Raw genomic sequence first — 113069 nt, forward strand, 5'->3', positions numbered from 1 at the left:
ATAATCTTCTAACCTTGTTATAGTTACAAAAAATAATAAAACATCCTTTTTTGTTCCACAAAAAGCCATACTAAAATTCTCAAACTATCTATTTCCTTTCTTGACATCTCCCATCAAAAAAGTTAAAACGCTTTCATCCTCAAACTATACTATATAGGGGATGTAGATATGAAATTTTCTAATCGTTTATTGCTATTACTTGCAGGAGTTGTTTTTGTCCTTTTAGCACTTTTCCTATTTACAAACCCAGCAGCTAATCTTGTTGCTTACAGTTGGTGGATTGCATTTGGTTTACTGGTTGCTTCTATAGCAGCTATTTTAGGCTATTTCTCTGTACCAAAAGAGCTTCGCTCACCTGTTTATCTTTTCCAAGGGTTTGTTAATCTTCTCTTAGCTCTTTACCTCGTTGCTTATGGCTTTGTGACCCTGCCGGTCGTCATTCCGACCATTTTAGGAATTTGGTTAATTTTAGAAGCCATTATTGCTTTCTTTAAAGGCAATCGTCTGGGATTGATTTTCCCTATTATTGGTAGCCATATCATGTGGATAGCCTTGCTTGCATTTTTACTAGGTCTAGTGATTCTGTTCAATCCAGTAGCTACAGGTGTCTTTATCGTTTATGTCGTTGCCTTTGCATTTTTAGTTGCTGGCTTCACCTACATTATTGATGCCTTTCGTAAATAATCTAGTTGCTATTTCTATCGCATTCAAAAAAGCTGGGAAATCATATTCTCAGCTTTTTCGTCTCTTTAATTATCACTTTTTCGCATCCCATTCTGCGTAGAATTGCTCTAAGTATTCTTCCAAAAAGTGATGACGACCTATTGCTAATTGCTTAGCATAGTCTGTATTCATCAAATCTTTTAACTTCAACAACTTTTCATAAAAATGTAGAATTGCTGTTCCTTGATTACTTCGATATTCTTCTACCGTCATATCTTCTCGTGGTCGCAAGGCAGGGTCATGAATGGGTCTGCCCGTATATCCAGAATAAGCCATAGCTCGAGCTATTCCAATTGCTCCAATCGCATCTAAACGGTCGGCGTCTTGAACAATTTTCCCCTCCAAAGTGCTGACATTTTTCTGCTGATGTCCACCTTTAAATGACATCGTTGCAATAATCTCCAGTACATGAGCTGTTTCCTCATCTGAAGCCTGATGATTCTGTAGCCATTGCTTGACCTTTTGCAAGCCCACCCCTTCATTCTCATTTAATTTCCCGTCAGCTATATCATGCAGTAAGGCAGCTAGCTCACAAATAAAAACATCTGCTTGTTCTTGTTTGGCAATTTCTACAGCATTGTTTGTGACACGCACAATATGCCACCAGTCATGCCCACTCATCTCGTCTTTCAATTCAGCATAAACAAAATCTCTTGCTTCTTGAAGAATTTTCGCTTGTCTATCCGTTATCATCTATCTCCCTTTTTATTTATATACACAAAAATCTCGAAGTGATTTCGAGACTTTCTTGATTGAATTTATTTCTCAAGCCCAATTGTTTTCATTTTTTGTTGAATTTGTTGGTAGACGTGATTCCAGTCATTTGGATTTGCAATATCTAAATCATCCGTTGCAATTCTCATTTTAGGACTGTAATTGTAATCCTCATACCAATTTTGGTAATGCTTGTAAAGCAGTTGATAGTAGTCAGCGAGTCCATTTTCTTCATTTGGTTGCTCATAATCGCGACCACGTTTTTTGATATTATCCATAATGTGGTCAAAACTACCGTCTAAATAGATCAACAAATCTGGCGCTTTCTTAGACAGACCTTGGATTTCTTCCATCATATTGTCCAAAAGTTCCAAATAGATATTGTACTCTTGCTCACTAATGCTGCCTTTGAGTGTATTGATATAGGTAAACAGAGCATCTTCATAGATAGAACGATCTAGAATATTGTTGTCATCATGATAAGCCGCTTTGATCATTTTAAAGCGTTTATTTAGAAAATAAATCTGCAAAGCAAAACCATACTTATCAGGGTCTTCATAATACTTATCCAAAATAGGATTTTCTTCTACAGGCTCAAAAAAAGGCTGTGTTCCTAATTCCTCGGCTAGTCGATAAGTGTAGGTCGTCTTTCCTACCCCAATCATGCCCGCTAAAATAATCACTATCTTCCTGCACCTCCCAAATCTATCCAATATCAGGTTATCAGCCTCAGCTGAACCACCATATATTGTGCCAAAGAAAATGATAACACAATATATTGATGACGTCAAGATATAAAACTTCTAAATGTATAAACAATAAATAACCTTGTATAAAGAAGCACGATTAACTCCAATACAAGCGTTATTTTTAGGATTCTCCATTCGTGACAGTAAATTTAATATGCGAATAATCTTTTTCTAAATCTTTCCCTTTCAAAAAAGCTGTCGCATCTTTTTTAATCTGAATGAGGTCAATTCCTTGCGCTTGTGCTGCAAATACACAACCACAATAGCATTGGCGGTAAATGTCGTACTCCTCGCACATTTCGACCGAGCGCTTATAGCCTTGATTTTTCTTGAAATCACTAGGAAGATACTGCGTTGCGTAAACTTTCTGCACTTCAATTCCAACGCTATTGATCGTCTGCGAATTTTTATGAGGGCTGATTGTCAAGGCGCTTCCAAAATAGTCAAATCCCAAATCAACCGCCACTTGCGCTGTCTTATCCAAGCGATAATCATAGCAAACTTTACAACGATCGCCACCTTCCGGCTCTTCTTCCAAACCGTGTACTGTTCGGAAAAATTCTTGTGGCTCATAGGGGGCTTCTAAATATTGAACATGATTACCAGTATTTTCATTAAAATCGTGAACAAATTTTTGTGCAACATAGGCACGGCGCTGGTATTCTGCTTTGGGATGAATATTTGAATTGGCAAAATAAACCGTCACGTCCGCATACTGGGTCAAATACTCCAGCGTATAAGTGGAGCAAGGCGCACAGCAGGTGTGCATTAAAATCGTAGGACGCTTCTGGTCCGCCTCCCAAACTTTGACCATTTTTTGCATCACGCGGTCGTAATTGATCTTTTGATTGGGATTCATCTTGCTCAGAATGGCTTCAACATCAATCATCGTTTTCTCCTTAGAAATGTATCACTATTTTACCACAGAAAGGGAGTGGAGACAAATAAGCAAAAGAGAATGGCTTTGTCAAGTGGTACTAATTTATTAAGTAACAGCAATAAATTCCTAATATTCATCGAACATTTTTGGAGCTTCTATTTTTACTTTGTATCCTTTTTGTCTTCTATATGAACTCAAGCTAAAAAAGAGGTTGAGACAAAAGTTCCCAACCTCATGCGTTTTATAGTTTGGCTTGTAAGACGCAGTGGTTGGTTGGATAACCTTATCCCTTGTTATACCGGTGATAGCGGCTATCCTAACCAACTGTGCGGAGGTGAAAGTCAAAACAGTCCTGTGGACTGTTTTAGGTCAGCAACTAGAAATTGGGACTTGCTGAAAAATCAAATTCTTCGAATGATTGATTTCTGTCCCACTCTCAAAATTGAACATGGTTAAGAGCTACATTTCAAAAAGCATTTAACTAGCCACATATTTAGGCATTCTCACATCTCTTTATTATCCAAACTAAACCTACCGCTCAAGATAATTATGGAACGAGTAGGATATTCTGATCCAGAAACTACTCTAGCTATTTATAATCACGTCACAAAAAACGCAAGAAAAAATGTTATAGACGCTCTAAACAAGTTATAATCTTTTGCCCCTTTTTTGCCCCTCCTTGTCTTTAATCGTGTATCAGACAATAGTAAAACCCTTGATATTACAAGGGTTTTAGTTATATATTACATCATTCCACCCATCATGCTTGGATCCATTGCTGGAGCGGGGCTAGCTGGTTCTGGTTGGTTAGCAACAACTGCTTCAGTTGTTAAGATGAGGCTCGCTACTGAAGCTGCATTTTGAAGAGCAGAACGAGTAACCTTGACTGGGTCAATAATTCCTGCATCAATCATATTCACCCATTCACCGGTAGCAGCATTGAAACCAGTCCCTGCTTCCGAATTTTTCAAGCGGTCAATGACGATAGAACCTTCAAATCCTGCATTTAGAGCGATTTGACGAACAGGTTCTTCCAATGCTCGAAGAACGATGTTGCGACCAGTTGCTTCGTCACCTGACAAGTCTAGTGCTTCAACGGCACTTAAAACATTGACAAAGGCTGTTCCACCACCTGAAACAATCCCTTCTTCGACAGCTGCACGAGTTGCATTGAGGGCATCTTCAATACGGAGTTTCATTTCTTTGAGTTCTGTTTCTGTTGCAGCCCCAACTTTGATGACAGCCACACCACCTGACAATTTCGCTAAGCGTTCTTGGAGCTTTTCACGGTCGAAGTCAGATGTAGAACTTTCGATTTGGGATTTGATAACAGCCACACGGTTGGCAATCGCTTCGGCATCACCAGAGCCTTCAACGATAACAGTGCTATCTTTGTCCACAGTTACTTTTGAGGCTTGTCCAAGTGCTTCAATCGTTGCATCTTTCAATTCCAAACCAAGGTCTTCTGTAATCACTGTACCGCCAGTCAAGATAGCAATATCTTCTAGCATCGCTTTACGACGATCCCCAAATCCTGGTGCCTTCACAGCGACTACATTGAAAGTACCGCGGATTTTATTCAGTACAAGAGTTGGAAGAGCCTCACCATCTACATCATCTGCGATAATCAAAAGCGGACGGCTTGTTTTCAAAATATTTTCCAACAAAGGAAGAATTTCTTGGATATTAGAAATCTTCTTATCTGTAATCAAGATATATGGATTATCTAAATCAGCAACCATTTTTTCATTATCTGTTACCATGTATTGAGAAAGATAGCCACGGTCAAACTGCATACCTTCAACAACATCCAGTTCTGTTTCCATTCCTTTTGACTCTTCAATAGTGATGACACCATCATTGCCAACTTTTTCCATAGCTTCAGAGATGTATTCTCCGACTTTTTCAGAACGTGATGAGACAGCTGCAACTTGCGCAATCGCTTCTTTATTAGAAACCGGAACAGAATTTGCTTTTAAGGCTTCAACAGCTGTTGCAACAGCTGTTTCAATACCACGACGAATGCCAATTGGGTTTGCACCAGCCGTTACATTTTTAATCCCTTCGCGGACAATTGCTTGGGTCAACACAGTCGCAGTAGTTGTTCCGTCACCAGCGATATCATTGGTTTTTGATGCAACTTCTGACACCAACTTAGCTCCCATATTTTCAAAATGATCTTCGAGTTCGATTTCTTTTGCAATGGTGACACCGTCATTTGTGATGAGTGGTGAGCCAAATGATTTTTCAAGAACGACATTGCGCCCTTTAGGGCCTAAGGTTACTTTAACGGTATCTGCCAAAATATCAACACCACGCACCATGGCGCTTCTTGCATCCGCTGAAAATTTAATATCTTTTGCCATTTTTACAATTCCTCTTTCTATAAATTTTTATTTATTCAACAATCGCTAAAATATTTGCTTCATTGACAACGAGGTACTTTTCTTCGCCGTCTTTAACATCAATTCCCGCGTGGCTTTCAACGAGAACGGTGTCACCAGCTTTTACTCTTGGCGCAACGAGTTCACCGTTGAGTGTACGAATCCCTTCCCCGACAGCCACAACTTTTGCCGTCTTTGTGGCGTCTTGTCCTGCACCTGCAATGACAAAACCACCAACTTTCTGTTCTTTTTCTTCTATTTTTAAGACCACACGGTCACCTAATGGTTTAAGCATTTGTTTACCTCCAATATCTTATTTTAGCACTCCATTAGTGCGAGTGCTAATATTTACATTTTCTATTGTATCACTTGGTCAGAAATAGTCAAGAAAAAAACTCTGTCAAACGACAAAGTTTTTAGGGGGAAAGCAAATAAATTTTTATCGAACCAATCTTAATTTTTCTTCAAAATCATCAATGACTTTTTTGAGATTCAATCGTCCTTTATAAATACCATAGCCAAAAACGAGCATGGCTAATATTCCCAACACTGCTAGGATCATTCCAAGAACAAAGGCAATGAGATTGATTTGACGGAAAAAATAGACCAGAACAAGACCGATACTAGCAATGGTAAAGAAGAGACTAAACCAACGTCCGAGATTTTCAATCATGTGTTTTTGATATTGAATTTCCGTTTCATAGCCTTGAATCAATTCTTGTTCTGTCATAATTTTCTCCTATTTTTAGTATTTCAATCCTGGGTTGAAGAACCCAACCAATACACCAAGGAAGGCTACTACAACGAGAAGCAACATTACTTTAATTGGTGAAAGGTTTTTCTTCGCCATCAACCACCAGCAAAAGACGATAAACAAAGCTGTCAATAGACCTGGATAAACACCATCTAATTGATCTTGCAGTACCAAGAAAGCCTTTCCTGAAGAGTCTTTCAATTTGAAAGCTGTCTTAACAGGTACCCATGTCGCTGCAACAGCACCGATGACCATACCACCAATGATAGAAACAGACTTACGGATAGCTTGTCCTTGAGGTCCGACAAGAAATTCAACCGCTTTGTCTCCAAGTTCATAGCCTTTAAAGTAGGCAAATTTCATACCAAAGTAAGCGAGCAAGTTCCAAACAACGATATAGAAAATGGCACCAAGTGGCGAACCACCATTTGACAAACCAAGAGCAATACCTAGTATAATCGGAATCAAGGTACCAACAATCAGTGAATCACCAATCCCTGCAACAGGTCCCATCAGACCAGCACGAAGACCGTTGATTGTTTCGTCATCTACTCCATCAGCACCATTAGCACGCGCTTCTTCTAGACCAGCTGTAATCCCTACAATCAAAGCACCTAATTGAGGTTCTGTGTTGAAGAATGCAGTGTAAGTGTGCATTGCTTTGGCTTGGTCTTCTTTTTTAGGATATAATTCTTCCACGATTGGCAGCATTGAAGCTAGGTAACCAAATGTTTGCATATGTTCTTGTGAGAAGCAAGTTAAGTTCCCATAATACCAATGATGGAAAGATTTTCCTAATGTTTTTTTCGTTAATTTAACCATTTTAAATATCCTCCTCATCGTCGTCATCATCAAAACTTGCACTTGCGGCTGCTTGTGCTCTTACATTTTTAGCCATTTGAATTTCATAGAATAATACTGCGAAAATCAATGAAATCACTGCACAAGATACAAGGTTAAGTCCTAGTGAAGCTGCTAATGTAAATCCAACAAAGAATGGAATGAAATCGACAGCTTTTTCAACAATTTGTTTCAAGAGGATTGCAATTCCGACACATGGAAGGAGAGAACCAACTGTGAAGAGGGTTTTCATTGGAATACCGTCCAATGGAAGTGCCGTTTTTAAAGCCGTAACTGCATCTGCACCTAATTTACACATAATGAGGGTTGGCAAGAATGAGAATACCAAGTGTGAAATCCAAGGAAAGCCCCAGTCTACCATATACAGGCGTTTAAATTCACCTTTTTCAACAGCTTTCCAACCAATATGTTGCCAAAGCAAGTTCATGGTAGCTGTACCATAGAAAAGAACTGTACCAACTGTACCAACGAGTGTTCCCATTGATTTAGCCAAGTTAGCAGCGTCTGCAGAGTCAAGTGATAGTCCTTGCGATTGAATAGCTACCATTGCCAACGGAATTCCAATATAAGAAACCGCACGAACGTCAGCCGAAACCGTACCACCAGGTGTTACCAAAGCGATATAAACGAGCTGCATTGCAACCCCACAGATGATACCTAATTTCACATCTCCTAGGATCAGTCCTGAAACTAAGCCACCTACAAGTGGGCGTCCAAGAGTATAGTTACCAATGGAAGTACCACCTAAACCAGGCATAGATGACAGACAGGCAAATAACCCTAGTAAAGCGGCTTGAAACCACGAAATTGTCATAATAAAGCCTCCTTAATGCTTATTATATTTTTTTAAAAACCAAATTTAGATTTGAAATCGTCCCAGTAGCCAATAGACACATCTGGCAAGAGTTGGAATTTCACTTTATAGCCAGCTTTTTGAATCGCTTCAAGCGCTTCCGCTTCCTCTTGTGTGATGGATTGGTTATTTCCTAATTTAATAGCTCCTGGACGGTCATTGGCTGGACCAACAATAATTTCTTTGATATCGCCAGGCACAAAACCTTGATCAACTAGTATTTCTTTCATGTCAATTGGATTTTTAGTAATCAAGAAATAGCGACTATCGGAATCCAATACCTTTTGTGATTTTTCTTTCCATGCTTCTTTTGTCCAAACGAATGTTTTTTTATCAGAAGCTGCTTTGTAGGCTTGTTTCAAAACTGCATTTCCTGCTGCAGCATTATTGACAGCAACTAAGCCGTCACAAGGATATTCTTTTGCCCAACGAGTTACTGTTTGACCGTGAATCATACGGTCATCAATACGTACAAATGAAATTGTCATGATAAATCTCCTTTTATTTCTTCTTAAATGTCATCTTCGTCATCTTCATCACTAGCAGTCACATCAAATTCTTGCAGAGCTGCAGATGCTTCTGAGAGAATGGCTTGTGCCAAGTCTTTTCCTTCCAACATATCTTTCATTACTAAGCCTGTGAGTGCCATTGTCAAATTGAGACCACCAAGTACGACTGCCGTGTTTAACTTACCAAGTTCTGACAAAACGTTGCAAGCTGTCGTCAAAGGGCTTCCTCCGACAATGTCTGCCAACACCAAAACCGTATCTTCTGTTCCCAGATTTGCTAATGCTTGACGAAAGTCAAGAGCGAAATCATCAACGGATTTGCCTTCTTTTAGACCTACTGCAATGACTTGGTCGGTCTTATCACCAGCAAACATCTTCAATGAGCTTTGCACACCTTCTGCTAGTCCACCATGACTGACTAGTACTAGATATTTCATGTTCTTTCCTCCTTCATTTCTGTCTTTATTTTACTAAATATGGAACCGGTTTCACATTGTCAAATGTCACTTTGTAAAGATGACATTTGTTAGTTAAAATATGACAAATGTCATATAGTTTTTCAAAAAGAAAAATAGCCAGCTTTGAGCTAAATCTCTCATCTGACTATTTTGATATTTATTCTTCGTTAAATCTCTATTTGCCTGTTTCTTCCATTTCCCTTTGAATACTTGGTAAGATACTGTCTATTTCATTGTTTTTGAGAGCATTTCCTAGTAAATAATCCAGTCGTTCCAAAGAATGATAATCTAAGTCTCTGCTAATATCTAACACCGAATGCTTCATCATATGATCCAGTCGTTGCGATGTCAGCGAATCCAACCCAAAATCATCTGCCTGTAAAATCTTTTTCGTCTGACTGCTTTTGACAACTGATGTCAAGACAGAGGTCCCTTGTGATTTTGCAAATAGTTCTTGCTGATTTTTTTGATTTTGACACAGCAATTTCATAAACTCCCAAGCTAATTTATCCTGTTTTGTCTTTGAAGACATAGCAAAAAGAGACGTTTTCACTTGTGTTGCAGGAATGCCCGCTTTAGCGGCTGGCATAGGAATACAGGTCCAAGAAAATCTAGAATATTTTGCCACATGATAGGGATAGGGTTTATAGGTTCGATATTGAGCCAAACTCATGGGATAAAAGGCTACCTTACCTTCATCAAAATCATTTGACGTTACCTTGTACCGTTGATTTAATGAATCCAATTTACTGATAAAGGAGAGTGCTTGATGCATTTCCACACTATCAACATTGACACCACTTTGATTTCTCAAATGCCCATTATAAGCTACCAGAGCCTGTTTCCAAGTATAATCCGTAATGCCATACTGGTCAATCAAACCATCACCATTTGTATCCTTTGTGACTTTTTGACAAATTGCATATAAGTCTTCTAAAGTCCAATTGGAATTAGGAATCGAAATGCCTTCTTTTTCCAGCAAATCCTTATTGACACACATCATGATAGGATTGCTTTCAATCGGTAAAGCATAACTGTGTCCCTGATATTGCCCAGCTTGATAAGCAACTGGATAGTAAGCTGCAGCCTCTTTCTTACTAATCAAAGAATCCAAGGATTTAAAAGCCCCAGAAGTCGCTAACATAGAAAAATCATTTTCAGGCACCATAAACACATCTAGTTGTTCACCTTTTAGAATCTTTTCTGCTAGCCAATTGTCATAGTCCTTTTTAGGAATGCCGCTCTCATAGACGACTTTGACATTGGGATGTGACTTTTCAAATTGGCGGATAATATTGTCTAATACTCTATTCTCACGACTATTCGGAACGTCCCAGCTGCTGCCTGCATACACTCCAATTCGCAAAATCTTTTTTTGATTGGAAGTCCATAAAACAAAGCTAAGGGTCACTAAAAGGAGAGCCGAGACGAACATCGTCAAATACCTCATCCGCCACTTCATTTGTCATTGTCCTTACTAAAATCACGTTGGGTAACACCTGTCTGCACAGCCCAAATAGCTAATTGCGTGCGATCTCGCAAATTTAATTTCGCCAGAATGCCTGACAAGTAATTCCGCACTGTCCCTTCAGACAAGAACAACTTCGCTGCAATTTCCTTGTTTGAAACTCCAAAACCAATTTGTTGGATAATCTTCCACTCAGTCTGACTCATGTCTTCCACATTTTCTTCGGCAACAGAAATAGCAAAATTGGACTGTGCCATTTGTGAAAAGATTTTAAACACTTTGGTAGCAATGTTAGGGTTAATCATAGCACCACCTTTGTAAACCGTTTGAATGGCTTGGTGCAATTCTTCAGTAGAAACTCCTTTTAAAATGTAACCAGAAGCGCCATATTTCAATGCCGAAAAGATGAAATCATCATCATCGAAAGTTGTTAGAATGATAATTTTGATATCTGGATATTGTTCTTTGACCGCCTTTGTACAGAGAACGCCATCCATAACAGGCATTCGAATGTCCATCAAAATCACATCTGGATGTATATGGTGAAGTTTTTCGAGCACTTCCTTGCCGTCACCGACTGTTCCCACCACTTCAATATCTGAATGAGCCGATAAAATAATTTGTAAAGACTCACGAATCAAGGCTTGATCATCTGCAATTAAAACTTTAATCATTCTTTCCTCCTATTTTCGGAATTTCAATATAGGTATAGAAACCGTTGCGATTTTCAAAATGAACATTCCCACCAATAATCGCCAAACGCTCCTGCATTTGTTTGAGACCGAAACCATAGTGAAGCTCATCAAAGCCGACCCCATCGTCTTGTATGGTCATGATATAATTTTCTTTTTCCAATAATTCAATCCAAATCGTCTTGGCATGTCCATGCCGTACCGAATTGGTAATGGACTCTTGAATCACCCGAAAGACAATATCTTCTTTTGCAACATCCAAATCAATCGTGTCCCATTCATAGAGAAAATTAATTTCTAAATTGGAAATGGCTTCATATTCTCGAATAATTTTGAGCAATGCTTCTTTTAAACTATTGTTTTCTAGAGCGCCGGGACGCATTTTATTGAGCGAGCCTCGCACATCACGGATACCGTCTCGCACAACCACAGAAACATTTTCTAACTGCTCCTTAGCACGATTTTTGTCAATATCCACCAAAACCTTAACCGCATCAATCCCAGCTGAAATTCCTGTCAAAGCATGCCCTAATGTATCATGGATTTCTCTGGCAATCCGCTTTCTTTCACGGTCTTCCGCAATTTTTTCAGATAAGGCTAAATAACTATTTAACTCACGATTGGCTTGCGCTGCCATCCGCAGCTCTTCTTCAATATGGTGCTTTTCGGTCATTGCAGATAAAATATAGAATAGCAAAGAAATCATAAAGACAACCAGATTTAGTGAAAAGAGAAAATTCTTTCCAAAAAGGAGTGCCATGCGAATAGATTCTGGACAAAAACGAATATAAGTATCTAACGAAGGCAATTTAACAAAAAGCGACATCAAGTCATAGTTGGACAAGAGCAACATACTAAAGCTCAAAACGATAAAAGAAAACCAATATTTCCGATCTTTGGAGGTGTTAAATTCCTTAGAACCGTAAAAAATATCTGCAAAAACCAATAGAATCAGACCATTATAAGAAGAATGCAAGACAGCAAAAATAACCAACATCAGCAAAATCTCAATAATAGTTACTTTATCATAAACAGATAGCTGATTTGGATGCTTCTCACGGTAATAAAAAACCAACAATAAGCAAACATAAAAGGCAATCGACATCCAAAAACTAAAGCTCGGCGAGCCTGGGATAGCATCCAAACGTCCTAGCAGTGAATGAGCATAGCCTTTTGCCACTACGTAATTCGTCGCAAAAAGATAAATAGAGGCATTATAAACAATGGCAATAAAATTGATGACCATTAAAGCAATTTTGCTATAAAAAATACTTTTATTTCGTCTCATTATTGCCACCCTGTAATTGTATATTGCCCGATATTATCTTTATTCACCAAATGAACAGGAATGAGATATTCCTCTTTGTAAGCTTGATGCTTCATCATGCGCTCAATCACTTCTGTCACCTTTCTGCCCATTTGAATCGGAGACTGAGCAACCGTTCCTTGAATATCATTGGTGTTGGCAAGGAAATTCTTAATATCAGGCGAGCCATCTACGCCATAAATTGCGATCTTATCTGTCACACCTTGATCTTTTATAGCCGCGAGAGCTCCGATAGCAGCACGATCATTTAAAGACATCACGACGTTAAATTGCATTCCTTCGTTCAATGCTTTTTTTACTTGAGGCATACTTTCTTCCGTTTGCCCCAATGTTTCCCGCTCAGAAACCACCTGATAAGCAGGATGCCCTTTAATCGTATCTAAAAATCCTTGAATCCGATCCATCGCAGACACAGCGTTATGATGTTCCAACAGTAAGATATTCGCACTTGACAAACGTTTCATCATGTCTTTAGCTATCAGCACACCGGCTTGATAATTGTCTGACACAATAGTAGTATCAACTTTAGCATCTTTGCTAACAGGTGCATCCACGACAATAATCTTGATTCCCGCTTTTCTGGCTTTATTTAAAGAAGTCAGAATCTTTGGACTGTCACTCTTAACTGGGTTTATAACAATCACATTTACTCTTTCTTGAATAAAATAATCAATCTGTTGGCTTTGCTTGTCTTCGTCTAATTCTGGGTCTCGCACATAAAGCCGACTTCCTTGTTGATTGGTTTTTTTCTCAATTTCAGCATTTAAGGTTTTATAAAAATCATTGTTCATCGTCATATAGGTCGCTCCTATCTTGACCTGCTTGCTATCTGATGAATTCCCTTTTACATAGAGGAAAACTAAGCCAGCCAATACAAGGACAAACAGAAAAAATAATAGATATTTACGATAATAGCGATATTGCTTTTGTCCTTTACCTGCTCCCATTTTTTCTCCTTATCAACATCAGTCTTAAACAGAAGACTCTGTTTTATCTAGGTTTATTATATTATATTTATACAAAAAAGCAAAACCTCGCCAAGAAAAAGAAGTGTAAAAAACTTGAAAAATCCCCCTAACTTCCTTGTTTTTAAACTCAAGTTAAAACTAAATGCAATTCTCAGACTGTTGACTTCTATCTTCCCCATATTATTCATACATCATTGAAAGCATAAAATGCTAATTTTTTCGCTGACTAGAGACAAATAGACTGGATGTTGTCCAGCCTAGCTTATCTTTATTAAAATGGCAATTCCTCTTCTTCCAGAAGCAAATCTGCCAAGTCTGCACCTGCATTATTCTCACGAAGAGCTCGCTGTGCACGGCTTTCTAATAGCTGGAAACCATTGCAAAGCACTTCTGTGACATAATGCGTCACTCCGTCCTTCTCATAGCGGCGAGTGCGAAGTTCGCCGTCTAGTGAAATCAAGCTGCCTTTACTTGCATAACTTGCCAATGTTTCGGCTAACTTGCCCCAAACAACGACATTGACGAAGTCTGCTTCTCGTTCACCATTTTGTCCTTTGTAGCGACGATTGACCGCAAGTGTTGCACGCGCCACAGATTTATCATTAGCTGTTTTGTTTAACTCTGGTGTATTCACCAAGCGACCGATTAAAATTACTTTATTATACATTTTGTTTTCCTCCTAACTATTTATTCGTAAGAGAAAAGAAAAAAATCGTGAAAATTCACGATTAAAACTTAATTTCTATTTTACTCTTGCCAATGCTTAGTTGGATCAAAGGCTGTTCCTACTACTTCCGAACTTGCTAATTCAATAATCCCACGTTTTTGCGGAGCGTTTGGCAGCTGCAATTCGCGAGGACTACACATCATGCCAAAACTCTTTTCTCCACGCAACTCACCAGGGAAAATCAAGTTTCCTTTTGGCATCATAGCACCCGGAAGCGCCACAATCGTCTTGAGACCTACTTTAGCATTAGGCGCACCTGCTACGATTTGAACCACTTTATCTGCTGCTATTTTTACTTGACAAATATTAAGGTGGTCACTATCTGGATGGGCTACCATTTCCATAATTTCACCAACCACAAATTTCGGATCAAGGTCATTAACCAATTCTGGTTCAAAACCTGCTTGGCTCAATTCTTGATTCAGAATTGAAATTTCTTCATCTGTCAAAAAGACTTGACCGCGTTCGGTAATATTAACAAGATTAGAAATCTGAAAAATATTCCAAGCAACCGTTTCTCCATTGTCCAAACGATAAACACGCGCTACGTTGCCCTTGCGTTCAGCAGCTAACTTAGCAGCTTGATCGTCTGCAACAATCACCATTAGCACGTCACCCACATGCTCTTTATTATATGTAAAAATCATTATTTCTCCTATATCTTCAGTTTAATTGGGCTAAAAATTCATTGATTTGCGTCTGCGTTTTTCGCTCGCGATTAACAAAACGGCCAATTTCTTGTCCATTTTCTAGGACTACTAGGCTAGGAATACCATACACATCCCACTTTTTGGCAACTTCCATATAATCGTCACGATTGACCTCAACAAAGGTAAAATCAGGATTCTCTGCTTCAATCTCAGGCAAAAAAGGTTTAATAAAACGACAGTCTCCACACCACTCGGCTGTGAAAAAGAACACAGTCTTTCCTTCGCGTTTCACAAATGATGCCAATTCTTCTATATTTGCTGGAATAATCATTGTTCTTCCTCATAGGTCAATTCACCATTTTCATACACAAATGAAATATGGCGATCATCTTCATATACTACACCACCAACCAATCGGTGTTCGTCTGACTTGTATAATTGCACATACAATGTGGCAATCGGACCCCATTCAGACAAACTTTCCCGAATTTCAGCAACTAATTGCTCACGCTGCTCAGCTTCTTTTCGTTCGTCCAACGTTTTTTTAGTCGCATAAGCTGCAATCCCTACTCCTGCAAGTGCAGCCGTTGTTAATAGAATCTTTTTAGCTTTCATGACAATATTTTAACACAAAAGATAAATTGGGACAAATCGAAACACTACTGTTTTTTATCTTTGAATGCTACCCAACTATGATAGAAAATGATAAAATAAGAACAGAAAGAAGGTTAAAGATGTCAGAATTATTTTCAAAAATCAAAGAAGTAACAGAAATTGCTGCCGTTTCAGGGCATGAAGCGCCTGTTCGCAATTATTTGCGTAAAAAAATGACTCCTCATGTGGACGAAGTCGTAACAGACGGCTTAGGAGGCATTTTCGGAGTAAAACATTCAGAGACTGTTGATGCACCGCGTGTCTTAGTAGCTGCCCACATGGATGAAGTTGGCTTCATGGTGAGTGAAATCAAACCCGACGGAACTTTTCGTGTGGTGCAAATTGGTGGCTGGAATCCACTCGTCGTTAGCAGCCAACGCTTTAAACTTTTTACTAGCTCTGGAGTTGCAATTCCTGTCATTTCAGGATCCGTTCCTCCACATTTGACTCGTGGAACAGGTGGACCAAGTCTACCAAGGATTGAAGATATTGTTTTTGACGGTGGATTTGCTGATAAAGCAGAAGCTGAAAGCTACAGCATTCGTCCAGGCGATACGATTGTACCAGACAGCTCTGCTATTCTCACAGCTAATGGGAAGAACGTTATCTCAAAAGCTTGGGACAATCGTTACGGTGTCCTCATGGTGAGTGAACTGGTTCAAGCTCTAGCTAGACAAAAACTTGGCAATGAACTCTATGTTGGAGCCAATGTCCAAGAAGAAGTCGGCTTGCGTGGAGCCCATGTTTCAACGACTAAGTTTGACCCAGAAGTTTTCTTTGCAGTAGACTGTTCGCCTGCTGGCGACATTTACGGAGATCAAGGAGCTATCGGAGAAGGGACTCTGATTCGTTTCTTTGACCCAGGTCACCTCATGTTGCCAAATATGAAAGATTTCCTTTTGACAACGGCAGAAGAAGCAGGCATCAAGTATCAATACTACTGTGGCAAAGGTGGAACTGATGCAGGTGCAGCACATCTGAAAAATGGTGGCGTACCTTCAACTACTATCGGTGTCTGTGCACGCTATATTCATTCTCATCAAACGCTCTATGCAATGGACGACTTCCTCCAAGCTCAAGCTTTCTTACAAGCTCTGGTTAAGAAGTTGGATCGCTCAACTGTTGATTTGATTAAAAACTATTAAAAAGTGCATATTTGAAAAGGCTGTGGACAGTGATGTCTCAGCCTTTTTCTGCTCTCATTTTTTTACTTATTGTTTAATCCCATTAACTTACGTAATTCGGGGATTCGTTGCAACTGTGGAACAATGAGCATTGTCACAACTACTCGTAAAGGAATTTCAAAAACAGACCATGCCCGAGTAGCGTATAGTGCAACAAAGGGTACTCCATATTGTAAATGGAGAGCTAAGGGCGTTAAAGTAAAGGTCCCCACTCCCATAACAGCGATAGTTGCTAGCGTCACCCAAAGCCAGTCTTTCTTCCGTTCAAATCGTAATTCTTTGCCATAAAAGAAATAACCATAGAGAATACCTTGCAAGGCTTCAATCAATGTAAACCAGATAATGAATGGTTGTCCCTGACTCAAAAAGAAAAAGGAAAGCATATCATATACGGCAGAAACCAGACCAGATAAAACCGGACCAGCGACACTTCCCATAAGGGTATAACCGATAAAAGCTGGACTCAGCTTCAGCAAACGAGGGATGACAAAGATTGAAAACTTCTCTAAGACAAAACAAAGAGCCACAATCATTGCGAGGGCAACCAATAGTTGCACCGATAACTTTGGCGAGTTTTTTTTCATATTCGCTCCTTTTCTTTCGGGAGCCGTCAAAATGACAGCGGATGCAATGGCCTACCGCACAAATGTTTCGTTGTATGGCAACATCCCATCCATACACACTTAACGCAGACCACTTACTCTGTGCAAACAAATTGCTCTTTCATTCTATCACATTTTAACTATTTAGAAAACCTCCTTTTACCTATCGCTCATTAGATATTTTCTAACTTCTGCAAGGAAATAGAGAGAGCCTGTGATAAGCAGCAGCTCTTTCTCTCCATGCTTGGCTTTTTTGTATTGCTCCAAATAAGGCAACCACTCTACATATGCTAACTTTTCTCGCTTTGCCAAACATTGCATTTCTCCTGTTGAAAAACTCCGTGAATCCTCAAAAGTTGTCAAAAGTACGCGAGATGTGGGAACCATTTTTAGTAAAGCAAGCATTTCATCCAACGCCTTAGTTTGAATACATGTAAATAAAATCGTTTTTTGATAATCTGGAAAATGGCTTTCTAGGGAAGCAAGCAGAGCTTTCAGTGCATGAGGATTGTGCGCCCCGTCCAGCAAGATCAAGGGTGCTTTTGAAATTTTCTCCAAGCGAGCAGGCCAATACGTTCGTTTCAATGCCCGTCGCACCTCATTTTCACTCAACAATGGTAAACCTTTCAAGCTGCAATATTGATCACACAGTTCAATTGCCAGTCCCGCATTCTCAACCTGATGAACGCCCAAAAGAACAGTTTGATAGTCCTCTTCTCGTCGAAAGGCATTTGAAAAACGAAATTTTTCTCCCTCTTCTAAGCCTTGCACAGACTCCACCTGATAATCTTTCTTATATCGTATGTGGAGTGCCTGACATTGCTGAGCAATAGTGTGAATAACTGCCAGTGCTTCTGAAGAAATCTTCCCTGTCACTACCGGCACACCTTGCTTGATAATCCCCGCTTTTTGCTTGGCAATGTCTTCTAATGTCGTACCTAAAATAGCTGTGTGATCTAGTCCGATTGTCGTAATAGCTGTCAAATCCGGTTGACACACATTGGTACTGTCCAATAAACCACCCAGACCTACTTCCATTATGACCACATCTACCTCTTGCTGGCAGAAATAATCATAAGCCAATGCCGTAATAATCTCAAACTCTGTTATTTCCTGCAATATCGTATCATCTGCCTGCTTTTTTAATAACTCTTGATAAGATTGCAACAAAGAATAAAAGTCTTCGCCTGAAATAGGCAAACCATTGATTGCAATTTGCTCATTATAGTTAAGAAGATAAGGCGATGTAAACGTTCCTACACGCAGTTTCTTTGCTTGCAATAGCTGACGTAAATGTGCAATCGTTGAGCCTTTTCCATTGGTACCTGCCACATGAATGACTGATATTTGTAAATGAGGATTGCCTCGCAGCGATAATAGTCGTCGCACTCTTTCTAAGCCCAAATGTGGCTCTTCTGTTTGGTGCTGCTGCAACCATTCTAACTGTTTTTCTTTTTGTATCATTGCTCTTCTCATCCAATCTATAATGCTCTCATTTTATCATAGAAGTGGGATTTCTACAAAACAATTTACCAAAAAATAATCAAGAAAAGAAGAGAAAAGCTATTGCGCACCAAATGACTGAAAATGGAAAATTCCAAACGAAGAGTTGGCTTGGAAATCAAGAAAGAAAGTAAACTCCTTAAACCTGTATAAACAATAAAACAAGTTAAATCAGCTGGATTTCGTAAAAGGATAAACAACAAACTCCCTATCACAAAACTCGTTCGTGCTTGACCTTTTGACACAAAAAAATGAATAATGAATGACCGCACCTCAGGCACGAGAGCTACTATATCAACACCTAATAAGAAAAGAGAGGAGTGGATGAACAGACTCATAAATAATTGTTGACTTTCTGAAACAGCAGCCGTCCCTTCTAAAATCATCAGATAAACTCCTATCGCATTGATAAATACTATCATGAGATAAGATAATCGCAGGAGAGGCCAATAACGAGCCGTTAAGATCTCTGATTTAAAATCTGTTAATTCTCTGGAAAAATAGCGAAAATAAAGCAAGCCACAAGAAAATAGAATGAACAAAAATACAAAACTTGACTGCTGAAAGGTCAATGTTTTGGACAACGGCGTCGTTAGCAGTACCAAGGTAATCTGTGTCAGAACGATTAGCAAACTCATTTGAAGAATATTTTTTATCTTTCTCATTTCAACTCCTTTTTCTACCTTTTTAGTATAAAATATTCCAAAGATTTCCTCGGAAGATGCCCTAAAAAGTTATTTTTTATCTTCAAATAGTAAAAAATGAAAGAAAAATAAAACACATTTCCCTTAACAGTCGTTCTTTGTCCCACACCAACAAGTCGACGTAAAGTGACAACTCAAAAAAACAGACAAAATCTCTTTTGGATTATCTTCAATTAAGATTTTGTCTGTTTTTGAATGATAATTTAGTTCTTGTTTCAGACCTATTTATTTGTCTTTCTTCGTTAAGATTGCAAGTGTTTCAAGAAGATTGTCAACATGAACTTCAATGGTATCACCTGTCGCTTTGATTTTGACTTCAACGATGCGGTCAGCTGCTTTTTTCCCAACAGTCACACGAATCGGTAAACCAATCAAGTCACTGTCACTGAATTTCACACCAGCACGTTCGTTACGGTCATCTGTCAAAACTTCGTAGCCAGCTTTGACCAGCTCTGCTTCTAGTTGTTCTGTCAAGGCAAGAGCTTCCTCGTCTTTGACATTTACAGGGATTAGATGCACATCAAACGGTGCCAATTCTTTTGGAAAATTGATCCCCCAAGCATAGCGATAGTCTCCTTTTGGCGTTTTATTGACAAAGAGACGTGCATGTTGCTCCATAACAGCTGATAAGAGACGACTAACACCAATACCATAGCAGCCCATTACGACAGGAACTGCACGACCATTTTCATCTAAAACCGTCGCATTCATGCTTTCTGAATAACGAGTTCCTAATTTAAAGATATGTCCAATTTCAATGCCGCGTGCAAATTTCAAAACGCCTTGTCCGTCTGGTGAAACTTCTCCTTCACGCACCTCGCGAATATCTACATATTCTGCTGTGAAGTCTCGCCCTGGATTGACACCTGTCAAATGATAACCGTCTTCATTCGCACCAGCGACTGCATTGCGGATGTCTTCTACCTTGCGGTCTGCGATGATTTGAACATCTTCTGGAAGATGAACGGGTCCAAGAGATCCAAAGTTTGCTCCAAACAGTTCACGAACTTCTTCTTCGCTTGCCGGTTCAAAGAAATCAGCACCTAGATAATTTTTCAACTTCACTTCATTCAGTTGATCATTTCCGACAAGCAAAGCCACGATAGGCTTTTCGTCAGCAATGTAAACTAAGGTTTTGATTATTTGACTTTCATCAACATGAAGAAAAGCAGCGACTTCATCAATTGACTTGCAATCTGGGGTTTCTACACGAATCAATTCCTCTTCTGCCACGACACGATTACTTGGTTTGTATTCATTTGTTGCCATTTCAAGGTTTGCAGCATATCCTGACTCACTCGAATAAACAACAGTATCTTCACCAGACACCAACCAGCTCGTCAATTCTTCTTTTATCGCTTCTTGTACATCTGTCGGAATTTCATCAAAACTAGTGACTGACTTATCTAGAACAACCCAGCGCGTAAGGTCGGTACGGTCAGGTGTAATGGCCATAAATTCTTGGCTATCCTTTCCACCCATAGCACCACCGTCACCGATAATCCCTTTGAAATCAACCTCACTTCGGGTAAAAATATTCTCGTAGGCAGTCTTATACTCATCGTAAGTCACATCTAGGCTATCATAATTGGCATGGAAGCTATAACCGTCTTTCATGATAAACTCACGTGTCCGCAATAAGCCATTGCGAGGACGCTTTTCATCACGGTATTTAGCCTGAATCTGATAAAGATTGAGCGGTAATTGCTTATAAGATTTTACAGAATCCCGTATAATTGCGGTGAATGTTTCTTCATGAGTGGGCCCCAAGATAAAATCTGAACCTTCGCGATTTTTTAACTTATAGAGATCTTCACCATAGGTATCGTAACGGCCTGATTCACGCCAAAGGTCGGCACTAAGGAGGGCTGGAGCTAACATTTCGACCGCACCGATTTTTTCAAATTCTTCTCGCATGATTTTCTTTGCTTTTTCGATCACGCGATTAGCCAATGGTAAGTAAGAGTAAACACCTGCTGAAATTTGGCGGACATAGCCCGCACGCAGCATAAGTGCATGACTGATGACTTGTGCATCACTAGGCATTTCACGTAGTGTTGGGATTAACATTTTACTTTGTTTCATAAATTCTTCCTTTTATTTATTATTTAGAATTCACCTTTTAAAAGAAGGTTCTCATAATATCATTCCAGGTCACCGCAATCAGCAACACCACCATAATGGCGACACCTGCTAAAGTAACATAGGTTTCTGTTTCCTGCTTTAATGGCTTGCGACGAATGGCTTCAAGAAGATTGAGCACAATCTTTCCACCGTCAAGCGCTGGGATAGGAATGAGATTAAAAATACCAATATTCAGAGAGAGCATAGCTAAGAGAGCGATAACACTTTCAATTCCACCTTTAGCAGCGTCACTACTAGCTTTGTAAATCGCCACAGGTCCGCCTAGTTTATTGATGTCTGGGTGGAAAATTAAATTTTTTAAAGCGCCAAAGATGCGGAAACTAGCGTTCCAAGCCATGCTAAATCCGCCCGCAATCATAGACAGAAAATCTGATTTCAAGCCCGGCATCACTCCTAATAAATATCTGCCTTGCTCTTTTTTAGGCTTAACTGTCAGCTCTTGAACTTTAGTTCCACTTTTAACCGTCACATTTAGTTCTGATTGCCCTTTACTATTTTTTGTTTCAGACTGAACAGCCTGGGTCAAATCCGACCAATTCTTAATTTCGGCTTGACCAACTTTTAAAATCTGGTCATTATTTTTTACACCGGCCTGAGCCAAGGCACCGCCCTGTAAAACGCGAATGTGATTTGTATTGGGATTGGCAACGCCACCCTGCATAAAAATCAACAGCAGAAAAGCTACAATCCCTAAAATGAAATTATTCATTGGTCCTGCAAAGTTGGTAATGAGGCGCCCGCCTAAACTAGCATTTTGATACTGCACATCAAGCGGAGCAATCCGAACCTCTGTACCGTCTTCTTCTACAATTGTTGCATCATGGTCAACTGCATAGGTCTTTTGTTCATCTAATACCAAACCAGTGATTCCCAGCTTGTCTTCTAAATCAAAGCCCGTCACATTCATCGGCAGAGCGGTTTGATCAATTTTCTTGCCCGAAAGATTGATTCGGACGACCTTACCTGCTTCATTTAAAGTCAAACTAGCAGGTGTTCCGGTTTTAATCTCGGTCGAATCTTCGCCCCAACCAGCCATACGAACATAGCCACCCAGCGGTAACATCCGAATGGTATACGCCGTACCGTCTTTTCCGATATGAGCAAAAATTTTCGGGCCCATTCCGATAGCAAACTCCCGCACCAAAATACCCGATTTTTTCGCAAAATAGAAATGTCCAAACTCATGAACGACCACAATAATTCCAAAAACAATGATAAAGGTGATAATTCCTATAATACCTGACTGCATTACACCAACCTTTCTACTTTCTGACATGATCATCTTACTGAATTGCACACAGCAAATCAAGAATACTTCACTCGGCTTAAGATTTCCTTATAAAGTTCATTCACAAAGAGGCTGGGATGAACGTTCCCCAGACTCTTACAATATATTATTTTTACTACAAAACGCAGTGGTGAGAAACTCTGTTAACTTTAGTCAATTTAGAGTTCCCATGCACAATTGATTAGGTCCTTTAGTGCCAATCAATCACTGCTGAGTGGCAGTTCTAATCCCTTGCTACGCAAGGGATGACGACCAACCCCTAGTCAACTGCATAAAGTAAAATGACAAAATCAATTTCTTGCGAAATATTGATTCTTTACGTCATCTTCTCAGATTTCATTTTTCTGTGAGTGACTATAAAACAATCACGTTAGTCTGTCCTACTTCATTTTATCCTTCTCATTAGAACAATCCAAAGAAATGCATCAAGGGAAAGACAAACAGCATGCTGTCAAAACGATCTAACACACCACCATGTCCGGGTATAAATTTACCAGAATCTTTGACTCCAAAATGGCGCTTAATCGCACTTTCTACCAAGTCTCCAAACTGTCCTGCAATACTAAAGAATACTGTGAAAAGAAGCATGACAAACATATGATGAGGTGCGGCAACGTTTCTATCAATCAACATGAAAACAAATGTTACAAGGACTGCTGAAGCAATGCCCCCTAGACTGCCCTCAATAGTTTTATTTGGAGAAACATGAGGAGCCAAGCGACGTACGCCATATCTCCGTCCGATCAAGTAAGCTCCGCTATCCGTTGCCCAGACGATAAACAAGGCTAAGAGCACTTTGTCAAAACCAGCCACTCGTGCATCTAGCAAAGCATTGAAGCCAATCCCCACGTAAAAACTCGCAGCGATTGGATAAGCCGCATCTTCAAAACTGTAATTTTTCCCTAGAACAGTTGAGCCTAATAGAAGAAAAACAACTAAACTATAGGCCACAACATTTCCGTCTATCGGCAAAAATTTCAAATAGTTTTCGAGTGGAATCGTCAACACAAAACCTGCCAACATGGCTAAGACACCTTCTAGCGTGGTACTTCTCAGCCCTTTCATTTGCAGCAATTCATGAACACCCAGCATGGCTAGAAGCCCCATTCCAATTTGCAGAAGCGCCCCTCCTATCATCAAAACTGGAATGAAGATAGCAAGTGCCACTCCGCCAAAAATAACACGTCTTTGTAAATCCTTATCCATAAATTCTCCTACACACCACCAAAGCGACGATTTCGTTTACTATATTCTTCAATAGCTGCTTTCAAAGCTTTCTCATCAAAATCCGGCCATAAAATATCTGTAAAATACAGCTCACTATATGCACTTTGCCAAGGCAAAAAATTACTCAAACGCAATTCTCCGCTCGTTCGAATGACCAAATCCGGATCGCGCAATAATCGAGGTAGATTGCTGGTTTGTAGATAATTGGCAATCATCTCTTCATCAATCTCACCCGGACTGAACTTGGCATCTAACACATCTTGAGCAATCATTTTAACCGCCTGAACAATCTCAGCACGGCCACCATAATTCAAGGCAAAATTCAGAATCAAGCCTGTGTTGAGCCGCGTTAATTCTTCTGCTTTGCAAAGCGCCTCATAAGTTGCCTTAGGTAGCCGCTCTATATCTCCAATCATTTGAATTTTTACGTTATTTCTATGCAACTCCGGCACATAACGGTCGTAAAATTCAACCGGCAAGTTCATGATAAAGCTGACTTCTTTTTCAGGGCGCGACCAATTTTCTGTGGAGAACGCGTAGACTGTCAATACTTGAACCCCCAGCTCTTTAGCTGCAATGGTAACGTTTTGTAAAGTTTCCATTCCAGACTTGTGTCCGAAAACGCGCGGCTGCATTCTCTTTTTAGCCCAACGACCATTCCCGTCCATAATAATACCGATATGTTTTGGGATTTGTAACGGAACTTCAATTTTTTCTTTTTTCTTAAAACTAAACATCTGCTTGTTTTCCTAATAAAGTTTTACATTTCATTATATCATAAATCCTCTAAAAATGGGATTTATGCTAAATTTCAGATAAAAAAGAAGCCGAAACATAGAAATTTTGGGCTCCAATTTCTTTTTCACATTATTTTACGATAAAAATTAAATGCTTTATCTTTTTAAAATTCCTATTCTGCTAAGGGAATATTTGTTACTTGGTTAGGCTTTGGCATCAAAACAGCTAATTGGCGACGTCAAAGTAGAAAAAGAATTATTCTTATAAATTGTAAAAGAAACCTTTCAAACAAAAATAAAAGAACTGGAGAAACTCCAATCCCTTTTTCTAGCTTAAAACACTACTATTCTTCTTCAATAGCTGTATCTTCTGACATATCAACACTTCCGTCTGCACCAGCAACTGCTGTGATTCCCTCTGTGAGAGGTAATACAGTCTTGATAGCTGTTAATTCAAATGTCAAGTAAACACCGTCTACATCAAGAACAACCGTTTTCTTTTCAGTATCAACTTCATCAACCGTACCATACAAGCCACCAATTGTGATAACTTCATATCCTTTTTGTAGTTTGTTCAAGCTTTCCATCCGTTTGTCTGCTTGTTTCTTTTGAGAACGTTGCATGAAGAACATTAAGCCCATCATCACAACCAACATGATTAAAATTGAAAAACCGTTACCCATTTTAGTCTCCTTTAGATTTCATATATTATCTACTATAGCAGATTCCTAGAGAATTTACAAGGAGGGGCTGAAATTTCTAAAAGGATTCCTCCTTAAGCCTGACTAGCAGCGAATTCTTTTGACAGTATGCTCTGCTTTTTCCAAAAAGCGTAAAAAGTCCGCATAAGCGATATTGAGCGTTGTTGTATTGACAAAAGGATGAAAACCCACAGTCAAGTTCGGATCAACCTCCTCGTCCACAATCAGCTGGACTTTCTTTTCCTTATCAAAAAGCAACCCAAAAGGTGTAACCGCACCTGGCTCTACCTGTAAAAGCTCCTCCAGCTCCTTATCATTGGCAAATGATAATCGTTTTTCATCAAGGATTTCTGCCAAATGCTTGATATCTGCCGTTTTTTCGTCCCGCAAAATGACCAAATAAAATTGACGTCCCTTTTTATTTTTCAAAAAGAGATTTTTGACCTGTTGCCCCGGTAAGACGACTCCCTTTTCAGCCGCCTCAATAACGGAAAAAATTGGTTCATGATCCAGACGAACATAAGAAATTTTCAATTCATCCAATAACTGATAAATCATACTTTCCTTTGTCATCTTCACACCTCCGAGATAGAGTTTTCTATTTTCATTATAGCACTTCTAGTTAGAAAAACCGAAGCAAGCCTCGGTTTTTTTTCTTGATAGTTACTATTTCAAATTTTTCACAACTTCTACGACATGAGCAACGGTGAAGCCATATTCTTCCATTACCTTAGCAGCTGGGGCAGAAGCACCGAATTTGTCAATACCGATAACAGCTCCGTCAAGTCCGACATATTTGTACCAAGACTGGGTTGCAGCCATTTCGATAGCAACACGGCGACGAACTGCATTTGGTAAAATTTCTTCTTTGTAAGCAGCATCTTGTACATCAAAGATGTCTGTTGACGGTACGCTGACAACGCGAACCTTTTCTCCTTGTGCTTCCAACTCTTTTGCAGCTGCAACAGCTAAGTTGACTTCAGAACCAGATGCCAGAAGAATTGTATCAAAGTCACCTGCTGTCTCATACACGACATAGGCTCCTTTTGCTACCTTGTCAAAGTCAGTTCCAGCTTCAACAGTCAAGTTTTGACGTGTGAGAACCAAAGCTGTTGGAGTTGATTGACTCTTGAGTGCCAAGTACCAAGCCGCCTGTGTTTCACGCGCATCTGCTGGACGCAAAACATTGAGGTTTGGAATGGCACGAAGACCTGCTAAGTGCTCAATCGGCTCATGAGTTGGACCATCCTCACCAACTGCGATTGAGTCATGCGTAAAGACATAAGTCACAGGTAAGCCTTGAAGAGCTGACAAGCGAACAGCTGCTTTAACATAGTCTGAGAAGACAAAGAATGTACCACCGTAAACACGAAGTCCCCCGTGAAGTGCCATACCATTCAAAATAGTACCCATAGCAAATTCACGCACACCAAATTGAATATTGCGGTTAAGACGGTGAGCATCATCTTGCAAGCCGTCTTCTTTGATATAAGTCATATTAGAATGAGCTAGGTCAGCAGAGCCACCAAGGAATGTTGGAAGTACTTTTGCTGCGGCATTTAAAGCATCTTGGCTAGAATTACGAGTAGCTTGTGAGAAACCTGTTTCTACTACTGGGAAATCTTCTGGCTTGATCTCAACTGGATCTTTTCCAGCAATAATGGCAGCAACTTCATCAGCTAAGTCAGGATAGGCTTGTTTGTATTCTTCAACGAGTTTTTCCCAAGCATCATAGGCAGCTTTGCCGCGTTCTGCAACATTAACTCGATAATCTTCGTAGACTTCTTCAGGGATTTCGAATGGTGCGTAATCCCAAGCAAGAGCTTTGCGAGTAGCTGCTGCTTCTTCTGCACCAAGAGGCGCTCCATGAACAGCATTTGTCCCTTGTTTATTTGGAGAGCCATAACCAATCACCGTTTTGACTTCAATCAATGACGGTTTGCCAGAAACTTTTGCAGCTTCAATCGCCGCATTGATTGCTTCTAAGTCTGTTCCATCTTTAACCAAAGCTGTGTGCCAACCGTAAGCATTGTAACGGTCACGAACGCTTTCTGTAAAGGAATCCTTCGTTTCTCCGTCCAAATTGATGTCGTTTGAATCATAGAGAACGATGAGCTTATCTAGCTTTTGCAGTCCAGCATAAGAAGCTGCTTCAGCAGACACACCTTCCATTAAGTCCCCGTCACCACAGATGACATACGTATAGTGGTCAAAGATATTATAGCCTTCACGGTTGTACTTAGCAGCTAGGAAACGTTCTGCTTGCGCAAAACCAGTTGCCATCGAAATTCCTTGGCCGAGGGGTCCAGTTGTCGCATCTACGCCAGCTGTATGTCCAAATTCTGGATGACCAGGCGTTTTAGAACCCCATTGACGGAAGTTCTTGATTTCGTCCATAGTGACATCTTGAAAACCAGACAAGTGAAGAAGTGCATAGAGCAACATAGACCCATGACCTGCTGACAAGATAAAACGGTCACGATTGACCCAATTTGGTACTTCTGGATTCACACGCATTTGCTTGGTAAACAAGTCATAAGCCATCGGTGCTGCGCCCATGACAACACCTGGATGCCCAGATTTTGATTTTTCAATGGCATCAATTCCTAAGAAACGAATGGCATTGACAGATAAATTTGACATTGAATTCTCCTTTTATAATACTACCCTTTCAGTAGCAATTATTCTACACTATCATTATATGAAAATTATCCGCATATCGCAATGTATACGGATAATTCCCACTTAATTTTTTATAGTAAAGCCTTAAATTGAATATTCGAATCGTGCTCGAAGCAATCATCAAAACCACGTGGGTGATGATATTCAATCCTGTCTTTGTCTTGCGGATAGGTATATTTACCACCAACTTCCCAGATGAATGGGTGGAATTGATATTGGAGGCGCTCTTTGCGCATCTTCCACAAGGCTAAAATCTCGTCCGTTGAAGCCATGAAGTTAGACCAGATATCATAATGAACCGGAATAATAACTTTGGCACGAAGGTTTTCAGCCATACGAAGCAAATCAATCGAAGTCATCTTGTCTTGAATACCGATTGGGTTGTCACCGTAGTTGTTAATCGCTACATCAATATTGAAATCTTTTCCATGTTTGGCAAAATAGTTTGAGAAGTGAGAATCTGCGCCATGATAAATCGTACCGCCCGGTGTTTCAAAGACGTAGTTAACTGCCTTACGCGCCATTTCTTCGTCAGTTACAGCAAGCCCTTTCAGCTCACCGTCTTGAGCATCCGCACCATCAACTGGAAGTGTGACCAAGCAAGTTCGGTCAAAGGATTCCACAGCCGATACTTTAATATCTTTAAACTCAAAACTTTCGCCGGGTTTAATCACGATGATACGTTCTTCTGGGACACCCCATTTTTTCCAAATTTCGCTACATTCGTAGGGGCCGACAAACTTCACATGATTTAATTTTGGATTGTTGACGATAGCTGCAGCAGTATTGATGTCAATATGGTCGCTGTGGAAATGAGAAACAAGGTAATAGTCTAGTTCGTTAATCGCAAATGGGTCAATCACCATTGGTTGCACACGGAGATTTGGTTGCAATTTGCGGACACCAGCCATATTGGCCATTTGGTGACCACGCACCATGTCTTTGACCTTTTTGGTTGATTTTCCGCGGTTGGACCAGAGATCCATGACCACATTAGCACCACCTGGTGTCTTAATCCAAACACCACAATTCCCTAACCACCACATAGCAAAGTTACCTTCTGGCACAACTTCTTCTTCAATTTCTTCATTGAGCCATGTTCCCCATTCTGGGAAAGTGGATAAAATCCAAGATTCTCTTGTGATTTCTTTTACATTTGGCATTGCTTATCCTCCTCAAGATATTTTATTCTACATTCTTAGTATAACTCCCTTCAATAGATTAAAAAAGACCAAATAAAGCACATGTCTGTGTTCAAGATTGGACTATTTTTCACAACTAAAAAAGCCGGGAATTTTATCCCTAGCCAGTCATCTTATTCTTTCATTCTTCCATTGAAGTTGATAATAATTCTTCGTTGACAAGTTTTTGAATTTTATTTTTCAGCTCTTGTGTACGCGTTGAATCCTTGAGGTATTGTGACAAAATTCGTTCTAAATCTTGACTAAATCGCACGCCTTTAGTAGAAAGGGTCTGATCTTTCACAAAAGAAGTAATATTCAATACGTCCTCGTAGTCCAAAATGGGCTGAACCTGGATCGTTGGCAGAGTGGTTTCCAATCCGTCATTTGTCGTAATTAATAAATCCACATTTAAAATGTCTTCGACGCTTTTGAATTGTTCTGTCGTAAAAACAGCACTTAAATTTTCATTTGGTAAATGATACAAGCACTGTTTGAGTAGCAATTTCTGCACAGCTACTCCTTCATCACAGACTAAATAAATCCGTTTGGCATCTTGTTTTTCAGCACGATTATGTTTTAAGAATCCACCCATATGAAGAGCAAGATAAGCAACTTCATCATCAGTTAGTGAAATAAGCCATGCTTCCTCCAAAATCACAGAGCAAGACTTGGTGACTGCAAACAAATCTGCATATTTTTCCTTGATCTGTCGTGTCAATGGATTTTTAGACAGAATGCCGTAGGTTTTACGAAACAGCAAAGCCTTGCAGTGCGTCAATAAATTTCGCAACAAATCTTCTTTATTTTCAATTTCAAAGTGCGAACTAACTTCAAACCGCCAGATAAACTCATCAATCGCTTCTTTTAATTGGACAAAATCTTGACTGGTTGCATGAATATCCCTGTCCTTTCGGTAAGAAAGCAAAAGAACGGCTAAGAGAGAAATTTCAATATCATTTAATTGCAAGCCAAATGTTGCCTGTAAATTACTATTCAAATTCTTGGCTGCTTGGTATTCTATCCGCTTGCGAATCAAGGTAAACTCACGCTTCAAATCTTCCTGTTCTTCCTCACTTAAAGCCATATTTCGACAGCTCAACAGAAGATATGGTAAGACTTGCAACATAAATTTGATTTCATGGCGATTGATTTTCTTACCTAAATCCTGCTCCACATCTTGTACTCTTTGGTTAAGAAAGTCTTGTAAATCATCCGACAGAAGAATCTCATCACCAACAAAATTCCTTATCTTCTTTGTTAAAATCGTAACAAAACTATGATTTCCCTCTACAAAAATGTGATACAAGAGAGAATGAACATATTGGATTTTATTGAGTGGATGACATTTTAAAAAATATCCTTGCGCTTTCGTGGAAGCGAGATTGACTTGATACTGCTCCGAAGCTAACTGATTGCGGATTTCATTCAAATCATTGAGAACCGTATTGCGGGATACTTCTGTCAATTCCATTAGCTTTTCAATAGTCACACGCTCCTTAGCAATACAGATATAAAGCACAGTCAGCTGCATACGCTCGGTCATGCTCATGACATAGCTATAAGAGTCAACGCCTTCCAATAACGCTTGGCAGAGTTCTTTTTGGTGTGCGGTTAAGACAATCCCTACTCTAGGACGGCTGCTAATGACTTCGCCAGCATCCGCTAAGGCATCATTGATTTTTTCTAAATGATAATAGATTTTCCTCCGCGATTGACTGGTTGCCCGTGAAATGGTCATAATCGTTTCTGGCTCTTCCAACTGAATGAGGTATTTTAGTAAGTCACAACTTGTTTGATCCAATAATATCATCATTTACTCCTTGAAAGGGATTGCAAACCATTATAACATCTTTTCACACATCATTCACATGAAATCGAAAGAATTTATTCGTTATTTTGGTCATTTTTAGCGCTTTTTCATAGCAAAATGAGAAAAGCAAGGCGAGGAACCGGCATCATGACTGCTCTCAATCATGGTAGTCGTCCTCCTCCTTGATTTTTCATAATTATTTTTTCTGTCCGTAGTAAGCATTCTTTCCGTGTTTTCGCAGGTAATGCTTGTCTTTAAGATCTTGCGGCACTTCCGTCACTTCTGGATTGATAGCTTCTGTGTAGCGTGCCATGCGAGCGGCTTCTTCCAGAACAACTGCATTATAAACAGCAGACTTTTCGTCCTTGCCCCAAGCAAATGGTCCGTGGTTGCGGACGGTTACACCTGCTACTGCGAGCGGATCTAAGCCACGTTTGGCAAATTCTTCGATAATGACTTTCCCAGTTTCTTTTTCGTACTCGCCATTGATTTCCTCTGGTGTCAAGGCACGAGCGCATGGAATTGGACCGTAGAAAGTATCAGCATGCGTAGTGCCATAGCATGGAATATCGCGTCCCGCCTGCGCCCAAGCCACTCCTTCTGTCGAGTGCGTATGAACAATGCCACCCACTTCTGGAAATGCTTTGTACAGTTCCACATGCGTCGGCAAATCTGACGACGGATTCAGGTCTCCTTCGACAATATTACCATCCAAATCAGTCACAACCATATTTTCTGGAGATAATTTTTCATACGCCACACCAGAAGGTTTAATGGCAATCAAGCCCTTCTCACGGTCAATTGCCGAAACATTTCCCCAGGTAAATTTCACCAAACCATGCTCTGGAAGCTCCATATTGGCTTTATAAACACGGTCTCGTAATTCTGGTACTAACATTCACATAACCCCGCTTTCTCAATGAGTGGATAAAGGAAATCTTGCGCTTCTTTGATAGCAGCTTTGGTTTCTTCCACCGTTTCGCAATTCTCAGACCACATTTCAATCAAGAACGGTCCTTGGTAGTTAGTTTTTTTCAAAATGGCAAACATTTCTTCCCAATTGACACAACCTTTGCCAAAAGGAACATCGCGAAATTGTCCTTTAGAATGCTCCGTTACGGCATAGGTATCTTTTAGATGAAGAGCCGCAATTGCCTGATGACCAAGGTAAAATTCACTCCTAAGGTCATTGTGCCAAGCAGAAACATTGCCTGTATCTGGATAGACAAAGAGATAAGGCGAATTGATTTCTTTTTCCACAGCCAAATACTTCTCAATGCTGTTGATAAATGGATCATCCATGATTTCAATCGCCAACATAACTTGTGCCTGTTCAGCCCAATCACATGCTAGACGCAGATTTTTTAAGAAACGAGCACGCGTTTCAGGTGATTTCTCTTCGTAATAAACATCATAACCCGCTAATTGAATGACCCGCACACCTAAATCCTGTGCTAACTCGATACATTGTTTCATCGTTTCAAGCGATTTTGCTTCTAACTCAGGATTGTTTGAGCCTAATGGATAACGCCGATGTCCACTAAAGCAAATACTTGGAATCCGCACACCTGTATCATAGATAGCTTTGACAATTTCTAGACGTTCTTTTTTAGACCAAGCGAGACGCGCCAGCCGAGCGTCACTTTCATCAACCGACATTTCCACAAAATCAAATCCCATTTCCTTGGCAAATTCTAACCGTTCTTGCCAAGAAAAATGCTTAGGCGTTGCCTTTTCATAAATTCCAATCGGACGTGTCATAGTTTACCCCCAGATTCGCTTGATTTCGTCTTTGAAAGCACGCGCTGCTGCTGCTGGGTTTTCAGCTTCTGTTATTCCGCGTCCAGCAATAAAGGTAAAGACATCCACTCCTTCAAAAAGTTTGAGCGTATCTACATTTAAACCACCTGTCACAGACACACGGAATCCCATTTCAATCAATTTCTTAACTTTATTGAGATCTTTTTCACCCCAAGTTTCACCCGCAAGAAGGGCATCACGTGATTGATGGTAAATGGCTTGTGAAATGCCAGCGTCAAGCCAAGTCTGAGCTTGCTCATAAGTCCAATCGCCGTAGAGTTCAATTTGAATCTCACCGCGCTCGCCACGTTCTTCTTGAATCGCTTTTAGAGCGGCTTTCATAGTTGGAATTGTTGCACAGCAAATGCAAGTCATCCAGTCCGCTCCGCGAACGGCATTATTTTTGGCAACCGTACCACCAGCGTCAGCACACTTGGTATCTGCAACGATGATTTTATCCGGAAATAAACTGCGCAACACTTCTACTAGCTCACTGCCGACTTGCAAGAGACAAACCGTTCCTGCTTCAATAACATCTACTTCATGACCTACCGAGACAGCTGCTTTAATAGCTCCTTGCAAATCAGAATGATCCAGTGCTACTTGTAAATTCGGTAATCGTTTTGTCATAATTTTTCTCTTTCTATTTTCTAATGGCTTAAATCAAACCAGTTACTAACTATCTAAATCTAATCCTTCTAAATATGGACTATTTTTTGACTCATCAATCAAAGCTAGAACTTCTGCTTCTGTTTGACATGCTAATAGGCGGTCAATAGAATTTTCCAATTCAAACAGGGCGATAATCTGCGGAATGGCAACACTCGTATGAATTTTTGAACTCGTTGCCGCAAGAGCTAACAAGACACTCACTTCTTTTCCGTCTGAGAAGGTTACAGGTTCTTTCAAAGTCACTAAAGAAAAGGCATCTCTTTGCACACCAGCTTCTGGACGAGCATGCGGCATCGCCATACCTGGCATCAAAATATAGTAAGGCCCATAGCCTTCTGTGGATTCGATAATGGCATTATAATATTCAGGTTTGACGGCCCCACTTTCAATCAATGGGTCAACAGAAAGTTTAATTGCTTCTTGCCAAGTCGAAGCAGAAAGACCCAACCGAATGGACTTGTTTTCAATCAATGCTTGCTTTAAATTCATTGTTTCTTCCTTTCGTTGGAAATGGAAGCTCAAAACAGATTATCAAAGAGAAATCCTATGTTGTTGAATCAGCACAATGGACTTCAACTTTGCTAAGTTTTCAGTTTCACGTATCCTTTTAAGCGAATGGGAGTGGGACAGAACTTATCTTGAAAATTTTAAGTTCGTAGTCCCACCCCCGCAAAGGTGCTTAAACACTTATCAAGCTGTTTAAGATTGTAGATGAAGAAAACTTCGTTTTCTTCAAAGGTGCTCTTCCGAGCTTGAAAAGTGAATGAAGAGTCCAATCACCTACTGCGTCATTCGTTTAATACTAAATGAGATAGAGAATAAAATACTTTTTGCTCAGCCTCTATATCAATTTCTTAAGCGACGAGGCTGAGACGAACCTCTAACCGCATCATTCCAATACTTGTGATAATTTTTCAGTAATTTCTTTGTCGTCCATCAGATTATCCAGACCAATCAATTTACCATTTGTCCGTCCGTCCAATTCATGAATCAAATGAAGAGAGGCAATGACAATATCATAACCAGAAGCTAAACTTTTAGCTTCGCCCACACTGCATGAATTGACAGTAAAATCTGTTTGCCCTAGTTTACGTAGAGCGTTTTCTACTTTCATCTTAATCACCATAGATGAACCCATACCATTTCCGCATGCTGTTAATACCTTAACCATATTATTTTCCTCCGTTAATTAAATCTATTTTTATTCTTCTTCCGCTTGGACATCACCACGGTAGTACGCTTCCTTGTCTTTTGCTTTGGCAAATTGCAACTGCGGAATAATCAGCAAGAATACACAAACAAGAATGTAACCTACAATGCCAAGATATTTGAAAAGATAACCAAAACCAAGCCAAGGGAATTCAAAGTCAATATTTCCATGGTAACCACCGTAAGAAGCTAGACCGAGAAGTGCCACACAGAGAGCACCAAGCGCTACTTGCAATACACCTGAAATAAAGGACAAGATAACTGCCGCTTTCCAGCCGCCACGCTTATCTGCATAAACTGCAATCGCTGCATTATCAAAGAATACTGGAACGAAACCAGTGATAATCAGAATTGGATTCTTAAAGATAATTAAGAGCATAATGGTAATCAATTGACCAATTAAGCCAAAAGCAAATCCTGAAAGCACCGCATTTGGTGAACCAAAACCATAAGAAGCTGCAACGTCCACAGCTGGGAATGAACCAGGAAGCAATTTGTTAGAGATACCTTGGAAGGCATTCGTCAATTCTGCTACAAACATCCGCACCCCTTGCATCAAGACAAAGAGATAAACTGAGAAAGTAAAGGCTGTTTGAATGATATACATGTAAAAATCTTGCTTAGCAGGGTTGTAAACTGTACCTGATGTAATGACTTTTGCATTGGACATGATATCCGGACCCAAAATTAAGAGAATAGCTCCAAAGAAAACCAACATCAACGTCGCCGAAGCAACCACTGTATCATGGAAAATAGACAGGAATTTTGGTAATTTCAAGTTATCAAGATTTTCTTCCTTCTTACCAAATTTACCTGCAACTTTATCCACAAACCAAATCGCAAATTGTTGTTGGTGACCAATCGCAAAACCACCGCCACCTGTCAGACGTTGTGTTGCTTCTACTGTCATATTGGAGCTGACTGCCCAGTAAAGTCCACAGATGACACCGATTGCCAGCACGCCCCAGCTATTACGCAATTGAGGAACAAGGAGAAGAACCATCAATGAAACAGTCGCTGCTTGTTGAACCATGATATGACCTGTAATGAACAGCGTCCGCACTTTTGTAATTTTCCGAAGAGCAACGAGCAGAATATTGACACCAAAACCAATCAACAGCGCCGTTGTTGCTGCTCCAACAAAGTTTGGAAATTCCTCTGCAATCTTTGTATTTGCCGCTGTTAATCCAAAGTAAGGGTCAATTACCGCTGCACCAATCTTAAACTTAAAGTTCAGAGCCGCTAAAATCGGACGGAAAGTTGTTACCAAACCTCCAGCCCCAACGTTCAGCAGCATATAACCAACTGTTGCTTTGATGAAACCGGCATAGACATCATGCGCTGGCTTTTTCAATAACGCATAGCCAACGAGAACCAAGAGACCTACAAAGAAGGCTGGATTCTGCAAAATATTTTGCGAGAACCAGTTCAGAATGTTTAAAATGATGTTCATTTTAACTCTCCTTTTTCTATTTTATTTGTTCTTTATAAGCCTATTATAAACCATGTAAGCGGTAACAAAAAGACCAAGAATTACACAAGCAACTGTTCACTCTTGGACTGTGAAAAATATGGGGAATAAAAAAAGAAGCTGAACAGCTTCCATGATTGTTCTACAATCATAGGAAACCGCCCACTTCTCTGGAGAATTATGCTTTTGTAGCTGAATCATCTGTTGCTTCCTCAATGACTAATTCATCATCTTTAAGGTCAGCTAAGAGATGTTTTACATCCAAATGATCCAGATGATAGTCGGTTACTTTGTCACGGATTTGTTGTTCAATCACACGGCGAAGCGGACGAACACCCATGACTTCATCGTAACCTTCTTCTGCTAGGTAAGCTTTTGCGGCATCCGTTACCGTCAGAGTGATGTCTTTCTTAGCAAGCGTTTGGTTGACTTCATCTAGCATCAATTCAACAATTTCAGCCAAGTCTTCTTTACCAAGGTGTGAGAATTCAATAACTGCATTGAACCGATTCAAGAATTCTGGACGGAAGTATGGTTTCAATCGATCCATAATTTTCATATCTTTTTCTTCGTCACCTGTAAAGCTTTCATAGCCAAATCCTGCGTTAGAAGTAGCAATAATAACCGTATTCTTAAAATTGACAGTATTTCCTTGTCCATCTGTCAAACGCCCATCATCTAAGACTTGCAGTAACAACGTGATGACTTGTGGGTCTGCTTTCTCAATTTCATCTAGCAGAATGATTGAGTAAGGATTGCGACGAACACGTTCTGTCAATGTATTGCTATTGTCGTCATAGCCCACATAGCCAGCTGTTGTACCAATCAACTTCGATACAGCTGTACGGTCAGAGTATTCAGACATGTCCAAACGGATAATCGCGTCTTTTGTACCAAACATATCTAGCGCTAATTGCTTTGCTAGCTCTGTTTTTCCGACCCCAGTTGGTCCGACAAAGAGGAAGCTACCAATCGGACGGTTACCTTCATCAAAGCCTGCACGATTCCGACGAATAGCACGCGCCACCGCTTCAACCGCTTCATTTTGTCCAATGACTTTTGTCTTCAAGCGCGCATTCATCTCTTTCAAGCGCTCAATATCGCTGCTGCCCATTTGGGAAACAGGAATACCCGTCATACGTTCTACAGACTCTGCCACATCATTGACAGTTGCTGTCACTTTCATGTCTTCTGTATGATTTTCAATTTTCTTTTCCAGCTCTTCAATACGCATCTTGGCATTCAAAGCTGTTTCAAAATCTTCTTTTTCAACCGCAGCTTCTTGTTTTGCCTTTTGTTCTGCAATTTCACGTTCCACTGCATGCACATCTGTAACGGGGTGTTGAGCTGCTAAGTGAGCCGCTGTCACGTCCACTAGGTCAATCGCTTTATCTGGCAAACTGCGTTGCGGAATGTATTGAATCGAATAATCCACAGCCGCTTTTAACACTTCATCTGGCAAGATAACATTGTGGTGTTTTTCGTATAAGTCACGAATTCCTTGTAAAATCTTATAAGTATCTTCTGCAGAAGGAGCATTTACCTTTACTTCATTGAAACGACGAGCCAGAGCTGCATTTTTCAAAATGGTGTTGCGGTATTCATCTTGCGTCGTCGCACCAATTACCGTTAAATCCCCGCGAGAAAGGGCTGGTTTCAAAATATCCGCCAAACCTTTAGAGCCACTATCTCCACCTGTGCTGCCGGCACCGAGGATTTGATGAATTTCATCAAAGAAGAGAATAACATTGCCCGCTTCTTTTACTTCAGAAACCAAATTTTGAATATTTTCTTCAAAGCTACCACGATACTGTGTACCTGCTTCTAATCCCGAAATATCTACAGAAATAATTTCTTTATTCTTAATAGCAGCAGGAACATCACCATTAACAATCGCCTGCGCCAAACCTTCAACAACTGCAGTCTTACCAACTCCAGCATCTCCGACTAGAACTGGATTGTTTTTCGTCCGACGAGACAGAATTTCTGCTGTTTCTTGAATTTCCTTGTTACGCCCAATGACGGGATCTAGCATATCTTGACGCGCTTCCTCTGTCAAATCACGACCCAACTTCGCTAAAATGCCATCTTGTTTTGGAGCAGTCGCTTGCCCTTGCATTTGTGGATTTTGAGCCTCCATTGCCTGTTTCGGAAGTTTCCCCGTTGCACGGTATTGTGCAAATTCCTCTGGTGTTACTTCACGTCCATTGATGAGATAACGCCGATTTTCACTATTAAAACCGCCCATTCTTCCCATCAATTGATTGAAAAGATCATCCATGTTATCAAAGTTGTTGTAGTTGTTGTTCATATCTGTACCTCACTTATTATTTTACATAATTTTTATAACCGCTTAAAATATAAGACAAAGTGAGTAACTCTATCTTTTGGATTTATACTTATAAGGACAGTTAATATTTTACATAATTTTAATCCTCTCTCAAAATAGAGATGAAATCTCTTTAACTGAACACAGCTAATAATTTCATCTTGTTTGAGCGAGTGTAACGGACTTTCTTTCCGTTTACAAATGTAATTATATACTATAACAACAAAAAAGTCAATAGATTTTTAGAAAAAATTTACATAATTTTTGTTTTTCTTTTCTGACTGACTTTACTTTAATATTAGTCTTTCTAGTTTAAAATTTTATGTTTTACATAATTTTTTCAAAATCAGACTTCCACTTTATCTCAATAGGACAAAAATCACCAAGCCAACACTTGATGATTCTTCATAGGTATTATTCAACTGTTACAGATTTAGCCAAGTTCCGTGGTTTATCCACGTCAAGTCCACGATGTAGGGTTGCGAAGTAAGCAATCAACTGCGTAGGCACGACCATAGAAATTGGTGATAGATATGGATGAACAGACATCAAAACAATATCGTCTCCTTCTTTTGCCACGTTTTCTTCCACAATAGTCAAGACATTTGCACCACGCGCTACGACCTCTGACACATTTCCACGAGTATGGCTGGCCAATTGCTCGTCAGAAGAAATCAAGGCTAATACTGGCGTACCGTCTTCAATCAAGGAAATAGTTCCATGTTTTAATTCTCCTGCTGCAAATCCTTCACACTGAATATAAGAAATTTCTTTTAGCTTTAGACTAGCTTCCATAGCAACATAATAATCTTGACCACGACCGATATAGAAAGCATTGCGTGTTGTAGCGAGTAAATCACGCACTTTTTCGTCAATACCGTCTTTTTCAGATAGTGTAGCTTCAATTGCTTGCGCTACAATGGATAATTCATGCACTAAATCAAACGTTTTCGCTTTTTCATTGCCATTAGCATCTCCAACTGCTTTCGCAAGGAATGCAAGAGTCGCGATTTGTGCTGTGTAGGCTTTTGTAGAAGCAACCGCAATCTCTGGTCCTGCATGAAGTAGCATCGTGTGAGTCGCTTCACGAGACAACGTTGAACCCGGTACATTGGTTACAGTCAAGCTTGGAATTCCCATAGCATTGGCTTTGACCAAAACCTGACGGCTGTCGGCTGTTTCGCCAGATTGGCTAATCAAGATAAACATTGGTTTCTTGCTAAGCAATGGCCATCTGTAGCCCCACTCAGAAGAAATTCCCAATTCGACCGGTGTATCCGTTAATTCTTCTAGCATGCGCTTGGTCGCAAAACCAGCATGATAAGAAGTTCCAGCTGCCAAAATATACAAGCGGTCAGCTTCTTGAACGGCTTGGATAATGGCTGGGTCTACTGAGACTTTATCATTTTCAGCCGTATAAGCTCGGATGAGTTTGCGCATCACAGTTGGCTGCTCATCAATCTCCTTCAACATGTAGTAAGGATAAGTGCCTTTACCAATGTCAGACAAATCAAGCTCTGCCGTGTAGCTTTCACGCTCAACAGGATTACCATCATAATCTTGCACTTGAACACCATCTTTTGTCACAATGACCAATTCTTTGTCGTGAATTTCCATAAATTCACTTGTTTCACGGATCATTGCCATAGCATCCGAGCAGACCATATTGTAGCCATCCCCCAAGCCAACCAAAAGAGGGGATTTATTTTTGGCAACATAAACTGTATCTGCATCTTTTGCATCCATCAAAGCAAAAGCATAAGAGCCTTCGATAATATGAAGAGCCTTTTTGAATGCTTCAAGAACTGATAAATCCTCTTCCTCAACGAATTTTCCAATCAAGTGAACCGCAATTTCTGTATCCGTTTGACCTTTTAAATCATGTCCAGCGAGATAAGTGTTCTTGATGTCTAGGTAATTTTCAATCACACCATTATGCACCAAAACAAAGCGTCCAGTTTGAGAAGTATGTGGATGCGCATTGCTTTCGCTTGGTTTTCCATGCGTTGCCCAGCGTGTATGCCCAATACCAGCAGTTCCAGCCACATCAATCCCGATTTTTGCACGAAGATCAGCTATGCGACCAACTGATTTCACCAAACTAGATGTTTTCCCATTGGTCACAAAAATCCCAGCCGAATCATAACCCCGGTATTCTAATTTTTCTAGACCTTGCATTAAAATATCTGTTGCATTTCGATTTCCAACAACTCCAACGATTCCACACATACTATTATTTATAGCAAACAACTTTCAGAAGTCTGCTATTTCCTCCTTCGTTTTATAAATTGGTATAGTCTAATAACAACTATCCAAAACAAGCGAAATCAGTATATAATTTTATTGTAAATTTGTCAACAAGAAAATTGGTATAGTTCAAAAAGAAAGTATAGAGGAAATCAAAAGACTTTTAAATAGCTCATTCTCCCACCTGCACGGTTGATTCAGATATCTTTATCCACATTTTATGTTTCAGGAGTATTAGGTAATCACTTCAACAATCTTTTTTTCAAACAAAAATGAAAGAGAGTGAGACAGACATTCATTAGGATGGCGCTCATGAATGTCTGTCTCAGCTTCTCTTCTTAAATATTATGACTTGTAAATTAAACGTTTTATTTTTGGTTTTTGAAGCGCTCAACATCACGTGCAATAACTAATTCTTCATCTGTAGGAATAACAAGTACTTTCACCTTAGCAGCATCACTTGAGATGATACCTTCAGCTCCACGTACATTTTTTTCCGGTAAAATATCACAACCAAACCACGATAGACCTGAAATAACAGCTTCGCGCACCTCATCAGAATTTTCTCCGATGCCAGCTGTGAAAATAATCGCATCCGCACCATTTAAAACAGCAAAATATTGACCGATATGTTTTTGAATGCGATCAACAAAAATGTCAAAAGCCAGTTTACAATTATGATTGCCTTCATGCATTCCTGCAATAATGTCGCGCATATCACTTGATGTTTCAGATACTCCTAGAAGCCCAGACTGTTTGTTTAAAATATAATTGATGTCTTCTGGTGTATTAAAATCTTCTGTATGCTCTATCAAATAAGGAATAATCGCCGGATCAATATCCCCTGTGCGAGTTCCCATCATCACGCCACCTAGCGGAGTAAAGCCCATTGAAGTATCTACAGAAATTCCTTGATCAACCGCTGTAATGGAAGCACCATTCCCAATATGGCAAGTAATTAGCTTCAACTCTTCAAGTGGCTTTCCAAGTGCCTTTGCTGCTTCCTTGGTAACATACTGATGACTTGTACCATGCGCTCCATATTTACGCACTTTATTTTCGGTATAATATTTAGTTGGCAATGGATAGCGGTAGGCTTTTTCTGGCATTGTTGTATGGAAAGATGTGTCAAATACAACAACACTTGTAATATCCGGCAACAATTCTTTAAAGGCACGAATTCCTGCTGCATTCGCTTTGTTATGAAGTGGTGCAAGAAGTGCTAATTCTTCTACTTTTTGAATCACCTCTTCGCTATCAACAAGTGCAGATTCTTTGAAGTATTCACCACCTGCCACGACACGATGACCAACACCCGTGATTTCATCATAGGATTTGATAATACCAAAGCGCATCAAGTCATCTAACAAAATTTTTACAGCTTGTGTGTGGTCATCAATATCCAAAATTTGCTTTTCTGCACGACTGCCAAATTTCACTGTTGAAATGGAGTCTTTGAGACCAATCCGTTCAATCAGTCCTTTGGCAATGACCTTTTCAGCTGGCATTTCGTATAATTGCCATTTTAAACTAGAACTTCCGGCATTGATTGAAATTGTTTTTGACATAAATTACCTCTTTTAAGCGTTTTCATTTATTATATCAAAAACTTGTTTAAATTTCACTTTCTCTGCTCCAATTTTGAAACTTTTCGCTAAATTCCAATAAATCGTTCTGATCTTGCAAATCGGACAAAGCATAAACAAACGGTTGAACAGCTTGTTCTTCTTGCTTTTTCAGCACAAAAATTGTCTTGGCATAAGCGGCATTTCCAAAGAGTGCTTCTGGCAATGCAATCATCGCAACTATCTGGGCATGCTTTTGTAGCCAAGTTTTCAGCAAATCACTTTGCGAACTAGTCAATAAATCATTCGGTGCAAGGAAAATAGCATAACCGCCTGATTTGAGATACTTGAGCGATTGCTCCATTAACAGATGATGAGCATAAGTATGCTCCTCTGTACTAGCCACTTCATAGCGCGCCGCAATGCTATCATCAGGATAAAAGCCAACTGGTAAATCGCTAATAATCACATCGCTTTCTTTCAATACCTGCGGACGCACTGCGTCGCCTTGTACAAAACTGACCTTTGCGTCCATCACATCTGCGATACTGGCTGATATATCAATTAACAGATCGTCCAATTCTAGCCCTAGATAATCCACGTTTTTTTGTGTATTATTGAGAATCGTCTCAGCTAAATTCCCCATTCCACTACCAATTTCTAAAATATCAATGTGTTCTTTTTTACTCAATTGATCAATGAGAAAGGTTAAGATAAATCCAATAGAATCTGGAGTAAATTGATGATTGGCTTGTAAAGGCTCTGTTTGAGCTGCTTTCATCAGCAAAAACTGGTAGGCTCGTCGCCATTCTTCTTTACTTAATTTCAACGCTTTCAGTTTTTCATTGTTCTGCCGAACACTATCTAGTTCAATATCCCCGTCCAGATAGCTGCCATTTTGCTCTATCAAAGCATCATAAAAGCTCGTTAAAAGATCATTTTGGATTTCTTGGACATTTTCTAACAAGAGCGTATAGGCCTGTTCAATTTTTTCAAAATTCATAGCATCCTCCGCTCCCTATCATACCAAAATTTAGCTTTTTTTGCGAGTGTACTCTGTTACATACACACCATTTATTTATTCAATTTTTTATCCATCTGCTTTACTTTTTCGGTCGGAAAGGAAAATTGATAACAGCGACCAGTCTTCATTGTTACTGTCAAGATGAGCTCTTTCTCACTCTTTTGGTCTTGGACATACCCTTTATCAAATTCCCTTTGCTTAGAATTTTCGTTGGCTAGAAGAGCCATTGCATAAGCCTGTGTTCGTTCTCGGTTTAGGGTGAAATTCCTATGATTAGCAGTTTGACGATGAAGGTAAAATTGTAAAAGCAAGCTAAAAACTGCCGCCATAAAGAGGGCATAGAGCATAATGCCCGCTTTAACTTTCTGTTTCCACACGATAGACAAACTCCCTTTCCAATCCTCGCCTAAACGTCAGTCTGACATGAATCAGCTCATTTTTCTGTGAGATTTCTGCTTTTTTCACATCATAAACCATCGGCTGGTAACCTTTCCCATTCGCATTGGTTTTTCTAAAATCCTGTCCACTTGACTTTCCAAATGCAATCACCTTGCTGTCCTGTTTCATATATAAACGATTATTCTCCACCTTTTCAAATGAAGAACGAGCCAACTCTGCTTCTAGTTGATCAGCAAACAAAAGCCATTCTCGTTGTTCACTATGTTGCCGAGCTTGAACTTCAAAAGCCAGAAGACGCGTCATTGACTGAAAAAGCAGCACACTTCCGCTGAGTACAAATAAGGCAATCAGAGCCTCTAAAAGGGTAAAAGCTTTCACTTTATTTGCCTTGAACACCGAGAATCAGCTCCTTCCCATGATAAATTTGAATACCTTGTTGACTTGTTTCAACACGCACTTCAATACCGTTCATTGTCAAATGGCTTTGCTTTGTCTGCAAAGCCATTTTAGCTACCCTTAAAACTTCTTCTTCTCTAAGCAAGTCATTTTCTGCTTTTCGAGACTGGTGAATTTGTCCCAACAACAGGGTCACAATTGTCGCAAAAACAGCCAAAGCCAGCAGCGCCTCTAATAAAATTGTTCCTCTAACGCGTTGTTTTCTTAAATTTTCCATTTCCTAGATATAATTGATACGTAACTGTCTGCTTTTTTGTCTGAAAGACAATCTTTCCGAGCGATGAATTACCACCTGCCTTATCAAAATGAAGCGTCAAATCTTCTGGCGCTTGAATCGAATGAGGAACCGCCAAATGGTTGTAACCATTGGAAATCCTCTCGCGAGAAAAATTCATGTCCAATTGACTTTGAGCTGAACTACTCAACTTCTGACTTTCCCGATAAAAATGCTCAAACTCCAGAAAGAAAATCTGCTCTTCCACCTGTTCAAAAGAAGAACGAACAGAGCCCGACACAGCAAGCAATAAGAAACTCGTTATAAATAAAGTCAGTAAACTTTCCAAAAGCGTAAATCCCTTAATCTGCAACGGAACGAGCTTCTTTTGTATGTTTCGCATAGTAAGCCTTATAAGATGCCGCTTGCTTGTCTGTAATCGTGCCTTCGTTGACTAATTTTGAGAGTGTCGCTTTTTCATTAGTGTGATTGACCTCAAACAGCTCCGCTTGGCTTTCCACAACTTTTACCACCGCTGCATTTCCTTTTTCTGTCACCGCTTCTTTTTGCTTGGTCAAATTCGGTACAAATAAGAGCATCAAAACACTGATGATAAGGAGCACGACTAACATCTCTACTAAAGTAAAACCTTTAACCTTCAATCTTTTTAATTTTTTCATAATTGAACCTCCATATTTTGATAAATTGGCAGCAACATGGCTGCATACAGCAATACAATCATTAAAGCCACAAAGACAAACACTAGTGGTTGGATGACATTCATCGCTTGGTGAACACGTTTAAAAAATGTCTCCCATGTTTTTTGAGCATAAACTTCTAATTCACGCCCCAATCTAGACTTCACTTCGCCGTATTCGATCATCAAGCCCAATTCCTTTTTAAAAAATGGGTATGTTTTAACCCTTTGCGAAAATTCCTGACCATTTTGCAGTGCAACTTCTAAATCTTTCCCAATTTCTTGAAACATAGCAGAGCGTTGTCCTTGCATCATCTGAAAAATCTGACTAAGTTCTAAACCTTGACCAATCATATTCCCCCATTCTCTCGCATAATAAGCTGTCAAATACGTTTGAATAAAAGCACCAAAAAAAGGAAGGCGAGCCAACAAACGAAATGCTGCTATTTTGGAGCTTTTCTGAAACCAATAAAAACCTATCACGAACAAAACAAGGACTACTCCTAATGAACCCAGAAAAAGTTGCGGCAAATTACTGATAATCTGAGTTGCTATATTTTGACGATCGAGTTGCGGGAGTAAATAATTACGTAATCCCAGCATAATGAATATCAAAAAAACAAACAAAATAAAGGGATAAGTCGCCACTTCAACCAACTTCTTCTTAATTTTTGAGATATTTTCCAAGTATTCCTCAATCTTACTCAGGCTGAGTGAGAGATTTCCGTGTAATTCTGCCAGCGAAAGCTGTGTCACCACGTTATCTGAAAAACCTAAGCTTGCCATAATGTCCGAAAAAGGCTTTCCTGTTGACAACCCCTCTTTCATCCTGTCCACATAGACTTCTTCTAACAAGGCACTTCGCTTCAAAAAGTCGATAATTTCTGCCAAATGAAAGCCACTAGAAAAAAGATTATTCAGTAACTCTACGACCTTTTTCTGCTTAACTGTGGATAATTTTTTCCGCTTCTGCTTGTTCAAGATTGATATGTCCTGCTGCATGAAGCTGATCAATCTGTCGATTCCAGTCGCTTGGCTCGTGTTCTTGATACTTTTCACTGACAAAATCCACTATTCCTCCTTTTGCAATTAAACGTTGGTAACAAATCCCTTGCAAGACAATTTTCAGCTCGGCTTCTGTCACTCCCAATTCCAACAACCGTTCATAGACACCTCGTACGCTTTTAGCATGAATGGTTGAAAAGACAGTCACTCCTGTCAAGCTAGCTCGGACAACAGCCCGTGCTGTCTCCCCATCTCGAATTTCTCCGATGATTAGCAAATCCGGTCGGTGCCGTAGAGAAAGTTTAATCAAATTTTCATAAGTCAAACCAATCGCTTCATTTAATTGCAACTGTAACATGCTAGGCTGCTTGATTTCAACAGGGTCTTCAATGGACATGATTTGCTGACCAGCAAAGCGCTCTTGGGCAAGTTGGTGCATGAGAGTCGTTTTTCCACTCCCTACTGGTCCCGAAAAAAGATAAAGTCCGCGTTGTTTGAAGCGTTCTTTGAGCTCTGGGATTTGAGCAAACCAAAACTTCAACTCTGCCTCTTCATCATGCAATAAACGAATCACCAGACTTTCATATCCACGATAATCCCCTACTGTTGACAGTCGTATTGACGTTTTCTTATCACCATATTGATAATCACAAGATCCTAGCTGGCTTCTACGTTTTTCGCCGACATTCATCCCAGCGGTAAACTTGAAATGACTAATTACTGCTGCCATCTCTTCAAATGCATACTGTTGGATAAAACGCCGTTCATCGCCAATTCGCATGTATAGCTTATACATATTCTCCTTTGGAACAACGTAAATATCCTGTGCCTGCTCTTTTTTAGCTTGGCAAATAATAGCCTGTGCAATGTTTTGAACCATATCTCCTCCTCACTTTATACTATTCGCAGAAGAAAATAAAAAATGGTGAAAAAATCACCATTTTGCAAATTATTTAAATGTTAGAGAGCAGGCACGATGTTCCTCTTCACTATTTTGTTTATTGTAACCCGGTTGCATTTTTTCTTTGGAAATAACAGTATCATTTTCTAACAGAGCCAGAGAATGATACTGCTGAACAGAGTCGCCACATTCCTCGCACCAACGCAAATCTCCTGCATCCCAAAAAATAGACATCAAATCACTTCGACTTTTATAGAAAGGAAAAGAATCTGCCAACTTCAGCCATTGGCGTTTATAATATTTTAAAGCAGCATAATAGTTATCAAAATGCTGTACTGATACGATATTAGCTTCCCAGCCGTCGAAAAACCACCACGGTTCATCTTTGCCATACATTTCAATAACACGATACACCTGCTTCACCTCCCTTTGTTCTGTTTATTATACCGAAAATGTCATAATTTTCAATAAATATGCTCCATTATACCAGTTTTTTCGCCATTTGCTCAAAACTGTAGAAAAAAGTGGCATTATTCTGATTAGTCGTTTTTCATTCATCAAGAAAACGAGACTTTTTCTAAGCCTCGTTTCCAATTTATTAATACAAATCAAGGTAGTTGTCTACTTCCCATTGGGAAACGAAAGTGGCATAACTTGCCCATTCGATGCGTTTTGCTTCTACAAAGCTTGTATAAATATGGTTCCCAAGTGCAGCTTTTACAACTTCATCTTCTGTCAGTGCTTTCACCGCATTATGTAGAGTAGAAGGAAGGTCTGTAATACCCGCTTCTTTGCGCTCTTCTGCTGTCATGACATAGATATTTTCTTCAATCGGAGCAGGTGCTTCAATTTTATTTTCAACCCCATGAAGTCCAACTTCAAGAAGAACCGCCATAGCAATATAAGGATTAGCCATTGGGTCAACAGAGCGCAATTCCAAACGAGTTCCCATACCGCGTGAAGCTGGCACGCGAACAAGTGGAGAACGATTTCGTCCTGCCCAAGCAACATACACAGGAGCTTCATACCCCGGAACCAAACGTTTGTAAGAATTGACAGTTGGGTTCATGATAGCTGTATAATTGTAAGCATGCTTAATTAAGCCACCAAGAAAATAGTACGCTGTTTCTGATAATTGCATACCATTTGGATCTTCCGGATCAAAAAATGCATTCTGACCATCTTGATTAAAGAGCGACATGTTACAGTGCATACCTGAACCGGCAATACCAAATTTTGGTTTCGCCATAAAAGTAGCGTACAAGCCATGCTTGCGAGCAATTGTCTTAACAACTAGCTTAAACAACTGAATCTTATCACAGGCACGGAGCACTTCATCGTATTTAAAGTCAATTTCGTGCTGACCAATAGCTACTTCATGGTGACTGGCTTCTACTTCAAATCCCATTGTTGTAAGAACATTGACGATTTCACGGCGTGTATTGTCAGCCAGATCAGTCGGCGCAAGGTCAAAATAGCCGCCCTTATCATTTACCTCAAGAGTTGGATCGCCATTCTCATCAAGTTTAAATAAGAAAAATTCTGGCTCAGGACCTAAATTAAAGGATTTGAATCCTAATTCTTCCATGTGACGTAAAGCGCGTTTTAAATTTCCACGTGGATCTCCTTTAAAAGGCGTTCCTTCCGTCGTATAGACATCGCAAATCAGTCCTGCGACACTTCCGTTTTCGTCTCCCCAAGGGAAAACCGTCCATGTATCCAAGTCAGGATAAAGGTACATATCTGACTCATTGATACGCACAAAACCTTCAATGGAAGAACCATCAAACATTACTTTATTTGACAAAACTTTATTCAGCTGTTCATCGGTCGCTGGAATTTCAACGTTTTTCATTGTTCCCAGAACGTCTGAAAACATCAAACGGATAAAGGTAACATTTTTTTCTTTCACTTCGCGACGAATGTCAGCTACTGTAATTGACATGAGTATCTCCTTATAAAATTTTAAAAATTAATATTGGTCAATGCATACGACCAAATGGTGGAAGGGAAGAAGCAAAGCGACCTTGTTGTAAAATGTCTTTATGAAGGGCTCGACGAACGTCTTTCTCACTCACCGGCTTCTTGTATTTCGCTTCGCGCTCGGCGTATTTTCGCTTAATCGCAGCAATATTGTAACCTTCTGAAATGTAATCTTTAATCTCCAACAAGCGATCCATATCATTTAATGAATACATGCGGCGATTTCCTTCATTTCGATCAGGCTTAATCAATTCTTGATCTTCATAATAACGAATCTGACGTGCTGTCAAATCCGTCAATTTCATAACGCTACCAATGGGAAAAACAGCCATATTGCGACGAAATTCTTTTTCCTTCATTGCAAATTCCTTTCTTATGCTCTATTATAATCTGAAAAAATTTCTACGTCAAGAACTAATGTTATATTTTCTAACATTATTCTTCGCTTTTTAATTTCAATACTTTCCGCAAGCGATCCACATCAGAATTGACCAGCATGGCAACGAAAACCCCCATGAACGTCTCAAAGACACGTGCAAATACATACAAAACTGTCTCTCCCGTGGGAATAGATAAAGTAATAATCAGCATGGCAGAAACACCACCAATCACTCCCGCTTTGTTGTTCATAGCGACATTTGTCATAATCGTTAACATCGTACAAAGAGGAACAACCAGTAAGGTCACCCAAAACTGCTCATGAAACAGGTTATTGATGAGAAAGAAGAGCAAGGCATACAAACCACCAATACTATTTCCTAAAATACGAGAGGTTCCAAAATGGACGCTCTTATCAAAATCTTCGCGCAAACTGAAAACAGCTGTCAGAGCACCAATCTGTAACCCTTTCCAGCCAAAAAGCCCAAAGACAAGCAGAACAATAAAAACCGCGACCCCCGTTTTAAAGGTTCGCATTCCTAATTTAAATTTCGACTTATCAAACTTATACTTCTTAAAATAACCCATTCACGCATTTCCTTTTATCTTTATTCTAACATATTTTAGAGAAAAGATAATGAACTTTCTTATGGAATTATATTTTTCCAATAAAAAAAGTGGAACAACTAACTATTCCACTTTCATTATTTAATGATTTCTATGTATAGGAAAAGTTTATCAATAAGGGTAAATATAAGTTACCTTTCCATAAAATATTGTAGGGTCAAACCAACCACGGTAATTGTTAACTTGTTTTTGACCTTTGTAATTTGACTCCAGCACTTGAATTGCGCGATTATTTGCCACAGCTGTTACATAGGCTACATGTCCAAATTGACCGCCATCCCAAACAGCAATGGCTCCAACTTGAGGAGTTGTTCCTATACGAAAGCCTGAGTATGCAGCATTGGTAGCCCAATCTTTTGCATTTCCCCACCAATTACTAGCCCAAGGTGCCAATGTTTTTACACCCCAAGTGCATTGACCAACTGGATAAGAGTTTCCTGTTGCTGTAGTCGTATTTAGTACCACATCCTCTGTATCAGAACTTGGACCTGCACTTGTAGCAGTTGGTTGTGCTACTGCATTTGTCTGACTAACAGTAGTAGCCATTGGGCCATTTACTTGTAACGTATCTCCAGGAAGGATAGTATCGTAAATTATTTTTCCATTTTTTGCCGCTAAATCATAGGGACTCATTCCAAATTTTGTCGCAATATCATAAAATGAATCACCATATTGAACTGTATAGGCATCTGCTTTAGCTGTGTTTTTACTTACTATCAACAATAAAACAGCTGCTGAGAGCCCAACTGTAAACTTGCCTATATGGGGATACTTAGATAATTGACTGACTTTCATAACCTTCTCCTTTTTCTATTTCCTATCCTATATTACTATATAATTATTGCATAAATTTTAATCCTATATTTTGAAATCATTACAAAAAATAAGGTTAAAAGACAGAAGCTTAAAATCTATCTTTTAGCCTTATTAAAATAGCCATAAATTAACGGAAAATCTCAAGTCAATCCAACCAAAACTTAGTCATTCTCCTCTGTTTTCCGTTTTAACTGTCCTAAGCCTAAAACACTTAACAATGCAGCTACTCCCAAGTAAGGCATATAGCTCACACTCGTTCCTGTTCTTGGAAGGCTTGGAACAGCTAAAGCATGAAGTGCCTGCTTCGGTTTAGCTGGAGTTGATGGGGTTGATGGGGTTGGAGTTTTCGGTTTTGGTGTCGTTGTACGAACTGTATTAGATGCGTAAGTCACACCATTAACCGTATTTACATAGGTATTTTCAAAAGTACCAACTGCAATCCGTTTCATTTGGACATAGCTTTCGGCTTGGAAAGCTGAATCAACTGAAACAGAGCGTAAGAAATCTTCCTTGAATTTAATCGTAATGATTCCTTTAACTGAATCAACTTCTGCTTCCGTATACTTCGTTAAATCATCACCTGATTTGATAACTGTTCCATCTTTAAGAGTCATATCAACCTTGGCAAAGACCTTATACTGACCAGTATATTGATCGCCTGTTTGATCATAATCATCAGAGAAACTGTATTCAAAGAGCTCTTCTGAATGATTTGAAGGAATGATACCACCGATTAAACGGTAATTAAAGACTGTATTTAACGGAAGTGTTTGACCATCCACATTGTTGGTGTCTGCGGGATCCAATGTTAAAGTGACATCCTTTTTAGGATCAATTTTAGGAACATTATTCGTGACAATATTGGATTCATAACCATTACCAAAGTCAATTTGGTAAGCTCGGTTTTCATAGCTGCCACCTGTTTGACCCATTTGTGCTTTCACCACCATTGGAGAGACAAGCGTCAAATTGATGCCTGTTTTAACATAAGTATCATAAAACGCTTGTGGATCATCTGCCGTAAAGACTTGGAAAGCACCTTTAGGATGAATACGGGCTTTGGTAAGCATATCTTTAACTGCTTGAGGTGCAGTCTCCACACTCTTATAATGAGCGACGCTGACACCTGTTACAGGATTTCCATTAGCATCTTTCATCGCCACTAAATCCTGACGTAAATCCAGTGCTTCTTCTGGATAATCATCAACATAATAGAACCCTTTTTGAATGGTATCCGCTGACGATTTGTCTCCTTTGTATTGATCCAAATCCCAAGTCAGCTCATAATAATTAGTTGATCCTGCAAGAACAGTCTTCCCATCAATCACCACACCGTCTTTGTTCTTGTTTACTTTACTTGGTTTGATGTAGTTGTTACTTGGATTATCCGGATCGTTTGGTTTGCCCGGTGTTGTCACACGAACGATATTGGATTTAATTCCATGAGCATCATTGACTGTTAGCGTGAAGTTATTTTTATAAGTTGCACCATCATTAAGGACTTGTCCCACTACGGTCGGATAAACCGTTGCTACTGACTTGGTCAGATCCGCATTAAAAGCAGCCAAAGTTTGTGCAGTTGCTTTGAAGGTAACTGTATTCGTCGCTGAATCATAGCTAACATCAAAGCCAGGACTAGCTACTTTCGTTGCCTCAAGATCCAATTGATAGCCAGAGGGTAATGGATCGACTAAAACAAAGGAAGTCGTCTTATCCCGTCCAGCTGGTAGATCGGCTGTCTTCAACTGAAACTTAACGATAGACTGTTTAGCTACCAGCGTTTTATCAATATTCGCATCATTATTATTTTTAATTTCTTTATTGACTTGTGGCTGTACGGCTAACTTAAAGTAATGGTAGTGAACAGTCGGTACAGCCAGAGCCGGAGGCGTCTTCTTATAGACAGGATTTGCTGGCGGTGTTGGTAACACCTCATAAGTTGGTTCAGCAGGTTTGTTTGGTTCTGGTTGATCTGGTGTTGGGGTTGGCGGTGTTGGCTCTGCTTCATAACTTGGCGCAACAGGAGCCGGCTCTAATGGTTTTTCGGTCTCATAAGTTGGCTCTGTCGGCTTATTGGGCTCTTCCTGATCCGGAGTTCTGGTTGGCGGTGTTGGTTCTGCTTCATAAGTCGGAGCTACTGGAGCCGGCTCTAATGGTTTTTCGGCCTCATAAGTTGGCTCTGTCGGCTTATTGGGCTCTTCCTGATCCGGAGTTCTGGTTGGCGGTGTTGGCTTTGCTTCATAGGTCGGAGCTACTGGATCTGGCTCTAATGGTTTCTCGGTCTCATAGGTTGGTTGAGCGGGAGATGTTGGTTCCACCGGTGGTGTTGGTTTTTCCTTGGTCACCTTAGGAACATTAACCGCACGAATCTTACCATTGAGGGAGTACCAAATATTTGGTTTTTTCCCTTCTGTATTGTCTTTTCCGTTGACTTTAGGCATTTCAGAAACGGACATTACATTTGTTGCGGAGGTTGCACCTACTGTAACTTTGTTATTAGACCCAGACATCTTAATAGCACCTGCACCATACCAGGAGTTAGGGGCATCTGAAGTATCCCAACCAGAACCTGATTGACTGTTCTTATACATAGTCCAACGGGCACCGCCTTCACCCTGTTTAAAGTTTAGGGTATCCGTTGCATAAATCATACCATTTTTCTCACCAATAGATGACCCTGAAATTTTAACGAATTTACCTGTATAATCTTTAGCCATTTCAATAGAATTATGTTCACGATTAAGAGAAGCTACTGATAGCAGGGCATTGTCAAAGTTGATCGGATTTCCCTCTTCGTCATAAAAAGTAAATTCATTTTTAATGAAGATGGAAGTATTTTGCTCTACCTGACCAGTATAAGCGGAAGCAAAAACACCTAAAGTTGGATCGGTGAAAATACCTAACCAAACCTTTTGACCCTTAAATTTTGATTCAGGGTCTACTGTATACTTGTAAACAATTTTAGAAATCTTTTTACCATTATAGTAGGAATTTTGAAGATTAGTATAGGTTGCCGTAGCACTTTGACCGCGCTCTAAGAGTACAGAACCCCACTTTGCCACACCAGAACTGCTGACTGTTGTAGTCCAACCTGCTTTAGTGCCAAAATTACCATAAAGCTCCATAGATGAAGCCACATCATCAGCCTGCTCTAAGTTGCTTATATCTAAATCATCTAACTGCAGGATCTTTTGATCATATTTTCCTTTTGACGTACTTTTGCTAAATGCATCATCTACAGCAGAAGCCTTAAGGAACTTCCCATCTGTTGTCAAAGATAGATTTGCATTTGGTTCAAGATCGTAGACCAAGCTTTGAGCAGAAGGTTCAGTTAAGTTCCCATCTTCATTTTTATGTTTTTCTAGTTCAGCTAGCGCTGCCTTAATAGCTGCCTGTTCATCTTCATAGGCTTTGAGCTTGCTTGGATATTCAGCTAGATCTTTTTGATATTTAGCAAGATCCGCTTGGTATTGAGCTAATTTAGCTTCATAATCTGCTTTTGCGATTGTATTGCGCTGTTTGATGGCTTTGTTTTCTGCTGTAATCGCTGCATTGGCCACTGTATTTTCTGCTACTGCTTTTTCATAGGCAGCCTTAGCTTCGGCATTGGCTTTTTGAACACGAGCCAGCTCTGTTTGATAAGCTGCCAGCTTGGCTTGGTAATCTGCTTCGTTATCGGCATTAGCTTTTTTCACCGCAGCTAAATCCGCTTGATATTGAGCTAATTTAGCTTCATAATCTGCTTTTGCGATTGTATTGCGCTGTTTGATGGCTTTGTTTTCTGCTGTAATCGCTGCATTGGCCACTGTATTTTCTGCTACTGCTTTTTCATAGGCAGCCTTAGCTTCGGCATTGGCTTTTTGAACACGAGCCAGATCTGTTTGATAAGCTGCCAGCTTGGCTTGGTAATCTGCTTCGTTATCGGCATTAGCTTTTCGGATAGCCGCTAAATCAGCTTGATATTGGGCTAATTTAGCTGCGTATTCAGCTTTTGCTGTTGCATTGCGCTGTTTGATGGCTTCGTTTTCTGCTGTAATCGCTGCATTGGCTGCTGTATTTTCTGCTACTGCTTTTTCATAGGCAGCCTTAGCTTCGGCATTGGCTTTTTGAACACGTTCTAATTCTGCTCGATAGGCGGCTAATTGGGTTTGATAATCTGCTTCGTTATCGGCATTAGCTTTTCGGATAGCCGCTAAATCAGCTTGATATTGGGCTAATTTAGCTGCGTATTCAGCTTTTGCTGCTGCGTTGGCGGCATTAATCCGTTCAACCTCTGCTTTGTGAGCAGCCATATCCTTCTCATATTGTTCTTTAGTTGCTTGATTTTCAGCGTTGATCTTAGAAACTTCTGCTTCATGAGCGGCTACATCCGACTTATATTGATCTGTCGTTTTCTTGATGTCTTCAGCTTGTTTGGCATAGTCTTCTTTAATTTCAGTTTCTTTTTGATCCGCCTCTTGAGCTGTTTTTACCGTCCCTTTATCAACAGTTTCATCTTGGACAACATTAACACCAGCAGCTTGAGCATTATTTATTGCTTGATTAACATCAGTTTTAGGCACTTCTACTGGCATGGAGCCATTTGACTCTCCAGCTTGTTTTTGACTCTGTTCTGCTTCATTGCTCGCATTTCCTTGAGCATCTGGCAAATTAGTGGCTGGATTGCCTGTTTGGGTTCCAACCACAGCTGTGGTATCTACTTTACTTGTCGTTGTTGTCGTTTCATCAGCAAAAACATGTTGTCCTGCCATAGAAACCGCTGCTACGGTCCCTAGAACAGCGCCACAAAGCGTTTTGCTAATTTTACTTTTACGAAAACCAAATACTTCTCTTTTTTGCATTTTTCTTCCTTATTTCAAATTATTAGATTGTTCAAATTACTTTAAATTTGACACTTATTATATTTTAGCAACTTTTCAAAACATTTACAAGTGTGTAGCACACTCTTTCAATCCTTTACTTATTTTATTTCAAAACCGTGAATACAGCAAATTAAAATACAGAAACTAGCTAGTTTATTTACAAAATATAAAAAAGGCGGAAAAACCGCCTTCTGTTAAAATTATTTTTCGGTAAGTGCTGCAAGTCCTGGTAACTCTTTACCTTCGAGAAGCTCCATGCTAGCGCCGCCACCTGTAGAGATCCATGAAAACTTGTCTGCTCGACCAAGATTGATAGCTGCAGCAGCTGAGTCACCACCACCGATGATAGATTTCACGCCTGGTTGTTTCACGATAGCGTCCATGACACCGATTGTACCAGCTTGGAAGTCAGGATTTTCAAAGACACCCATTGGACCATTCCAAACAACTGTTTTCGCACCAGTCAATTCTTGGTCAAATTTAGCGATTGATTTAGGACCGATATCAAGTCCAAGGAAACCAGGGTCTACTGCTTCACCTTCAGTATCTTTTACTTCAGTGTAGTCCGCAAAAGCATTGGCTTCTTTCGAGTCAACTGGCAAAATCAATTTACCGTTTGCTTTTTCAAGCAGAGCTTTCGCAACCTCCAACTTATCTTCTTCTACAAGTGAGTTACCGATTTCGATACCTTGTGCTTTGTAGAAAGTATAAGTCATACCACCACCGATAAGGACTTTATCAGCTTTTTCAAGAAGATTTTCGATAACACCAATCTTGTCTGATACTTTAGAACCACCTAGGATTGCTACAAATGGACGAACTGGATTTTCAACAGCTTCTTTGATATAAGCAATTTCGTTTTCAAGAAGGAAACCTGCAACTGCTTTGTCCACATTAGCAGAAATACCAACATTTGAAGCGTGAGCACGATGAGCTGTACCAAATGCATCATTTACAAAGATACCGTCTCCAAGGCTTGCCCAATATTTACCAAGTTCTGGATCGTTTTTAGATTCTTTCTTGCCGTCAACATCTTCAAAACGAGTGTTTTCAACAAGAAGAACTTCACCGTCTTTAAGGGCATTGATCGCTGCTTCAAGCTCTGCTCCACGAGTTACTCCTGGAAGGAAAGCAACATCTTGACCTAATTTTTTAGCTAAATCAGCCGCAACTGGTGCAAGAGATTTTCCTTCTTTATCAGCTTCTTCTTTCACACGTCCAAGGTGAGAAAAAAGAATAGCACGTCCACCATGTTCAAGGATATACTTGATTGTTGGAAGAGCAGCTGAGATACGGTTGTCATTTGTGATAGCTCCGTCTTTAAGCGGCACATTGAAATCAACGCGAACAAGGACTTTTTTGCCTTTCAATTCAACGTCTTTAACAGTAAGTTTTGCCATGTTACAAAAACTCCTTTTTCTATTTTATACGAAACTATTATATCATATTTTCTAAAAGTTTTCTTGATATAAGGAAAGTTTTCACAAAATAATTTTGAACATAAAAAGAGCCGAGAAGGCTCGACTCTTTATTATTCTACTGGAGTTGTTTCTTCCACAGGTTCTGTTACAGTTGTATCTTCGATAATTTCGACTTCATTGACAGCTTGTGGTTCAAGGTTACGGTAACGAGCCATACCTGTACCAGCTGGGATGATTTTACCAATGATAACATTTTCTTTGAGACCAAGCAAGTGGTCTTTCTTACCACGGATAGCCGCGTCTGTGAGGACACGAGTGGTTTCTTGGAAGGAAGCCGCTGACAAGAAACTATTTGTTTCAAGAGATGCTTTAGTAATTCCCATGAGGACTGGGCGAGCAGTCGCAGGAACTCCTCCAGAGATGACCACATCACGGTTAGCATCGGTAAAGTCTGTGATATCCATGAGTGTACCCATGAGAAGGTCTGTATCTCCTGGATCCATGACACGCACTTTGCGAATCATTTGACGAACCATTACCTCGATGTGCTTGTCACCGATTTCTACCCCTTGGCTGCGGTAAACTTTTTGTACTTCAGCAAGCAAGTAAGTTTCAACAGACAAGACATCACGAACAGCCAGCAAGTGCTTAGGCTGGATAGAACCTTCTGTCAGAGCAGCGCCACGAGAGATTTTATCCCCTACTGCTACTTTCATACGAGCTGTAAATGGTACTACATATTCCCCTTCACCAGTTGCCCCTTTAACAAAGACTTTCTTAGTCCGAGTAGAAGCATCTTCTTCAATCGCGGTCACTTCACCTTTGACTTCAGTAATAACTGCTTCCCCTTTCGGATTGCGGGCTTCAAAGATTTCTTGGACACGAGGAAGACCTTGTGTGATATCGGTATTAGACGCAACACCACCCGTGTGGAAAGTACGCATTGTAAGCTGTGTACCAGGTTCACCGATAGATTGGGCGGCAATCGTTCCGACTGCTTCACCGACTTCAACCGCATCGCCCGTTGCCAAGTTGATACCGTAACAACGACGACAAACCCCATGACGTGTATTACATGTAAAGACAGAACGAATAGTGACTTCTTCGACACCAGCGCTAACAATCTCATGCGCCATATCTTCTGTAATCAATACATCGGGACCAACGATGATTTCGCCTGTTTCAGGATGTTTAACTGATTTCTTCGTATAACGACCAATCAAGCGTTCTTCTAATGGCTCAATCATTTCCTTACCATCAGTAATTGAGCGGATAACAAGACCACGATCGGTTCCACAGTCGTCTTCACGGATAATCACATCTTGCGCCACATCAACCAAACGGCGAGTCAGATAACCTGAGTCAGCTGTTTTAAGGGCTGTATCAGTCATCCCTTTACGAGCACCGTGAGTAGAGAAGAACATTTCCAAAACAGACAAACCTTCACGGAAGTTAGATAGAATAGGCAATTCCATGATGCGGCCATTAGGAGCGGCCATCAAACCACGCATACCAGCAAGTTGTGAGAAGTTAGAAATGTTACCACGGGCTCCAGAATCCATCATCATAACGATTGGATTCTTAGGATCTTGGTTGGCAACCAAACGTTTTTCCAATTTTTCACGAGCTGCACGCCATTCAGCAGTAACTGCATTGTAGCGTTCATCGTCTGTAATCATACCACGACGGAATTGTTTGGTAATTTGTTCCACACGTTTATGAGACTCTTCGATAATTTCTGCCTTATCTTCAACGACCGGAATATCAGCAATCCCTACTGTCAAGCCTGCTAACGTTGAATGGTGATAGCCGAGATCTTTCAGACGGTCAAGGAAAGCAGATGTTTCAGTTGTACGGAAGCGTTTGAAGATTTCAGCGATGATATTTCCAAGATTTTTCTTCTTGAATGGCACATTTAATTCCAGCTTACTGATAGCTGCTTTGACATCTTGACCAGGTTCTAAGAAATACTTAGCTGGCACACCTTCTGCCATGTTTGAGGCATTTGGCTCTTGCAAATATGGTAATTCATCTGGCATGATATCATTGAAAAGAATCTTACCCACTGTTGTCAAGAGGATCTTGTGTTTTTGATTTTCTGTCCATGGTTTGTTTAAACTATCCGTCGCAATCCCAACACGCGTATGTAAGTGAACATAGCCATTACGGAGAGCCATTACAGCTTCATCACGGTCTTTAAAGACCATTCCTTCTCCTTCACGACCAGCTTCTTCCATAGTCAGATAGTAGTTCCCCAAGACCATATCCTGTGAAGGGGTTACTACTGGCTTCCCGTCTTTTGGATTGAGGATGTGCTCAGCTGCCAGCATGAGAATCCGTGCTTCTGCTTGGGCTTCTTCTGACAAGGGCACGTGGATCGCCATTTGGTCTCCATCAAAGTCGGCATTATAAGCTTCACACACAAGTGGGTGCAAACGAAGAGCTTTTCCGTCAATCAAAACTGGCTCAAACGCTTGAATTCCTAATCTGTGAAGCGTCGGTGCGCGGTTAAGGAGTACTGGGTGTTCTTTAATCACATCTTCTAAAATATCCCAGATGCGTTCATCATTCCGTTCTACCAAGCGCTTAGCAGCTTTGACATTTTGCACAATATCACGCGCGACAATTTCACGCATGACAAATGGTTTGAAGAGTTCAATAGCCATTTCACGTGGCACACCACATTGGTACATCTTGAGTGTCGGACCAACTGCAATAACCGAACGTCCTGAGAAGTCAACCCGTTTACCCAGCAAGTTTTGACGGAAACGTCCTTGTTTCCCTTTGAGCATGTGACTCAATGATTTGAGCGGGCGGCTTCCTGGTCCAGTAATAGGACGACCACGACGACCATTGTCAATCAAAGCATCAACCGCTTCTTGCAACATCCGCTTTTCATTTTGCACGATGATTCCAGGAGCATTTAGTTCCAAAAGACGTGCCAAACGATTATTCCGATTGATAACACGACGGTAAAGGTCATTTAGGTCAGAAGAGGCAAAGCGTCCACCATCCAACTGAAGCATTGGACGTAAGTCTGGCGGAATAACTGGCAAGATGTTTAAGACCATCCATTCTGGCTTGTTACCAGATTTTTGGAAGGCATCTAAAACATCCAAACGACGAATGGCCTTGACACGTTTTTGTCCAGTTGCCGTTTTTAATTCATCTTTGAGCTCTGCAATTTCTTTTTCCAGATCTACTTGTTTCAAGAGATCTTGAATTGCTTCAGCACCCATTTTTGCAACAAAGGAGCCTTGACCATATTCACGTAAGCGTTCACGATATTCCCGCTCTGTCATAATGGATTTGTGCTCAAGTGGCGTATCTTTTGGATCAATCACCACATAAGCTGCAAAATAGATGACTTCCTCAAGGGCACGAGGGCTCATGTCCAAGGTCAGACCCATACGGCTTGGGATTCCTTTAAAATACCAAATATGAGAGACAGGTGCCTTTAACTCAATATGTCCCATGCGTTCACGACGAACTTTGGTACGAGTTACTTCAACACCACAACGATCACAAATGATTCCTTTATAACGAATCCGTTTATATTTTCCACACGCACATTCCCAGTCTTTCGTAGGACCAAAGATGACTTCATCAAAAAGCCCTTCGCGTTCTGGTTTTAGTGTGCGGTAGTTAATTGTTTCAGGTTTCTTCACTTCCCCATAAGACCAAGAGCGGACTTTACTAGGAGAAGCTAGGGTGATTTGCATACTTTGAAAACGATTTACATCAACCACTATTTCTTACCTTTCTTTATTATCTATTGAATCAGTTCTTATTCTTTCCCTTCAGCATCAAAAGCGGCTTTTGCTTCTTGCGCTGCTTTTTCACGTGCTTTTTCAAGATCGTCTACATGAATCACATCATCATCCATACCTTCATCCAAGTCACGAAGTTCGACTTCATTGTCGTCTTCATCAAGGACACGCATGTCAAGACCAAGTGATTGCAATTCTTTCACAAGGACACGGAAGGATTCTGGAACACCTGGTTTTGGAATCGGCTTACCTTTGGTAATGGCTTCATAAGCTCTCAAACGACCATTGATATCATCTGACTTGTAAGTCAAGATTTCTTGAAGGACGTTAGAAGCACCGTAGGCTTCAAGAGCCCAAACTTCCATTTCTCCAAAACGTTGCCCACCGAACTGCGCTTTACCACCAAGAGGTTGTTGCGTAACGGTTGAATAAGGACCAACTGAACGAGCATGGAGCTTGTCATCAACCATGTGGTGAAGTTTGATCATGTACATGACACCAACGGACACACGATTATCAAATGGCTCACCAGTGCGTCCATCATAAAGAATTGTCTTGGCATCACTATCCATGCCAGCTTCACGAACGGTTTCCCAAAGATCATCTGAGCTAGCACCATCAAATACTGGTGTTGCAATGTGAATGCCAAGGTTGCGAGCAGCCATACCGAGGTGAAGCTCCATAACTTGACCAATATTCATACGAGATGGCACCCCAAGTGGGTTCAACATGATATCAACTGGTGTTCCGTCTGGAAGATACGGCATATCCTCAACTGGAACAATGCGGGAAACAACCCCTTTGTTTCCGTGGCGTCCGGCCATTTTATCCCCAACACGGATTTTCCGTTTTTGAGCGATGTAAACACGTACCAACATGTTGACACCGGATTGCAATTCATCACCGTTCGCACGAGTAAAGATCTTCACATCACGGACAACACCTGCACCACCGTGTGGTACCCGAAGGGAGGTATCACGCACTTCACGAGACTTATCACCGAAGATTGCATGAAGCAGGCGTTCTTCAGCAGATAAGTCTTTTTCACCTTTCGGTGTTACTTTACCGACAAGAATGTCGCCTTCTTTTACCTCAGCACCAATGCGGATAATTCCCATTTCGTCAAGGTCTCTCAAAGCATCTTCACCGACGTTTGGAATTTCGCGCGTAATTTCTTCAGGTCCAAGCTTTGTATCACGTGTTTCTGATTCAAATTCCTCCAAGTGAACAGATGTGTAAACATCGTCTTTCACTAAACGCTCACTCATGATAACGGCATCTTCAAAGTTGTAACCTTCCCATGTCATATAAGCAACGATTGGATTTTGTCCAAGTGCCATTTCACCTTTTTCCATAGAAGGTCCGTCTGCGATAAAGTCACCTTTTTCAACTGTATCGCCAACTTTTACCAGCGTACGTTGGTTGTAAGAAGTACCAGAGTTTGAACGGCGGAATTTCGTAATATGATAGACATCAAGTGAGCCATCTTCACGACGAACTTCAACTTTGGCTGCATCAGAATATACAACTTTACCGTCGTGTTGGGCAATAATCGCAGCACCGGAGTCATGAGCTGCTTGGTATTCCATTCCCGTACCAACGTATGGTGCATGCGGATCAATCAACGGTACCGCCTGACGTTGCATGTTGGCACCCATGAGAGCACGGTTTGAGTCGTCGTTTTCAAGGAAAGGAATACAAGCTGTCGCAACCGCAACTACCTGCTTAGGCGATACATCCATGAAGTCTACTTGATCTGAAGGAAATTCTTGGTTGTTCCCTTGGTGACGTCCCATGACAATCGCTTCTGCAAAACGACCATCTTCTGTTAATTTAGAATTTGCTTGCGCTACGATAAATTCATCTTCTTCATCCGCTGTCAACCAAACGATTTCATTAGTGACCAGACCTGTTTCACGATTCACTTTACGGTAAGGCGTTTGGATAAAACCATATTTATTCAAATGACCATAAGAAGACAAGTTATTGATCAAACCAATGTTTGGTCCTTCAGGTGTTTCAATCGGACACATACGTCCATAGTGGGTGTAGTGCACGTCACGCACTTCATATCCAGCACGGTCACGAGTCAAACCACCAGGTCCCAAGGCTGACAAACGACGTTTGTGAGACAATTCAGACAGTGGGTTATGTTGATCCATAAATTGAGACAATTGAGAGGAACCAAAGAATTCTTTAATCGCTGCTGTGACTGGGCGGATGTTAATGATTTGTTGCGGTGTCAACACTTCATTATCTTGCACACTCATGCGCTCGCGAACATTACGCTCCATACGAGACAATCCAAGACGTACTTGGTTAGCAAGCAATTCACCAACGGCACGAATCCGACGATTTCCCAAGTGGTCAATATCATCCACACGACCCAGCCCTTCAGCGAGGTTCAAAAAGTAATTCATCTCAGCCAAAATATCTGCTGGCGTAATCGTATGAACTCGATCACCTGGGTTAGCATTACCAATAATAGTTACCACACGATCTGGATCAGTTGGCGCCACCACTTTGAATTTTTGAAGAACAACTGGATCTGTCAACACAGCTGCATCATTTGGAATATAAGTAATTTTATTCAAATCACCGTCCAAGTATTCTGCAATGCTATCAATGACACTACGTGTCATAACAGTTCCAGCTTCAACCAAGATTTCACCTGTTTCTGGATCTACCAAAGGCTCTGCAATCGTTTGATTTAACAAACGTGTTTTAATGTTTAATTTTTTATTGATTTTATAACGACCAACTGCCGCCAAGTCGTAACGATGTGGATCAAAGAAACGAGCGACCAATAGACTACGTGAGCTATCAGCTGTTTTAGGCTCACCTGGACGAAGACGTTCATAGATTTCTTTAAGCGCTTCATCCGTACGTGAATCCATTGGATTTTTATGAATATCCTTTTCAATCGTGTTGCGAACGAGATCGCTGTCGCCGAAAATGTCAAAGATTTCATCATCACCAGAAAAACCAAGCGCACGAACAAGTGTCGTAAACGGAATCTTACGAGTACGGTCAATCCGAGTATAAGCAATATCTTTTGAGTCTGTTTCCAGCTCTAACCAAGCTCCACGGTTAGGAATGACAGTTGAACCATAACCAACTTTACCATTTTTGTCTACTTTATCGTTGAAGTAAACACCCGGAGAACGAACGAGCTGTGATACGATAATCCGCTCACCACCATTGATAATGAAGGTCCCCATTTCGGTCATGATTGGGAAATCACCAAAGAACACTTCTTGGGTCTTGATTTCACCAGTTTCTTTATTAATCAAACGGAACGTCACAAAAATAGGTGCTGAATAGCTGGCATCATGGATACGTGCTTCCTCTAAGGTATATTTGGATTCTTTGATTTCATAACCAACAAACTCTAGCTCCATTGTATCTGTAAAGTTTGAGATAGGAAGTACATCTTCAAATACTTCTTTCAAACCATGGTCAAGAAAATCTTTGAACGAATCCGTTTGGATTTCAATCAAATTTGGTAAATCAAGAACTTCCTTGATTCTTGAAAAACTACGACGAGTACGGTGTTTCCCGTATTGAACTTCATGTCCTGCCAAGTTTTTTACTCCTTCTTCTTTCTACATTCTCTATTACATGATAGAGTAGCAATTTTCATTTGTCCTTTTTGAGTAATTTTCAGAATCTTTAAGTTTTAATGACAAACAATAAAAATCCCAAAAATAGGCACAAAAAGAGCAGCTAAATCTGACTCTGAAAGTATGATTTAACTGCTGTAAGCTTTATATGGACAATATTTCAAATAAAGCAGACGACAAATTATTAGCAATATTATACCTTATTTAACTCTGCTTTTCAAGTTTTTTACTTATGAAAATGTTTTTATTTACCTTTATTTAGCGTCCGCCTAAAAGTGCTGCCCAAGCTTTTTGATAATCACTGTCTGTTCCGCCGATTCCAAATTTATAGGTGGTCATCGGAGCACCGTTTTTCGCCCAATAGCTAGTAACTGTCTGTCCGGTCAGGTTCATACTGCGACCATTGACTGTTACTGTGCCAGCTCGTTCACCCGTTGCTTTAAGAACATTGGACTTAATGACACTAGAATCTAGATTGAACTTGTCACCAACTCCCCAGAGACTTGGGTCGGCTTGATAAATTGCATTTACTAGTTGAGCCATATACTGCGCATTGTTGTTGTAACCAGTCAAAGCTGCCATTGAAGCATTATTGTCATGACCAATCCAACCACCTAACGTTAATTTAGGAGTGGATACCATGAGCCACATGTCACCATTACTGTTAGTCGTACCCGTTTTACCAATCCAATCAGCATTAGCTAAACCGCTATTAATCTGCGTTAAACGAGATTTGAAGGTCGTCGTAGCACCCGAACTCAATACCCCACGCATAAGACTTTGCATAATCGTCGCCGTTGCCTTAGAGTAAACCTGAACAGGTTTTGCTTTGTGTTCATAGACAACTTTCCCGTTTTTTGTCGTAATCTTTTCAATCATATAGCGCTCTTGGTATGCCCCATTATTGGCTAAAGTTTGGAAACCATTGGTGTGTTGGGCGACAGATACTTCAATACCTCCTCCCATTGGCAGACTTTCAATATCATAATTTTCAATTTGATAGCCCATTTTCTCCATGTACCCTTGGACATTAACTCCTTTGTCACGAAGCAATTTATAGGTCCAATAAGCTGGAATGTTCCAAGAAGTATTCAAAGCTTCCTGCAAGTCCATCATGGCTGTACCACGGCTATCTACGTGCATAATCGGCTCACCGCTAGAGAAATTTGCAGGGTAGTTAGACAGCATGCTGGCACTTCCCATAAGCCCTTGGTCTATGGCAATACCATAGGCTAAAATCGGCTTAATGGTTGAGCCTGGTGAGCGCTCTGTATCAAATGCATGGTTGTTCTGGTTAGAAGCATAATCACGTCCTCCCACAAACCCCAAAATAGCTCCTGTACGATTATCCATGAGAACATTTCCAGCTTCGACTGCACCCGTTCCATCATCTAAGACACTACCAAAATTAGCTACTGCATTTTGCATTGCATTATGCACATTCTTATTAATAGTTGTGGTGACAGTGTAGCCGCCTTCACTCAACTCTTTCGCAGCTAGTTCTCTGTAAGCTTTCACTGTTGCATCATTTTTCAACTCTTGCTGTGAAACATTGTCACGTTTGATTAAGTAATCATACATTGCTTTTTGAGCTTCTTTCATAGCAACGTAATATAGATAGTCATGTGTTCTTGCCGAAGTCGTATCACTTGGTAAAAAGTCTCGTTTTAAATCATAATCTTTATACAATTGGTACTCGTTTTTACTAATCGCACCTGTTCGGTACATATTGTAAATAACATTTTTCGCACGATTGAGACCAAAAGTCATATCTTTAGCACTTTTCAGGCTACCGTCAGCTGCATAAGGAGAGTAAACAATCGGACTTTGTGGTAAACCGGCAATAAAAGCTGCTTGAGGAATTGTCAATTTGCTGGCAGGAACTCCAAAAATTCCTTGTGCAGCTTCTTCCACACCAGCAATATTTTGCCCTTTGTTATTTCTCCCAAACGGTGCCACATTCAAATAAGTCGTTAAAATATCGTCTTTGCTCATGTAGCGTTCTAAAGCCAGCGCATCAATGATTTCTGATGCTTTACGACTAAAGGTTGGAGCATCGCCAACAACTTGTTGCTTGATTAACTGTTGAGTTAAGGTAGAACCTCCACTTGAGGAACCAATCCCTGCAACAGAGCCTAGCGTCGCCCGCAAAACAGCTTTTGTGACAACCCCATTGTGCTTCCGAAAATTCTCATCTTCTGTCGCAATGACTGCTTTTTTCACATTGTCAGAAATATCTTTACTCTTAATTGGCACTCGCAACAAATCACTATCAATGGCTGAAATGGAGCTGCCATCAGCATATTTTAATTCAGAAATGGTTGAAATATCTTGAATTTTTTTGATGAGCTCTTCTTTTTTAGGAGTTTCAACCTTGTCAAAGATTCGTGCACCATATCCTAATGCAATGCCTCCACCAAACAAGCAACCTAAAAAAACAAATACAAAAAAGACATTTGATAATAATTTCAGAGTACGAAGGACAGTCTCGCCAACACTCCAAAGTGTCCAGCTTTCTTTTTCATTTTTGCTAGGACGATTCGTTTGAAAAAGTTTTTCAAACAATCGTTTCATCTTTTCAAAAACTTGTTGAATCATTCTTTCTCCTTGAACTTTCTCTGCCTATTATAGCAAATTTATGAAACTTCTGACAACAGGAAAGGCAATCCTTGGCTGGAATCATTGTTTTTTTAAATTATTTTTGCAATTTCACTACATTCTAATGGCTGTTTGTGATACAATGTTACAATAACTAGAAATTTTATAAAGGAGAGACAGATATGCACATTTTTGATGAGCTAAAAGAACGTGGTTTGGTTTTTCAAACAACTGACGAAGAAGCGTTGCGCAAGGCCCTAGCGGAAGGAAATGTTAGTTTTTATTCTGGCTACGATCCAACAGCTGACAGCCTGCACCTCGGTCATCTTGTACCAATCCTTGTCATGAAACATTTACAGTTGGCAGGTCACAAACCCTACGCTCTCGTCGGCGGTGCAACTGGCTTAATTGGCGACCCATCATTTAAAGATACAGAGCGGAGTTTACAAACAAAAGACACCGTTGAGGGCTGGGTACGAAGCATTCAAGCGCAAGTATCTCGTTTTCTTGATTTTGAAAATGGCGACAACAAGGCTGAAATGGTCAACAACTACGACTGGTTCTCCGATATTAGTTTTATTGATTTTCTACGCGATGTTGGAAAATATTTCACCGTCAACTACATGATGAGTAAAGAGTCCGTAAAAAAACGAATTGAAACAGGGATTTCTTATACTGAGTTCGCTTACCAGATTATGCAAGGCTATGACTTTTTTGAGCTAAATCGGCAATACGGTGTCACTTTGCAAATCGGCGGTTCTGACCAATGGGGCAATATGACTGCTGGTACTGAATTGCTTCGTCGGAAGGCAGACAAAACAGCTCACGTTATTACAGTGCCCCTTATCACAGACGCAACCGGTAAGAAATTTGGTAAGTCAGAAGGCAACGCTGTATGGCTCAATGCTGATAAGACCAGTCCTTACGAAATGTACCAATTCTGGATGAATGTCATGGACGCTGATGCCGTTCGTTTCCTTAAAATTTTCACCCTTCTTCCGCTTGATGAAATCGAAGAAATAGGGAAGCAATTTGAAGCAGCTCCACATGAACGTTTGGCGCAAAAAATCTTAGCGCGAGAAGTCGTTACATTTGTGCATGGCGAAAAAGCCTACAAAGAAGCACTCAATATTACCGAGCAGCTTTTTGCTGGAAACATTAAAAATCTTTCTGTCAAAGAATTGAAACAAGGACTTCGCGGCGTGCCAAATTATCAAGTGAAAACAGATGACAATCTCAACATCGTAGAACTTTTGGTAACGGCTGGCGTTGTTAATTCTAAACGCCAAGCGCGTGAAGATGTCCAAAACGGTGCTATTTATGTCAATGGCGAGCGTATTCAAGACCTTGACTACAGATTAACGGACGCTGACAAATTGGAAAACGAACTCACCGTTATCCGTCGTGGTAAGAAAAAATATTTTGTTTTGACTTACTAAATAGGAAAGAGAGCAATCAACTACTACATCGTTGGTTTATTACGCTATATACTTTGAAGTTGGAGACTTTTCGCTCCAGCTTCTTTTCATTCTCACTTAGCAAAAAGCATATTGCCATGGTGCTTGCTTTAGCTCCAACCGCTTTAAAAGTGTGGTTCATTTTAAATGTCCCTTTCTTTATCTGCTTGCCAAAGCATTTCTCACATGTTACACTAGACACAGAAATTGATGAAAGAGAAAACGCATGAAACCCAAATTTAAACGCTTTGAAACTGCTACTTTCTTTGCTTGCCCTTTTTGCCAACAAGCCTTGTTTTTAGCAGAAAATAGTCTCAAATGCAAAAATAAGCATTCCTTTGATCTGGCAAAACTCGGCTATGTCAACTTGGCTCCACAGGTAAAGCAATCAAAAGCCTACGATAAATCCAACTTTCAAAATCGACAATTGATTCTCGAAGCAGGATTTTACCAGCCAATTTTGAAGAAATTACTAGAAATTTTATCATCTTTACCACAACACGACAATCTGCTGGACATTGGCTGCGGAGAAGGCTATTATGCTCGAAATTTGCAAGCACAATTGCCAGCTAAACGTATCTATGCATTCGATTTATCAAAAGAGTCTATTCAACTAGCAGCCAAAAGTGACCACAGTCTGGCGGTAAATTGGTTTGTTGGAGATTTGGCGCACATCCCTATTCAAGATGCTAGCATGGATGTGATTTTAGACATCTTCTCTCCCGCCAATTACCAAGAATTTCAGCGCGTCTTGCGGAAAAACGGCCTGCTCATTAAGGTTATTCCTAGCAGCCAACACTTGCAAGAAATTCGTAGTATCGTTGCCGAGCAATTAACAAACACAAATTATTCCAATCACAAAATCATTGAGCATTTTGAAGAAGCCTTTACCATTACGAATTCTTATGACGTTGCAGCCACTTTCAGCTTGAGAGAAAATGAGAAAGCGGCACTTCTTCACATGACACCGCTTCTTTTTAATATTGACATTGATAAAATAGATTGGTCACCATTAACTGACATCACGATTGCTGCAAAGATTTTAGTTGGTCAACAGAAATAAAGCAAAAAGAGGTAGAAACAGATTGCTGCGAGATACAGCAGTCTATCTAACCTCTTTTTATATGCTTCGATTAAAAGCTAACCAAATCATTCCCAAAGCTAAAACAACATAAGCAATCAACGCCAATAACCGTTGCCCCACTTGATAAGCTCTTCTTTCCCCTCGAACTGGAAAAATAACCGCACACAAAGCGCCCCCGACTGCACCACCTAAGTGACCTGCCAAACTAATTCCCGGTGTCAAGCTCAACACCAAGTTCATAACTAGAAGAACTAGGTATAACTGACCGAGTTGCTGAATATAGGGATTGCGAACTGCATAGCGCAAAGCAATAATAGCGCCAAAAATCCCAAACAAAGATGTAGAGGCACCTGCCGCCACAACATTTGGAGTGAAAAAGAAGACAAATACATTTCCTAAAATGCCAGACATCAAGTAAAGAAACAGAAAATTCCACGAGCCAAAAATGTCCTCGGCTTGCCGCCCGATAAAATACAGCGTAATCATATTCATCACAAAATGCTCCAAGCCGATATGAACAAAAATCGCCGATACTAAGCGCCAGATCTGGCTTGGGAAATATTGAATCGTTCGACCATTCATCGCTCCAAATTCGTAAATCGTTTGGGTACTAGCATAATTAAAGCCACGCAACAGAAACATTGCTAAGAAAACTCCTGTCGTGATAAGCAATAATAAGCTCGTCACTGGATAACGTTTATCATAAATTTTATTCACAAATCAATACCTCCTGAACGGGAATATCACAATCATCTGGTTGAAAATCAACTAACTGGTAAGGATAAATTGTACTGACTGTCATCCCTTTAAAATCAGCCAAATAGCGGTCATAATAGCCGCCTCCATAGCCAATACGATAGCCTTTTTTGTTAAAAGCAATGCCCGGAACATGAATCAAATCAATATGAGATTTTTCCACCACTCGTTCACTTCTTGGTTCCCAGATACCAAAAGCAGTCAATTCCAAGTCATTTGGATTATAATCCACAAAAATCATGCGCCCTTGGGGATAAGTCTTAGGGACCAAAACCCGCTTGCCATCTGCTTGAGCCTGCCTGATGAAAAGCCTTGTGTCAAACTCGTGTGGCAAAGATAAATAAGTCGCAACTGTTCTAGCTTGTTGATAAGCAGAAGATTCCAGCAAGTACTGAGTGAGCAAAGCATCTCTCTGCTGTTTTACTATCAATTCCTGCTCTTTCATTTTCCTGACTATAGTTTTGCGCAAATCTGCCTTCATTTATCTTCTCCTCGATCAGAAATATTATCAACATTCCCAGCCCGTTATTCATTAACTTTTGCACTTAAAAACTTCCCAAATTTTTCAATGGCAAAAGGCAAGGCTGCTTCATCTGGCGCCATTTTAGGATGATGAAGCGCGTAAGGACTATCAATTCCCAACCAGAACATCACACCCTTGACTTTACTGAGCAGATAACCAAAGTCCTCACCGGTCATTGCGGGTGAAATATCAATCATGTGCACGTCACTTTCTTTTTGGAAAAAGTTCATACATTGAGCAGCTAATTCAGGATGATTTTCCACAGGAAGATAACCACCTTGTTTCAGCTCCAAATCAAGCTCTACACCAAAAGACCGGGCTACTCCTTCAGCGATTTCCCGCAGGCGTTTTTGAGTGAGCAAATTCATCTCCTGCGTCATTGTTCGAATGGTTCCGTGCAGAAAGGCAGTTTCAGCAATCACATTATTCGTTGTTCCAGCATGGAATTCACCAAAGGTGACGACAGCTCCTTCAATCGGATCTACATTGCGACTCACAATGGTCTGAACCTGAGTGATAAAATAGCTAGCTGCTACCAAAGCGTCATTAGCATTATGTGGAAATGCAGCATGACCACCCTTGCCCTTAAAAGTTAATTTAACTTCACAAGTCCCTGCAAAAAGTGTACTAGTATTCGTAGCAATATCTCCTACCTTGAGGTCAGGTCGCACATGAAGCCCATAAAATTCATCTGGCAACCAATCGCCAAAGGCTCCATCTTCATACATCAGCATACCCCCAGCTTCATTTTCCTCAGCTGGCTGGAAAAGAAAAAGTAGATTATTCTTAGGCTGCTCAGTAGTTAATTTCTCCAACAAACCCAGAGCGATTGTCATGTGCATATCATGCCCACAGGCATGCATCCGTCCCTCATGTTGACTAGCAAAGGCAAACCCTGTCTCCTCAACAATCGGCAAACCGTCAATATCTGTCCGCCAGCCAATCGTCTTAGCAGGTGTACTGCCTTTGACAAAGACCAAAATTCCCGTACGCCAGGTCCGAATCTCGACAAAATCCAAGCCAGCAGTCAACTCATCAATTATTCTCATCAGATAGGCATGAGTCTTATACTCTTCCAGCCCAATTTCCGGAATTTGATGCAAGTCTCGGCGAATTTTTTGATAATCAATCATACATTTCCCTCTTTAAAGTGTCCGAAGAGCGTCTTCCAATGCTGTTTTCTGCTGGGTTTGTTCATCAATTTTCTTAATCACACGCGCTGGCACACCAGCTACAACAACATTTTCTGGCACATCTGTCGTCACAATAGCCCCTGCAGCGACGACAGAACCATTGCCAATCTGCACTCCTTCAATAACGACAGCATTGGCTCCAATCAAAACATTATCTCCCACGCGAACTGGCTCAGCACTGGCTGGCTCAATAACACCGGCAAGAACAGCCCCAGCACCCACATGACTGTTTTTTCCAACAATAGCTCGACCACCTAAAACGGCTCCCATATCAATCATCGTTCCAGCACCAATTTCAGCTCCGATATTGATAACGGCTCCCATCATAATCACAGCATTATCACCGATTTCCACCTGGTCACGGATAATAGCTCCTGGCTCAATCCGAGCATTGACCTCGCGCTTGTCTAACAGCGGCACGGCAGAATTCCGAGCATCCTGCTCCACCACATAGGTTTTATTCTCTTCTAGGTTAACCAAAAGAGGTTTAATTTCTTCCCAGTCACCAAATAGAACATTGCCCAATTTGACAACAGAATCCGGCACTTCGCCCGCTAATTTTCCTTCAAAAGTCACTTTTACATTTGTCTTTTTCTTAGCATCCGCTATAAACTGAATAATTTCCTGTGCGGTCATTTTAGTAGCTGGCATAAGCATTCCTCACTTCGATTTAGTATTAAGAGTTATTATAACATAAAATCAAGCATTTCATCATATAAAGCAAAAACACCACAAGTTTAACACATGTGATGTTTTCGTTAAATTTATTGGATGTTTTTCAACATATTTTCGATGTGCTCAATAGATTTTTCACGTCCAAGCAGGTAAATGGTGTCTGGTAATTCTGGACCGTGCATTTCGCCTGAAACAGCGATACGAATTGGCATAAAGAGGTTTTTGCCTTTGATACCCGTTTCTTTTTGCACTGCCTTGATTTGTGGGAAGATATTTTCTGACTTGAAGTCTTCATCACTCATAGCTTCCAATTTTTCTTTGAATGCTTTCAAAACAGTTGGTACTGTTTCGCCTGCCATAAACTCTTTTTCTTCTGCCGTTAGCTCTGGAAAATCTTCAAAGAAAAGGTCTGTGAGCGGTACGATTTCATCTACAGACTTCATTTGTGGCTTGTAAAGTTCAACCAATTTTTCAGCTTTGTTAGTCAAACGACCAGCCGCTTCCAAGTAAGGTTTCGCCATATCAAAAATAGTTTCAAAATCCGCATTTTTAATGTATTCATTGCTCATCCAGTCTAATTTCTTTTGGTCAAAAGCTGCTGGTGACTTGCTGAGACGATGTTCATCAAAGAGTTGGATCAATTCTTCGCGAGAGAAGATTTCATTTTCACCGCCAGGATTCCAGCCAAGCAGAGCGATAAAGTTAAAAACAGCTTCAGGCAAGTAGCCTTTCTTACGGTAATCCTCGATAAATTGAAGGGTATTTGTATCACGTTTGGACAATTTCTTACCCGTTTCAGAGTTGATAATCAAGGTCATATGACCAAATTGTGGCGCTTTCCAACCAAGTGCTTCATATACCATGAGCTGCTTCGGTGTGTTAGCAATATGGTCATCTCCACGGATAACATGTGAAATTTCCATTAAGTGATCATCAATAACAACGGCAAAGTTGTATGTTGGATAACCATCTTTTTTCTGGATAACCCAATCACCACCGATGTTGCCACCTTCAAATTCAATCTCACCTTTAACAAGATCATTCCACTTGTAAATACCAGATTCATTGACTGCAAGACGGACTGTTGGAACGATTCCTTTAGCTTCACGTTCTGCGATATAAGCTGCTTTTTCATCTTCAGACATTCCCAGATATTCATTGATGTAACGAGGTGTTTCTCCAGCAGCTTCCTGACGTTCACGCTCTGTTGCCAACTCTTCCTCCGTCACGTATGACTTGTAAGCCAAGCCTTTTTCAAGTAACTCATTGATATAACCTTGGTAAATGTCCAAGCGTTCAGACTGGCGATATTTTTCATGCGTTTCTGGGCTCTCATCCCAATCAATTCCTAACCAACGCAGATTTTCCAACTGCGAACGCTCCCCGTCTTCCACATGACGTTTACGGTCAGTATCTTCAATCCGAATGATAAAAGTTCCGCCGTAGTGACGAGCGTAAAGATAATTAAAGAGCGCAGTCCGCGCATTCCCGATGTGTAACAGTCCCGTTGGACTTGGTGCATAACGCACACGAATTTGATTCGCCAATTTTATGTCTCCTAATTTTTATCTTATATTTTCAACAGGAAAAACCTGTTTTTATTTCAAACGTTACTATTATACCACATAGTTGTCGAAAAGAAATAACAGAAACGATGAAACTTTATTATTCTTCCAATCATTTACAGAATTTTCTTAGCAATGTAGAGTCCGTTGTCTGGCTCACCTATCAATTCAATGCTCAGTTACACTAACTTACCCAAACACCTTCTCCAATACTTCTCCAATCGTTGTTACACCAATAACTTCAATAGTTTCGGGAATGTTCAATCCGTTCAGAGAGTTTTTAGGAGCGTAAACTTTGGTGAAGCCCAGCTTAGCAGCTTCATTGATACGCTGCTCAATGCGATTGACACGGCGGATTTCGCCCGTCAGACCGATTTCACCAATAAAACATTCTTGTGGATTCGTTGGCAAATCTTTATAACTCGAAGCAATTGCAACGGCAACAGCTAAGTCAATAGCTGGCTCATCTAATTTGACACCGCCTGCTGACTTGAGGTAGGCATCTTGATTTTGCAATAATAACCCTGCTCGCTTTTCCAAAACAGCCATAATCAGACTAGCACGATTGAAATCCAATCCTGTCGTTGTCCGCTTGGCATTGCCAAACATGGTCGGTGTCACCAAAGCCTGTACTTCCGCAAGGATTGGACGCGTCCCCTCCATAGTCACCACGATAGAAGAGCCTGTTGCCCCATCTAAACGCTCCTCTAAGAAAACCTGACTAGGATTGAGCACTTCAACCAGCCCACCTGACTGCATCTCAAAAATGCCGATTTCATTCGTAGAGCCGAAGCGATTTTTGACCGCCCGCAAAATACGAAAAGTATGTTGACGCTCACCCTCAAAATAAAGTACCGTATCCACCATATGTTCTAAAGTTCTAGGTCCAGCCAGAGTGCCCTCTTTCGTCATATGACCGACGATAAAGGTGGCAATATTGTTGGTTTTTGCCAGCTGCATCAGCTCCGCTGTCACTTCTCGCACTTGCGAAACCGACCCCTGCACGCTAGAAATTTCTGGCGATAGAATCGTCTGAATGGAATCTATAATCAAAAAATCTGGTTTAATTTTTTCAATCTCAGCACGAATACTCTGCATATTGGTCTCCGCATAGAGATAAAATTCACTGTCAATATCGCCTAAACGTTCTGCGCGCAGCTTAATCTGCTCGGCAGACTCTTCCCCACTGACATACAAGACCGTTCCTTTGTGAGAGAGTTGGGTCGAAACCTGCAATAAAAGGGTAGATTTCCCAATACCTGGGTCTCCTCCGATTAGAACTAAACTTCCTGGCACCACGCCACCGCCCAAGACGCGGTTAAACTCTTCCATATCTGTCTTGGTACGGTTGACATTGATAGAAGTCACCTCTGCTAACTTCATCGGTCGACTTTTTTCCCCTGTCAGAGAAACACGCGCATTCTTAACCTCCGTAACTTCGACCTCTTCGACAAAGGACGACCAAGCCCCACAGTTAGGACAGCGCCCTAAATACTTGGGGGAATGATATTCACAATTTTGACAAACAAATGTTGCTTTTTTCTTGGCTATGATAGATTCCTCTTTCTTAATGCCCCGTGCTTCCAAAACCACCTGTCCGCACACCATCTGCTTCATCATTATCAGCAAGCAAGAACGGCGCAAAAACAGCTTGAACGATACGATCTTCTTCTTCTAAAACCACCTCTTGATCTGTAATGTTCTGCATTTGCGCAAAAATGTGCCCTTCATTTCCCGGATTACCGTAGTAATCCCCGTCGATAACACCCACAGAGTTAATCAAAACTAATCCTTTTTTACGCGGATTAGATGAACGATCATAAAGATAAAGCACCTCACCAGCCTGCATATAGGCCTTGACACCTGTAGGCACCAATTTAATCTCTTTGGGCGCAATCACTGTACGCTCTGCTACCTTTAAGTCATAACCTGCTGCATGAGCCGTCTCACGCTTTGGCAGTAAATTTTCATTTGTAAAACTTGAAACAAGCTCAAAACCACGAATTCCCATATTTTTCTCTTTTCTACTTTTGCTTTCCCTATTATACTAAATTCGTAAACAACACGCAAAATGCCGGTCATTCTTCAACCTGCACTTTTTAAGTTATTCCAGTTCATTTAAAAATCGGATCACTTGCTCGTTGGCATCCACTTGAGCCTTCACCCCAAAAGGAACAATTGCTCTTGGGGTAGCATGTCCAACATTTAAATTATACAAAATAGGAATATCCGTATCAATGACATCCAGCAGAATTTGCTTGTACTCATCATAGTAAGTTTCATCCATTGGTTTTCCAACAAGCACACCATTTAAAACAGAAAAAAACCCTGTCGCCTTTAAGGCTTCTAGCATTTTTCGATATAAAATTGGTTCTGGTTTTTCCTCACTGGTTTCCAACAAAAGAATTTTTCCTGCCCACTCTGAAAGACTAGGAAAGAGCTGGTATTGAGCACACAGTTCAATGGCACCTTCATATCTTTCATCAAATATCTGATAGAGCGACTCCAAACAGCCTCCTAAAATTTCCCCTTCAAATGTTGCTTTTCCTTTCAGCAATTCAAATCCCTGATTTTCATGACGAGTCCGCTTCGTTCCTAAGGCTTTTTCACTAAAATCTGTCCTTTCATCATACCAGACATTACTCGATCTGATTTCTGAGATAGTTCCTGTTCCAATCAGTTCCTTAAAATATGACAGTGTATAAGGCAGCATTTCTTCCTCTAACTCACAAACATCAGCAAGAAATGATTGACCATAAAAAGTCTTCACTCCCAACTTATGGAGCATGAAGTGATTCATGGTAGTATCTGAAAAACCTAAAAATACTTTCTGATTCACAACCTTTTTTAATTGGTTATCTTCAAACAAATAGGGTAGCAATCGATACGTATCATCTCCACCAATAGCACATAAAATCATATCAATTAAAGGATCTTCAAAAGCTTGAATCAAATCTTGCGCTCTCGATTCAGGATGGTCTTTCAGATAATCCATTCCTCTTTGTGCGTGCTCTAAAAACGTCACTTCAAGTCCCAAGTCTTTCAAGCGCTTCAATCCCAGCTCAACCTCATGTCTAACGAAACTTTCTCCTATAATCCCGCTTGATAGACTAACGATTCCAACCGTCTTTATCATCTAATCTCCTCCCTTACTGATAATTTGAATCATTATATCACAAAATACAATCAACTAAAATGCTAAATGGCCAATATTCACAAAACAAAACATACTAAGATTAGTAGTGAGGAAATCTCCGACGAGAGAGTACTTACTGCTTTTTCTTTATGTTAAAGTAGAGGTGTCTTGTTAAGTCGTGGGTGTTTTTGACGCTAGACGTCGTACAAAAAACTAGCAAGACACCTGTTTTAGTGGGAATCTGTTCAAAGTATGTGGGACGCTTGACGTCGTGTATTGAAAATGACATCACTAAAATAAGGTATCATTCAAGACAAAGAGGGAATTATCATGCGGACTGTGTTTGGAATTGATGTGAGCAAGGCAAGTTCAGAGGTGGCTATTTTAGTCAACAGTGAGACGGTTCATGGCTACACCATGCCCAACGATACCATTGGATTCCGCCGTCTCTTGGAAGACCTGAAGCAAGTCCAAACACCAGAGATTGTTTTTGAAGCTACAGGAGCGGCTCCAAGCTTTTCTGGAGGAAAAGGGCTACACTTATACACGGCTCAATCCTTTGGAAACTAAGAAGCAACTGGATAGCCTGCGAGTTCGTAAAACAGATAAGATTGACGCTGAAAAACTAGCACAATCTCAATTTGTGCTCAATCGTAAACCGACCTATGTTCAAGAGGAGGTTTATCAAGACTTGCGGGATTTGAGTCGTTTCTATCAGAATCTGACAGAGGATACCGTTCGTACTAAAAACCGCCTTCACAAAGTACTGCAAGTAACCTTCCCAGAAATAGAGTCTATTTTATCAGCGCCAACAGGTGAACAATACTGGCAGCTGGTGAGGGCATTCCCATGCAAAGCTTTCGTCTTAGACTTGTCCGAGGAGGACTTAGCCGAAATCATCCACCAATCCACTTCAAAGCGGATTTCTGATAAACGAGTGGAATATCTCGTTGATAAACTGATTGGGTTAGCCAAACAGTCTTATTGTGCTGCCAAGAAAAACTCTCCAATGATTGAAGAGGTTCGTTACTATGCAGGAGAACTCCAACGATTGACCGAACGCAGACAGACTATCTTAGACAAAATGGTAGAGCTGGCCAAACCTCTACCAGAATACGAGATTCTTCTCTCCATCCCTGGTATCGCTGAAACAACCGCCACCTCTATCATAGGCGAATTAGGAGATATTCGCCGTTTTCAGTCTAGTCTGCCAATCAAATCAACGCCTTTATTGGAATTGATCTCAGACACTACGAATCTGGAAACTTTCTGGCTCAAGAACATATCACCAAGCGGGGCAATCCTTATGCCAGAAAGATTCTCTTCAAGACCATTCACAACATTGCTTCGGCCAGTCATACCAATCCTTGCCACATTGCGGACTTTTATGAGAAACGAAAAAGACAATCGCAGACGACTTCAACTAAGCCTCATACGATTGCCTCAATGCATCGCCTCATAAGGACAATGTATTACCTCATTACGCATAACAAACTTTACGATTACACTTTAACCCAAAATCATTAAAGCCGTCTATGCTCTATCATTGTAACACCTTATGAAAAAAATAGCTAGATAAGGTGTTGATTTTGTGTACTCTTTTTCCAATCAAAAGAGCCGAAAAGGGCTAGGATAAGCTATTAAAATCAAATCAATCATCAATTCTTTGACTGAAAAACATTGAATTGCTTGACAAATGGTAGAAAAATGGCTCCATAATCTCTGCAGTGGTGTTACCCACTACAGAAATTATAGAGCCAAAAAAGTTTGGAACTCCCCATTCCAAACTTTTTTACATCCCAAATCCTGTCACTGTCACTCCTAAAAGACGTACACCCTTTGTCTGCTCGTCCAAGCTATCATAAATCTCATGTGCAATGCGTTCAATCTGCTCCGCATCTTGCGTTCTTGTCGCTAAGCTCTGCCTTTTTGTCAATGTTGAAAAATCCGCATAGCGAATCTTCAGAACAATCGTCCTACCAGATTTTCCATGCTTTTTTAAGCTACGAGCTACCTTTTGTGATAAAAGGGTCAGCTCCTTTTTTATGTCGTCTTCGTTATGGAGCAATTTCCCATAAGTTCTTTCCTTGCCGCTAGACTTACGAATACGGTTGACTTTTACCGGCGAATTACTGATTCCTCTTGCCTTGCGGTAAAGGTCAAATCCAAATCGACCAAACAAGTCAATCAAGGTCATCTCAGGAATTTCTAATAAATCTGCTCCTGTGTAAACGCCCATATCATGCAGCTTTTCCACTGTCTTCTTCCCAACACCGTAAAACTCACTTACATCCATTGGAGAAAGGAAGGATTCTGCTTCTTCTGGCAAAACAACTGTCAAGCCGTGAGGCTTTTCATAGTCACTAGCCATTTTTGCCAAAAATTTATTGTAGGACACACCAGCTGAACTGGTCAAATGAAGCTCTGTCCATATCTCGTGCTGGATTAGCTTGGCTATCTTGACAGCAGATTTCATACCCAGCTTATTTTTGGTCACATCCAGATAGGCTTCATCAATACTGATTGGCTCAATCATATCTGTATATCGTTTAAAAATGGCTCGAATTTGCTGGCTGATTGCCTGATATTTTTCATAATTTCCCGAAATGAAAACCGCCTGTGGACAACGCTCATAAGCTTCTTTGGAGCTCATAGCTGAGTGAACACCAAACTTTCGCGCCTCATAATTGCAAGTTGAGACAACGCCTCGTCCGCCTGTTAAACGAGGGTCTGCTCCGATGATGACCGGCTTGCCTTTTAGTGCTGGATTGTCTCTTTCTTCTACGGAGGCAAAAAAGGCATCCATATCAATGTGAATGATTTTCCGAGATGTGTCATTGATTAAGGGAAAAATTAACATCAATACAGCTCCTTTCTTGACTCTGTTCTTTCTTCCATTATACAATTTTTATTATTTTTTCCAAAATATTTGAAAATATGCTGATTTTTCAAAAATATAATACAATTTACGCTAGTTTTTAAATCTGTATTATAAAAGAAAGTGCTTTTATGACCAGATTCCATTTGTGGAAACGATTACTATATGCTATACTTATTTTATAAATGTAACAGATTTGTGTTACTAGAAAGATACAAGAGGAAAAAAACATGGTTGTTAAAACTGTTGTCGAAGCACAGGATATTTTTGACAAAGCTTGGGAAGGCTTCAAAGGGGAAGATTGGCGCGAAAAAGCTAGCGTATCTCGTTTTGTACAAGCAAACTACACTCCTTATGATGGAGATGAAAGTTTCTTAGCTGGTCCAACTGAACGCTCTCTTCACATTAAAAAAATTATCGAAAACACAAAAGCACATTATGAAGAAACACGTTTCCCAATGGATACACGTGCTACTTCAATCGCTGACATTCCAGCTGGATACATTGATAAAGACAATGAATTAATCTATGGTATCCAAAATGATGAATTGTTCAAATTGAACTTCATGCCAAAAGGTGGTATCCGTATGGCGGAAACTGCTTTGAAGGAACATGGCTATGAACCAGATCCTAAAATGCATGAAATCTTCACAAAATACGTAACAACTGTAAATGACGGTATTTTCCGTGCCTACACAACAAATATCCGTCGCGCACGTCACGCACACACTGTAACAGGTTTGCCAGATGCTTATTCACGTGGACGTATCATCGGTGTTTATGCTCGTCTTGCACTTTACGGAGCAGATTACTTGATGGCTGAAAAAGTGGAAGATTGGAACGCTTTGACAGACATTGATGAAGAAACTATTCGTCTTCGCGAAGAAGTCAACCTTCAATACCAATCATTGAAAGAAGTTGTTCGCTTAGGTGACCTTTATGGTCTTGATGTTCGCAGACCTGCTATGAACGTAAAAGAAGCTATTCAATGGGTGAACATTGCTTTCATGGCTGTCTGTCGTGTTGTCAACGGTGCTGCTACTTCACTTGGACGTGTTCCAATCGTTCTTGACATTTATGCAGAACGTGACTTAGCTCGTGGTACTTTCACCGAATCAGAAATTCAAGAATTTGTTGATGACTTCGTTTTGAAACTTCGTACTGTGAAATTCGCTCGTACAAAAGCTTATGACGAATTGTATTCAGGTGACCCAACTTTCATCACAACTTCTATGGCTGGTATGGGAAATGACGGTCGCCACCGTGTTACAAAAATGGATTACCGTTTCTTGAACACATTGGACAACATCGGTAACTCTCCAGAGCCAAACTTGACAGTTCTTTGGACGGATAAATTACCATACACTTTCCGTCATTACTGCATGCACATGAGTCACAAGCATTCTTCTATCCAATATGAAGGTGTGACAACAATGGCAAAAGATGGCTATGGCGAAATGAGCTGTATCTCTTGCTGTGTGTCTCCGCTTGACCCAGAAAATGAAGAACAACGCCATAACATCCAATACTTCGGTGCTCGTGTAAACGTCCTTAAAGCTCTCTTGACTGGTTTGAACGGTGGTTACGATGATGTTCATAAAGATTACAAAGTATTTGACATTGAACCTATTCGTGATGAAGTCCTTGACTTTGATACTGTTAAGGCAAACTTTGAAAAATCACTCGATTGGTTGACAGACACTTATGTAGATGCTTTGAACATCATTCACTACATGACAGACAAATACAACTACGAAGCTATTCAAATGGCCTTCTTGCCAACTCATCAACGTGCTAACATGGGATTTGGTATCTGTGGATTTGCCAATACAGTTGATACATTAGCTGCTATTAAATATGCTACTGTTAAACCAATTCGCGATGAAAATGGCTACATTTACGACTATGAAACAACTGGTGACTACCCACGTTGGGGTGAAGATGACCCTCGCTCAAATGAATTGGCTGAATGGTTGATTGAAGCCTACACAACTCGCCTTCGTAGCCACAGACTTTACAAGAATGCAGAAGCGACTGTATCACTTCTCACTATCACTTCGAACGTTGCTTACTCTAAACAAACTGGTAACTCACCGGTCCACAAAGGGGTATATCTCAACGAAGATGGTTCAGTGAACTTATCTAAATTGGAATTCTTCTCACCAGGTGCGAACCCATCTAACAAAGCTCGTGGTGGTTGGTTGCAAAACCTCAACTCACTAGCCAGCCTTGACTTTGGCTATGCAGCAGATGGTATCTCTCTCACTACACAAGTTTCACCTCGTGCCCTTGGTAAAACTCGTGAAGAACAGGTAGATAACTTGGTAACGATTCTTGATGGTTACTTTGAAAATGGAGGACAACACGTCAACTTGAACGTTATGGACTTGAAGGATGTCTATGATAAGATTATGAATGGCGAAGATGTTATCGTTCGTATCTCAGGTTACTGTGTCAACACTAAATACCTTACAAAAGAACAAAAAACTGAATTGACTCAACGTGTCTTCCACGAAGTTCTCTCAATGGATGATGCCCTTAGCTAATTCAAGTCTATTCTCAAAAACCAGTTGGAAATTCCAGCTGGTTTTCTTCTTTTTTATGCTATAATAGACTTATTGTTAGTTAAAAGAAAAGGATATAGAAATGGTGGAGAAACGAAATTTAGAAAGGGAAGAACAATTCAATCTAGCTGTTGATGTCTTGATGTTAGCAGGCACACTTTTGCTTCAGAGTGGCTCTGAGATTTATCGGGTAGAAGATACGATGATTCGGATTGCCCATTCTCAAGGGATTATAGATTGTAATGCTCTCGCAATGCCAGTTGCCATTTTCTTTTCAATTGAAAACACCAACATTTCGCGGATGAAACGTATCACTCATTCAAATTACAATATTGAAAAGGTATGCGATGTCAATCAAGTATCGCGTGAACTGGTTAGTGGGGACATCAGTCTTGAAGATGCTTTTGAGAAATTAACTCAGCTAAAAAAGAAAAAAACACCTTACACAAACAGGCAACTGACACTTGCTGCTACTATTAGTGCCCCTTTTTTCTCTATCATGTTTGGTGGCAATCTCTATGATGCGCTCGGCGCTGCTCTTGCAACCTTCTTTGGCTTTGCCTTTTCTCTTTCGGTCAATAAATACGTGCGCATTCCTTTTGTCACAGCTTTTGCCGGAGCTTTTATTTTTGGTCTGCTGGCACAGATCTGGGCGCGCTATTCTGGCTTTCCTTCCAGTACTGACTTAATCATCGCTGGTGCTGTCATGCCTTTTGTTCCCGGTATTGCTCTGACCAATGCCGTGCGTGATCTGATGACCAATCATCTCAACTCCGGAATGAGCAAAATCTTTGAAACGCTGTTGATTACTTTGGCACTCGGAGCTGGTACTTCCGTAGCTCTTGTCCTAATGAAATAAAAGGTGAATCCATTGACTGTCTTACTACAAGCTGCCGCAAGTTTTCTTGCAATTGTGACGTTCTTAATCGTTTTAAATGTTCAAAAAAGTATGTTAATCCCAGGAGGAATCCTTGGAATGTTCATCTGGCTTTTGTATTATGTATTAAAAGGCCCAACAAATGTGATTATTGCTACGTTTATTGCAGCTATTATCGGATCTTGCATTAGTCAAGTTTTGAGCATTCTCTATAAGACCCCTGCTGTCGTCTTTATCTTAGCCATTTTAGCTCCATTAGTTCCGGGCTATCTTTCTTATCGTACAACTGCCTTTTTTGTTACCGGAAATTATAGTCATGCTATGGTTAATGCTACCTTGGTAGTGATTTTAGCCTTGGTCATTTCAATTGGAATGGCAAGTGGTACGGTGGTGCTCAGACTCTACCATTATCTGCAAAAACACCGTTCTTCGTAATTCAACAAAAACAACCAAACTGTCTAAAACCCTTCTTATCTTAAGATGGTCTTTTTCTCAGTTTCCACTTGAATTATGATAAAATGGAATAGAATAATATTTACATGAAACCGAAATATATAGAGGTAATGATGACAATTGGAATTGATAAGATTGGTTTTGCAACAACCAACTATGTATTAAAATTAGAAAATTTAGCAGCCGCACGCAACATTGATCCAGAAAAACTAAGTAAGGGGCTTTTATTAAAAGAAATCAGTATCGCCCCTGTCACAGAGGATATTGTAACCATGGGAGCGAGTGCAGCAGCATCTATTTTGGCCGAAGAAGATAAACAGGCTATTGACATGGTAATTGTGGCCAGTGAATCTGGAATTGACCAAAGCAAGGCTTCTGCTGTTTTTATTCATGGTTTGCTTGGAATTCAGCCATTTGCGCGTAGTTTTGAAATGAAAGAAGCATGCTATAGTGCTACTGCCGCACTGGATTATGCAAAACTACACGTTGAAAAACATCCAGACTCAAAGGTCTTGGTCATCGCTAGTGACATTGCCAAATACGGGATTGGAACACCGGGCGAGCCGACACAAGGCGCTGGTTCGATAGCTATGCTCATCACTAGTCATCCACGAATTCTAGCCTTCAATGAAGACAATGTCGCTCAAACACGAGACATCATGGACTTCTGGCGACCAAACTATTCCACAACGCCGTTTGTCAATGGCATGTATTCTACGCAACAGTATTTAGATAGTCTAAAAACAACTTGGGCAGAGTACCAAAAGCGCAATCAAGTCTCTTTGAAAGATTTTGCAGCAGTTTGTTTTCACTTACCTTATCCAAAGCTAGCTTTAAAAGGTATGCGGAAAATCATGGATAAGACATTGCCAAGCGAACAACAAGCACAACTGCAAGAAAATTTTGAGCAATCCATTCTTTACAGTCAAAAAGTAGGTAACATTTATACTGGCTCCCTCTTTTTAGGTCTCCTTTCCCTGCTTGAAAATAGTACGACACTCAAAGCAGGTGACCGCATTGCGCTCTTTAGCTACGGAAGCGGAGCTGTATCAGAAATCTTTAGTGGGCAGCTCGTAGCAGGCTTTGAGCAGCAGCTTGAAGCCAATCGTATGGAAAAACTTGACAGCCGTACACCTCTGAGCATTCCAGATTATGAGAAGGTATTTTTTGAAGAAGCAGAACTAGATGAAAATGGCTCTGCTAGCTTTACAGGCTATGAAAATCAAGACTTTGCCTTAGCAGAAATCGTAGAACACCAACGTACATACATCAAGGTGGAAAAATAATATGAAGATAAGTTGGACGGGCTTTTCAAAAAAATCGCTTCAAGAACGTTTGCAAATTTTAAAAGACTATCACTTACTAAACGAGGATAATCAAACAAACCTTGAGCATAATCACATGCTCCCTCTCTCAACAGCCGACCAAATGAGCGAAAATGTTCTGGCGACATTTGCTCTGCCCTACTCTTTCGTTCCTGATGTTGTGGTAGACGAGCAAGTTTATCAGGTACCTTTCGTAACAGAAGAGCCCTCTGTCGTTGCGGCTGCTAGCTTTGCAGCAAAAATTATTAAGCGCTCTGGAGGCTTCAAAACGACTATTCACAATCGTCAAATGATTGGACAGGTTGCTCTCTATCAAGTAGCAAATATTGAAGCGGCTATAAAAAATATCCAAAATCACAAGCAAGAATTGCTAGAGCTGGCCAATCAAGCACACCCGTCGATTGTCAACCGCGGAGGTGGTGCGCGTGATTTACGTGTAGAATGGCTAAATGGCGAAGCTGAATTTTTAGTCGTTTATCTAACAGTTGACACCCAAGAAGCTATGGGCGCCAATATCCTCAATACCATGCTAGAAGCGTTGAAAACACCATTAGAAGAGTTGACTGGCGGTGAAAGCTTGATGGCAATTCTATCAAATTATGCAACAGAAGCCTTAGTAACTGCCACCTGTGAAATTGATCTTCGTTTTCTTAGTCGAAATAAATCAGAAGCCATTGACATTGCTAAAAAAATCGTGCTGGCAAGCCAATTTGCCAAGCAAGACCCTTATCGTGCCAGCACCCACAATAAAGGCATTTTCAACGGAATTGATGCTGTCGTATTAGCGACAGGAAATGACTGGCGGGCGATTGAAGCTGGTGCGCATGCCTACGCTAGTAGAAATGGTTCCTATCAAGGATTGACTACTTGGTCAATCAAGGAAGTTACTCAAACGCTCTGCGGAGAGATTACGCTTCCTCTTCCCATTGCTACCAAAGGGGGCTCCATTGGGCTCAACCCTACGGTGGAAGTTAGCTTTGACTTGCTAAAACAACCAACCGCCAAAGAGTTAGCCAGTATTATTGCGTCTATCGGCTTAGCGCAAAATTTTGCGGCTCTAAAAGCCCTGGTCAGCACCGGTATCCAGCACGGTCACATGAAGCTACAAGCCAAATCTCTCGCTCTTTTAGCAGGAGCTAAGGATACAGAAATCGCTCTTCTGGTTTCTCAACTCATTTCTGAGAAACATTTTAGTTTCAAAAGAGCACAAGAAATTTTAGAAAACATTCGTCAAAAATCATAGAAAAAAAAGAATCCGATAAGTGAAAAAACTCATCGGATTTCTTTATTTAGTTGATCTTGTGCTTCTCGCAAACGTCCATACAAAAGATAAGGCACTCGTCTTAATTCCGGCAAATTTTGGCAACCAAGTGCACACATAATCAAGCGCAAATCTTCTTTCCAACCGTTTACAATCGTGATGACTTCATCCACCGAATGCATTTCAATCAATTCTAACATGGTGCGTGAAAGTCCTACAGCCTTAGCTCCTAACACAAAAGCCTTCACCATATCAAGCGGCTGACGTACGCCACCACTCACCAAAATATCCATTTTATCTATCATCGGCTGAGCATTTAGTAAGGCTTGGAGTGTCGATTGCCCCCAATCATTGAGATAGTCTCGATTGCCACCGCGCCTGTTTTCAATATAGGCGAAGCTCGTTCCGCCACGACCAGAAAGATCAACCGTTCGAATACCGAGGTCATAAGCAGTTTCAATCGTTGCCAAATCCATACCAAAGCCAACCTCTTTCAACACTACCGGGACTGTGCTTTGCTCAGCATAATCTTTTAAATGTGCTCGACAAGTTTTAAAAGAGCGTTCTCCTTCTGGCATGAGCAATTCTTGCATGAGATTGACATGCACTTGCAAAAAAAGAGGATGAAGGTCTGTGATTGCCTGCTGACCTAGGGAATACGGCTTATCCACTCCAATATTAGTGGCAAGGAGCAGGTTGGGCTTGTCTTTGCTGACAGCATAAGAATCATCTGCTGGATTATTCACGGCAGCACTGTAAGAGCCTGTGACAAAGAGAATACCGCAGGATTCTGCAACTTGTGCCAAGCGCTGATTGATGTCTTTCCCTTTCTCACTTCCACCTGTCATAGCATTGATGTAAAACGGAAATTCCCAATCTTTGCCTGCAAACTGCGTCGTCAAATCCATCTCGTCCAAATCATACTTAGGAAGCGAGCAATGAATAAGCTCCATGTCATCAAAACTGTTGTAGCCAGAGGTTTGCTCCAAAGCATACTTTATGTGCTCGTCTTTACGATTTTCACTCATTTATTCCCACCTCTCCTTATATAAAAGGACAACCTCTGCCCTTTGCCAACGTTCCACTAAGATTTGACTGGCTTGCGAATCAAAAGACAATGCTATGCCGCAGTCGCCACCGCCAGCACCGCTACTCTTTGCCACACAGTCCAATCCTTGACTGGCTCTTTTTAAAGCTCTCAGTTTTTCATTGTAAATAGCGGGGCTAAGTTCCGCCAATAGGTAGCTAACCTTTTCTAGGCTTTCTTTCATAATTTCCTTCTCACCAGCAAGCAGCGCCTTCTCCAGTCGAAGAACTTCTTCTTGTGTTTGTGTTAGAAAACTGGATGAAATTGCTGATTTGACCTGATTGATCAGATCTCTAGAAATAGCTGGTTCTTTTGTCCAGCCTACAAGAAAGTCAAACGTAAGTTGTGGTTGAATCCTCCGAATGACGTATCCCCAATCTTGGGATATTACCTGTTTTAAGGGCGACTCATTGATCTGCTCCGCTATTCTTTTGCGGTCAAAAGATTGGTAATAAATCAAATCTTCATAAGCGATACAAGCCACATCTCCCATTGAGCCATTGTCACCACGTTTAAGAAGAACATAGGCTGCTAGCTTAAAAGTTTCATCAGCAGATAAAGCTAGGTCATACAAGACTGCTATCGCGCGTATGGTTAAAACTACGACACTCCCACTAGAACCAAGACCAATTTTTTTCCCACCTCGCTCCATTTTTCCAGTAATGGTTAAGGAAAAAGGACGTAGTGAAATGGATTGACTTTGTAAAAACTCATTCATAACAGCAACCGTATCCTGAATGAGACTGTACTCATCATCAGGCGTCAAGTCTACAACATGCTCAAACATATCTGAAAACAACTGATAACGTTCAGAAAAATGAATTTTTCCCGTCATATAAATCGGAATATTTTTCAGAATCGCGCCTTGTCCCGCTGTCAATACAGAGTATTCCCCTGCCAAATACAATTTCCCACATGTTCTTACTGTTTTAGTCATCTGGCAATTCCTTCGTTTTAGAGACAATGAGGCGGTATTTTGTTGCAAATATCGGCACCAAATGCTCCAAATCTTCTTCCAAACACAACACTTTTACATTTGGTCCTGCATCCATAGTGAAATAACAACGCTCTCCTTGACTGCGTAATTGTTTGATGAAGTCCATTGCTTCATAGCTTTTTTCGGTCAGGTAAGAAAAAGCTGGCGTTGCTGTCTTAGTGGTAGTATGCATGGCAAGCGCATTTTTTTCTGTTAATTCTCCCACCTTAGCAAAATCATTGTTAGACAAATAAGTCAGCATAGCTTTATAATCTTCTTCTGACTGTCTCACCCAATCCTCAAATGTCGTGGAGGTTTCTGCACAGCGTTTCATTCCCTCACGACTTGAAATCGGCTTTTTCTGATCGTACAAAACCAGCATTATCATCGCTAATTTCAAATCTGTCTTTACTGAATAAATCTCTCCGCTATCCTTGTCCCAAGCTGCAATCGGTCCATAAAAACTCCGTGAAGAAGATCCAGAAGCTAATTTCGCTTTTTGCGCCAGTTCTTTTGTGGACAAGTGCAATTCAAAAAAATCATTACAAGCCTTAACGAGCGCAGACAAACCACTCGAACTAGATGAAAGTCCTGCTGCTGTTGGCATATTATTGTTGGTATCAATTCGTACAAAACCAGCTCCTTGAGGACGAAAACGATCTACAATATTACTCATTTTTTTATGTTCGGCTTGATCTTGCAGAACACCATTGATATAAAATTCATCTGACTGGGCACTCGCTGGTAAGCTAGACAGAGTTGTTTCTGTGTACATATTTTCCAAGGTCAAAGAAATACTGCTCGTCGCAGGAATTATCTTGACAGTATCTTTCTTACCCCAATATTTGATAATGGCAATATTGGCATAAGACCGCACCTTTACAGGCTTTCGATCCATGTGTTTACCGCTCCTTTCTCCCTCAATAAATCGGCTAAACTGACAGCCTTTTCTTCGCTCGCCACTAGAGCGATAATGCAGCCACCTAGACCACCACCGCTCATTTTCGCACCAAGCGCTCCATTTTCTTGCGCTGTGGCAACAAGTCGATCGGCTTCAGGGCAACTCACGCCTAGATTTTTTAAGCTGAGGTGAGCTTCTGACATAGCTATCCCGATTCTCTCTAAATCTTTTACTTTCAAAGCTTCTTCAACTTCAGTGGTTAATTTTCCAAGCTGATGAAGGTAAGGCAAAGCGGTCATTCCTAGCTGCTCAACTTTTTGAATGGCCTCGCGCGTATTCCCATAAATCCCTGTGTCTGCAATCAAAAGATAAGCTCCAAGATTCGTCTCAAACTCTGAAAAACCAACATTTTTAATAAATTTAATAGCATGATCGCTCAAGCAAGTCTTAGCATCCAAACCACTCGGATTCATGTGGGCAATCATCTCTGCCCGATTGGCTAAAATCTCCAGAGTTTCCCTATCCAACTCCTGTTCATAATAGTCAAAAACAGCTCGAATCGCAGCAATACTCACTGCCGCAGAAGAACCCATTCCGCGCTTTTCAGGCACCATGGACTCAATCTCACAGCGAATATAAGCCTCTTGCACCCCTAGAAATTCCAAAGAAGCAAAAACCGCCATAGAAAGGGTATCTTCCTCATACAAAATCCACGCATGATCTGACGGCAAAATGCGACAAGTCACTTCAATATTAGTTAAAGGTAGAGACAAAGCAGGGTAGCCATAGACAACGGCATGCTCCCCTATCAAAATAATCTTACTATGTGCCCGACCGACACCTACTTTTTTTGTCATATTCTCTCTCTACATCACAATACTTCATCTATTATTTTAATATAATTCATAGAAAAAAGCGATCGTTAGTAGTCAATTCCTTTTATATTCCAAACTAATTTATTTCAACTTTTAAAACAGCGAAAAAGAGCAGGAAATCCAGCTCTTATCCTAACTGTCTTCATTTTACAGATTTTGTTTAATCAAATCCATGAGCTCATTGCGGTCTAAAATCCATTGTGCACGTTCGTCTTTCTCATACGTTCGGTTGGAAAGGAAGATGACCGCTTTCTGCTGCAAACGATTAAACATAATAAATGTTCCTGTGTAGCCTGTGTGTTGCAACCACTCTTTGTCTAAATCCCAAGCAAGACTGCGTGTTTTTCCAATCTCCTTTGAGAAATTTTTTGTCAAAGTTGCTGCAAAGTCATCCTGTAAATAATGCTCCAAAAAGAGCTTCAAATCCCGAACTGTCGAAAACAAGCCTGCACTACCAGCGTGTCTGCCCAACACACGCGCTTTGGGGTCATGTACAATCCCTGCTTTCACACCGCAAACCGTTGGCACCGCTTGTGCGACAGGACCAAACGCTGTTTCTTTCATACCCCAAGGCTGAAAAATTTTCTGTTCAAAAATGTCACTCAAAGCAGAATGAAAAATTTCTTCTACCATAAAACCCAGCAATAAAAAATTCACATCAGTATAACGAAAACGCTTGCTATCAAGAACTTTCAAATGATTTAGCGCCTCTTTCAATTCAACCGCATTGAGTGCATCTCGATTGGGGATAAAGGGATCTAGCCCTGATGTGTGAGTAGCCAGCTGACCTACCGTGACAGAATTGTCATGAAAAGCGGGATAATATTGTGTCAGAGGCGCATCTAAATCGAGTTTTTTCTCATGGAATAGAAAAGCCAAAATCGTTCCGACACCCACAACCTTACTGACACTTGCTAAGTCATAGACTAGTCCTGCTCGGCTTTTCTCACTGCGCTCAGGATTACTCTCACCAAGATAATATTCTTGCCACTCTCCACGAGTATACAAAGCTAAGCTAGCTCCAGGATAGATTTGTTGTGCTATCTGTTCTTCGACTTTTGAGAGAATCTTGCTTGAACTCATACCGCTTCAATCCAAACTTCAATTTGGCTCTCATCTTTGGTCAGGAAAAATTTGCCCGATTTAGGAACAAAAATTTCTCTTCCTTGCAATAAATCGCGCAACGCTTCCACATCAAATTGCTCAACTGTAAATTTAATCATTGCCAAATCCCAAGTTTGAGTACTCTCCGTCAATAAATCTGCTCCGCTTGCTTGTGAGAATGTTAGAACAGACTGATTTCCTAACCATTCCTGATAAAAAGTGACTGCTTTTTCCTCATCTGGAACATTGATGTGAATCTGCTCTATAGTAAATTGGCTGAGCCCTACAAAATCCTCTAGCGGCGTAAATGCTGGTGCAATCATCACTCTCTGCAAGGTTGTCCAATCTTCCTCGCTATGCAGTAAAAACGTATCTCCTTCCGGCGAAGTTGCTTCAAAAGCATAGCCATTATCACCTTGGTAAAGATAATCAACTTTGCTGCCACGCGCTAAAAGTGCTTCAATTTCTCGTGAATCGGCTACTTTAATAACAATTTTCGCTAATTTCTTAGTCCCAACAACTTTGCGAGTGCGCATACTGGGCGACTCCTCTAGCTGCAATTTTTCAACTTTTGTCTGATCTCCAAGGCTGACAAAAGCTCCTTCCTCTAGCAAATTTTTCATTCCTAAAGTTTGACAATAAAATGCAAGATTGTTTTTTCGATTATTGATTTTTAATACTGGTATCGTATTTACAATTTTATTTGTTGAACACATAAATTCCTCCAAGCCTTTCTATTTTAAATAATTTTTGTGTATTTTACAAATATTTATGTAAAAATAGAAAAAATTGTGCTATTACTGATAAATATTTTGTGCCACTACCAGCTCATTTGCCGACTCAAATTCATATTGAAGGTAAGACTGATAAGTTCCCGGCGCAATAATCCCACGCATATCTAAAATGGCTGTTCCAGCCTGTCCGATAATGCTATCGGCTAGCAGACAGCAATTGGTAGACAGGATAAAATAAGTCTTAAAACGACTTGTTTTAAACTTATATAAACGAGCATTCAACTCATGTTTCAATTTATAAGCATACGTGCGCTTACCATCTTTCAGATCCGCCGGTGGATCCCACACTTCCAACAACTCATCAATCTCAGCCAACCGTTTCTCCACAGCTAGCTTTTGCTCATCTGTCAAAGATAACCCATAACCAAACAAGGTTTTTTTGCTTTCTTCTTTGCACAAGTCAATATAAGCGTCTTTATCTACTTTAAACAAGACACCATCTCCAATCGTGCCGAATAAACGCTCTGAAAAAACATCATAACTACCATAGGAAATAACTTTTCCTTTGTAGCAAATATCAACGTGTCCAATCATCCCAAAAAGATTCTGGTCTGACGTATGTATTAGCACCTCTAAGTCAACGGGCTTTTCTTCGTCTCGGATACTACTATAAACCTTTTGTGGTTTCTTTTTTTCACCTTGTAAAAAACGATTAAAGCGATTCAGTTGCTCTGCTGGGAAAAAGGCAGCGATAATGATAGGCAGGTTAATCCGAATACGGCGTCGAAGTTGCTTTTTCTCCACATCGGTGTTGAACATAAGACCATCTCGAACATTAGAAAAGCCTAGTAATATCAGATAAATACCAACAATCAAAAATTGCATCCTACCATCCGTGCTGGGAGAAAAGACAGTTGTCAGTCCAATCCCGCCATAAAGCAAGGTATCAAAAAGATAACGAAAACCACCTTTTAACTTATTCTGCCGATAAAGAAGATATGTAATACCATAGATTGCCGCTGTACACAGCTGATAACAGCCCAATATAATAATGACAATATTGACTGGCAGATTGCTGGCACGGTTAAGAAAGCCAACAACCAGTCCCACCAAAACATGGAGGAGGGCAGAACCAAGACTGATACGATTTTTCTTCACTAAGAAACGGAAAAAAAGATTGATAACTCCGACAAATAAAAAGTAAATGACCAATAAATCTAGGGCAAATTTTGTAAAATCAACACCGTTTGCAATAATAATAACGCCAAAAATAATCGCCAAAATACCGAACAATAGAGTCCGTCTCCCACTTAGTTTATCTAATTCCATTTCATCTCTCCCAAATAAAAGGCAGGAATGAGACAAAAATTGCTACTTTGCAAAAAATCAGTTTTGCTGTCTCACTCCCGTTACTGTTATTATCCTTACTCTTTAGTATAGCATTTTATATTGGCAAGCGTCTAGTCACTTATCTATTTTTCGCTCAATCTTATCTCTTCGTTATCAAAAAACGGCTCGTAATGAACCGTTTCTTTTTTGACAACTTATCCATAAATCATCTTGTAAAGTGCTACTGCAGCAATACCGGCAAGGATTGGAGATACAACTGGTACCCAAGCATACCACCATTTTGAATCTCCTTTGTGCTCACCAAGAACTGATTTTGGAAGAAGAAAATGAAGAATACGTGGGCCTAAGTCACGTGCAGGGTTCAGACCTGGACCTGTAGGACCACCAAGTGACGTTACCAATGCCATGACAAGGAAACCAAGTGCTAAGTGGGCAACAGCAAGTCCGGCATTGATGTGAGAACCAATTGCAACTTTTCCTTGGATTTGAGTAGCATCCACTCCACGAGTAGCAGCATATTTAACAACTTCTGCACCGAAATAGTTTTTGGTCATGGCCATTGCTGCAAAGAACAAGATAAATGAACCAATAAATTCATTGACAAAGCCATTTATTATAGAAGCAGCATGTGATTTCTTGCTTCCGTCATCCGTATTTACAATAGTTGAGAATGATCCCAAAATCGCATTAGGATTTGTTGTTTGCAAATAGTAAGGGCGGTGACTTGCTACTACTAATGCTTGTCCAAATATCGCTCCCAATAATTGTGCAATAATGTAAGGCGCAACTTGTGCCCAAGGGAAGTATCCGCTAATCGCAAGTCCTAGTGTGAATGCAGGATTGATATGATTCCCTGATACATTTCCAAACATAAGAGCAGGAATCATAACCCCCATACCATAACCAACTGCAATGACTAACCAGCCGCTTTGATGACCTTTGGTTCCCTTTAATTCAACGTTGGCAACAGCCCCGTTCCCCAAAATAATGAGAATTGCCGTTCCAAGAAATTCTGTGATATATTTCACAGTCCATGTGACATCCATTTTTGTTCTCCTCTTTAATGAAAAAATTTTAGACAAATCCTATTTTATCAGTTACAATGGATAATGTAAAGGTTATTTTTTGACAAAATGTAAAAAAGGAGTAAAAATATGCGCTATAATCAGTATAGTTATACACCAGAAACAAACGAAAAAATGCTGGCTGAAATGGAAAGCATTGGATTTTCTTTCCACCCAGAGTATTCTGATAAAGAAAATTTAGAAACTTTTGTACGTAGAACTTTTTTTAATTATAAACATACAGACTATGCTTTAAAGTCTTTAGTTGCCAATTCAAATACAGACTTACTCAGCTTTTTTACGTCCAAGCAAGAATTGACAGCAGAGATTTTTTATACAATTGCTTTTCAATTACTGGAATTTGTACCCTTTGTTGACTTTGACGATGTAGAAACATTCCGCAAGGACGTAAACTTTCCCATTACCTATGGAAATCTGATCGAAAATCTCTATCAGTTGCTCAACACACGCACCAAAAACGGCAATCTCTTGATTGATAAACTAGTGAGCGACGGTTTGATTCCTGAAGACAATACCTACCACTATTTCAATGGTAAAAGTCTTGCGACTTTTACTAGCCATAACGCAATCCGCGAAGTGGTCTATGTGGAATCGCGCGTGGATACCGACGAAGACGGTCTGCCTGATTTGATTAAGGTCAGTATCATTCGTCCTCGTTTTGACGGACAAATTCCTGCCGTTATGACTGCCAGCCCTTATCACCAAGGAACCAACGACAAAGCTAGCGACAAAGCGCTCTATAACATGAATGTGGATTTGGTTAAAAAAGAAGCTGGAAAAATTACCGTCCATAACTCTGAAGTTTGCTTGGTTGAACCACAAGGTCAAGCAGTATTGGTGGAGCAAGCAGAAGAAACACTCGGTCATATCGGTACTTACACGCTCAATGATTATTTGCTTCCACGCGGTTTTGCTAATTTATATGTATCAGGTGTGGGAACCAAGGACTCTGAGGGGCTTATGACGAGCGGAGATTATTATCAAATCGAAGCCTATAAAAATGTTATTGATTGGTTAAATGGTCGCTGTCGTGCGTTCACAGACCATACCAGACAACGAGAAATCAAAGCCACTTGGTCCAATGGAAAGGTTGCTACAACAGGAATCTCTTACCTCGGAACTCTGTCAAATGGGCTAGCTACAACTGGCGTAGAAGGGCTGGAGGTTATTATTGCCGAAGCCGGAATTTCTTCTTGGTACAATTACTATCGTGAAAATGGTTTGGTGACAAGTCCTGGGGGCTATCCTGGTGAAGATTTTGACTCTTTGACTGAATTAACTTACTCACGCAATCTTCTAGCAGGCGAACGTCTTCGTCACAATGCCGAGTATCAAAAGAGCCTCAAATCATTAAAAGAAAATCTCGATCGCAAAACAGGGGACTACAATCAATTTTGGCATGACCGCAACTATCTGATTCACGCGCACAAGGTCAAAGCCGAGGTCGTCTTTACGCATGGCTCCCAAGACTGGAATGTCAAGCCGCTCAATGTGTACAACATGTTCCACGCCCTGCCACAAAACATCAAAAAGCATTTGTTTTTCCACAACGGCGCTCACGTTTACATGAACAATTGGCAATCCATTGACTTTCGTGAGTCCATGAATGCACTTCTCAGCAAGAAACTGCTAGGCTACAATTCTCACTTTAAATTGCCAACCGTAATCTGGCAAGACAATAGTCAAGCACAAAGCTGGTTGTCACTAGAGACTTTCGGCAATCCAGAACACTACACTCATTTCAATCTAGGTAGTACTACTCAAGATATTCAAAATGCTTACTCTGAGACGGACTACAAGCGTTTCAGCAAGACTTATCAAACCTTCAAAAATGAACTCTTTGACGGAAAAGTCAATCAAGTGACCGTTGACTTCACCTTAGAAAAAGACCTTTTCCTTAACGGCCCCGTCAAGCTCAATCTGCGCCTTAAATCTAGCACCGATAAAGGCTTGATTTCCGCACAGCTGTTAGATATTGGACAAGCTAAACGCCTCACCCCAATTCCTGGCGTCCTTGCACCAAAAGTCATGGACAATGGTCGCTTTTATATGCTGGATCATTTAATGGAATTGCCTTTCAAAGAGACACCGCATCGCGTTGTGACAAAAGGATTTCTCAATCTGCAAAACCGCAACAATCTGCTAATCGTCGAAGAAGTCACACCAGACCAATGGTTGGAATTTTCTTTTGAATTGCAGCCAACCATTTACAAAATGAAAATAGGCGATACACTTCGCCTCGTCCTTTACACAACCGACTTTGAGCACACCGTCCGCGATAATACTGACTATCATTTAACCATTGACCTAGCAAACTCTAGCTTAGATGTGCCAGATATGGTAAAATAAGATGTTAATGTTTGAAAATTAAGGAGAACCAAAACAATGATGAATATGCAAAAATTGAACATACTGTTTTTAATTTTTGTAAACATCAAAAAAGTTGATTTTAAAGGATTTTAAGTCCTTAGGATTTTTTATCCAACACTACCATTCACGCACCCAAGACAAAATCTTGGCAAAAAATACAGTAGCATAGAGTACACCAAACTACCACTCATTATGGGCGGTAGTTTTCTTTTTGTCTAAAATAGTGATAAAATGATAGGTGGTAGCTTTATGCGTTATGGTTATGTACGAGTATCCACTAAGGAGCAAAATATCTATAGACAAATGTCTGCTTTAGCATTAGAAAATATCCTTCAAAATCAAATTTTTATAGATAGAGCTTCTGAAAAGATTTTGATAGAACGGAATACCAAAAAATTGCCAACAGTTCTACAAGCAGATGATGAGATAGTCATTAAATCAATTGATAGACTCGGACGGAACTACGATGATATTTTAGAACAATGGCAGTTCCTCACCAAGACAAAAAGTGCATATCAGCGTTTTAGATTTTCCACTTCTACTAGTACAGAATCCTCCAGCTCCTCTTCAGAAATGAAGAAAATGGATTATAGTTTATATAACGAGGTAAGAGAAAAATATTCTCAACCAAGATGCATTTTCTTGGAAATCTGTAGCAAATCCTATATCAGGAGAAACAACACCTTCACAAGAAATTAAAGGAATGAATTTATCAGCTATCCAAAACGGTGATTTTTCAAGCATCTTTGGTACATGGTGTAATAGTGCTGGTGTAGAACTTGTATTTGATGAACATGGACTTGTTAGTGATAATTCGCAAGTTTCAATTGAATATTTTAAAGAAATTGACCACTACCTTAAGGCAACTTTACTTCCTAAAAATGGAGGAGCTGGCGGTCCTGCTATTGCATTTTTACCTGTAGGAACTCCTTTGACAATGTCTATCACTTCTTCACCCGAAAACGGATATAAGGACCCGTCCGATATTAGCCAAGAACGACTACGGACAGGACAACAACTTATAGACGGAAATAGCTCAGGATTTTTTTATAAGGTTAAATAATCAAATAAACTACTGAACCGCTTATAGGCGGTTCTTTTAAACAAGGAGGAAATCATGGATATCAGATCATTTTTAAACAAAAATATTGGACGAAGATTACAATTATACCTTGATAATAATAATCTCAAAAATGAAGATGCTATCAGAAAAATCCAATTATATAATAACGATGAGAAAAATGATATCATCCTGACTCGGTCTGCTCTATCTAAAATTCTAAATGGAAAAAAGCAGTCATTATCTAAAAATAATTTAAATGATATAGCAAATAAAATCATGGATGATAGCTTTGAATACATTGTATTTGGAGACGACAATGATAAACTCTATTTTATACGAATTTTATTATACAATTTAATTGCAAATGGATTACTCTTTAACCAGCAAGAACTTGAAGAAATCCACGAAAATGCCAAATTTCAAAAATTATCCAATAGTACACTAGAATACTGGGTTATTTCAATAACTCAAGCTCCAAAAATAAAGAAAATAGCCGAGCTTCTTTTTTATTCACTATTACAAGATGCTAAATTTTCACAATTATATTTCAAAAAAATATACGAAGAACACAATGTATTAAAAGAATATAGTAACATTATCCTCAATTTACTACAGGGAAAAGATACATCTAAAATTATTAATTCAATACTATTAAAACCCATGAAATTACAGGATGATATCGATTTTTTCATACTTTTCTGTAATACTTTTAATACATTTATTACAGATAATCAAGAACTTCTATTGGATTACTTCAATAACATAATTGGTCCTAAAATTTCAAATCTAATTTTTAATGAAGATAAATTTATGCTAAAGTTTAAAGATAAATTTTTTATCGACCAGTTTACCTCAGATGAATTTATTAAAGTTTTAGAGACAACTATTACCAAAGAAGGGAAAGAGGGAATCAATTTTATGAGTTTATATATGTTAGAAAAGAAACTTATAGATTATCGCAAATCACTCTATAAAACTGATTTCGACTACTCAATTTTAGACGACATTGATTAAATATCATACTAGGGGCATCCCCTAGTTTTTTTTATTTCAATCTTTCCTTTTTTTGGTGCGCTACCTACTTCTAAAAGGGAAACTTTTTTTTATTGAAAATTGATACCATTAAACTATAGAGAAAATCAAATAGCTAATGATCTCTTTAAATATTGAAAAATGAAAAATCGAAATACTAGTTAATCGATTGAGGAAAAATTATGGTTTTTAAATTTAAATCAAAATCTGGCTATTCTAGCCAACTATTTCAAGAAATTTTCGGAAACGAAAAAAATGCAATTGTATTATCACCCGAACCGAATATTCGAATGAAGTACATTGATAATAAACCGACAGACGAAATTGATTCGTATCGTTATTGGTTCGTCATTAAAGGAGAACAGCCTTTTGAGGTTAAATTCTCAGCTCAACAAACAATTGAACAATTTGACGAGGTCGAATTGCATGGTGCAGAGGCCTGCAATGTCAGAGGAAACATCTATTTCCGAGCTAACTCTATAACCGTATTAAACAAAGGAGGTAAATAACCAATGGCATTTCCTTCGTTTATTCAACCAGAAAATAAACTGGAGTTTGTAGTTGATACTGAATATCTAGTTCAGTGTGTAGAAATAGGGTTGGGAAACAGCTCTATTTCTTCAACTACTAATTCCTTCCAGTTCATCTATGGTGATAATTATCTAGATTTTGTTCCTCGTTTTCCTTGTGCGTACATTTTGGATAATACTCTATACCAACAGATTTTTCAAATTTTATCTACAAGCACCTATCCTATGTTGACATTTCTTAAACAGCCTTCGGCTTATATTGTCAAACGTGATAGTGCAAGCATTAACACTAGTCGTGCTTTTCGATTTCCATTCTTTAAGGGAATACCTGAAAGGTTGACGTATCAAAAGCTATCTGATATCAGCGTTCAAAACGAAAGTTTTGAACTCATGAAAAACTATCGAATTGATTTTAATCGCATCGTTCATTGTTTGATTGCTGGTTCTTCTGGTTCTGGAAAAAGCTACGCTTTGACCTATCTAATCTCTGTTATTAATCAATTTGCACATGTAACAGTTGTAGACCCTAAATGCGATTCTATCTCTCGTTACTGCTTAAAACAGAACATACAAGTTCTTTATCAAGAGAAAGACTTCTCAGCTGATGAATTTGTTTCCAAGGTGAACACCTTGCTAAAAGTAGAGCTAGATGCTATCTATCAAAGACAATTAGAGCTTCTTAAAAACCCTTCTAGAAAATTTCAACATCGTTGTCTTGTGATTGATGAATTGCTTGCTTTAACATCTTTGACCTCAAAAAACATCAAAGATACTTTCTTTGCGCTTTTGTCTAATATTGCATTATTGGGAAGGGCAACCTCCGTTCATCTGATCTTAGTCAGTCAACGTATGGATACTACCGCTTTACCAATTGCAGTTAGAGAGCAATGTAATCTCTTGATTCAGCTTGGCTTAATCAACAGAAAAACGACAACGTTTTTATTTCCAGACCTAGATTCAGAAACAGGAATCGTCATTCCTAACGGAAAAGGAACTGGTATTGTTCAAATAATTGACGGTATAACACCACCTAATGTTATGCCATTGCTCGTACCAACCTTTAAAGGAGAAAATTTATGAAAAACATAAAAAATTGTATTATGAGAAATAGCACTGTCATTACCGATAAACTCTACTACTTACTGCCTTTAGAGTTACTCTTGAGCTTTCTGTGGAGTTTAGCTCTAGTAGGTATATGGTTTATTAACCAAGTTAGCGCTATTATCTCCTGGGACGCTTGGAGACAAATTTTAGATAATTTTCAAATAGCACAATCTATGCTACTTCAAGCAATGACTATCGTCCTTATCATCTATCTTTTAGCTCATATTCTTCTTTGTATCGTATGGATAAAAGAAGATAAGTTTTTCAACTTTATTCGAACATTAAATCTATTAAGGATAGTACGAAAAAGAATGCAAATTAAAGCCAGCGAAAGTGATAGTGAGGTTGTAAAAGAGTACAAATCTATTGTTCAATCTATCAGATGTATTTTAACTCATGAATATATTTATGTTATTATACCACCAGCAGAGAGCTCAGATATCGATATAATTTTACAACATAAATTAGATTTTTTGTGCAACTATCTGATGAGAGTCTATCGTGAACTATATATATTCTCGCCCTTAGATAGTACTTCACCCAATCATATAATACGAGGGGAGAAAAAGCATAATTGATTAAAATACCATCGGAGCTTGCCATAAGGCAAGAGCTCCGAGCTGGTTTTGTTTCAATTCATTTGGGAGCTTTATTATACTGCTTCAGGGCTCGTTATTGAAGCAGTAGAATTTTGTTCCATTGTTCCAAAAAAAGAGGAGTTCAAAATGGTAAAAGCTAGAAACATTATGTTTGTCCAACAGATTGACTATTTCCAATCTTCAAATTTACAAGATATCATCGAGTATATGACGAATACTCTGAAACCGATTCGTTTTGCGGGAATTTTGCATGATAAGGATATTGGGCAAGATGGAAACCTTGTCACACCACATATACACCTTGTTCTACAGTTTGAAAGTGCTAGAAGTTTAAATAATCTTGCTAAGTTGACTAAACAACCAATACAGTGCTTTGAGCAATGGAGAGGTTCTGTTAATAATGCTTATTCATATCTCGTTCATCATACGGAGTCCAATCAAGATAAATACCAATATTCTCCCAAGGAAGTTATTGCTAATTTTGACTATTTACTCCTATTAGACACTATCGAAAAAAATGTAACCAGACGATATGAAATAAATGACACTATGATTATAGATAATCTACTGGATCTACTCTATACAGGTGATATTACAAAATCAGAAATTGAACAACGACTTACTGGTTCACAATATGCCAAAGCAAGGCAAAAAATAGAAACCGTCTACCTAAAACGACTAGAAACACAAGCTGAACTATGGCGACAAGAAATGATTAACAAGGATGAAATTGTTACGATTATTTGGCTTTTTGGAAAAGCAGGAACAGGGAAGACTCGTCTAGCACGTCAATATGCAGAACAATATGACCATAACTATTTTATTACGGGCTCAATCCGTGACCCTTTTCAACAATACAATTTAGAACACGTGATTATCTTAGACGAATTACGCCCTCATCAATTTGACTATTCAGACTTACTCAAAATGTTTGACCCCTATAATGTTAAAGCTATGGCAAGTAGTCGTTATTTTGATAAGCCGTTACTAGGAAATATTTATATCGTCACTAGCCCCTACTCTCCCTACGATTTCTTTTTAGAATTAACTAAGAAAAGAAAAACAAGTCATATCGATTCTTGGGGACAGCTAATGCGAAGATTATCTTTGGTAATCGAAGTAAAAAAAGAACATCTGCAATTTTACAAGTACGAACCAATAGATCAGATGTTTTATATAGACCATGGTAATAAATTACCAAACCCATTTAAAAATCAAACTGATACAGAAGAAACTATTCAAGATAAGTCGTACCAGTTATTTTTAGAATTGAATAAGAAAAAGGAAAGGAATGAATAAATGCAAGAGATTCAGACAGTTACCTACATAGATATCGCAAATCAAGGATATCCAGAAGGCACAGCTCGCCGTGTTATACGAGAGGGTAAAAAATTACTTGTCGAAAGAGGTTTCAAACTTTATAAAAACAAAAGGATTGGAAGAATACCAAAGACTATTGCCGAAGAAATTCTTGGATTCAAAATAATCTCAAAACATGATATAATAGATACTGTACTCTTAGCTACTGACATAGAAAGAGGAAAATAATATGTCAGTTATCAAAGGATACAAGGGAAAATGGAAAGTAGATATTACCGATGGTATAGACCCATTGACTGGTGAAATCAAACGACATAGAAAGTCAGGATTTACCACTCGTAAAGAAGCGGTTCAATATGAGGCAGATTATCGCTTAAACAAACTTCACCAAGTTCAGATTAAAGATAAAGTATCTGTCTCTCACCTTTACTCTTTAGTTCAACAAGAAGATGAACTCCGTGGAAATAAACGTGGCACCATTGATACACAGATATCATACTATAACCAATATGTCTCTAAGTTTTTTGAGCATGCAGATATGTCTGCCATTACTATCCATGAAGTAAAAAAATTTAGAGATTGGTTGGTAAAACAACCAAGTGTCAAAGGTGGAACACTATCAAGCACGACTGTTAATCAGCAAATGATTTTTCTGCATAAAATGTTTGATGTTGCTGTTGCTAATCGTCTTAGACAAGATAATCCATGCAACGGACTAAGGAAACTACCTGATAAACACAAGGAGATGTCTTATTTCACTCCGGAAGAATTCAAGCTATTTGATTCTCTGTTCACAGAAGATGAATACATGTTTCAGCTATTTTATCGAGTACTTATGTTTACTGGTGTTCGTGTCGGCGAAGCATTGGCCTTAACTTGGAAACAGATTAATTTATCGGAGGGATATATCGATATTAAGTATTCTGCTTACTTTCGTAATAACAAGGTCCACATCGGAACAGTAAAAACTACCCAATCCAATCGTCGAATTTACATTCATAAGGCATTCGTTCAAGAACTAACGGAATGGAAAGAAAAACAAGCTCATCTATTACTAGAGTTTACGGACAATACAGATAACTTACAAATCTTTCAAGACAGTCCTTTGCAACTGACTGCTCCAATGGTTTCTAATCAAAAGATTAAATTGAAAAAAAGAATGCCTGCATCATTAAAAATGATTCGTAATCACGATTTCCGACACTCACATGCAGCGTTTCTAGTTTCAAAAGGACTCAGAAACGGTGAGGGAAAAGATTATATATTTTTTACACTTATGAAACGACTTGGACACAGTAGTATTAATACAACTATCAACATCTACTCGCACCTATTCCCAACTCAACAAAAAGAAGTCGCCAATGCTTTTGACAATTTTTAGGGCAAAAAATGGCAAAAAAATTTATTAAACAGGGCTCAAAGTCTTGATACGAAAGGAATCTAGAAAATATTATGATGAACATGCAATCAATGATGAAACAAGCACAAAAATTACAAAAACAAATGGAAAAAGGGCAAGCCGAGCTTGCGGCGACAGAATTTGTTGGCAAATCTGCCCAAGACCTCGTGGTCGCAACTCTTACAGGTGATAAAAAAGTCGTCAAAATCGACTTCCAAGAAGCTGTTGTCGACCCAGAAGACTTAGAAACTTTATCTGACATGACAACCCAAGCTATCAACGCTGCCCTCGCAGAAATTGATGCCGCAACTAAGAAAAAATTAGGTGCCTTTGCAGGCAAAATGCCGTTTTAAAACAAATCTCAAAAAACTTACCCCCTCCTAGTTCATTGCTAAGAGGGGGCTATTTTATGTAAAATTAAAGAAATCAAAGGCTTTATTGAGGAGTAAGTCTGTATATTTTGGATTGTCTTTCAACTCTTTAATGGAACTTTGCACCAGTTGAACATCGTCCGTTATGATACCGTCAACATTCAAGCGGAAAGATTTTGCAATGCTGTTTACATCGTTGACCGTCCAATCATAGAGCAATTTATCGGCTTGCCACAACTTAGAAACAAAGTTTTCATCCAGTGTGGAATATTCCATAGTATAACCGCTAGCTTTGGTTCGTGGGAAGATTGTATTATAAGGCAAGATAAAAAAGCTTTTAATGCTGGCATCGTATTTCACAACCTTTTCAATCACGCGATAGTCCAATGAATGCATTTGATGCCCGTACTTTTTAATCGTTGGGCCATATTTTTTCAAGAAGCGCTCCATCATATCCGAAGAATCTTTTTTGCTGGTTTTGATTTCAATGAGCAGCCGCTGTCCCAATTCGTTGGCACGTTTGAGATACGCATCAAAACTGGAAATTCTTGTCCGATAGCCATTTTCTGAAACATCTAAATCAGTTAGTTCTGCCAAGGTCAAATCCTGTGGGCTTGCATTGACACCCGCCAAATTTAAAAGATTAGCATCGTGCATCATGACAAATTGACCATCTTTTGTCTCTTGCACATCCATTTCAATATAATCCGGCTTCAGCAAAGCTGTCTTTTCCAATGACTGAATCGTATTTTGTACACCATTTTTCTGCGACACTCCTCGGTGAGAAATCGTAACAGGAACAGTTTCCAATGGAAAAATGAGATACATATAACCTTCTACAGCAAAGAATATAGAAGCAATGGAAATCACAAGCCAGCGCAAAACGCGATCGAACTTCCGCCGCGGACAATCCGCCAAGCCTTGCTCAGTTAGAAAAGAAACAAATTTAATCAAGAAGTAGCTCAACATCAGATAGTGAGCATTTTTCAGCAACACATAATTCATCACACCAGCAATCGTTGCCACTTGATTGGAATGACCGTCTGAAACATGCTGTAAAAGAAAGAGAGGCAGAGCCATTCCAAAAAAGAAGAGAAAAGTCTTGGTCACAATCCAAAACAACTGCCAAGAATAAAAGAAAGTTCGTTTCTTAGTTTTTTCTAAGCTGAACTGCACCGCTTCTCTTACGGAAGAATTTTCAAAAAAGATTTTTGGCAAGGCAAACATCAGCTTGACCGCAATCAATAACATCAGCCATACAAGCAGGGTCAGGACGACAGCACCCCAAAAATACGTCTCTTTCAAATAAGTTAAGATAAAATTTGGAACTAAAATTTTGTTTAGATAGTAAATTTTGAGGATTTTTCGGAGAAAAGGAAAGAGCAGAGCGATGTAGAGCAAGACAAACAAGATTTTACTAGGACGTGCCTGCTTTAAGGTGAGCAAACTGTCTGCTATGGTTTTCTTGGTAAATTTCAAGAGGGTTCGCTTTTCTTGAGTCAATAGATTGTGCGCTCCTAAAAAAAGAAGTGTGATTTGAACATAAGCGACCAACAGATTGGCTAAAAACAAGAGGATAAAAGCCAGAGTAACTAGAGGATGACTAGATAACACTCCAACTACATTGTTATACGATAGAAATTGATAGCCCGTCTGACGAAGCAAAGTACCTGCCGCCCACGAATTAAAAGGCAACCAAGCATATTCCGTCAGCATAAAAATAATAAAAAACAAAAATAGAATTTTATCAAGATTTTGATAGAGTTTTTGAAAACCTAAACGCTGTTGTTTCATCATTCTCCTTTAACTTATTTTTCATCAACTGAAGCATAGAGAGGATTGGCTAGACGGATTAAGTCAGCATAATCTTGTTTTAATGCTTCAAAAGCTATTCTGACCTCTGTCGGAATCTCCACATGCGCAATATAGTTTTTTCCTTTTGGTCCGTACCCAGTTGCATTGTCCGTTAATCGTGGAATTTCTCCCATTAACAAACTGATGTAACGCTCCATTGCCCACATACCATGAAGTTTCTATTTAAAAGTCAACTGTTCTTCTTTCACCGTCACTTCTGCATGATATGCAGCAAAATTGATAATTTTCTTTTCCTTAGAGAGGTACTTTCTAAGCCCTGCATCCATTCGTTCCTGCATAGTGGCATCCTGACAAAAAATAATAGACTGATAATCAATCTTTTCGTGCTCCAACAAATCCAATAAATAAGTGATGTTGTTTCCACAATTGGTCGAGCGACACTCCAAATAATCAGCTGCTAAGTTATACTTTTCTTTCAAGTAAGCATTGAAAATTTCTGCCTCTGACAAAGTTTGTGTTTCTATTTTCGGATACTCTTTAGCGACTACTTGGCGCAAAGTATCAGTCGTATGACCCGCGCCACCAACAATCACATAAATCTTTGCGATATTCGCGAACATAGCCTGCGCTAGAATATTTCCACCCGCTAGAATACTCCCACCAAACAGCACCATGACATCAGCCTGTTTTAGGCTATATTTATCTTCTAAAGCTTTTTGTGTTAATTCTGGCAAATCGCGTTTCCCACAAAAAGAGCCAAGGATATTGATATTGTTTGCTAGTTCTTCCTTTACCATACCTTTCATTCTATAAAAAAATCTCAGTTTCTTCAACCGAGATTCTCTCTATCGTCCAAACAATCTTGCAAAGAAACCTTTCTGCTCTTGTGCTTGCACTTTTTCTTTAGCTTCGTCCAATTCTAATAGCAACGTTTCACGCTCATTCATGGCCTTAGCAGTCAATTGCTGCTGCTGGTCTAATTGCTTATCTTTTTCAGCAATTTGCACATCTTTCACGCGCAATTGCTCATCTTTTTTAGCTAATTGAGCATCTTTTGCTTTTAACTGGTCATACAAACGCACAATTTCTGCATTTTTCTCATCTACCAAAATTTCCATGAGCTCACGTTGCTTGACATCTTCGCTGACCGGTTCATCTTCAAAAATCGTCTTTTTGTAAATTTCTTCCAGCTTTATCAAACCGCTGCGCGTCACAACGGTGACCCCTTTTTCATTCTTGTCGGTATCTTCGGGCGCAAGAGTTTTGACCCGATTGTTCATCGCCTGACGGCTAATCCCTAAAATCTCGGCTAGCTCGCTGACTGTCTTTTCAATTGCCATAATTTCCTCTGAAACTTTTTCTAGATATATACCTAAATCTTATCATATCAAGGCTTAACTGTCAAATTTGCTCCGGATTTCAAGGAATTTCACCATATTTATGATACAATAAAATTTGACATATTCATTTAAAGAAAGAAGTACAATGAACCATTTTGATACAATTGTGATAGGCGGAGGACCTGCTGGTATGATGGCTGCTATTTCCAGTTCTTTTCATGGACAAAAGACTCTCCTCTTAGAAAAAAATAAACGCTTAGGTAAGAAACTTGCCGGAACAGGTGGCGGACGCTGCAATGTGACGAATAATGGCACTTTAGAAGATTTATTAGCTGGCATACCAGGCAACGGTCGCTTCCTCTACAGTGTCTTTTCCCAGTTTGACAATCATGACATTATGAATTTTTTCACTGAGAATGGCGTGAAACTTAAAGTGGAAGACCACGAGCGCGTTTTCCCAACAACAGACAAATCTTCTACAATTATTGAAGCCTTGGAACAAAAAATAAAAGAGCTGGGTGCTACAATCAAGACACAGACAGAAGTGGTTTCTGTAAAGAAAAACGCGGATTGCTTTATCATCAAGTCAAGTGAGCACATTTGGAGCAGCGACCGATTGATTGTCACCACAGGTGGTAAATCCTATCCTTCAACTGGCTCTACTGGCTTTGGCTATGAGATTGCGCGTCATTTCAACCATACGGTTACTGAGCTAGAGGCTGCTGAAAGCCCACTTTTGACTGACTTTCCACATAGGGCTTTGCAGGGGATTGCATTAGCCAATGTCACCCTCCATTATGATAAACATATCATCACTCACGACCTTCTCTTTACTCATTTTGGTTTATCTGGTCCAGCCGCATTGCGACTTTCCAGTTTCCTCAAAGGCGGTGAAACCATTTATTTAGATGTCTTACCACAGTTTTCTGCGGAAGATTTGGCAGCATTTTTAGAAAATAACCGAGAAAAATCGCTCAAAAATAGCCTCAAACAATTACTTCCTGAACGTCTGGCAGACTTTTTCGCGCAGCCATTCCCTGAAAAAGGCAAACAATTGACTGGAAAAGAAAAAGAAGAGCTCATTCAACAGCTCAAAGCTCTACCGATTCCTATTATCGGCAAAATGTCTCTAGCCAAATCTTTTGTGACCAAAGGCGGTGTCAGTCTTAAGGAAATCAATCCCAAGACTTTAGAAAGCAAACTAGTTTCTGGGCTTTATTTTGCTGGCGAAGTGCTGGATATCAATGCTCATACCGGTGGATTTAATATTACAGTCGCTCTCTGTACTGGCTGGGTTGCTGGAAGTGTGGAATACTAAAAATAGAGCAAATGCTACCATGCAGAACACTAGTATTTGCCCTATTGTTTATTTTACTTGTGAACGTATGCTTGGATAACATCTGCTGCATATTGGGCCGTTCCAACTCCAAATTGGTCAATATTTTTCTTAAATTCAGGATTTGCCACGTAGCCTTTTCCAATAAAAGCGAAAACTTCCAGAGAACAATCAAAGGCATAGGTATTCATTGCTTGAAATAACTGCTCGGCTTCTGATAAATTCTCTTGTGCTTCCACAGCTAGACCTTTTTGCATATTGTTAGCTAGATTGCGAAAAACTTTGTTAAATGCTTCCGTCGTCTCAGTTTCTTTGCCAACTTGTCGTGCACGCGACTCGTCCATTACTTCTTTACCGTATGTTTCAACCGCTTGATGATAATAATTTGCATGCTCATCGTAGGTAAATCCAACAAATTTTTCTTGTGTCGTCATTTTTCTTTCTCCTTTTTGAGCTTGAATTGTCTTTTGCAAGGTGAAAATCAAGGTATCCAAATGTTCCCTTTCCTGCTGCAAAAACTGCAATTGCTTGTTCAAGTGAGGCAATAGTTCCTGCTCTTTCTGACCTAGTAGCTCTGCTATTTTCTTTAAAGAAAATCCAAGATATTTGTAAAATAAAATAATTTGCAGGCGCTCTAAATCTGCTTCACTATAAAGGCGATACCCGTTTCCAGACTTTTGCGGCACAAGCAAACCTATTTTATCATAGTGATGCAGTGTTTTGACAGAAACACCTGAAAGCTGCGCAGCTTCTTTGATTTGATACATCATTTCCTCCTTACAAATCTCATTATAAACCCTCCCCTTAGGTTGAAGTCAATACTTTTTTAAAAATATTTTACCCCCAAATAGAGTTATCACAAAGTACGCCCTTGCTTTGTACAAAAAATCACTAATGTTGCTTGCAAAGCAAATCTCAACACCATTCGCTTTTCAAATACGAAAGAGCACTTTTGACGAAAACTTTGTTTTCTTTATCCACCACCTCAATAGTCTAAGGGACTGTTGAGCACCCTTGCGGGGGTGAAACTACCAGCTCCCATTGTGCCTGGGAAACTCTAAACTGACTAAAAACAGCAAAGTTTTTCCGAACTCCCCCTGTAATGATAACTAACATAAACAGAGTCGGCAAGTTAATAGTTCTTTTGTCCCTATTGTCTCTGTTAGCTATCTCTTCTTTCACTTGTTTCAACTGCATCTCAAAACGAAAGAAAACATAGAAATAATAAGGATTTTCGCTCGTAGAATATATGAATTTTATTGTATTATTTGTGAAATTTTGGTAATATATATATAATAATACAAGAGTACTTGTATGAGGAAAGTTAGTGTCTGGCTATCCTTAAAAATAAACAAAGAATAGAAAGGATTAAAATGTCAAAAAAGAAAAAAGACACACCGTTAGTCTTTCTAGTCTTGCTGAAGTGGTTAGCTGAACTGATCTATTTTGTAGGAATTGTGTTCGTTGCCGGCACAGCTCTCCTACTCTTAACATATAATATTCTCAATATACCGCTAGACTATATCCATATTGCAGCTTTAATTGCTTCTTTCATCTACATATTGGTTGGATTTTTAGTGGCAAATAGTTCCGAAGACATCGTAATCGCTAGCAACTACTTTAAAATCCTATCGGCGCTTGGTTACTTAGCAGTCATTAGCTACTTTGACAATCAACTATTTGATTATTTAAAAAATCCAGTCGTTGATATCTGCTTAGCCATACCATTTTTGATTGCCATTATTTATAAAAAAATTTATAGAAAAATGATTTACCGTGCTGTCTTTAAAAAACATCATTCTGTCTCTTTTTACAGTGAGTATTCAAGTATTGAAGAGATAAAAGACTCGATGTTAGAAGCTGTCCGTGAAGCAGTTAAGGACGGTCACAAAGAAAATGTAGAAGTTGTCGGAAAAAATTTCCGGCAAGATGCAAAAGGAAATATCATCGGTATTTTCAAAATTTCACTAGCTCGTAAATTATTTAAAATCACTCAGCCAAAACTAATGCTGATCACCTTAAACTTTAATATCAATAATAATGAATAGGAGTCTACAATCATGTCAGAAATAGATAAACCCGTTTTAACACTAGAGCAAGATCGCTTCTTAAAAAACAAATCATTTGATACTTACAAAAAGAAACTTGAAGTGCTATCAAGAGCTTATAGTGCTAATGCCATGAAAACAATCAATGGCTTCTCATTAGATTCAGAAGAACAATACAAAGCACTGTTTGAAGCTGTATTCTCAGGTGTTTGGGACGTTGATACCGGCATGCGTTATGTCAACGTTACAGAAATCATTGGCGTATCTAGTTTCTTGGCTGGACAAAAAGATGAAAACGGCTACTATGTCCGTAATTCTAATGGTGAGATTGTCTGGGACGTTGTAGACATTGACGAAGCTGAACTTTTCACAGACGAGCAAATCGCAACTATTGTTCCAAAAGAATATCGTGGAAAAGCATTTGTCATTCGAGAGCTAGATGCACGCAAAGAATGGGGAGAAAAACAACCTTCAGAAGACATTTCTGAAGAGGTACAGCCCGTTGATGAAGAGGCAGTTGTTGATGTAAAGACAGAACCAGAACCTGAGCCTGAACCAATTGTCCAACCAGCACCTACCGCTGAAACGAAGGTTAAACAACAGAAACCTATCGTAAAACCAGACCCAGTAGTAAAGCCACGTCCCATGACAAAATCTGAAAGACAACAACAAAAAAAAGATTACACAAAAGAATCCATTAAAATTATCAATGCAACCATTGATAGCCTTGGATAGTAACAGTGTTCAATAATATTAAAGAGTTTGGGACAAAAAGATTTCAATTTTTAAAAATCTTAATTATTAAGCCCTTCAAATCTATAATTAAATACGAAAAGCGAGCAAAGCAAAATTCTGATTACCAGAAAACTAGTTTTGTTCGCTTTTTATATTTGAGGTCGGACTTTTGTCCCAGCCTCTTTTGTCCTCTTTTCAATCTGAAAAGGATTGACTTAAATTTTAAAATAGAAGTAGAACGAAGCACTTTTGACTTATTTATCATATATCCAAATACACAATCAACAACGACATTATATTATAACAAAGAGGTTGAGACTCGGTCTCAACCTCTTTTTGTCACTATTGCCTAGCAAGAGTTAGGATAATCATCGTTAGGGACTTATTCTTCCTCTTTACGTTTCTTGAAGCCAAGCATTGACAATGCTGTAGCAGCAAACGCTAATCCTACCAATGCTGCACCATCATTTGTAACTTCACCTGTTGAAGGCAAGGTTACTTGTGGAGTTACAGGTTGTTTTGGAGTAGTTGGCACTACTGGAGTAGGTGTTGGTGTAGGAGGTGTTTGCGGTTTTTCAGGTGTCTTAGGAGTTTCTGGCGGTGTTTGTGGTTTGTCAGGAGTCTTAGGCTTGTCTGGCGTTACCACTGTTACCGTATTAGAATTTCTTTCAACACCATTGATGATTTCAGTAAAGGTATTCTTCACAGTACCATAGTCAAGTTGTTTCACTTGCATATAACCTGTAGCTTGGAATTCACTATTATCTGAAATACTGTTCAAGAAGGCGCTAGAGAATGAGTACACAACTGTTCTTGTCTTGTGATCAACAGTTTGGTTGACAAACTTCGTCAAATCTGTACCCTTGGCAATCTTTTGACCATTCTTAAGAAGAATATCTGTCTTCGCATACCATTTGTGAACACCGTTGTATTCTACTAATGA

Annotated in this window: 101 protein-coding genes, 3 pseudogenes and 1 riboswitch; of the genes and pseudogenes, 25 read left to right on the forward strand and 79 right to left on the reverse strand. The window is 39.8% G+C overall.

Translation table 11 applies throughout. The features are described from left to right. Positions 1-168: 168 nt before the first annotated feature. Entirely contained in the window at positions 169-684 is a 516-nt protein-coding gene (locus tag RG565_RS06085; RefSeq protein WP_247937350.1) for a DUF308 domain-containing protein, read from the forward strand. A gap of 72 nt (positions 685-756) precedes the next feature. Here the strand turns inward: RG565_RS06085 and RG565_RS06090 are convergent, their stop codons facing one another. From RG565_RS06090 to RG565_RS06100, 3 genes are all read right to left on the reverse strand, one after another. After that, positions 757-1416: an HD domain-containing protein gene (locus tag RG565_RS06090; protein WP_126406305.1), complete on the reverse strand. Its 660-nt coding sequence runs from the start codon at positions 1414-1416 to the stop codon at positions 757-759. A 65-nt stretch (positions 1417-1481) separates the two neighbouring features. Beyond that, positions 1482-2120, reverse strand: a complete 639-nt coding sequence (locus RG565_RS06095) for a deoxynucleoside kinase (protein WP_247937351.1) — start codon at positions 2118-2120, stop codon at positions 1482-1484. A gap of 187 nt (positions 2121-2307) precedes the next feature. Then, positions 2308-3075 carry an epoxyqueuosine reductase QueH gene (locus RG565_RS06100; RefSeq protein WP_247905889.1) on the reverse strand — a complete coding sequence of 256 codons (768 nt, stop codon included), beginning with the start codon at positions 3073-3075 and terminating at the stop codon, positions 2308-2310. 462 nt (positions 3076-3537) lie between these two features. On the opposite strand from RG565_RS06100, the pseudogene RG565_RS06105 reads away from it, so the two are divergent. Continuing rightward, positions 3538-3720: pseudogene (locus RG565_RS06105) on the forward strand (tyrosine-type recombinase/integrase); the annotation flags it as partial. A gap of 89 nt (positions 3721-3809) precedes the next feature. On the opposite strand, the gene groL reads toward RG565_RS06105, so the two are convergent. The 15 genes from groL to RG565_RS06180 all read right to left on the reverse strand — a co-directional run bounded on the left by groL (position 3810) and on the right by RG565_RS06180 (position 15332). Continuing rightward, positions 3810-5432, reverse strand: coding sequence for a chaperonin GroEL (groL, locus tag RG565_RS06110; RefSeq protein ID WP_049513151.1), 1623 nt, complete (start codon positions 5430-5432; stop codon positions 3810-3812). 31 nt (positions 5433-5463) lie between these two features. Then, on the reverse strand, positions 5464-5745 hold the full coding sequence (gene groES / locus RG565_RS06115; RefSeq protein ID WP_247937352.1) for a co-chaperone GroES: 282 nt from the start codon (positions 5743-5745) through the stop codon (positions 5464-5466). Between the two features lie 144 nt (positions 5746-5889). Beyond that, entirely contained in the window at positions 5890-6180 is a 291-nt protein-coding gene (locus tag RG565_RS06120; protein ID WP_126406299.1) for a DUF202 domain-containing protein, read from the reverse strand. A 15-nt stretch (positions 6181-6195) separates the two neighbouring features. Next, positions 6196-7026, reverse strand: a complete 831-nt coding sequence (locus RG565_RS06125) for a PTS system mannose/fructose/sorbose family transporter subunit IID (protein WP_003035287.1) — start codon at positions 7024-7026, stop codon at positions 6196-6198. A gap of 1 nt (position 7027) precedes the next feature. Further along, positions 7028-7879, reverse strand: coding sequence for a PTS sugar transporter subunit IIC (locus tag RG565_RS06130; RefSeq protein WP_020999457.1), 852 nt, complete (start codon positions 7877-7879; stop codon positions 7028-7030). A 32-nt stretch (positions 7880-7911) separates the two neighbouring features. After that, complete coding sequence (locus RG565_RS06135) at positions 7912-8406, reverse strand: PTS sugar transporter subunit IIB (protein WP_003030874.1); 495 nt, start codon at positions 8404-8406, stop codon at positions 7912-7914. Positions 8407-8429: 23 nt separating this feature from the next. Next, the gene (locus RG565_RS06140; protein WP_003028528.1) at positions 8430-8864 is read right to left on the reverse strand and encodes a PTS sugar transporter subunit IIA; all 435 of its coding nucleotides are present in this window, start codon (positions 8862-8864) and stop codon (positions 8430-8432) included. A 196-nt stretch (positions 8865-9060) separates the two neighbouring features. After that, positions 9061-10347 carry an ABC transporter substrate-binding protein gene (locus RG565_RS06145; protein ID WP_247937353.1) on the reverse strand — a complete coding sequence of 429 codons (1287 nt, stop codon included), beginning with the start codon at positions 10345-10347 and terminating at the stop codon, positions 9061-9063. Beyond that, positions 10344-11027 (reverse strand): response regulator transcription factor, encoded by a 684-nt coding sequence (locus RG565_RS06150; protein WP_126406285.1) that lies wholly within the window; start codon positions 11025-11027, stop codon positions 10344-10346. Before RG565_RS06150 ends, RG565_RS06145 begins: the two co-directional genes overlap by 4 nt. After that, positions 11020-12333 (reverse strand): sensor histidine kinase, encoded by a 1314-nt coding sequence (locus tag RG565_RS06155; RefSeq protein WP_247937354.1) that lies wholly within the window; start codon positions 12331-12333, stop codon positions 11020-11022. Before RG565_RS06155 ends, RG565_RS06150 begins: the two co-directional genes overlap by 8 nt. Beyond that, positions 12333-13319 (reverse strand): sugar ABC transporter substrate-binding protein, encoded by a 987-nt coding sequence (locus RG565_RS06160; RefSeq protein WP_247937355.1) that lies wholly within the window; start codon positions 13317-13319, stop codon positions 12333-12335. Before RG565_RS06160 ends, RG565_RS06155 begins: the two co-directional genes overlap by 1 nt. Before the next feature lie 292 nt (positions 13320-13611). Beyond that, a complete protein-coding gene (locus RG565_RS06165; protein WP_003028522.1) occupies positions 13612-14007 on the reverse strand; it encodes a single-stranded DNA-binding protein in 396 nt (131 codons plus the stop codon). A gap of 80 nt (positions 14008-14087) precedes the next feature. After that, positions 14088-14714 carry a YtpR family tRNA-binding protein gene (gene ytpR, locus RG565_RS06170; RefSeq protein ID WP_247937356.1) on the reverse strand — a complete coding sequence of 209 codons (627 nt, stop codon included), beginning with the start codon at positions 14712-14714 and terminating at the stop codon, positions 14088-14090. A gap of 16 nt (positions 14715-14730) precedes the next feature. After that, a complete protein-coding gene (locus RG565_RS06175; RefSeq protein WP_003028520.1) occupies positions 14731-15048 on the reverse strand; it encodes a thioredoxin family protein in 318 nt (105 codons plus the stop codon). Beyond that, positions 15045-15332, reverse strand: a complete 288-nt coding sequence (locus RG565_RS06180) for a DUF4651 domain-containing protein (RefSeq protein WP_003028519.1) — start codon at positions 15330-15332, stop codon at positions 15045-15047. Before RG565_RS06180 ends, RG565_RS06175 begins: the two co-directional genes overlap by 4 nt. Positions 15333-15451: 119 nt before the next feature. Between RG565_RS06180 and pepA the strand changes: the two genes are divergently transcribed. Further along, the gene (gene pepA, locus RG565_RS06185; RefSeq protein ID WP_003039238.1) at positions 15452-16516 is read left to right on the forward strand and encodes a glutamyl aminopeptidase; all 1065 of its coding nucleotides are present in this window, start codon (positions 15452-15454) and stop codon (positions 16514-16516) included. A 62-nt stretch (positions 16517-16578) separates the two neighbouring features. Here the strand turns inward: pepA and RG565_RS06190 are convergent, their stop codons facing one another. The 39 genes from RG565_RS06190 to pbp1b all read right to left on the reverse strand — a co-directional run bounded on the left by RG565_RS06190 (position 16579) and on the right by pbp1b (position 67205). Then, complete coding sequence (locus tag RG565_RS06190) at positions 16579-17139, reverse strand: folate family ECF transporter S component (RefSeq protein ID WP_003039137.1); 561 nt, start codon at positions 17137-17139, stop codon at positions 16579-16581. Between the two features lie 33 nt (positions 17140-17172). Next, a riboswitch (THF riboswitch) is annotated at positions 17173-17262 on the reverse strand. 54 nt (positions 17263-17316) lie between these two features. Beyond that, a complete protein-coding gene (locus RG565_RS06195; protein WP_247937357.1) occupies positions 17317-18621 on the reverse strand; it encodes a folylpolyglutamate synthase/dihydrofolate synthase family protein in 1305 nt (434 codons plus the stop codon). A 65-nt stretch (positions 18622-18686) separates the two neighbouring features. After that, positions 18687-19325 carry a CPBP family intramembrane metalloprotease gene (locus RG565_RS06200; protein ID WP_247937358.1) on the reverse strand — a complete coding sequence of 213 codons (639 nt, stop codon included), beginning with the start codon at positions 19323-19325 and terminating at the stop codon, positions 18687-18689. A 264-nt stretch (positions 19326-19589) separates the two neighbouring features. Next, positions 19590-21449 carry a proline--tRNA ligase gene (locus RG565_RS06205; RefSeq protein WP_247937359.1) on the reverse strand — a complete coding sequence of 620 codons (1860 nt, stop codon included), beginning with the start codon at positions 21447-21449 and terminating at the stop codon, positions 19590-19592. 37 nt (positions 21450-21486) lie between these two features. Then, entirely contained in the window at positions 21487-22758 is a 1272-nt protein-coding gene (gene rseP / locus RG565_RS06210; protein ID WP_106083488.1) for an RIP metalloprotease RseP, read from the reverse strand. Positions 22759-23199: 441 nt separating this feature from the next. After that, entirely contained in the window at positions 23200-24003 is an 804-nt protein-coding gene (locus RG565_RS06215; protein ID WP_247937360.1) for a phosphatidate cytidylyltransferase, read from the reverse strand. 8 nt (positions 24004-24011) lie between these two features. Then, positions 24012-24761 (reverse strand): isoprenyl transferase, encoded by a 750-nt coding sequence (locus RG565_RS06220; protein ID WP_247937361.1) that lies wholly within the window; start codon positions 24759-24761, stop codon positions 24012-24014. 344 nt (positions 24762-25105) lie between these two features. Continuing rightward, positions 25106-25444, reverse strand: coding sequence for a preprotein translocase subunit YajC (gene yajC / locus RG565_RS06225; protein WP_003026971.1), 339 nt, complete (start codon positions 25442-25444; stop codon positions 25106-25108). A gap of 102 nt (positions 25445-25546) precedes the next feature. Then, the gene (locus RG565_RS06230) at positions 25547-26035 is read right to left on the reverse strand and encodes a prolyl-tRNA synthetase associated domain-containing protein (RefSeq protein WP_003039314.1); all 489 of its coding nucleotides are present in this window, start codon (positions 26033-26035) and stop codon (positions 25547-25549) included. A 93-nt stretch (positions 26036-26128) separates the two neighbouring features. Continuing rightward, positions 26129-28105, reverse strand: coding sequence for a transketolase (gene tkt, locus RG565_RS06235; protein ID WP_247937362.1), 1977 nt, complete (start codon positions 28103-28105; stop codon positions 26129-26131). A 110-nt stretch (positions 28106-28215) separates the two neighbouring features. Beyond that, positions 28216-29307 carry an L-ascorbate 6-phosphate lactonase gene (gene ulaG / locus RG565_RS06240; RefSeq protein WP_049533283.1) on the reverse strand — a complete coding sequence of 364 codons (1092 nt, stop codon included), beginning with the start codon at positions 29305-29307 and terminating at the stop codon, positions 28216-28218. 160 nt (positions 29308-29467) lie between these two features. Beyond that, the gene (locus tag RG565_RS06245) at positions 29468-31138 is read right to left on the reverse strand and encodes a transcription antiterminator (RefSeq protein ID WP_247937385.1); all 1671 of its coding nucleotides are present in this window, start codon (positions 31136-31138) and stop codon (positions 29468-29470) included. 196 nt (positions 31139-31334) lie between these two features. Beyond that, a complete protein-coding gene (locus tag RG565_RS06250; RefSeq protein WP_247937363.1) occupies positions 31335-32036 on the reverse strand; it encodes an L-ribulose-5-phosphate 4-epimerase in 702 nt (233 codons plus the stop codon). Further along, the gene (locus tag RG565_RS06255) at positions 32030-32899 is read right to left on the reverse strand and encodes an L-ribulose-5-phosphate 3-epimerase (RefSeq protein WP_003039096.1); all 870 of its coding nucleotides are present in this window, start codon (positions 32897-32899) and stop codon (positions 32030-32032) included. The genes RG565_RS06250 and RG565_RS06255 overlap by 7 nt, the downstream gene beginning before the upstream one ends. A 3-nt stretch (positions 32900-32902) precedes the next feature. Then, positions 32903-33568 carry a 3-keto-L-gulonate-6-phosphate decarboxylase UlaD gene (locus tag RG565_RS06260; protein ID WP_151379948.1) on the reverse strand — a complete coding sequence of 222 codons (666 nt, stop codon included), beginning with the start codon at positions 33566-33568 and terminating at the stop codon, positions 32903-32905. A 45-nt stretch (positions 33569-33613) separates the two neighbouring features. Beyond that, a complete protein-coding gene (locus tag RG565_RS06265; protein ID WP_308937459.1) occupies positions 33614-34099 on the reverse strand; it encodes a PTS sugar transporter subunit IIA in 486 nt (161 codons plus the stop codon). Between the two features lie 400 nt (positions 34100-34499). Further along, complete coding sequence (locus RG565_RS06270; RefSeq protein ID WP_003032305.1) at positions 34500-34781, reverse strand: PTS sugar transporter subunit IIB; 282 nt, start codon at positions 34779-34781, stop codon at positions 34500-34502. Positions 34782-34811: 30 nt separating this feature from the next. Then, the gene (locus RG565_RS06275) at positions 34812-36272 is read right to left on the reverse strand and encodes a PTS ascorbate transporter subunit IIC (protein ID WP_049533280.1); all 1461 of its coding nucleotides are present in this window, start codon (positions 36270-36272) and stop codon (positions 34812-34814) included. A 196-nt stretch (positions 36273-36468) separates the two neighbouring features. After that, positions 36469-38601 (reverse strand): ATP-dependent Clp protease ATP-binding subunit, encoded by a 2133-nt coding sequence (locus RG565_RS06280; RefSeq protein WP_247937364.1) that lies wholly within the window; start codon positions 38599-38601, stop codon positions 36469-36471. 432 nt (positions 38602-39033) lie between these two features. After that, entirely contained in the window at positions 39034-40848 is a 1815-nt protein-coding gene (gene glmS / locus RG565_RS06285) for a glutamine--fructose-6-phosphate transaminase (isomerizing) (RefSeq protein WP_247937386.1), read from the reverse strand. Between the two features lie 386 nt (positions 40849-41234). Beyond that, positions 41235-42434 (reverse strand): acetate kinase, encoded by a 1200-nt coding sequence (locus RG565_RS06290; protein WP_247937365.1) that lies wholly within the window; start codon positions 42432-42434, stop codon positions 41235-41237. A 46-nt stretch (positions 42435-42480) separates the two neighbouring features. Beyond that, a complete protein-coding gene (locus RG565_RS06295; RefSeq protein ID WP_247937366.1) occupies positions 42481-43434 on the reverse strand; it encodes a class I SAM-dependent methyltransferase in 954 nt (317 codons plus the stop codon). Positions 43435-43505: 71 nt separating this feature from the next. Next, entirely contained in the window at positions 43506-43832 is a 327-nt protein-coding gene (gene comGG / locus RG565_RS06300; protein ID WP_268732165.1) for a competence type IV pilus minor pilin ComGG, read from the reverse strand. Continuing rightward, complete coding sequence (comGF, locus tag RG565_RS06305; protein WP_247937367.1) at positions 43813-44250, reverse strand: competence type IV pilus minor pilin ComGF; 438 nt, start codon at positions 44248-44250, stop codon at positions 43813-43815. Before comGF ends, comGG begins: the two co-directional genes overlap by 20 nt. Continuing rightward, positions 44234-44527, reverse strand: a complete 294-nt coding sequence (comGE, locus tag RG565_RS06310; RefSeq protein ID WP_049517016.1) for a competence type IV pilus minor pilin ComGE — start codon at positions 44525-44527, stop codon at positions 44234-44236. The genes comGF and comGE overlap by 17 nt, the downstream gene beginning before the upstream one ends. Continuing rightward, positions 44499-44927 carry a competence type IV pilus minor pilin ComGD gene (gene comGD, locus RG565_RS06315; RefSeq protein WP_247937368.1) on the reverse strand — a complete coding sequence of 143 codons (429 nt, stop codon included), beginning with the start codon at positions 44925-44927 and terminating at the stop codon, positions 44499-44501. The genes comGE and comGD overlap by 29 nt, the downstream gene beginning before the upstream one ends. Next, positions 44887-45204: a competence type IV pilus major pilin ComGC gene (gene comGC / locus RG565_RS06320; protein WP_247937369.1), complete on the reverse strand. Its 318-nt coding sequence runs from the start codon at positions 45202-45204 to the stop codon at positions 44887-44889. Before comGC ends, comGD begins: the two co-directional genes overlap by 41 nt. After that, positions 45201-46223 carry a competence type IV pilus assembly protein ComGB gene (comGB, locus tag RG565_RS06325; RefSeq protein WP_247937370.1) on the reverse strand — a complete coding sequence of 341 codons (1023 nt, stop codon included), beginning with the start codon at positions 46221-46223 and terminating at the stop codon, positions 45201-45203. The genes comGC and comGB overlap by 4 nt, the downstream gene beginning before the upstream one ends. Next, complete coding sequence (comGA, locus tag RG565_RS06330) at positions 46165-47106, reverse strand: competence type IV pilus ATPase ComGA (RefSeq protein WP_247937371.1); 942 nt, start codon at positions 47104-47106, stop codon at positions 46165-46167. The genes comGB and comGA overlap by 59 nt, the downstream gene beginning before the upstream one ends. Positions 47107-47175: 69 nt before the next feature. Further along, positions 47176-47541, reverse strand: a complete 366-nt coding sequence (locus RG565_RS06335; protein WP_247937372.1) for a DUF1033 family protein — start codon at positions 47539-47541, stop codon at positions 47176-47178. A 184-nt stretch (positions 47542-47725) separates the two neighbouring features. Next, positions 47726-49072 carry a type I glutamate--ammonia ligase gene (gene glnA / locus RG565_RS06340; protein WP_247937373.1) on the reverse strand — a complete coding sequence of 449 codons (1347 nt, stop codon included), beginning with the start codon at positions 49070-49072 and terminating at the stop codon, positions 47726-47728. A gap of 37 nt (positions 49073-49109) precedes the next feature. Next, entirely contained in the window at positions 49110-49469 is a 360-nt protein-coding gene (locus tag RG565_RS06345; protein ID WP_003028467.1) for a MerR family transcriptional regulator, read from the reverse strand. Between the two features lie 76 nt (positions 49470-49545). Then, a complete protein-coding gene (locus RG565_RS06350) occupies positions 49546-50076 on the reverse strand; it encodes an aromatic acid exporter family protein (RefSeq protein WP_003028466.1) in 531 nt (176 codons plus the stop codon). Positions 50077-50226: 150 nt separating this feature from the next. Next, the gene (locus tag RG565_RS06355; protein ID WP_247937374.1) at positions 50227-50910 is read right to left on the reverse strand and encodes a CHAP domain-containing protein; all 684 of its coding nucleotides are present in this window, start codon (positions 50908-50910) and stop codon (positions 50227-50229) included. A 182-nt stretch (positions 50911-51092) separates the two neighbouring features. Beyond that, positions 51093-55772: an antigen I/II family LPXTG-anchored adhesin gene (locus tag RG565_RS06360; RefSeq protein WP_308937460.1), complete on the reverse strand. Its 4680-nt coding sequence runs from the start codon at positions 55770-55772 to the stop codon at positions 51093-51095. A gap of 221 nt (positions 55773-55993) precedes the next feature. Further along, on the reverse strand, positions 55994-57193 hold the full coding sequence (locus RG565_RS06365) for a phosphoglycerate kinase (RefSeq protein WP_049533568.1): 1200 nt from the start codon (positions 57191-57193) through the stop codon (positions 55994-55996). Between the two features lie 131 nt (positions 57194-57324). Beyond that, positions 57325-60963, reverse strand: a complete 3639-nt coding sequence (gene rpoC, locus RG565_RS06370; protein WP_049533567.1) for a DNA-directed RNA polymerase subunit beta' — start codon at positions 60961-60963, stop codon at positions 57325-57327. A 38-nt stretch (positions 60964-61001) separates the two neighbouring features. Continuing rightward, positions 61002-64568 (reverse strand): DNA-directed RNA polymerase subunit beta, encoded by a 3567-nt coding sequence (gene rpoB, locus RG565_RS06375; protein WP_049533566.1) that lies wholly within the window; start codon positions 64566-64568, stop codon positions 61002-61004. A 297-nt stretch (positions 64569-64865) separates the two neighbouring features. Continuing rightward, positions 64866-67205 carry a penicillin-binding protein PBP1B gene (gene pbp1b, locus RG565_RS06380; RefSeq protein ID WP_247937376.1) on the reverse strand — a complete coding sequence of 780 codons (2340 nt, stop codon included), beginning with the start codon at positions 67203-67205 and terminating at the stop codon, positions 64866-64868. 182 nt (positions 67206-67387) lie between these two features. Here pbp1b and tyrS point away from each other — a divergent pair, with 182 nt between their 5' ends. Then, positions 67388-68644, forward strand: coding sequence for a tyrosine--tRNA ligase (gene tyrS / locus RG565_RS06385; RefSeq protein WP_247937377.1), 1257 nt, complete (start codon positions 67388-67390; stop codon positions 68642-68644). A 244-nt stretch (positions 68645-68888) separates the two neighbouring features. Then, positions 68889-69725, forward strand: coding sequence for a putative RNA methyltransferase (locus tag RG565_RS06390; RefSeq protein ID WP_247937378.1), 837 nt, complete (start codon positions 68889-68891; stop codon positions 69723-69725). Positions 69726-69782: 57 nt separating this feature from the next. On the opposite strand, the gene RG565_RS06395 is transcribed toward RG565_RS06390, so the two are convergent. The 8 genes from RG565_RS06395 to RG565_RS06430 form a co-directional block, all read right to left on the reverse strand. Next, entirely contained in the window at positions 69783-70463 is a 681-nt protein-coding gene (locus tag RG565_RS06395; protein ID WP_247937379.1) for a rhomboid family intramembrane serine protease, read from the reverse strand. Then, a complete protein-coding gene (locus RG565_RS06400; protein WP_195323521.1) occupies positions 70456-70983 on the reverse strand; it encodes a 5-formyltetrahydrofolate cyclo-ligase in 528 nt (175 codons plus the stop codon). Before RG565_RS06400 ends, RG565_RS06395 begins: the two co-directional genes overlap by 8 nt. Positions 70984-71027: 44 nt before the next feature. Further along, the gene (locus RG565_RS06405) at positions 71028-72158 is read right to left on the reverse strand and encodes an N-acetyldiaminopimelate deacetylase (RefSeq protein WP_247937380.1); all 1131 of its coding nucleotides are present in this window, start codon (positions 72156-72158) and stop codon (positions 71028-71030) included. A 12-nt stretch (positions 72159-72170) separates the two neighbouring features. Then, positions 72171-72869: a 2,3,4,5-tetrahydropyridine-2,6-dicarboxylate N-acetyltransferase gene (gene dapD, locus RG565_RS06410; RefSeq protein WP_003039207.1), complete on the reverse strand. Its 699-nt coding sequence runs from the start codon at positions 72867-72869 to the stop codon at positions 72171-72173. A gap of 113 nt (positions 72870-72982) precedes the next feature. After that, positions 72983-74440 (reverse strand): glutamate--tRNA ligase, encoded by a 1458-nt coding sequence (gene gltX / locus RG565_RS06415; protein WP_247937381.1) that lies wholly within the window; start codon positions 74438-74440, stop codon positions 72983-72985. A 207-nt stretch (positions 74441-74647) separates the two neighbouring features. Beyond that, positions 74648-76066, reverse strand: coding sequence for a DNA repair protein RadA (radA, locus tag RG565_RS06420; protein ID WP_247937382.1), 1419 nt, complete (start codon positions 76064-76066; stop codon positions 74648-74650). Then, a complete protein-coding gene (locus RG565_RS06425) occupies positions 76026-76469 on the reverse strand; it encodes a dUTP diphosphatase (protein WP_003029453.1) in 444 nt (147 codons plus the stop codon). The genes radA and RG565_RS06425 overlap by 41 nt, the downstream gene beginning before the upstream one ends. 93 nt (positions 76470-76562) lie before the next feature. Continuing rightward, positions 76563-77594: a S66 peptidase family protein gene (locus RG565_RS06430; RefSeq protein ID WP_247937383.1), complete on the reverse strand. Its 1032-nt coding sequence runs from the start codon at positions 77592-77594 to the stop codon at positions 76563-76565. Between the two features lie 330 nt (positions 77595-77924). Between RG565_RS06430 and RG565_RS06435 the strand changes: the two are divergent. After that, positions 77925-79121, forward strand: a pseudogene (locus RG565_RS06435) (IS110 family transposase). Between the two features lie 265 nt (positions 79122-79386). Here RG565_RS06435 and dinB read toward each other — a convergent pair. Beyond that, a complete protein-coding gene (gene dinB, locus RG565_RS06440) occupies positions 79387-80454 on the reverse strand; it encodes a DNA polymerase IV (protein WP_247937457.1) in 1068 nt (355 codons plus the stop codon). A gap of 248 nt (positions 80455-80702) precedes the next feature. Here dinB and pflB point away from each other — a divergent pair, with 248 nt between their 5' ends. The 5 genes from pflB to RG565_RS06465 all read left to right on the forward strand — a co-directional run bounded on the left by pflB (position 80703) and on the right by RG565_RS06465 (position 86934). After that, positions 80703-83018, forward strand: coding sequence for a formate C-acetyltransferase (gene pflB / locus RG565_RS06445; RefSeq protein WP_247937456.1), 2316 nt, complete (start codon positions 80703-80705; stop codon positions 83016-83018). Between the two features lie 100 nt (positions 83019-83118). Next, positions 83119-83895, forward strand: coding sequence for a threonine/serine exporter family protein (locus RG565_RS06450; protein ID WP_247937455.1), 777 nt, complete (start codon positions 83119-83121; stop codon positions 83893-83895). A gap of 3 nt (positions 83896-83898) precedes the next feature. After that, positions 83899-84348 (forward strand): threonine/serine exporter family protein, encoded by a 450-nt coding sequence (locus RG565_RS06455; protein WP_152907032.1) that lies wholly within the window; start codon positions 83899-83901, stop codon positions 84346-84348. 131 nt (positions 84349-84479) lie between these two features. Beyond that, a complete protein-coding gene (locus RG565_RS06460; protein ID WP_247937460.1) occupies positions 84480-85652 on the forward strand; it encodes a hydroxymethylglutaryl-CoA synthase in 1173 nt (390 codons plus the stop codon). 1 nt (position 85653) lies between these two features. Continuing rightward, the gene (locus tag RG565_RS06465; protein WP_070670836.1) at positions 85654-86934 is read left to right on the forward strand and encodes a hydroxymethylglutaryl-CoA reductase, degradative; all 1281 of its coding nucleotides are present in this window, start codon (positions 85654-85656) and stop codon (positions 86932-86934) included. A 29-nt stretch (positions 86935-86963) separates the two neighbouring features. On the opposite strand, the gene fni is transcribed toward RG565_RS06465, so the two are convergent. From fni to gla, 8 genes are all read right to left on the reverse strand, one after another. After that, positions 86964-87980, reverse strand: coding sequence for a type 2 isopentenyl-diphosphate Delta-isomerase (fni, locus tag RG565_RS06470; RefSeq protein WP_247937454.1), 1017 nt, complete (start codon positions 87978-87980; stop codon positions 86964-86966). After that, on the reverse strand, positions 87981-88976 hold the full coding sequence (locus tag RG565_RS06475; protein ID WP_003041661.1) for a phosphomevalonate kinase: 996 nt from the start codon (positions 88974-88976) through the stop codon (positions 87981-87983). After that, a complete protein-coding gene (gene mvaD, locus RG565_RS06480; protein ID WP_247937453.1) occupies positions 88969-89913 on the reverse strand; it encodes a diphosphomevalonate decarboxylase in 945 nt (314 codons plus the stop codon). The genes RG565_RS06475 and mvaD overlap by 8 nt, the downstream gene beginning before the upstream one ends. Next, on the reverse strand, positions 89895-90773 hold the full coding sequence (mvk, locus tag RG565_RS06485; protein ID WP_247937452.1) for a mevalonate kinase: 879 nt from the start codon (positions 90771-90773) through the stop codon (positions 89895-89897). Before mvk ends, mvaD begins: the two co-directional genes overlap by 19 nt. 165 nt (positions 90774-90938) lie before the next feature. Then, on the reverse strand, positions 90939-91874 hold the full coding sequence (locus tag RG565_RS06490) for a serine hydrolase domain-containing protein (protein WP_247937451.1): 936 nt from the start codon (positions 91872-91874) through the stop codon (positions 90939-90941). Next, positions 91871-92611 carry a CppA family protein gene (locus RG565_RS06495; protein ID WP_247937450.1) on the reverse strand — a complete coding sequence of 247 codons (741 nt, stop codon included), beginning with the start codon at positions 92609-92611 and terminating at the stop codon, positions 91871-91873. Before RG565_RS06495 ends, RG565_RS06490 begins: the two co-directional genes overlap by 4 nt. A gap of 81 nt (positions 92612-92692) precedes the next feature. Continuing rightward, positions 92693-93958: a DUF308 domain-containing protein gene (locus tag RG565_RS06500; protein WP_247937449.1), complete on the reverse strand. Its 1266-nt coding sequence runs from the start codon at positions 93956-93958 to the stop codon at positions 92693-92695. 215 nt (positions 93959-94173) lie between these two features. Next, on the reverse strand, positions 94174-95025 hold the full coding sequence (gene gla / locus RG565_RS06505) for an aquaglyceroporin Gla (protein WP_247937448.1): 852 nt from the start codon (positions 95023-95025) through the stop codon (positions 94174-94176). Positions 95026-95133: 108 nt separating this feature from the next. On the opposite strand from gla, the gene RG565_RS06510 reads away from it, so the two are divergent. From RG565_RS06510 to RG565_RS06560, 11 genes are all read left to right on the forward strand, one after another. Continuing rightward, positions 95134-97413: a Xaa-Pro dipeptidyl-peptidase gene (locus RG565_RS06510; protein WP_247937447.1), complete on the forward strand. Its 2280-nt coding sequence runs from the start codon at positions 95134-95136 to the stop codon at positions 97411-97413. A gap of 270 nt (positions 97414-97683) precedes the next feature. Continuing rightward, positions 97684-98133, forward strand: a complete 450-nt coding sequence (locus RG565_RS06515; RefSeq protein WP_247937446.1) for a recombinase family protein — start codon at positions 97684-97686, stop codon at positions 98131-98133. A gap of 4 nt (positions 98134-98137) precedes the next feature. Next, a complete protein-coding gene (locus RG565_RS06520; protein WP_247937445.1) occupies positions 98138-98497 on the forward strand; it encodes a DUF6287 domain-containing protein in 360 nt (119 codons plus the stop codon). Positions 98498-98551: 54 nt separating this feature from the next. Beyond that, the gene (locus RG565_RS06525) at positions 98552-99511 is read left to right on the forward strand and encodes a hypothetical protein (protein ID WP_247937444.1); all 960 of its coding nucleotides are present in this window, start codon (positions 98552-98554) and stop codon (positions 99509-99511) included. Positions 99512-99711: 200 nt separating this feature from the next. After that, positions 99712-100038 carry a hypothetical protein gene (locus RG565_RS06530; RefSeq protein WP_247937443.1) on the forward strand — a complete coding sequence of 109 codons (327 nt, stop codon included), beginning with the start codon at positions 99712-99714 and terminating at the stop codon, positions 100036-100038. A gap of 3 nt (positions 100039-100041) precedes the next feature. Then, entirely contained in the window at positions 100042-101139 is a 1098-nt protein-coding gene (locus tag RG565_RS06535; RefSeq protein ID WP_247937442.1) for a cell division protein FtsK, read from the forward strand. Beyond that, positions 101136-101741, forward strand: a complete 606-nt coding sequence (locus RG565_RS06540; protein WP_247937441.1) for a hypothetical protein — start codon at positions 101136-101138, stop codon at positions 101739-101741. The genes RG565_RS06535 and RG565_RS06540 overlap by 4 nt, the downstream gene beginning before the upstream one ends. A 147-nt stretch (positions 101742-101888) precedes the next feature. Next, entirely contained in the window at positions 101889-103061 is a 1173-nt protein-coding gene (locus RG565_RS06545; protein ID WP_247937440.1) for a Rep family protein, read from the forward strand. Continuing rightward, a complete protein-coding gene (locus tag RG565_RS06550; RefSeq protein ID WP_084878153.1) occupies positions 103062-103310 on the forward strand; it encodes a DUF3173 family protein in 249 nt (82 codons plus the stop codon). A 1-nt stretch (position 103311) separates the two neighbouring features. Further along, positions 103312-104463, forward strand: coding sequence for a site-specific integrase (locus RG565_RS06555; RefSeq protein WP_247937439.1), 1152 nt, complete (start codon positions 103312-103314; stop codon positions 104461-104463). A gap of 71 nt (positions 104464-104534) precedes the next feature. Continuing rightward, positions 104535-104834 carry a YbaB/EbfC family nucleoid-associated protein gene (locus RG565_RS06560; protein ID WP_022526525.1) on the forward strand — a complete coding sequence of 100 codons (300 nt, stop codon included), beginning with the start codon at positions 104535-104537 and terminating at the stop codon, positions 104832-104834. Positions 104835-104888: 54 nt separating this feature from the next. Here the strand turns inward: RG565_RS06560 and RG565_RS06565 are convergent, their stop codons facing one another. The 3 genes and pseudogenes from RG565_RS06565 to RG565_RS06575 form a co-directional block, all read right to left on the reverse strand. Next, positions 104889-106646, reverse strand: coding sequence for a glycerophosphoryl diester phosphodiesterase membrane domain-containing protein (locus RG565_RS06565; RefSeq protein WP_247937459.1), 1758 nt, complete (start codon positions 106644-106646; stop codon positions 104889-104891). A 14-nt stretch (positions 106647-106660) separates the two neighbouring features. Continuing rightward, a pseudogene (locus tag RG565_RS06570) lies at positions 106661-107464 on the reverse strand (YdcF family protein). Positions 107465-107512: 48 nt separating this feature from the next. Beyond that, positions 107513-108007 carry a DUF536 domain-containing protein gene (locus RG565_RS06575; RefSeq protein WP_003032083.1) on the reverse strand — a complete coding sequence of 165 codons (495 nt, stop codon included), beginning with the start codon at positions 108005-108007 and terminating at the stop codon, positions 107513-107515. Positions 108008-108152: 145 nt separating this feature from the next. Between RG565_RS06575 and RG565_RS06580 the strand changes: the two genes are divergently transcribed. Continuing rightward, complete coding sequence (locus RG565_RS06580) at positions 108153-109325, forward strand: NAD(P)/FAD-dependent oxidoreductase (RefSeq protein WP_247937438.1); 1173 nt, start codon at positions 108153-108155, stop codon at positions 109323-109325. A 53-nt stretch (positions 109326-109378) separates the two neighbouring features. Here the strand turns inward: RG565_RS06580 and RG565_RS06585 are convergent, their stop codons facing one another. Beyond that, positions 109379-110110 (reverse strand): MerR family transcriptional regulator, encoded by a 732-nt coding sequence (locus RG565_RS06585; protein ID WP_247937458.1) that lies wholly within the window; start codon positions 110108-110110, stop codon positions 109379-109381. Positions 110111-110716: 606 nt separating this feature from the next. On the opposite strand from RG565_RS06585, the gene RG565_RS06590 reads away from it, so the two are divergent. Both RG565_RS06590 and RG565_RS06595 read left to right on the forward strand, forming a co-directional pair. After that, positions 110717-111391 (forward strand): hypothetical protein, encoded by a 675-nt coding sequence (locus RG565_RS06590; protein WP_247937437.1) that lies wholly within the window; start codon positions 110717-110719, stop codon positions 111389-111391. Between the two features lie 12 nt (positions 111392-111403). Then, positions 111404-112126, forward strand: coding sequence for a hypothetical protein (locus RG565_RS06595; RefSeq protein WP_247937436.1), 723 nt, complete (start codon positions 111404-111406; stop codon positions 112124-112126). Between the two features lie 382 nt (positions 112127-112508). On the opposite strand, the gene RG565_RS06600 is transcribed toward RG565_RS06595, so the two are convergent. Next, on the reverse strand, positions 112509-113069 hold a 561-nt coding region (locus tag RG565_RS06600; RefSeq protein WP_308937461.1), incomplete at its 5' end, for an LPXTG cell wall anchor domain-containing protein.

Origin of the sequence: Streptococcus sp. IsoGale021 (assembly GCF_031142795.1) — a bacterium.
In the GTDB taxonomy this organism is placed as follows: Bacteria; Bacillota; Bacilli; order Lactobacillales; family Streptococcaceae; genus Streptococcus; species Streptococcus hominis.

Excerpts from the sequence above, each read along its gene's own strand:
- RG565_RS06085 (WP_247937350.1), top strand. The coding sequence starts at position 169 with ATGAAATTTTCTAATCGTTTATTGCTATTACTTGCAGGAGTTGTTTTT.
- RG565_RS06090 (WP_126406305.1), bottom strand. The coding sequence starts at position 1,416 with ATGATAACGGATAGACAAGCGAAAATTCTTCAAGAAGCAAGAGATTTT.
- RG565_RS06100 (WP_247905889.1), bottom strand. The coding sequence starts at position 3,075 with ATGATTGATGTTGAAGCCATTCTGAGCAAGATGAATCCCAATCAAAAG.
- groL (WP_049513151.1), bottom strand. The coding sequence starts at position 5,432 with ATGGCAAAAGATATTAAATTTTCAGCGGATGCAAGAAGCGCCATGGTG.
- groES (WP_247937352.1), bottom strand. The coding sequence starts at position 5,745 with ATGCTTAAACCATTAGGTGACCGTGTGGTCTTAAAAATAGAAGAAAAA.
- RG565_RS06120 (WP_126406299.1), bottom strand. The coding sequence starts at position 6,180 with ATGACAGAACAAGAATTGATTCAAGGCTATGAAACGGAAATTCAATAT.
- RG565_RS06125 (WP_003035287.1), bottom strand. The coding sequence starts at position 7,026 with ATGGTTAAATTAACGAAAAAAACATTAGGAAAATCTTTCCATCATTGG.
- RG565_RS06130 (WP_020999457.1), bottom strand. The coding sequence starts at position 7,879 with ATGACAATTTCGTGGTTTCAAGCCGCTTTACTAGGGTTATTTGCCTGT.
- RG565_RS06135 (WP_003030874.1), bottom strand. The coding sequence starts at position 8,406 with ATGACAATTTCATTTGTACGTATTGATGACCGTATGATTCACGGTCAA.
- RG565_RS06140 (WP_003028528.1), bottom strand. The coding sequence starts at position 8,864 with ATGAAATATCTAGTACTAGTCAGTCATGGTGGACTAGCAGAAGGTGTG.
- RG565_RS06145 (WP_247937353.1), bottom strand. The coding sequence starts at position 10,347 with ATGAAGTGGCGGATGAGGTATTTGACGATGTTCGTCTCGGCTCTCCTT.
- RG565_RS06150 (WP_126406285.1), bottom strand. The coding sequence starts at position 11,027 with ATGATTAAAGTTTTAATTGCAGATGATCAAGCCTTGATTCGTGAGTCT.
- RG565_RS06155 (WP_247937354.1), bottom strand. The coding sequence starts at position 12,333 with ATGAGACGAAATAAAAGTATTTTTTATAGCAAAATTGCTTTAATGGTC.
- RG565_RS06160 (WP_247937355.1), bottom strand. The coding sequence starts at position 13,319 with ATGGGAGCAGGTAAAGGACAAAAGCAATATCGCTATTATCGTAAATAT.
- RG565_RS06165 (WP_003028522.1), bottom strand. The coding sequence starts at position 14,007 with ATGTATAATAAAGTAATTTTAATCGGTCGCTTGGTGAATACACCAGAG.
- ytpR (WP_247937356.1), bottom strand. The coding sequence starts at position 14,714 with ATGATTTTTACATATAATAAAGAGCATGTGGGTGACGTGCTAATGGTG.
- RG565_RS06175 (WP_003028520.1), bottom strand. The coding sequence starts at position 15,048 with ATGATTATTCCAGCAAATATAGAAGAATTGGCATCATTTGTGAAACGC.
- RG565_RS06180 (WP_003028519.1), bottom strand. The coding sequence starts at position 15,332 with ATGAAAGCTAAAAAGATTCTATTAACAACGGCTGCACTTGCAGGAGTA.
- pepA (WP_003039238.1), top strand. The coding sequence starts at position 15,452 with ATGTCAGAATTATTTTCAAAAATCAAAGAAGTAACAGAAATTGCTGCC.
- RG565_RS06190 (WP_003039137.1), bottom strand. The coding sequence starts at position 17,139 with ATGAAAAAAAACTCGCCAAAGTTATCGGTGCAACTATTGGTTGCCCTC.
- RG565_RS06195 (WP_247937357.1), bottom strand. The coding sequence starts at position 18,621 with ATGATACAAAAAGAAAAACAGTTAGAATGGTTGCAGCAGCACCAAACA.
- RG565_RS06200 (WP_247937358.1), bottom strand. The coding sequence starts at position 19,325 with ATGAGAAAGATAAAAAATATTCTTCAAATGAGTTTGCTAATCGTTCTG.
- RG565_RS06205 (WP_247937359.1), bottom strand. The coding sequence starts at position 21,449 with ATGAAACAAAGTAAAATGTTAATCCCAACACTACGTGAAATGCCTAGT.
- rseP (WP_106083488.1), bottom strand. The coding sequence starts at position 22,758 with ATGCAGTCAGGTATTATAGGAATTATCACCTTTATCATTGTTTTTGGA.
- RG565_RS06215 (WP_247937360.1), bottom strand. The coding sequence starts at position 24,003 with ATGGATAAGGATTTACAAAGACGTGTTATTTTTGGCGGAGTGGCACTT.
- RG565_RS06220 (WP_247937361.1), bottom strand. The coding sequence starts at position 24,761 with ATGTTTAGTTTTAAGAAAAAAGAAAAAATTGAAGTTCCGTTACAAATC.
- yajC (WP_003026971.1), bottom strand. The coding sequence starts at position 25,444 with ATGGGTAACGGTTTTTCAATTTTAATCATGTTGGTTGTGATGATGGGC.
- RG565_RS06230 (WP_003039314.1), bottom strand. The coding sequence starts at position 26,035 with ATGACAAAGGAAAGTATGATTTATCAGTTATTGGATGAATTGAAAATT.
- tkt (WP_247937362.1), bottom strand. The coding sequence starts at position 28,105 with ATGTCAAATTTATCTGTCAATGCCATTCGTTTCTTAGGAATTGATGCC.
- ulaG (WP_049533283.1), bottom strand. The coding sequence starts at position 29,307 with ATGCCAAATGTAAAAGAAATCACAAGAGAATCTTGGATTTTATCCACT.
- RG565_RS06245 (WP_247937385.1), bottom strand. The coding sequence starts at position 31,138 with ATGATATTATTGGATCAAACAAGTTGTGACTTACTAAAATACCTCATT.
- RG565_RS06250 (WP_247937363.1), bottom strand. The coding sequence starts at position 32,036 with ATGTTAGTACCAGAATTACGAGACCGTGTTTATAAAGCCAATATGGAG.
- RG565_RS06255 (WP_003039096.1), bottom strand. The coding sequence starts at position 32,899 with ATGACACGTCCGATTGGAATTTATGAAAAGGCAACGCCTAAGCATTTT.
- RG565_RS06260 (WP_151379948.1), bottom strand. The coding sequence starts at position 33,568 with ATGACAAAACGATTACCGAATTTACAAGTAGCACTGGATCATTCTGAT.
- RG565_RS06265 (WP_308937459.1), bottom strand. The coding sequence starts at position 34,099 with ATGAATTTAAAGCAAGCATTGATTGAAAACAAGTCCATTCGGTTGGGT.
- RG565_RS06270 (WP_003032305.1), bottom strand. The coding sequence starts at position 34,781 with ATGGTTAAGGTATTAACAGCATGCGGAAATGGTATGGGTTCATCTATG.
- RG565_RS06275 (WP_049533280.1), bottom strand. The coding sequence starts at position 36,272 with ATGAACATCATTTTAAACATTCTGAACTGGTTCTCGCAAAATATTTTG.
- RG565_RS06280 (WP_247937364.1), bottom strand. The coding sequence starts at position 38,601 with ATGAACAACAACTACAACAACTTTGATAACATGGATGATCTTTTCAAT.
- glmS (WP_247937386.1), bottom strand. The coding sequence starts at position 40,848 with ATGTGTGGAATCGTTGGAGTTGTTGGAAATCGAAATGCAACAGATATT.
- RG565_RS06290 (WP_247937365.1), bottom strand. The coding sequence starts at position 42,434 with ATGTCAAAAACAATTTCAATCAATGCCGGAAGTTCTAGTTTAAAATGG.
- RG565_RS06295 (WP_247937366.1), bottom strand. The coding sequence starts at position 43,434 with ATGAATTTTGAAAAAATTGAACAGGCCTATACGCTCTTGTTAGAAAAT.
- comGE (WP_049517016.1), bottom strand. The coding sequence starts at position 44,527 with ATGGAAAATTTAAGAAAACAACGCGTTAGAGGAACAATTTTATTAGAG.
- comGD (WP_247937368.1), bottom strand. The coding sequence starts at position 44,927 with ATGCGAAACATACAAAAGAAGCTCGTTCCGTTGCAGATTAAGGGATTT.
- comGC (WP_247937369.1), bottom strand. The coding sequence starts at position 45,204 with ATGAAAAAATTAAAAAGATTGAAGGTTAAAGGTTTTACTTTAGTAGAG.
- comGB (WP_247937370.1), bottom strand. The coding sequence starts at position 46,223 with ATGCAGCAGGACATATCAATCTTGAACAAGCAGAAGCGGAAAAAATTA.
- comGA (WP_247937371.1), bottom strand. The coding sequence starts at position 47,106 with ATGGTTCAAAACATTGCACAGGCTATTATTTGCCAAGCTAAAAAAGAG.
- glnA (WP_247937373.1), bottom strand. The coding sequence starts at position 49,072 with ATGTCAATTACAGTAGCTGACATTCGTCGCGAAGTGAAAGAAAAAAAT.
- RG565_RS06345 (WP_003028467.1), bottom strand. The coding sequence starts at position 49,469 with ATGAAGGAAAAAGAATTTCGTCGCAATATGGCTGTTTTTCCCATTGGT.
- RG565_RS06350 (WP_003028466.1), bottom strand. The coding sequence starts at position 50,076 with ATGGGTTATTTTAAGAAGTATAAGTTTGATAAGTCGAAATTTAAATTA.
- RG565_RS06355 (WP_247937374.1), bottom strand. The coding sequence starts at position 50,910 with ATGAAAGTCAGTCAATTATCTAAGTATCCCCATATAGGCAAGTTTACA.
- RG565_RS06360 (WP_308937460.1), bottom strand. The coding sequence starts at position 55,772 with ATGCAAAAAAGAGAAGTATTTGGTTTTCGTAAAAGTAAAATTAGCAAA.
- RG565_RS06365 (WP_049533568.1), bottom strand. The coding sequence starts at position 57,193 with ATGGCAAAACTTACTGTTAAAGACGTTGAATTGAAAGGCAAAAAAGTC.
- pbp1b (WP_247937376.1), bottom strand. The coding sequence starts at position 67,205 with ATGATTCAACAAGTTTTTGAAAAGATGAAACGATTGTTTGAAAAACTT.
- tyrS (WP_247937377.1), top strand. The coding sequence starts at position 67,388 with ATGCACATTTTTGATGAGCTAAAAGAACGTGGTTTGGTTTTTCAAACA.
- RG565_RS06390 (WP_247937378.1), top strand. The coding sequence starts at position 68,889 with ATGAAACCCAAATTTAAACGCTTTGAAACTGCTACTTTCTTTGCTTGC.
- RG565_RS06400 (WP_195323521.1), bottom strand. The coding sequence starts at position 70,983 with ATGAAGGCAGATTTGCGCAAAACTATAGTCAGGAAAATGAAAGAGCAG.
- RG565_RS06405 (WP_247937380.1), bottom strand. The coding sequence starts at position 72,158 with ATGATTGATTATCAAAAAATTCGCCGAGACTTGCATCAAATTCCGGAA.
- dapD (WP_003039207.1), bottom strand. The coding sequence starts at position 72,869 with ATGCCAGCTACTAAAATGACCGCACAGGAAATTATTCAGTTTATAGCG.
- radA (WP_247937382.1), bottom strand. The coding sequence starts at position 76,066 with ATGGTGTGCGGACAGGTGGTTTTGGAAGCACGGGGCATTAAGAAAGAG.
- RG565_RS06425 (WP_003029453.1), bottom strand. The coding sequence starts at position 76,469 with ATGGGAATTCGTGGTTTTGAGCTTGTTTCAAGTTTTACAAATGAAAAT.
- RG565_RS06430 (WP_247937383.1), bottom strand. The coding sequence starts at position 77,594 with ATGATAAAGACGGTTGGAATCGTTAGTCTATCAAGCGGGATTATAGGA.
- dinB (WP_247937457.1), bottom strand. The coding sequence starts at position 80,454 with ATGTTAATTTTTCCCTTAATCAATGACACATCTCGGAAAATCATTCAC.
- pflB (WP_247937456.1), top strand. The coding sequence starts at position 80,703 with ATGGTTGTTAAAACTGTTGTCGAAGCACAGGATATTTTTGACAAAGCT.
- RG565_RS06450 (WP_247937455.1), top strand. The coding sequence starts at position 83,119 with ATGGTGGAGAAACGAAATTTAGAAAGGGAAGAACAATTCAATCTAGCT.
- RG565_RS06460 (WP_247937460.1), top strand. The coding sequence starts at position 84,480 with ATGACAATTGGAATTGATAAGATTGGTTTTGCAACAACCAACTATGTA.
- RG565_RS06465 (WP_070670836.1), top strand. The coding sequence starts at position 85,654 with ATGAAGATAAGTTGGACGGGCTTTTCAAAAAAATCGCTTCAAGAACGT.
- fni (WP_247937454.1), bottom strand. The coding sequence starts at position 87,980 with ATGAGTGAAAATCGTAAAGACGAGCACATAAAGTATGCTTTGGAGCAA.
- RG565_RS06475 (WP_003041661.1), bottom strand. The coding sequence starts at position 88,976 with ATGACTAAAACAGTAAGAACATGTGGGAAATTGTATTTGGCAGGGGAA.
- mvaD (WP_247937453.1), bottom strand. The coding sequence starts at position 89,913 with ATGGATCGAAAGCCTGTAAAGGTGCGGTCTTATGCCAATATTGCCATT.
- mvk (WP_247937452.1), bottom strand. The coding sequence starts at position 90,773 with ATGACAAAAAAAGTAGGTGTCGGTCGGGCACATAGTAAGATTATTTTG.
- RG565_RS06490 (WP_247937451.1), bottom strand. The coding sequence starts at position 91,874 with ATGAGTTCAAGCAAGATTCTCTCAAAAGTCGAAGAACAGATAGCACAA.
- RG565_RS06495 (WP_247937450.1), bottom strand. The coding sequence starts at position 92,611 with ATGTGTTCAACAAATAAAATTGTAAATACGATACCAGTATTAAAAATC.
- RG565_RS06500 (WP_247937449.1), bottom strand. The coding sequence starts at position 93,958 with ATGGAATTAGATAAACTAAGTGGGAGACGGACTCTATTGTTCGGTATT.
- gla (WP_247937448.1), bottom strand. The coding sequence starts at position 95,025 with ATGGATGTCACATGGACTGTGAAATATATCACAGAATTTCTTGGAACG.
- RG565_RS06510 (WP_247937447.1), top strand. The coding sequence starts at position 95,134 with ATGCGCTATAATCAGTATAGTTATACACCAGAAACAAACGAAAAAATG.
- RG565_RS06515 (WP_247937446.1), top strand. The coding sequence starts at position 97,684 with ATGCGTTATGGTTATGTACGAGTATCCACTAAGGAGCAAAATATCTAT.
- RG565_RS06520 (WP_247937445.1), top strand. The coding sequence starts at position 98,138 with ATGAATTTATCAGCTATCCAAAACGGTGATTTTTCAAGCATCTTTGGT.
- RG565_RS06525 (WP_247937444.1), top strand. The coding sequence starts at position 98,552 with ATGGATATCAGATCATTTTTAAACAAAAATATTGGACGAAGATTACAA.
- RG565_RS06530 (WP_247937443.1), top strand. The coding sequence starts at position 99,712 with ATGGTTTTTAAATTTAAATCAAAATCTGGCTATTCTAGCCAACTATTT.
- RG565_RS06535 (WP_247937442.1), top strand. The coding sequence starts at position 100,042 with ATGGCATTTCCTTCGTTTATTCAACCAGAAAATAAACTGGAGTTTGTA.
- RG565_RS06540 (WP_247937441.1), top strand. The coding sequence starts at position 101,136 with ATGAAAAACATAAAAAATTGTATTATGAGAAATAGCACTGTCATTACC.
- RG565_RS06545 (WP_247937440.1), top strand. The coding sequence starts at position 101,889 with ATGGTAAAAGCTAGAAACATTATGTTTGTCCAACAGATTGACTATTTC.
- RG565_RS06550 (WP_084878153.1), top strand. The coding sequence starts at position 103,062 with ATGCAAGAGATTCAGACAGTTACCTACATAGATATCGCAAATCAAGGA.
- RG565_RS06555 (WP_247937439.1), top strand. The coding sequence starts at position 103,312 with ATGTCAGTTATCAAAGGATACAAGGGAAAATGGAAAGTAGATATTACC.
- RG565_RS06560 (WP_022526525.1), top strand. The coding sequence starts at position 104,535 with ATGATGAACATGCAATCAATGATGAAACAAGCACAAAAATTACAAAAA.
- RG565_RS06565 (WP_247937459.1), bottom strand. The coding sequence starts at position 106,646 with ATGAAACAACAGCGTTTAGGTTTTCAAAAACTCTATCAAAATCTTGAT.
- RG565_RS06575 (WP_003032083.1), bottom strand. The coding sequence starts at position 108,007 with ATGGCAATTGAAAAGACAGTCAGCGAGCTAGCCGAGATTTTAGGGATT.
- RG565_RS06580 (WP_247937438.1), top strand. The coding sequence starts at position 108,153 with ATGAACCATTTTGATACAATTGTGATAGGCGGAGGACCTGCTGGTATG.
- RG565_RS06585 (WP_247937458.1), bottom strand. The coding sequence starts at position 110,110 with ATGTATCAAATCAAAGAAGCTGCGCAGCTTTCAGGTGTTTCTGTCAAA.
- RG565_RS06590 (WP_247937437.1), top strand. The coding sequence starts at position 110,717 with ATGTCAAAAAAGAAAAAAGACACACCGTTAGTCTTTCTAGTCTTGCTG.
- RG565_RS06595 (WP_247937436.1), top strand. The coding sequence starts at position 111,404 with ATGTCAGAAATAGATAAACCCGTTTTAACACTAGAGCAAGATCGCTTC.